The organism is Metabacillus sp. FJAT-52054, from assembly GCF_037201815.1.
Classification (GTDB): Bacteria; Bacillota; Bacilli; order Bacillales; family Bacillaceae; genus Metabacillus_B; species Metabacillus_B sediminis.
This window is the reverse complement of sequence record NZ_CP147407.1, coordinates 3,791,995-3,907,337: the sequence shown is the minus strand read 5'-3', so window position 1 is coordinate 3,907,337 and position 115,343 is coordinate 3,791,995. Positions and strand designations below refer to the sequence as shown.

Annotated in this window: 113 protein-coding genes and 1 pseudogene (2 of these 114 only partly in view); 95 read left to right on the top strand and 19 right to left on the bottom strand. The window is 46.4% G+C overall.

The genetic code is table 11. The features are described 5' to 3' along the window. A protein-coding gene (hemQ, locus tag WCV65_RS20130; protein ID WP_338782379.1) for a hydrogen peroxide-dependent heme synthase crosses the window boundary here: on the bottom strand, positions 1–110 show its 5' end (the start). The gene continues 640 nt to the left of window position 1, outside the view; the window shows 110 of its 750 coding nt (coding positions 1–110); its start codon is at positions 108–110; its stop codon lies beyond the left edge, outside the window. A gap of 267 nt (positions 111–377) precedes the next feature. On the opposite strand from hemQ, the gene pta reads away from it, so the two are divergent. Together pta and WCV65_RS20120 are read left to right on the top strand one after the other, a co-directional pair. Beyond that, on the top strand, positions 378–1,352 hold the full coding sequence (pta, locus tag WCV65_RS20125) for a phosphate acetyltransferase (RefSeq protein ID WP_338778926.1): 975 nt from the start codon (positions 378–380) through the stop codon (positions 1,350–1,352). A 377-nt stretch (positions 1,353–1,729) separates the two neighbouring features. After that, positions 1,730–2,572, top strand: coding sequence for a biotin/lipoate A/B protein ligase family protein (locus WCV65_RS20120; protein WP_338778925.1), 843 nt, complete (start codon positions 1,730–1,732; stop codon positions 2,570–2,572). 60 nt (positions 2,573–2,632) lie between these two features. On the opposite strand, the gene WCV65_RS20115 is transcribed toward WCV65_RS20120, so the two are convergent. Then, positions 2,633–3,406: an RsfA family transcriptional regulator gene (locus WCV65_RS20115; protein WP_338782378.1), complete on the bottom strand. Its 774-nt coding sequence runs from the start codon at positions 3,404–3,406 to the stop codon at positions 2,633–2,635. 240 nt (positions 3,407–3,646) lie between these two features. Here WCV65_RS20115 and WCV65_RS20110 point away from each other — a divergent pair, with 240 nt between their 5' ends. From WCV65_RS20110 to WCV65_RS20100, 3 genes are all read left to right on the top strand, one after another. Continuing rightward, positions 3,647–3,871 (top strand): DUF1450 domain-containing protein, encoded by a 225-nt coding sequence (locus tag WCV65_RS20110; protein WP_338778924.1) that lies wholly within the window; start codon positions 3,647–3,649, stop codon positions 3,869–3,871. Positions 3,872–4,056: 185 nt separating this feature from the next. Continuing rightward, the gene (locus tag WCV65_RS20105) at positions 4,057–5,364 is read left to right on the top strand and encodes an HD domain-containing protein (RefSeq protein WP_035407951.1); all 1,308 of its coding nucleotides are present in this window, start codon (positions 4,057–4,059) and stop codon (positions 5,362–5,364) included. A 32-nt stretch (positions 5,365–5,396) separates the two neighbouring features. Then, positions 5,397–5,903, top strand: a complete 507-nt coding sequence (locus WCV65_RS20100) for a YwgA family protein (RefSeq protein WP_035407953.1) — start codon at positions 5,397–5,399, stop codon at positions 5,901–5,903. A gap of 542 nt (positions 5,904–6,445) precedes the next feature. On the opposite strand, the gene WCV65_RS20095 is transcribed toward WCV65_RS20100, so the two are convergent. Then, positions 6,446–7,213, bottom strand: coding sequence for an arylamine N-acetyltransferase (locus WCV65_RS20095; RefSeq protein WP_338778923.1), 768 nt, complete (start codon positions 7,211–7,213; stop codon positions 6,446–6,448). Positions 7,214–7,274: 61 nt separating this feature from the next. Beyond that, entirely contained in the window at positions 7,275–7,463 is a 189-nt protein-coding gene (locus tag WCV65_RS20090) for a 2-hydroxymuconate tautomerase (protein ID WP_338778922.1), read from the bottom strand. Positions 7,464–7,586: 123 nt separating this feature from the next. On the opposite strand from WCV65_RS20090, the gene WCV65_RS20085 reads away from it, so the two are divergent. Beyond that, positions 7,587–8,261 (top strand): site-2 protease family protein, encoded by a 675-nt coding sequence (locus WCV65_RS20085; protein WP_035407959.1) that lies wholly within the window; start codon positions 7,587–7,589, stop codon positions 8,259–8,261. A gap of 13 nt (positions 8,262–8,274) precedes the next feature. Next, positions 8,275–8,784, top strand: a complete 510-nt coding sequence (locus tag WCV65_RS20080; protein ID WP_035407961.1) for a YwhD family protein — start codon at positions 8,275–8,277, stop codon at positions 8,782–8,784. Between the two features lie 35 nt (positions 8,785–8,819). Here WCV65_RS20080 and WCV65_RS20075 read toward each other — a convergent pair whose 3' ends face one another. Then, positions 8,820–10,886, bottom strand: a complete 2,067-nt coding sequence (locus tag WCV65_RS20075) for a transglycosylase domain-containing protein (protein ID WP_338778919.1) — start codon at positions 10,884–10,886, stop codon at positions 8,820–8,822. Positions 10,887–11,121: 235 nt separating this feature from the next. On the opposite strand from WCV65_RS20075, the gene speE reads away from it, so the two are divergent. The 4 genes from speE (at position 11,122) to argS (ending at position 15,234) form a co-directional block, all read left to right on the top strand. Then, positions 11,122–11,952 (top strand): spermidine synthase, encoded by an 831-nt coding sequence (gene speE / locus WCV65_RS20070; protein WP_338778917.1) that lies wholly within the window; start codon positions 11,122–11,124, stop codon positions 11,950–11,952. 55 nt (positions 11,953–12,007) lie between these two features. Continuing rightward, a complete protein-coding gene (speB, locus tag WCV65_RS20065) occupies positions 12,008–12,886 on the top strand; it encodes an agmatinase (RefSeq protein WP_338778915.1) in 879 nt (292 codons plus the stop codon). 249 nt (positions 12,887–13,135) lie between these two features. Beyond that, positions 13,136–13,567 carry a DUF1934 family protein gene (locus tag WCV65_RS20060; RefSeq protein ID WP_338778913.1) on the top strand — a complete coding sequence of 144 codons (432 nt, stop codon included), beginning with the start codon at positions 13,136–13,138 and terminating at the stop codon, positions 13,565–13,567. Then, positions 13,564–15,234 (top strand): arginine--tRNA ligase, encoded by a 1,671-nt coding sequence (argS, locus tag WCV65_RS20055; protein ID WP_338778911.1) that lies wholly within the window; start codon positions 13,564–13,566, stop codon positions 15,232–15,234. Before WCV65_RS20060 ends, argS begins: the two co-directional genes overlap by 4 nt. 495 nt (positions 15,235–15,729) lie before the next feature. On the opposite strand, the gene uvsE is transcribed toward argS, so the two are convergent. Further along, complete coding sequence (gene uvsE, locus WCV65_RS20050) at positions 15,730–16,689, bottom strand: UV DNA damage repair endonuclease UvsE (RefSeq protein WP_338778909.1); 960 nt, start codon at positions 16,687–16,689, stop codon at positions 15,730–15,732. 27 nt (positions 16,690–16,716) lie between these two features. Then, the gene (gene cls, locus WCV65_RS20045; RefSeq protein WP_338778907.1) at positions 16,717–17,913 is read right to left on the bottom strand and encodes a cardiolipin synthase; all 1,197 of its coding nucleotides are present in this window, start codon (positions 17,911–17,913) and stop codon (positions 16,717–16,719) included. Between the two features lie 205 nt (positions 17,914–18,118). On the opposite strand from cls, the gene WCV65_RS20040 reads away from it, so the two are divergent. The 9 genes from WCV65_RS20040 to WCV65_RS20000 all read left to right on the top strand — a co-directional run bounded on the left by WCV65_RS20040 (position 18,119) and on the right by WCV65_RS20000 (position 31,595). Next, entirely contained in the window at positions 18,119–20,230 is a 2,112-nt protein-coding gene (locus WCV65_RS20040; RefSeq protein ID WP_338778905.1) for a heterodisulfide reductase-related iron-sulfur binding cluster, read from the top strand. A 117-nt stretch (positions 20,231–20,347) separates the two neighbouring features. Further along, complete coding sequence (locus tag WCV65_RS20035) at positions 20,348–21,526, top strand: acetyl-CoA C-acetyltransferase (RefSeq protein ID WP_338778903.1); 1,179 nt, start codon at positions 20,348–20,350, stop codon at positions 21,524–21,526. Between the two features lie 27 nt (positions 21,527–21,553). Further along, positions 21,554–22,405 carry a 3-hydroxybutyryl-CoA dehydrogenase gene (locus WCV65_RS20030; protein ID WP_338778901.1) on the top strand — a complete coding sequence of 284 codons (852 nt, stop codon included), beginning with the start codon at positions 21,554–21,556 and terminating at the stop codon, positions 22,403–22,405. A 16-nt stretch (positions 22,406–22,421) separates the two neighbouring features. Then, on the top strand, positions 22,422–23,558 hold the full coding sequence (locus tag WCV65_RS20025; RefSeq protein ID WP_338782377.1) for an acyl-CoA dehydrogenase: 1,137 nt from the start codon (positions 22,422–22,424) through the stop codon (positions 23,556–23,558). 17 nt (positions 23,559–23,575) lie between these two features. Continuing rightward, a complete protein-coding gene (locus tag WCV65_RS20020) occupies positions 23,576–24,715 on the top strand; it encodes an acyl-CoA dehydrogenase (RefSeq protein ID WP_035407982.1) in 1,140 nt (379 codons plus the stop codon). A gap of 188 nt (positions 24,716–24,903) precedes the next feature. Next, positions 24,904–25,518, top strand: a complete 615-nt coding sequence (locus tag WCV65_RS20015) for a TetR/AcrR family transcriptional regulator (protein WP_035407984.1) — start codon at positions 24,904–24,906, stop codon at positions 25,516–25,518. Positions 25,519–25,567: 49 nt separating this feature from the next. Then, positions 25,568–28,816 (top strand): fused isobutyryl-CoA mutase/GTPase IcmF, encoded by a 3,249-nt coding sequence (gene icmF, locus WCV65_RS20010; protein WP_338778897.1) that lies wholly within the window; start codon positions 25,568–25,570, stop codon positions 28,814–28,816. A 365-nt stretch (positions 28,817–29,181) separates the two neighbouring features. Then, a complete protein-coding gene (rpoE, locus tag WCV65_RS20005; RefSeq protein ID WP_338778895.1) occupies positions 29,182–29,736 on the top strand; it encodes a DNA-directed RNA polymerase subunit delta in 555 nt (184 codons plus the stop codon). A gap of 251 nt (positions 29,737–29,987) precedes the next feature. Then, positions 29,988–31,595 carry a CTP synthase gene (locus WCV65_RS20000; RefSeq protein ID WP_338778893.1) on the top strand — a complete coding sequence of 536 codons (1,608 nt, stop codon included), beginning with the start codon at positions 29,988–29,990 and terminating at the stop codon, positions 31,593–31,595. 48 nt (positions 31,596–31,643) lie between these two features. Here WCV65_RS20000 and WCV65_RS19995 read toward each other — a convergent pair whose 3' ends face one another. Then, positions 31,644–32,189 (bottom strand): DUF2529 domain-containing protein, encoded by a 546-nt coding sequence (locus WCV65_RS19995; protein WP_338778892.1) that lies wholly within the window; start codon positions 32,187–32,189, stop codon positions 31,644–31,646. Between the two features lie 339 nt (positions 32,190–32,528). Here WCV65_RS19995 and WCV65_RS19990 point away from each other — a divergent pair, with 339 nt between their 5' ends. From WCV65_RS19990 to WCV65_RS19950, 9 genes are all read left to right on the top strand, one after another. After that, a complete protein-coding gene (locus WCV65_RS19990) occupies positions 32,529–32,903 on the top strand; it encodes a response regulator (RefSeq protein ID WP_035407993.1) in 375 nt (124 codons plus the stop codon). Positions 32,904–33,090: 187 nt separating this feature from the next. Next, complete coding sequence (locus WCV65_RS19985; protein WP_035407995.1) at positions 33,091–33,948, top strand: class II fructose-bisphosphate aldolase; 858 nt, start codon at positions 33,091–33,093, stop codon at positions 33,946–33,948. 104 nt (positions 33,949–34,052) lie between these two features. After that, complete coding sequence (gene fsa, locus WCV65_RS19980; protein ID WP_035407997.1) at positions 34,053–34,694, top strand: fructose-6-phosphate aldolase; 642 nt, start codon at positions 34,053–34,055, stop codon at positions 34,692–34,694. A gap of 593 nt (positions 34,695–35,287) precedes the next feature. Further along, complete coding sequence (locus tag WCV65_RS19975) at positions 35,288–36,577, top strand: UDP-N-acetylglucosamine 1-carboxyvinyltransferase (protein WP_035407999.1); 1,290 nt, start codon at positions 35,288–35,290, stop codon at positions 36,575–36,577. Between the two features lie 74 nt (positions 36,578–36,651). Beyond that, positions 36,652–37,614 carry a class II fructose-bisphosphatase gene (glpX, locus tag WCV65_RS19970; RefSeq protein ID WP_035408001.1) on the top strand — a complete coding sequence of 321 codons (963 nt, stop codon included), beginning with the start codon at positions 36,652–36,654 and terminating at the stop codon, positions 37,612–37,614. A 283-nt stretch (positions 37,615–37,897) separates the two neighbouring features. Beyond that, positions 37,898–39,181, top strand: coding sequence for a transcription termination factor Rho (rho, locus tag WCV65_RS19965; RefSeq protein WP_035408004.1), 1,284 nt, complete (start codon positions 37,898–37,900; stop codon positions 39,179–39,181). A gap of 170 nt (positions 39,182–39,351) precedes the next feature. Further along, positions 39,352–39,552: a 50S ribosomal protein L31 gene (rpmE, locus tag WCV65_RS19960; RefSeq protein ID WP_035408007.1), complete on the top strand. Its 201-nt coding sequence runs from the start codon at positions 39,352–39,354 to the stop codon at positions 39,550–39,552. A 208-nt stretch (positions 39,553–39,760) separates the two neighbouring features. After that, complete coding sequence (locus WCV65_RS19955) at positions 39,761–40,378, top strand: thymidine kinase (protein WP_211561604.1); 618 nt, start codon at positions 39,761–39,763, stop codon at positions 40,376–40,378. A 124-nt stretch (positions 40,379–40,502) separates the two neighbouring features. After that, positions 40,503–41,282 carry an AIM24 family protein gene (locus WCV65_RS19950; RefSeq protein ID WP_338778889.1) on the top strand — a complete coding sequence of 260 codons (780 nt, stop codon included), beginning with the start codon at positions 40,503–40,505 and terminating at the stop codon, positions 41,280–41,282. 653 nt (positions 41,283–41,935) lie between these two features. Here the strand turns inward: WCV65_RS19950 and WCV65_RS19945 are convergent. The 3 genes from WCV65_RS19945 to WCV65_RS19935 all read right to left on the bottom strand — a co-directional run bounded on the left by WCV65_RS19945 (position 41,936) and on the right by WCV65_RS19935 (position 43,414). After that, positions 41,936–42,451, bottom strand: a complete 516-nt coding sequence (locus tag WCV65_RS19945; protein WP_338778887.1) for a MerR family transcriptional regulator — start codon at positions 42,449–42,451, stop codon at positions 41,936–41,938. Positions 42,452–42,573: 122 nt separating this feature from the next. After that, the gene (locus WCV65_RS19940; RefSeq protein WP_338778885.1) at positions 42,574–42,957 is read right to left on the bottom strand and encodes a VOC family protein; all 384 of its coding nucleotides are present in this window, start codon (positions 42,955–42,957) and stop codon (positions 42,574–42,576) included. A gap of 13 nt (positions 42,958–42,970) precedes the next feature. Continuing rightward, on the bottom strand, positions 42,971–43,414 hold the full coding sequence (locus WCV65_RS19935; RefSeq protein ID WP_338778884.1) for a hypothetical protein: 444 nt from the start codon (positions 43,412–43,414) through the stop codon (positions 42,971–42,973). 221 nt (positions 43,415–43,635) lie between these two features. Here WCV65_RS19935 and prfA point away from each other — a divergent pair, with 221 nt between their 5' ends. From prfA to WCV65_RS19795, 28 genes and pseudogenes are all read left to right on the top strand, one after another. Continuing rightward, positions 43,636–44,706 carry a peptide chain release factor 1 gene (prfA, locus tag WCV65_RS19930; protein WP_035408019.1) on the top strand — a complete coding sequence of 357 codons (1,071 nt, stop codon included), beginning with the start codon at positions 43,636–43,638 and terminating at the stop codon, positions 44,704–44,706. Positions 44,707–44,708: 2 nt separating this feature from the next. Then, on the top strand, positions 44,709–45,554 hold the full coding sequence (prmC, locus tag WCV65_RS19925; protein WP_338778883.1) for a peptide chain release factor N(5)-glutamine methyltransferase: 846 nt from the start codon (positions 44,709–44,711) through the stop codon (positions 45,552–45,554). A 15-nt stretch (positions 45,555–45,569) separates the two neighbouring features. Then, positions 45,570–46,199, top strand: a complete 630-nt coding sequence (locus tag WCV65_RS19920; RefSeq protein WP_338778882.1) for an NUDIX domain-containing protein — start codon at positions 45,570–45,572, stop codon at positions 46,197–46,199. A gap of 180 nt (positions 46,200–46,379) precedes the next feature. Beyond that, positions 46,380–47,045 carry a stage II sporulation protein R gene (spoIIR, locus tag WCV65_RS19915; protein WP_338778881.1) on the top strand — a complete coding sequence of 222 codons (666 nt, stop codon included), beginning with the start codon at positions 46,380–46,382 and terminating at the stop codon, positions 47,043–47,045. A gap of 79 nt (positions 47,046–47,124) precedes the next feature. Continuing rightward, the gene (locus WCV65_RS19910; protein ID WP_338778880.1) at positions 47,125–47,568 is read left to right on the top strand and encodes a hypothetical protein; all 444 of its coding nucleotides are present in this window, start codon (positions 47,125–47,127) and stop codon (positions 47,566–47,568) included. Between the two features lie 182 nt (positions 47,569–47,750). Then, a complete protein-coding gene (locus tag WCV65_RS19905; protein ID WP_338778879.1) occupies positions 47,751–48,797 on the top strand; it encodes an L-threonylcarbamoyladenylate synthase in 1,047 nt (348 codons plus the stop codon). Positions 48,798–48,858: 61 nt separating this feature from the next. Further along, positions 48,859–49,419: a manganese efflux pump MntP family protein gene (locus WCV65_RS19900; protein ID WP_035408029.1), complete on the top strand. Its 561-nt coding sequence runs from the start codon at positions 48,859–48,861 to the stop codon at positions 49,417–49,419. 151 nt (positions 49,420–49,570) lie between these two features. Then, a complete protein-coding gene (locus WCV65_RS19895) occupies positions 49,571–50,026 on the top strand; it encodes a low molecular weight protein arginine phosphatase (protein WP_035408254.1) in 456 nt (151 codons plus the stop codon). An 18-nt stretch (positions 50,027–50,044) separates the two neighbouring features. After that, the gene (gene rpiB / locus WCV65_RS19890) at positions 50,045–50,485 is read left to right on the top strand and encodes a ribose 5-phosphate isomerase B (protein WP_035408030.1); all 441 of its coding nucleotides are present in this window, start codon (positions 50,045–50,047) and stop codon (positions 50,483–50,485) included. Positions 50,486–50,503: 18 nt separating this feature from the next. Then, complete coding sequence (locus WCV65_RS19885; protein WP_035408032.1) at positions 50,504–51,076, top strand: TIGR01440 family protein; 573 nt, start codon at positions 50,504–50,506, stop codon at positions 51,074–51,076. A gap of 73 nt (positions 51,077–51,149) precedes the next feature. Next, positions 51,150–51,278, top strand: a pseudogene (locus WCV65_RS19880) (family 1 glycosylhydrolase); the annotation flags it as partial. Between the two features lie 118 nt (positions 51,279–51,396). Beyond that, a complete protein-coding gene (locus WCV65_RS19875; protein WP_035408034.1) occupies positions 51,397–51,981 on the top strand; it encodes a TetR/AcrR family transcriptional regulator in 585 nt (194 codons plus the stop codon). 61 nt (positions 51,982–52,042) lie between these two features. Then, positions 52,043–52,480: a nuclear transport factor 2 family protein gene (locus WCV65_RS19870; protein WP_338778878.1), complete on the top strand. Its 438-nt coding sequence runs from the start codon at positions 52,043–52,045 to the stop codon at positions 52,478–52,480. 1 nt (position 52,481) lies between these two features. Further along, the gene (locus WCV65_RS19865; RefSeq protein ID WP_338778877.1) at positions 52,482–53,318 is read left to right on the top strand and encodes an NmrA family NAD(P)-binding protein; all 837 of its coding nucleotides are present in this window, start codon (positions 52,482–52,484) and stop codon (positions 53,316–53,318) included. Between the two features lie 593 nt (positions 53,319–53,911). After that, on the top strand, positions 53,912–55,144 hold the full coding sequence (gene glyA / locus WCV65_RS19860; protein WP_035408040.1) for a serine hydroxymethyltransferase: 1,233 nt from the start codon (positions 53,912–53,914) through the stop codon (positions 55,142–55,144). A gap of 143 nt (positions 55,145–55,287) precedes the next feature. Next, on the top strand, positions 55,288–55,917 hold the full coding sequence (upp, locus tag WCV65_RS19855; RefSeq protein ID WP_035408041.1) for a uracil phosphoribosyltransferase: 630 nt from the start codon (positions 55,288–55,290) through the stop codon (positions 55,915–55,917). Between the two features lie 122 nt (positions 55,918–56,039). Then, entirely contained in the window at positions 56,040–58,268 is a 2,229-nt protein-coding gene (locus WCV65_RS19850) for a S8 family serine peptidase (protein WP_338778876.1), read from the top strand. A 193-nt stretch (positions 58,269–58,461) separates the two neighbouring features. Then, a complete protein-coding gene (locus tag WCV65_RS19845) occupies positions 58,462–58,683 on the top strand; it encodes an AtpZ/AtpI family protein (RefSeq protein ID WP_338778875.1) in 222 nt (73 codons plus the stop codon). A gap of 7 nt (positions 58,684–58,690) precedes the next feature. Continuing rightward, positions 58,691–59,059: an ATP synthase subunit I gene (locus tag WCV65_RS19840; RefSeq protein ID WP_035408047.1), complete on the top strand. Its 369-nt coding sequence runs from the start codon at positions 58,691–58,693 to the stop codon at positions 59,057–59,059. A gap of 20 nt (positions 59,060–59,079) precedes the next feature. Next, positions 59,080–59,814 (top strand): F0F1 ATP synthase subunit A, encoded by a 735-nt coding sequence (atpB, locus tag WCV65_RS19835; protein ID WP_035408049.1) that lies wholly within the window; start codon positions 59,080–59,082, stop codon positions 59,812–59,814. A 64-nt stretch (positions 59,815–59,878) separates the two neighbouring features. Then, complete coding sequence (atpE, locus tag WCV65_RS19830) at positions 59,879–60,097, top strand: F0F1 ATP synthase subunit C (RefSeq protein WP_035408051.1); 219 nt, start codon at positions 59,879–59,881, stop codon at positions 60,095–60,097. 179 nt (positions 60,098–60,276) lie between these two features. After that, on the top strand, positions 60,277–60,816 hold the full coding sequence (atpF, locus tag WCV65_RS19825; RefSeq protein WP_035408053.1) for a F0F1 ATP synthase subunit B: 540 nt from the start codon (positions 60,277–60,279) through the stop codon (positions 60,814–60,816). Then, positions 60,813–61,352 carry a F0F1 ATP synthase subunit delta gene (locus WCV65_RS19820; protein WP_035408055.1) on the top strand — a complete coding sequence of 180 codons (540 nt, stop codon included), beginning with the start codon at positions 60,813–60,815 and terminating at the stop codon, positions 61,350–61,352. Before atpF ends, WCV65_RS19820 begins: the two co-directional genes overlap by 4 nt. Before the next feature lie 22 nt (positions 61,353–61,374). Continuing rightward, a complete protein-coding gene (atpA, locus tag WCV65_RS19815) occupies positions 61,375–62,883 on the top strand; it encodes a F0F1 ATP synthase subunit alpha (RefSeq protein ID WP_338778874.1) in 1,509 nt (502 codons plus the stop codon). Positions 62,884–63,211: 328 nt separating this feature from the next. After that, a complete protein-coding gene (gene atpG, locus WCV65_RS19810; RefSeq protein WP_035408059.1) occupies positions 63,212–64,069 on the top strand; it encodes an ATP synthase F1 subunit gamma in 858 nt (285 codons plus the stop codon). Between the two features lie 46 nt (positions 64,070–64,115). Further along, entirely contained in the window at positions 64,116–65,537 is a 1,422-nt protein-coding gene (gene atpD, locus WCV65_RS19805) for a F0F1 ATP synthase subunit beta (protein ID WP_035408061.1), read from the top strand. A gap of 24 nt (positions 65,538–65,561) precedes the next feature. Next, complete coding sequence (locus WCV65_RS19800; RefSeq protein WP_035408062.1) at positions 65,562–65,966, top strand: F0F1 ATP synthase subunit epsilon; 405 nt, start codon at positions 65,562–65,564, stop codon at positions 65,964–65,966. A 596-nt stretch (positions 65,967–66,562) separates the two neighbouring features. After that, positions 66,563–67,600, top strand: a complete 1,038-nt coding sequence (locus tag WCV65_RS19795) for a hypothetical protein (RefSeq protein ID WP_338778870.1) — start codon at positions 66,563–66,565, stop codon at positions 67,598–67,600. 34 nt (positions 67,601–67,634) lie between these two features. Here the strand turns inward: WCV65_RS19795 and WCV65_RS19790 are convergent, their stop codons facing one another. Next, entirely contained in the window at positions 67,635–68,123 is a 489-nt protein-coding gene (locus WCV65_RS19790; protein WP_338778868.1) for a hypothetical protein, read from the bottom strand. Between the two features lie 154 nt (positions 68,124–68,277). Between WCV65_RS19790 and WCV65_RS19785 the strand changes: the two genes are divergently transcribed. The 16 genes from WCV65_RS19785 (at position 68,278) to spoIID (ending at position 84,375) form a co-directional block, all read left to right on the top strand. Next, positions 68,278–68,628 (top strand): hypothetical protein, encoded by a 351-nt coding sequence (locus WCV65_RS19785; protein WP_338778866.1) that lies wholly within the window; start codon positions 68,278–68,280, stop codon positions 68,626–68,628. A gap of 578 nt (positions 68,629–69,206) precedes the next feature. Further along, positions 69,207–69,581: an NADH-quinone oxidoreductase subunit A gene (locus tag WCV65_RS19780; protein ID WP_338778864.1), complete on the top strand. Its 375-nt coding sequence runs from the start codon at positions 69,207–69,209 to the stop codon at positions 69,579–69,581. Beyond that, positions 69,572–70,084 (top strand): NADH-quinone oxidoreductase subunit B, encoded by a 513-nt coding sequence (locus tag WCV65_RS19775; RefSeq protein WP_035408069.1) that lies wholly within the window; start codon positions 69,572–69,574, stop codon positions 70,082–70,084. Before WCV65_RS19780 ends, WCV65_RS19775 begins: the two co-directional genes overlap by 10 nt. Positions 70,085–70,087: 3 nt before the next feature. Then, the gene (locus WCV65_RS19770) at positions 70,088–71,449 is read left to right on the top strand and encodes an NADH-quinone oxidoreductase subunit C (protein WP_338778862.1); all 1,362 of its coding nucleotides are present in this window, start codon (positions 70,088–70,090) and stop codon (positions 71,447–71,449) included. Between the two features lie 3 nt (positions 71,450–71,452). Continuing rightward, the gene (locus WCV65_RS19765) at positions 71,453–72,553 is read left to right on the top strand and encodes an NADH-quinone oxidoreductase subunit D (RefSeq protein ID WP_338778860.1); all 1,101 of its coding nucleotides are present in this window, start codon (positions 71,453–71,455) and stop codon (positions 72,551–72,553) included. Further along, a complete protein-coding gene (gene nuoH / locus WCV65_RS19760; RefSeq protein ID WP_035408075.1) occupies positions 72,553–73,557 on the top strand; it encodes an NADH-quinone oxidoreductase subunit NuoH in 1,005 nt (334 codons plus the stop codon). The genes WCV65_RS19765 and nuoH overlap by 1 nt, the downstream gene beginning before the upstream one ends. A gap of 249 nt (positions 73,558–73,806) precedes the next feature. Then, the gene (gene nuoI / locus WCV65_RS19755; RefSeq protein ID WP_035408077.1) at positions 73,807–74,229 is read left to right on the top strand and encodes an NADH-quinone oxidoreductase subunit NuoI; all 423 of its coding nucleotides are present in this window, start codon (positions 73,807–73,809) and stop codon (positions 74,227–74,229) included. Next, positions 74,226–74,741 (top strand): NADH-quinone oxidoreductase subunit J, encoded by a 516-nt coding sequence (locus WCV65_RS19750; protein ID WP_338778857.1) that lies wholly within the window; start codon positions 74,226–74,228, stop codon positions 74,739–74,741. Before nuoI ends, WCV65_RS19750 begins: the two co-directional genes overlap by 4 nt. Continuing rightward, the gene (nuoK, locus tag WCV65_RS19745) at positions 74,738–75,052 is read left to right on the top strand and encodes an NADH-quinone oxidoreductase subunit NuoK (protein ID WP_035408081.1); all 315 of its coding nucleotides are present in this window, start codon (positions 74,738–74,740) and stop codon (positions 75,050–75,052) included. The genes WCV65_RS19750 and nuoK overlap by 4 nt, the downstream gene beginning before the upstream one ends. Before the next feature lie 32 nt (positions 75,053–75,084). Further along, positions 75,085–76,974 carry an NADH-quinone oxidoreductase subunit L gene (gene nuoL / locus WCV65_RS19740; protein WP_338778855.1) on the top strand — a complete coding sequence of 630 codons (1,890 nt, stop codon included), beginning with the start codon at positions 75,085–75,087 and terminating at the stop codon, positions 76,972–76,974. Beyond that, positions 76,971–78,464: an NADH-quinone oxidoreductase subunit M gene (locus tag WCV65_RS19735; protein WP_338778854.1), complete on the top strand. Its 1,494-nt coding sequence runs from the start codon at positions 76,971–76,973 to the stop codon at positions 78,462–78,464. Before nuoL ends, WCV65_RS19735 begins: the two co-directional genes overlap by 4 nt. A gap of 3 nt (positions 78,465–78,467) precedes the next feature. After that, positions 78,468–79,925, top strand: a complete 1,458-nt coding sequence (nuoN, locus tag WCV65_RS19730) for an NADH-quinone oxidoreductase subunit NuoN (protein ID WP_338778853.1) — start codon at positions 78,468–78,470, stop codon at positions 79,923–79,925. Between the two features lie 97 nt (positions 79,926–80,022). Further along, positions 80,023–80,283 (top strand): DUF1146 family protein, encoded by a 261-nt coding sequence (locus tag WCV65_RS19725; RefSeq protein WP_338778852.1) that lies wholly within the window; start codon positions 80,023–80,025, stop codon positions 80,281–80,283. 220 nt (positions 80,284–80,503) lie between these two features. Then, positions 80,504–81,241 (top strand): YwmB family TATA-box binding protein, encoded by a 738-nt coding sequence (locus WCV65_RS19720; protein WP_338778850.1) that lies wholly within the window; start codon positions 80,504–80,506, stop codon positions 81,239–81,241. Between the two features lie 32 nt (positions 81,242–81,273). Beyond that, entirely contained in the window at positions 81,274–82,584 is a 1,311-nt protein-coding gene (murA, locus tag WCV65_RS19715) for a UDP-N-acetylglucosamine 1-carboxyvinyltransferase (protein WP_338778848.1), read from the top strand. A gap of 762 nt (positions 82,585–83,346) precedes the next feature. After that, positions 83,347–84,375, top strand: a complete 1,029-nt coding sequence (spoIID, locus tag WCV65_RS19710) for a stage II sporulation protein D (RefSeq protein WP_338778846.1) — start codon at positions 83,347–83,349, stop codon at positions 84,373–84,375. Positions 84,376–84,606: 231 nt separating this feature from the next. Here spoIID and WCV65_RS19705 read toward each other — a convergent pair whose 3' ends face one another. Next, complete coding sequence (locus tag WCV65_RS19705) at positions 84,607–85,098, bottom strand: N-acetyltransferase family protein (protein ID WP_338778844.1); 492 nt, start codon at positions 85,096–85,098, stop codon at positions 84,607–84,609. Positions 85,099–85,100: 2 nt separating this feature from the next. Beyond that, complete coding sequence (locus WCV65_RS19700; RefSeq protein WP_338778843.1) at positions 85,101–85,529, bottom strand: VanZ family protein; 429 nt, start codon at positions 85,527–85,529, stop codon at positions 85,101–85,103. Between the two features lie 123 nt (positions 85,530–85,652). Here WCV65_RS19700 and WCV65_RS19695 point away from each other — a divergent pair, with 123 nt between their 5' ends. Continuing rightward, positions 85,653–86,447 carry a M23 family metallopeptidase gene (locus tag WCV65_RS19695; RefSeq protein ID WP_338778842.1) on the top strand — a complete coding sequence of 265 codons (795 nt, stop codon included), beginning with the start codon at positions 85,653–85,655 and terminating at the stop codon, positions 86,445–86,447. 108 nt (positions 86,448–86,555) lie between these two features. Continuing rightward, positions 86,556–87,542: a Gfo/Idh/MocA family oxidoreductase gene (locus tag WCV65_RS19690; protein WP_338778841.1), complete on the top strand. Its 987-nt coding sequence runs from the start codon at positions 86,556–86,558 to the stop codon at positions 87,540–87,542. A gap of 31 nt (positions 87,543–87,573) precedes the next feature. On the opposite strand, the gene WCV65_RS19685 is transcribed toward WCV65_RS19690, so the two are convergent. From WCV65_RS19685 to WCV65_RS19670, 4 genes are all read right to left on the bottom strand, one after another. Continuing rightward, positions 87,574–87,846, bottom strand: coding sequence for a GNAT family N-acetyltransferase (locus WCV65_RS19685; protein WP_338778840.1), 273 nt, complete (start codon positions 87,844–87,846; stop codon positions 87,574–87,576). A gap of 585 nt (positions 87,847–88,431) precedes the next feature. Beyond that, positions 88,432–89,151: an ABC transporter ATP-binding protein gene (locus WCV65_RS19680; protein WP_051860683.1), complete on the bottom strand. Its 720-nt coding sequence runs from the start codon at positions 89,149–89,151 to the stop codon at positions 88,432–88,434. A 5-nt stretch (positions 89,152–89,156) separates the two neighbouring features. Continuing rightward, positions 89,157–90,839 (bottom strand): iron ABC transporter permease, encoded by a 1,683-nt coding sequence (locus WCV65_RS19675; protein WP_338778839.1) that lies wholly within the window; start codon positions 90,837–90,839, stop codon positions 89,157–89,159. A gap of 59 nt (positions 90,840–90,898) precedes the next feature. Further along, entirely contained in the window at positions 90,899–91,957 is a 1,059-nt protein-coding gene (locus WCV65_RS19670; protein WP_338778838.1) for a Fe(3+) ABC transporter substrate-binding protein, read from the bottom strand. 495 nt (positions 91,958–92,452) lie between these two features. Between WCV65_RS19670 and spoIIID the strand changes: the two genes are divergently transcribed. From spoIIID to WCV65_RS19625, 9 genes are all read left to right on the top strand, one after another. Next, entirely contained in the window at positions 92,453–92,728 is a 276-nt protein-coding gene (gene spoIIID / locus WCV65_RS19665; protein WP_035408105.1) for a sporulation transcriptional regulator SpoIIID, read from the top strand. Positions 92,729–92,877: 149 nt separating this feature from the next. After that, positions 92,878–93,879 carry a rod shape-determining protein gene (locus tag WCV65_RS19660; RefSeq protein ID WP_035408107.1) on the top strand — a complete coding sequence of 334 codons (1,002 nt, stop codon included), beginning with the start codon at positions 92,878–92,880 and terminating at the stop codon, positions 93,877–93,879. A gap of 119 nt (positions 93,880–93,998) precedes the next feature. Then, complete coding sequence (locus tag WCV65_RS19655) at positions 93,999–94,604, top strand: TetR/AcrR family transcriptional regulator (RefSeq protein ID WP_338778837.1); 606 nt, start codon at positions 93,999–94,001, stop codon at positions 94,602–94,604. A gap of 73 nt (positions 94,605–94,677) precedes the next feature. Beyond that, complete coding sequence (locus WCV65_RS19650; RefSeq protein WP_338778836.1) at positions 94,678–95,082, top strand: DUF6188 family protein; 405 nt, start codon at positions 94,678–94,680, stop codon at positions 95,080–95,082. A 1,053-nt stretch (positions 95,083–96,135) separates the two neighbouring features. After that, positions 96,136–96,972: a flagellar hook-basal body protein gene (locus tag WCV65_RS19645; protein WP_338778835.1), complete on the top strand. Its 837-nt coding sequence runs from the start codon at positions 96,136–96,138 to the stop codon at positions 96,970–96,972. 15 nt (positions 96,973–96,987) lie between these two features. Further along, complete coding sequence (locus tag WCV65_RS19640; protein ID WP_338778834.1) at positions 96,988–97,800, top strand: flagellar hook-basal body protein; 813 nt, start codon at positions 96,988–96,990, stop codon at positions 97,798–97,800. 22 nt (positions 97,801–97,822) lie between these two features. Further along, complete coding sequence (locus WCV65_RS19635; protein WP_338778833.1) at positions 97,823–98,101, top strand: DNA-directed RNA polymerase subunit beta; 279 nt, start codon at positions 97,823–97,825, stop codon at positions 98,099–98,101. Positions 98,102–98,186: 85 nt separating this feature from the next. Next, positions 98,187–98,621: a 3-hydroxyacyl-ACP dehydratase FabZ gene (gene fabZ, locus WCV65_RS19630; protein ID WP_338778832.1), complete on the top strand. Its 435-nt coding sequence runs from the start codon at positions 98,187–98,189 to the stop codon at positions 98,619–98,621. Positions 98,622–98,825: 204 nt separating this feature from the next. Further along, entirely contained in the window at positions 98,826–99,089 is a 264-nt protein-coding gene (locus WCV65_RS19625) for a hypothetical protein (RefSeq protein WP_338778831.1), read from the top strand. A 33-nt stretch (positions 99,090–99,122) separates the two neighbouring features. On the opposite strand, the gene WCV65_RS19620 is transcribed toward WCV65_RS19625, so the two are convergent. Further along, positions 99,123–99,581, bottom strand: a complete 459-nt coding sequence (locus tag WCV65_RS19620) for a YwpF family protein (RefSeq protein WP_338778830.1) — start codon at positions 99,579–99,581, stop codon at positions 99,123–99,125. Positions 99,582–99,806: 225 nt separating this feature from the next. On the opposite strand from WCV65_RS19620, the gene ssb reads away from it, so the two are divergent. The 11 genes from ssb to WCV65_RS19565 all read left to right on the top strand — a co-directional run. Continuing rightward, the gene (ssb, locus tag WCV65_RS19615; protein ID WP_035408124.1) at positions 99,807–100,154 is read left to right on the top strand and encodes a single-stranded DNA-binding protein; all 348 of its coding nucleotides are present in this window, start codon (positions 99,807–99,809) and stop codon (positions 100,152–100,154) included. Positions 100,155–100,385: 231 nt separating this feature from the next. Further along, on the top strand, positions 100,386–101,006 hold the full coding sequence (locus tag WCV65_RS19610; protein WP_338778829.1) for a DedA family protein: 621 nt from the start codon (positions 100,386–100,388) through the stop codon (positions 101,004–101,006). 106 nt (positions 101,007–101,112) lie between these two features. After that, positions 101,113–103,074, top strand: a complete 1,962-nt coding sequence (locus tag WCV65_RS19605; protein ID WP_338778828.1) for a methyl-accepting chemotaxis protein — start codon at positions 101,113–101,115, stop codon at positions 103,072–103,074. 661 nt (positions 103,075–103,735) lie between these two features. Further along, positions 103,736–104,080: a hypothetical protein gene (locus tag WCV65_RS19600; RefSeq protein ID WP_338778827.1), complete on the top strand. Its 345-nt coding sequence runs from the start codon at positions 103,736–103,738 to the stop codon at positions 104,078–104,080. A gap of 642 nt (positions 104,081–104,722) precedes the next feature. Next, on the top strand, positions 104,723–105,016 hold the full coding sequence (locus WCV65_RS19595; protein ID WP_035408135.1) for a WXG100 family type VII secretion target: 294 nt from the start codon (positions 104,723–104,725) through the stop codon (positions 105,014–105,016). An 89-nt stretch (positions 105,017–105,105) separates the two neighbouring features. Next, a complete protein-coding gene (locus WCV65_RS19590) occupies positions 105,106–105,345 on the top strand; it encodes an EsaB/YukD family protein (protein ID WP_035408137.1) in 240 nt (79 codons plus the stop codon). 14 nt (positions 105,346–105,359) lie between these two features. Continuing rightward, positions 105,360–106,727 (top strand): type VII secretion protein EssB, encoded by a 1,368-nt coding sequence (essB, locus tag WCV65_RS19585; protein WP_338778826.1) that lies wholly within the window; start codon positions 105,360–105,362, stop codon positions 106,725–106,727. Positions 106,728–106,796: 69 nt separating this feature from the next. Then, on the top strand, positions 106,797–111,266 hold the full coding sequence (gene essC / locus WCV65_RS19580; RefSeq protein ID WP_338778825.1) for a type VII secretion protein EssC: 4,470 nt from the start codon (positions 106,797–106,799) through the stop codon (positions 111,264–111,266). Next, entirely contained in the window at positions 111,263–114,172 is a 2,910-nt protein-coding gene (gene esaA, locus WCV65_RS19575; protein WP_338778824.1) for a type VII secretion protein EsaA, read from the top strand. The genes essC and esaA overlap by 4 nt, the downstream gene beginning before the upstream one ends. Positions 114,173–114,191: 19 nt before the next feature. Continuing rightward, positions 114,192–114,731, top strand: a complete 540-nt coding sequence (essA, locus tag WCV65_RS19570; protein WP_338778823.1) for a type VII secretion protein EssA — start codon at positions 114,192–114,194, stop codon at positions 114,729–114,731. Between the two features lie 449 nt (positions 114,732–115,180). Beyond that, positions 115,181–115,343 carry the 5' end (the start) of a transposase gene (locus WCV65_RS19565; protein ID WP_338778822.1) on the top strand. Its footprint extends 389 nt past the window's final position, so only the first 163 of its 552 coding nucleotides appear in the window; its start codon is at positions 115,181–115,183; the stop codon falls past the right edge of the window.

The following is a 115,343-nucleotide window of genomic DNA, read 5'->3' as shown; positions in this document are numbered from 1 at the left end:
ATTTCGCGCTCATCGCCCGTAAGCATTTTCCATGCTGCCCAATCAAGCGTTCTGAAATCATGGAGACTGTACCAGCCATCAAGTGTTTGTGCGGCTTCGTTTTTTGGCATTTCGTTCAAGTCGATCCACTCCTATTCTCACTATGTATTCTAACCTAACTATATCATAAATTAACGGTTCGCTCTGTGAATAAAACTTGCAGGAAACAAGGATGATAAAAGAGGGAAAAAAGGTACAGATAAGAAGTCAGTCAGTTTTGAAAATAAAGAATTATTCACTGATAACGCTGTCATAACGGGAGATGACTTGAATTTCCTGCTGAGTGAAGTATCCTAAACTAGGAAGCATTAGAGGCACTAAATAAGGAGGGCATTCATTTGTCAGATTTATTTGCAACGTTAAAAGAAAAAGTAACCGGTAAAGATATAAAAATCGTTCTTCCTGAAGGGACAGACGAGCGTATTCTTGAGGCAGCATCCCGTCTTGCTGCAGAAGGCGTATTAAAGCCAATCATCATTGGAAACAAGCAAGAGGTTGAGCAGAAAGCAGCAGACCTGAATGTAAAGCTTGAGGGTGTTGAAATTAAAGACCCGAACAGCTTCGAAGGCTTTGAAGATATGGTTCAGGCATTTGTTGAACGCCGTAAAGGAAAAGCAACGGAAGAGCAGGCGCGTGAAATTCTGAAAGACGAAAACTACTTCGGCACGATGCTTGTATATACTGGACAAGCTCACGGCTTGGTAAGCGGAGCGGCACACTCTACAGCTGATACCGTTCGTCCGGCACTTCAAATCATCAAAACAAAGCAAGGCGTGAAAAAAACGTCCGGCGTATTCATCATGGTCCGCGGAGACGAAAAATACGTATTTGCTGACTGTGCCATCAACATTACTCCAGATGCTCAGGACTTGGCGGAGATTGCAGTTGAAAGTGCCAATACAGCAAGCATGTTTGACATCGAACCGCGTGTTGCGATGCTGAGCTTCTCAACTAAAGGATCAGCTAAATCACCTGAAACGGAAAAAGTGTCAGAAGCGGTAAACATCGCAAAAGAATTGGCTCCAAACCTTGTGCTTGACGGTGAATTCCAGTTTGATGCGGCATTCGTTCCATCTGTAGCAGAAAAGAAAGCTCCGGACTCCGTAATCAAAGGCGACGCAAATGTATTTGTATTCCCGAGTCTCGAAGCAGGGAACATCGGCTACAAAATCGCACAGCGCTTAGGAAACTTCGAAGCGGTCGGACCGATCCTTCAAGGCCTGAACATGCCGGTCAATGACCTTTCCCGCGGCTGCAGTGCAGAGGACGTTTACAAGCTTTCACTTATAACAGCAGGACAAACGGTACAATAATTTTTGTTAGGGAGCTGGACTGAAAGGATGAAAAATCCTTTTGGTGCCGGCTCTTTTTTTTATGAAGAGGTGTCCAAGAGGGGACAGTCCCGTCATGCTTCACCGTAACGGGGGACAGAGACCGCACAGTGCAAGCCTTTATGTATCAACGGTTTGAAGATGTGGTGCCGGAGCTTTAATACGGTAAAATTGGAGGGGACTGGCCCCGCTGCGCTGCTGCCCCGCCACCGCAGATGTCACCGCTAACCACAAAAGCGCCAGTCCGCCCCCGCAGTTCCCCCCTAAGCACAGAAGAGCCACTCCCTTTTTCTGCACGGAATAGTTCATGCTATAATAGAAACACTGCAGAACGATCGGATAGAAAGGATCACATGACCATGACAGAAAAGTCTTTAAACCTATTAATGCAGCCTGAATGGAGAATACTGGATCAGTCCAGTCTTGGACCCCAATTTGACGCAAAGCAGTCATTTGCTTACGATGATACTCTTTGCACGTCAGCGGGATCCTTGGCGTCCCCTGCGACGGCCAGGACGTGGGTTCATCACGACACGATTGTTTTGGGGATACAGGATTCCCGGCTGCCCTTTATAGATGAAGGGATTGAGTATTTAACCTCTCGAGGGTATCGGACAGTTGTCAGGAATTCAGGCGGCCTCGCGGTTGTGCTGGATGAAGGGGTGCTGAACATCTCTCTTATTTTTCCTGAAACAGATAAAGGGATTGATATAAACAGAGGATATGACGCTATGTGGGAGCTGATCAAGATGATGTTCCCCGGCCATGCAGCTGGCATAGAAGCAAGAGAAATCACGGGTTCCTATTGTCCGGGCAGCTATGATCTAAGTATTGGCGGCAGAAAATTCGCTGGAATATCGCAAAGGCGCCTTCGAAACGGGGTCGCTGTGCAAATTTATCTTTGTGTAACAGGCAGCGGATCGGACCGTGCGGAGATCATCCGGAATTTTTACGAAAAGAGTCTGAAGGGAACGGCGACAAAGTTTGAGTATCCGGTCATTGTTCCGGAAGTAATGGCGTCCTTAAGCGAGCTTTTCGGATTGGAATTGAGCATTCAGGATGTGATGCTCAAACTTCTTACTTCCTTAAAAAACCTCAGCGGACGGATTTTTTCGTCCTCTCTTTCTATGGAAGAACAGCTGATTTTCGAAAAGAACTTGACCCGGATGATCGAAAGAAACAAAAAAATAGGGATTTCCTAAAAAGAGACGCCCCCGAAACGGGAGCGTCTTCTATATTTAATAGGGGGAGGGGTCAAAGAGTTATTCGGCTACTTTTTCAAGGTTTCCATTCCGGTCCATTTTGAACTTTGGAGCAGAACGGTCTTCCTCTTCAAACAGAGTCAGTTTTCTTGCGCGATTCATGATTTTCATCAATGTTTCATAGTCTTCCTGAATCGTATCGGAATCTTCTTCCATTTTAGCAATTCTGATTTCCAGTTCTTCATTACGACTTGCGAGCTCATCCAGTTCCCGCTTTAAGCGGATGTTTTCCTGCTTAAGCGCAGTACTGTGGTTTGCTCGGCTTTCGTATGTTTCAAGAAACGAAATGACTTGATCCATCGTAATGGCTCCTGATGATACAGGTAAGCTAGCAGGCTGTTTAAGGGTTGTATAGGAAACCCCATTCAATTCCTCGTAGTCCAGCTCTTCATCCTGTACAGGTGCTGTATAGAATGAAATAGCAGGTTCATAGGTTTGCTCCTCTGCGAACTCCTCTTTATAGGCCGGCTTTACCGATGCTTGTGATGCCTCAGGCGGTGCATAGAGCAGCTTTTTCTTAGCCGGCTGGCCTTTTCCTAGTGCTCTCATTTTTTGTTTCCGCTGTTTTTTCGCAAGCTGCAGTGCTTTTTCATATTGATGGCGCACGACTGCGTTCCAGCGGAATCCGCATGCGGCGGATGTACGGTTTAATTTATCTCCAACTTCTTCAAATGCATTCAGCTGCGTACTTCCTTCACGTACATGACGCAGAACGGTTTCGGCTAGCAGCAGGTCATTTTCTTCAGACCAGGCATCCTGTCTCTGTTTCATGATCTCAACTCCCATATACTGTAATGTTTTCCTGCTAACAGAATGGCCTGATTTCTAATCTTTTATACATATTTTTGAAAGGATAATAGAAAAATTATGAAAGTTTCGGAAGATGATTGAATTCTTTATGAGCTTGCAAGCGGTGAATAATCGGGGTAAAATAGCCCTTAGTGTTTTAAAAAGACAATGAGGGCTCTGGCTCTTACTATAGAAATTTTCATGAAAGAAAGGAAATGGGGATTCATGGCGAATGAATTTCGTATTTGCGACGATTGCCAGGCAACCAACATCAAAACCCTCGTCCCCCGCTTGAAAAAAGCGGACCCTGAAGCAGCCATTGATATCGGCTGCCAATCATACTGCGGACCAGGCAGAAAAAAATCGTTTGCATTCGTAAATAACCGTCCGATTTCAGCCTTGAGCGAGGATGAACTGCTGGATAAAATTGAAAAAAAACTGAACAAATAAATCGCCGGGCACTGTTTTGCCTTGGTGATTTTTTTCTTTTCATGATTCCGATTATTCATCCTTTAAATAGGGCAATACATGACTATGCCCTCTAATGCATTTATTTCAAAATATAGGAATTTTTCATTCAGCTGCACCACGAAAACGGCTATAATGGATACAAGTAAAACGGAAGAGGGAAAAGAATGGCAAATCGCAACGGTAAATTGTCCGAAGAAAAGGTATTTAAAGACCCGGTTCACCGTTATATTCATGTCCGGGACAAGCTGATTTGGGATCTGATCGGTACGCCTGAATTTCAGCGTCTGCGGAGAGTCCGCCAGCTTGGCACAACCTATCTTACTTTTCACGGGGCCGAGCACAGCCGGCTGAATCATTCTCTGGGAGTATACGAGATTGTACGGAGGATCGTTGATGACGTCTTCAAGGGAAGACCAGAATGGAATGAGGAAGAACGCCTTGTCAGTCTTTGTGCGGCTCTGCTGCATGACCTGGGCCACGGGCCATTTTCCCATTCCTTCGAGAAGGTTTTCCATATGGATCATGAAGACTTTACCCGCAGAATCATTCTTGAAGATACCGAAGTCAATCGGGTACTGAAAACGGAAGGCAGAGACTTTCCGAAAAAAGTGGCAGAAGTCATCGCTAAAACCTACTCCAATAAACAGGTGGTTTCCTTAATTTCAAGCCAGATTGATGCCGACCGCATGGATTACCTGCAGCGTGATGCCTACTACACGGGAGTGAGCTACGGCCATTTTGATATGGAACGGATTCTTCGCGTCATGAGGCCAAGAGAGGATCAGGTTGTCATTAAATACAGCGGAATGCATGCTGTAGAAGATTACATCATGAGCCGATATCAAATGTATTGGCAAGTTTATTTCCATCCCGTCACACGAAGTGCGGAAGTCATATTAACGAAAATCCTTCACCGGGCAAAGCAGCTTCATAAAGAGTACTATTCCTTTAAACAGGAGCCGGTTCACTTCTACTCTTTATTTGAAGACGAAGTAACATTGAAGGATTATTTGAAGCTGGACGAATCTGTCATTCTCTTTTATTTTCAGGCTTGGGAAGAGGAGCAGGATGAAATTCTCTCCGACCTGTGCCGCCGGTTTTTAAACCGCAATCTATTTAAATATGTTGAATTCAACCCGTCTAATGAACAGATGATGAAGCTGATGGAGCTGAAAGCCCTGTTTAAGAAAGCGGGAATCGACCCTGAATATTACCTTGTCCTGGATTCCTCATCCGATCTGCCATACGATTTTTACCGTCCTGGAGAAGAGGAAGAACGCCTTCCGATCCATCTCCTTATGCCAAGCGGTGAAGTCAGGGAATTATCCAGACAATCAGAAATCGTAGACGCCATTTCCGGAAAAAGAAGAACGGACCACAAGCTGTATTTTCCGCGTGACCTCATAGAAGATTTATCAACAAAGCGAACGGCAAAGAAAAAGATTATGGAACTGCTCAATCTGAATAGATAGAGAGAAAAACGGAGTTAGGAGATGACGGGGAATTGCTTAACGAACACGCAAAAGTCTTGAAGGTGTTTTCGTCGGCCGGAGAAGTCATTGGACGGAAGAAACTTCAAAAAATGATCTACATCGCGAAGAAAATCGATTATCCATTTTATGAAAAATACGATTTTCACTTTTACGGACCATACTCAGAGGAACTGACCCTCAGGATTGAAGAACTGTGCAACCTTGGATTTGTAGATGAAGTTCGGGAAAAGAAAGGCGGATATTATCAATACCGCTACAATTTGACCGAGTCCGGAGAGGAATTTCTGGCGAACCATGACCTTAATATTCCGCCGCTGGACGTCTGCATGACCGACCTGAACGGACAATCCGCCCGGTTTCTTGAACTCGTATCCACCGTCCTGTATTTTGACAGCCTCGAGCGGGAAGAGGTAAAGGAAAAGGTGTTTACCCTCAAAAGCAAACAGAAGTACACAGAAGAAGAAGTCGATGAAGCGTACACCTATGTGGAAGCGCTGAAGGAGAAAACAAAGCATTAAGAAAAACGGGGCCGATCCAGTGGATTTGCCTCGTTTTTATTGCTGTGATTTCGATGTGCATTGTCCTTTGCACTCTTTGCACTGACCCCCGTTGAATCACCGCACTGGGGGCCAGAGCAAGAAATCAGCCAGTCTGCGCCAGATCGGCGATAGCAGAGTGAGGGGACGGAGGTTTAGTGCTTTAGCAGAGCGGGGGTCAGTGCACTGCACTGACCCCCGTCGAATCACCGCAGCGGGGGCCAGAGCAAGAAATCAGCCAGCCTGCTCCACATCGGCGTTCGAAGGGTGAGGGGACGGAGGTTTAGTGCTTTAGCAGAGTGGGGGTCAGTGCAAAAACCAGGCTTGCACTCTGTAAATCTTCTAACCGTCACACGGTGCCAGTCCCCACATTCTTCACCGCAGCAGGGGACAGAGGCCATACTCTTTGAAGCCTTGCCCAGCAAGGGTTTAAAAAGCGGGTGCCGGAGCTTTCGTTCACTAATGAAGCGCGGGTCAGGAACCCGCGCCGGTTATTATCTGCAAATCCATTAGCAAAGCAAGAGTCAGTGCAAACCAAACTCTCTCTCTGCAATCTCTGTAAATTCCTCAGCAGAAATCCCGTTCTTCTCTGTATGACCGCCCTCTGTTACCGAAAAGGATGACTCAGATAACGTTTTAAATCCAGCTTCTGTCCGCATTGCAGCAAGCGGCTTCTTATTAAACGGGGAGTCGGGATGCTCATGGATTTTTGTCTGCATGTTTTGCAAACCAGCCAGGTTCAACACCCTGTCCGGGTTAAAAGCGTAGCCTGTTTTCCAACCGTCATTCTCTGCAAGCTTCATTTCAAGCAGATGGCTGCCTTCGCGCGTCTTTTTTTCTATGACCCGAAATTGGCCTGCCGATGATTCGATGATTTCGCCATTCATCGGGATCGGCTTTTGAGCGACATTTGTTCCGAATCCAGCGTCGAGAATATAGGAGCCGTCTTCTGTGCGGATTAAGACAGCAGCATGGGTGCCGCTCAGGCTCCAATTCTGTATGGCATGGTTGAATACGGTTCCCTGGACAAGCTGTACATCAAAATGATTCTCCAGTAAAAAATAGTACAGAAGCGGATTTAATTCATAGCAGACGCCGCCCTGGTTCTGCTCAATGATTTTTTCGAAAAGGGATTCAGCATTGAGCGGAATGCTTCTGTTCTGCAGGATCCCCAGGTTTTCGAATGGAATGTGATGGGCAAAGGCGGTTAAAATAGTTTCCAGGTCTTGAAATTGAATGCTTCCTTTGTCTTTGAGGCCAATTCTTTTAAAAAATGATGATTGAAGATTCATCTGTTTTCCCCCTATTCGAAAAAACGGCCCGCCGATGACTCAGCAAGCCGTTTTCATATGATTATTCCATATCGCTTAACCGTTTTCCGGCAACACCGTAATGGTTTTTCGTCATTTCTTCAATGAAAACGACGATTTTGTCTTCAGATGCTCCAGTGGTTTCAGATACAGCGGCTGTTACTTTTTCAACGAGGGCTTTCTTTTGCTCTTCTGTACGGCCTTCAAGCATTTTTACGGTTATGTACGGCATTTAGAATCGCTCCTTTAGAATTGTTTGCATCCATAAGAACTTGAGACTGATATTCATCTTTAAATATAGTATACTTTAATCAGAAAATCGATGCAGTGATTATGTGTCAAAGGAGAAGTGCGCGTGGAAGATACATTCAGTTTTTTGGCCTTTGATTTAGAAGTGCTGCCATATGTGATCCTGACCTTGCTGGCTGCATTTACGGTGCATGAATTTGCACATGCCTATGTTGCATATAAATTTGGGGATCCGACAGCGAAAAATGAGGGCAGACTAACCTTATCACCGATTGCACATCTGGACCCTTTTGGAACGATTCTGATCTTGATTGCCGGTTTTGGATGGGCAAGACCTGTTCCGGTTAACCGGTTTTATTTTAAAAAGCCAAGACTTGCAGGCGTGCTTGTCTCCGTTGCAGGACCGGTGAGCAATCTGCTGATGGCCTTTTTAGGCACGGCTGTATGGAGCATCCTCCTCGTATCGGGAACGGCTGAGAGCTTCTCTCCGCAAGTCACGGATGCCTTGAAGAATTTCTTTGATATTTTTGTCGGCTTAAACGTTACATTATTCCTGTTCAACCTGCTTCCGCTGCCTCCGCTAGACGGATACCGGATCCTTGAGGATTTGGCTCCAAGGACATGGAGACCAAGGATGACGCAGTTTGAAACATACGGATTTATTGTATTTATCGTATTATTCGTGACACCTCTCGATCAATACACGGTTTGGCCGTTTCTAGAAACGGGCAGATATTTAGTTATGAACCTTTTTTATGGGATATTAAACCCGCTGTTTTAGGAGGCTTTTTACAATGGAAGAAAAAAAGAAAAAGAGCATAGGCTTTAATATCATCAAAAGTGACCCGACAGACGGGCATGGCGGCTTCGGTGTCGGAGCACTCAGCCTGGATAACATTTCTCCGGTCTTCGTAGACGTAAATGAAGGGGAAGCATTTGTCGATATCGGCGCGATGCATGCCCGCAGTGTAGTTGAAAAGGGCATTAAATTCCTTCCGAATAAAGAGGATGTGCCGGATGCAAAACCATTCTGGCTCGTCTGGGTAACCATCGACCGCAAGCCTGAAGGACCATACTACGCTGGTGTGACCGCCTGTGAGATGACGGTCAACCGGGAAATTAGAAGAGGCTATAAATCCTTACCGGAGCATGTGAATAAAATGGATAAATCCATGAAACGGCAGATTATGGTCGAGCATATGGATGAGAGGTCCAAAGAGATTCTTGCCCAATTCCTCATCTCCCACGATGCCGGAATGTGGCAGCGTTCAGAGGCGAAGCTGAAGGAAGATTTGAAGGCTTAAATAAAGAAAACCGAGCGGATCGCCGCTCGGTTTTTCTAATCCCAAAATTTTAATTTCTTCCAGAAGCTTTCCTTTTGCTTCTCTTGCTTCTTAGCAGGCTCATGTCTATGTTCCAGGTGTTCTATGCACATCTCTGTTGGCTCAGTTCCGGCCAGGTAATATACAAAACGCTTAACCGGACAGCCGGGGCCTGCAAGCTTGCCGTTCTCCGGATTAATGTAGACGCCGGTAACGCCTTCAGGAGGCTTGAACTCCTTAAGCGGTTTTCCTCGCAAGGCGTCTTCCATAAAACCTGCCCATATTTTTTTGGCATAGGAGCGCTCTTCAACCTGTTCAAGCGCCTTATCTCGGTCATAGCCCGTCCATACACCAGTAACCAGGTCCGGACTGTAGCCGATCATCCAGCTGTCTGTTTGGGTTGAGCCTGATTTGCCCGCGTAAGTACGCGTCAGATTCTTGGTGATTTTATCGCCGGTTACAGAGGTATAAGCGTTTAGCTTTGTATCAAACATTCCCGTCATCAGCTGAGTCGTCACGAAGGCTGCTTTTTCATCCAATACCTGCTTTCCAGCTGCTGGTTTTCCTTCATAGAGGACGTTTCCGGTAGCATCCTCGATCCTTGTTACATACACCGGTCTGATTCTTTTCCCCCCATTAGCGAGAATTCCATAAGCATTTACCATTTCTTCAAGCCTCGCCGGTGCCGTTCCAAGTGCTAGCGATGGCAGTTCAGGAAGCTTGCTGGTGATTCCGGCCGCTCTCGCAGTCTCCGCGAGCTTTTCCGGTCCGATAAACAGATGGGTTTTAACAGCATAGATGTTATCGGAGAGGGCGATCGCCTGGGCGAGAGTGATGGGTCCGTTCGCATAGTAATCATTGTAGTTGCTTGGTTTATACGTTGATTTTCCCGAATCGTATTCAAAGACAGTCGGTTTGCTGACCATCAGGGTGGATGGCGTAAAACCGTTCTGGATGGCTGCATAGTACAGGAACGGTTTGATTGTCGATCCTGGCTGCCTGAAGGCCTGTGTTACCCGGTTAAATGGACTCTTATCATAGTCCCGTCCTCCTGCCAATGCCCGTACTGCTCCGGTTTTCGGATCGATGGAAATCAGCCCTGTCTGGATAGCGGAATCGGGATCAATGACATCCTTTACCTGTTTCTCAGCTTTTTGCTGAAGCACAGGATCGAGCGTCGTATAGATTTTCAATCCGCGGGTCGAGAGGGCTCCCTGTTCTACACCAAGCAGCCTGGCCGTTTCTTTCAATGCCTGATCATAAAAGTAGGGAGCATCCGTTTTCGCTTCCTCTTCAGGTTTCGGCCCTGCATAAATAAGGGGTTCGCGCTCTGCTGAGGCTGCCTGCTCCCGTTTTATGGCCCCTGCACTGACAAGTGAGCTTAAGATCAGCTTCTGCCGCTCCTTTGCTCTTTTTTCATTTAAGAAAGGAGAGTATTGGCTTGGTCCTTTAGGGATCCCTGCAAGCATGCTCGCTTCGGCAAGTGTCAATTCTTTCGCGCTTTTCCCGAAATATGTCTTCGAAGCCGCTTCAATGCCGTAGGCTCCATGCCCGTAATAAATGGTATTTAAATAGCCTTCCAGAATTTCATCCTTGCTGTAGTTCACTTCAAGGCGGACCGTATAAAAAGCTTCCGTCAGCTTCCTCGTCCAGGTTTTGTCATGGCTTAAATAAAGATTCCGGGCATACTGCTGGGTAATGGTACTGGCACCCTGAATTTTGGCCATTGCTTTCAGGTCGGCTAAAGCCGCTCCGGCAATCCGTTTGAAATCAAATCCGTGATGCTCGAAATAGTGGCGGTCCTCTATAGACAAAGTGGCCTTAACCGCATACGGGGAGATATCCTCAAGGTTCGTCCAATAGCGTTTTTCCCCATAATGCGTTTCTCCCAATTTTGAATGATCGCTTGCAAATAGAATGGTTGACTGTGGTACGTTTAAAGACGGAGGCCCCTGCAGCTTGGCTGTAAGCAGAACCATGCCCGCGGCTATGGACATCAATGCGAGCAGCATCAAGCCAATGAAAAATAAAGCGCGAACCAGTTTAATTGTCCGGCGTATTCTTGAAGGATGGATCACGTTCATTTTTTTACACCCCGTTTCGTCTCAAATCTCTTCTTACCATTATGGAAAAAGATCTGTATTTCTAAACAGCCGGGGGCCGATAGTCCTTAAAAATTTCTTGCATTTTTGCAGGATTCCTCTATACTTTTTTAGAGATTGGGATAGGGTTTTGTTTTAGGCGGTTGGGGTAGGTTAACTGTGTACAAACAAGACGGTCTCAGAAATGACAACACATACTCGAAAGGATGATCAAAACATGTCCGAACTTTGGTATACAGAGAAGCAGACTGACAGCTTTGGAATCACGATGAAAATTAAGCGCACTTTACATACAGAACAAACGGAATTTCAGCACCTGGAAATGGTAGAAACCGAGGAGTTCGGAAACATGCTGTACTTGGACGGCATGGTCATGACGTCTCAAAAGGATGAGTTTGTTTACCACGAAATGGTTGCGCACGTTCCTCTTTTCACTCACCCGAATCCTGAGAACGTTCTTGTAGTAGGCGGCGGAGACGGCGGAGTCATCCGTGAAATTCTGAAGCACCCGAGCGTGAAGAAAGCAACGCTTGTTGATATTGATGGAAAAGTAATCGAGTACTCTAAAAAATATTTGCCGGAAATCGCCGGGAAGCTTGACGATCCACGCGTAGACGTAAAAGTAGGAGACGGCTTCCTTCATATCGCTGAGAGCGAAAACGAATATGACGTAATTATGGTAGACAGCACAGAGCCTGTTGGACCGGCTGTAAACTTATTTACAAAAGGCTTCTATGCCGGTATTTCAAGAGCACTTAAAGAAGATGGAATTTTCGTCGCTCAATCGGACAACCCTTGGTTCACACCTGATTTGATCCGCAACGTGCAGCGCGACGTTCGCGAAATCTTCCCGATTACGAACCTGTATATTGCAAACATTCCAACGTACCCAAGCGGCATGTGGACATTCACGATCGGATCGAAGAAATACAATCCGCTTGAAGTACCGGAAGACCGTTTCCACGAAATCGATACGAAGTACTATACAAAAGAACTTCATAAAGCAGCATTCGTACTGCCGAAGTTTGTACAGGACTTAACGAAATAAGATGAATCAAAAGGGCGTTTAACCAAACGCCCTTTCCTAAATTGGAGGGTGAAAAATGAAATTTGATGAAGCTTATTCAGGTAACGTATTTATTAAAAGCCATCCGTCTTATGAGGAAAGCGAGGCGGTTATTTACGGCATGCCAATGGACTGGACCGTGAGCTACCGTCCGGGATCAAGATTCGGCCCGTCCCGCATCCGCGAAGTGTCCATCGGCCTCGAGGAGTACAGCGCCTATTTAGACCGTGAGCTGGAAGAGGTTAAATACTTTGACGCCGGCGACATCCCTTTGCCGTTCGGCAACCCGCAGCGCAGCATTGACATGATTGAGGAGTACATCGACGGGCTTATGGCAGCGGACAAGTTCCCGCTTGGCATGGGCGGAGAGCATCTTGTATCCTGGCCGGTCATGAAAGCTGTCGCGAAGAAATATCCCGATCTCGCAATCATCCATATGGATGCCCATACGGACCTTCGTGAGGAATACGAGGGAGAGCCGCTCTCCCATTCCACACCGATCCGCAAAATTGCCGAACACATCGGACCTGAAAATGTATACTCTTTCGGAATCCGTTCCGGAATGAAGGAAGAATTCCAATGGGCAAAGGAAGCAGGCATGCACATCTCGAAATTCGAAGTGCTCGAGCCTCTGAAAGAAATTTTGCCGAAGCTTGCCGGACGTCCGGTATACGTAACGATCGACATTGACGTATTGGATCCTGCTCACGCTCCTGGAACGGGAACCGTAGACGCAGGCGGCATTACATCTAAGGAATTGCTTGCGTCCATCCACGAAATCGCCCGTTCTGAAGTGAAAGTGGTTGGAGCAGACCTTGTAGAAGTTGCACCAATCTACGATCCATCCGAGCAAACAGCGAACACCGCGAGCAAGCTGATTCGCGAAATGATTTTGGGCTGGGTTCAAAAACGATAGATAAAAAAAGGACTGTTCGCATAAGGCGCCGTTTTTGGCGATTTATTCCGGACAGTCCGTTTTTATTTCCTGCATGATAATTTGATGAATAAACCTGCCTGTAAAAGCCGTATGAATTTAAATAACCATAAGAGGGGAGCACCTCCCTCTTTGTGGAAGTTTCACTTTTTTACCAATTCCTCCGGGCTATTGAACTTTGCATGAAGAATCTTTATACTATTGTAGTTATAGTGGAAGGATGTGTCTTAGATGAAGGAACAGACACCAGTAAGTCTCTACATTCATTCGAAGATCCGAAATGATGGAGAGACGGAAACAATTGAATTCCGTTCAAGCGGCAGCTTTTACATAAAAGACTCAGTTCCTTATCTTACTTATAAGGAAGAGCAGGAATACGGCACGATTCAGACCATCGTGAAAATGAAGCCGGAGGAAACGATTGTCTTCAGGAAAGGCGCTGTCTCCATGAAGCAGCGTTTTATTAAGGATGCTGAAACGCTCACTCACTACAAAACTCCTCTCGGAACTCTTCAAATGACTACCTATACATCGAGGGTAGCTCAAATCATTAACCATGAATCCGCTGAAGGCAAACTGGAGATTGAATACGAACTGCATATGGGGGAAGGACAAACTCACCTTCACACCCTTTTGATTGATTTTAAGGAGGCCAAGTCATGAACATCGTCGAGCAAATGAAAGAACGTTTAAAACAGGAAGTAAAAGCTTCAGTTCAAACTGCAGGGCTTGCAGAAGCATCCCAAATACCGGACGTTGTGCTGGAAGTGCCTAAAGAAAAAGCGCACGGCGATTTTTCAACAAACATGGCCATGCAGCTGGCAAGAGTCGCTAAAAAAGCGCCGCGCATGATTGCAGAAGAAATCGTCAATCATTTCGATAAAGAAAAAGCTTCTATAGAAAAAATTGAAATTGCAGGACCGGGCTTTATCAATTTTTACATGAACAACGCCTACCTGACAGACCTTGTACCGGCTATTTTAGATGCTGGTGAAAAATATGGAGAGTCCAATATTGGAAACGGCGAAAAGCTTCAAGTGGAGTTCGTGTCCGCCAATCCAACGGGTACGCTCCACCTTGGACACGCCCGCGGCGCAGCTGTAGGTGATTCACTGTGCAACATCCTTGCTAAAGCAGGCTATGATGTATCCAGAGAATATTACATCAATGATGCAGGAAATCAAATCAATAATCTCGCTCTTTCCATTGAATCCCGCTATCTTCAGGCACTGGGCCAGGATGCACCGATGCCGGAGGACGGCTACCACGGCAAGGATATCCAGGAAATCGGCCAAAAGCTTGCGGACGAATACGGAGACCGCTTCGTTTCAGAGGAGCAGGCTGAGCGTCTCGGCTTCTTCCGTGAATACGGGCTGAAATTTGAAATGGATAAACTGAAAAAGGACCTGAATGAATTCCGCGTGCCATTTGATGTTTGGTACTCAGAAACAAGCCTTTATCAGAACGGGAAAATTGATCAAGCCCTTGAAGCGCTTCGCGAAAAAGGACACATCTTTGAAGAAGAGGGCGCGACATGGTTCCGCTCTACTGAATTCGGTGATGACAAAGACCGCGTTTTAATTAAAAACGACGGCTCTTATACCTACCTGACTCCGGACATTGCGTATCACAAGGACAAGCTGGACCGCGGCTTCACAAAGCTCATCAACATCTGGGGTGCCGATCACCATGGCTACATTCCCCGCATGAAAGCGGCAATTGAAGCACTTGGCTATGGAAAAGACACACTTGAGGTTGAAATCATTCAGCTCGTTCATCTCTACAAAGACGGCGAGAAAATGAAAATGAGCAAACGGACCGGAAAAGCGGTTACGATGCGCGATTTGATGGAAGAGGTCGGCCTTGACGCAGTCCGCTACTTCTTCGCGATGAGAAGTGCCGACACGCACATGGACTTTGACATGGATCTCGCTGTATCCAAATCCAACGAAAACCCTGTATTCTACGCACAATACGCGCATGCCCGCATTTGCAGCATGCTGCGCCAGGGCGAGGAAAAAGGTCTTTCATACGGCCGTGAAAATGTGCTCGGTTCAGACCTATCCGAAAAGGAAATCGACCTGCTGAAAAAATTAGGCGAGTTCCCGGAAACCGTGGCAGACGCTGCCCAAAAACGGATTCCGCATAAAATCACCCACTATATTTTCGACCTGGCTTCTACTCTGCACAGCTTCTACAACGCAGAAAAAGTGCTGGACCCGGAAAACGATGATAAATCCAAAGCCCGTCTCGCTCTCATGAAAGCGACTCAGCATACATTGAAAAATGCCCTGACGCTCATTGGAGTATCGGCTCCGGAAAAGATGTAAGGTTTAGGCCCCCGTACCTTTTTGGTGTGGGGGTTTTGTTTTTGTGCTTTGTTTTTGTGCTTTGTTTTTGAACTTTGTTTTTGTGCTTTGTTTTTGTGCTTTGTGCTTTGTACTTTGCACTGACCCCCGCCGCTTCACCGCATCAGGGGACAGAGGAAGGGAGCTGCAATCCCTTGGTACGTAAGAGTTTACAGGGTGCGGTGCCAGAGGTTTAGTGCTTTATCAGAGCGGGGGTCAGTGCACTGCACTGACCCCCGCTGCTTCACCGCATCGGGGGACAGAGGAAGGGAGCTGCAATCCCTTGGTACGTAAGAGTTTACAGGGTGCGGTGCCAGAGGTTTAGTGCTTTAGCAGAGTGGGGGTCAGTGCAAACCCGCGTACACCAAGTACCAGCCGCGCCTCAAACCAAGTGCAAACCCGCGCAAACCAAGTGCAAACCCGCGCAATCCAAGTACCAACCGCACACTACAAATAAACCCCCACACAACCCCCCAATCACCAAACCACACTCCCCCCATCCACACGCTTCACCCCGCGGATCGCTGAAATTTCCTCGATCAGCTTCAACAGGGCCAAATCCTTCATCTTCGCTTCAATCATGACATCCACATCGACGTCAAATTCCTTCAGCATTTTGAGCAGCGGCCGAATAAACTCAAGATCGACATAATCTGAATGGCTGCGGTATTCTTTTTCTGATTTGGGTGAAGAGATATGGATCTTTGGTGCAAGTCCTGTCTGTTTCCACGTATCAAAAAATCTTGGAAGCAGATCCTCTAATTTTTGATCGCCTTCGTTTTTATTTGCCTGATGGTGATGATAATCGAACATGAGCGGGGTGCCGCCTTTTTCGCATACTTGCAAGGTTTCTTCCGTCGTATAGGTTTTATCATCATTTTCAAGCGTCATTCTCGAAAAAACCGGAGAAGGGAGCGATTGAATGTTTTCAAAAAAGCGCTCCGCCGATGCGGTTTTATCTCCGTACGCTCCGCCAACATGCAGGTTGATCAAGCCTTCTTTTTCGAGCCCCATCGCTTCGAGCATCGCATAGTGATACTCCATGTCTCTGACTGAGTTTTCCGTGATGGATGGCCGATCGCTTGTGAACAGCGTGTACTGGCTAGGGTGAAAGCTTGTCCGCATCTTATGTTTCTTTACCAGCTCGCCAATTTTTTTAAATTGATCCTTAAATGGCGCAACGAAATCCCAGCTCACTTCAGGATGAGTGGCGAGCGGAACGAGGCTCGAAGAAAAGCGGTAAAGATGGATTTCGTGCGCAATGTTGTAATGAATGATGCGCAGTGTATGCTCAAGGTTTTGCTTCGTGACACGGCAAAGAGCTTCTTTGCGTTCACTTTCTTCGAGCTTTTGATATCTTGCAAAGGTCATCGTTTTTGAGGGGGAGCAATCCCAGAGGGAAAGGGCGTTTGCAACATAACCAAACCGTATTTTCATTTCTCTCTCCTTTTCACCGCATGTGCTTTACAGGAAAAAGGACACAGCGGACGCGGCTTTTTCTTTCGCTCTTTGCCACAGCGGTCTTTGTAAGTAGTCTTCATATAACAGCTGTTCCGAATCGTGAATATCCTTCACAATACTCCGCTTCACTTTGGCTGTAAAAGCTTTGTCCTGGATTAAAGCGTTCATTTCATCGTTTAAATACATGCTCCGTTTATCAAAGTTTGCGGTTCCGATATCAATGAAATCGTCATCGACTATAATGATTTTGGCATGATAAAACCCCAGATAAAACCGGTATACCTCTGCACCTGCTTTCAGCAAAGGCCCGTAATACGGAAAAGCAGCCTCTTTCACAAAAAGGTGATCAGAGCGCATGGGAACGATGATTTTTACTTTTACCCCTCTTTCAAGGGCGCGAAGCAATTCAATCTGCAGCTTCGCACCGGGGATAAAATAGGGCGAGCAAATAATCAGCTCTTTTTTGGCTCGATGGATAAAAGAAAGGAACTGATCATCGAGGGCTTTGCCGTAAGTTGAAACAAACCGGTACGAAATGCTGCCGTCTGCTCCTGCCGGGAATTTAGGTTTGTCTAAATAGCTTCCTCCTGCATTTCGCCAATCTTTGCGGAACTGCTCCTCAAGGTCCTGAACCCCGGCTCCGGTAAATGATAGATGGTAATCGCGCCAGTATCCGAGCTTTGGATTTTTTCCTATGTATTCTTTTCCGATGTTATAGCCGCCCAGGTAGCCGGTTTTATGATCGATAACGGTGATTTTCCGGTGATTTCTGGCGAGCAGCGTAAAGAAGAAAAATGGAAATTTAGGGTTGTGGGAATAGGCAAGCGCGACTCCCTGAGCCTGAATTCGCTTTAAAAGTTTTTTAGGGGCTTTGGCAGATCCAATCCGGTCCAGCATCAAATAAACCTTCACGCCATCCTCTGCTTTTTGGCCTAAAATTTTTAAGAAGCTCTGACTGATTTCCTCATCATTTTTTATAATGTAAAAGCTTGCATAAATACAAGTAGACGCCTGCTTCAAATCATTGAAATAGCGGGTGTAAAATTCCTGTCCATCAGAAAAAAACTGAATATCTCCCTTGCGGATCGGATAGGACTGGAGCCCGGCCTTCCGCACATGGCGGCTGTAAGCGATGGAAAAGTCAATGCGGATCCAAACGGTTATGAGCAGGGCAAGAAGTATTAGGATAAAAAAGGCCATGGCGGTTCCTTCTTTCAAAAATTAGACGTACCCTTATCATGGACGAGTAAGGGAAAATTATGAAAAAAGATTAAGGGAAAAGGATTGACTGAATGCTCATTCATAATTATGATGAAGATAGGGATAATTTCTGAAAATTTGTTTGTTTTTAAATTTTCAAGAGATAAGGGAGAAACCACATACACATACGTTAGGGGGAAACAGAATGAGCATACTGCTATGGATCAATCTGATTGCATTCTTGCTTGTAACCGCTTACGCAGTTGCGCTGTTTGTTCATTTAATCCGTTCCCGGATCGCATATATCCGGATGGGCAGAAAAGAAGAGTTTGACGGGAAATGGAAGGACCGGCTTGACCGGATTTGGGTAAACGTCTTTGGCCAGAAGAAACTGCTGAAGGATAAGAAGAGCGGAATCATTCATGTGATGTTCTTTTACGGGTTTATCCTCGTACAGTTTGGGGCGATTGATTTTATTATAAAAGGGCTGTCTCCAGGGGCGCATCTGCCGCTTGGACCGCTTTATCCCGGCTTTACATTTTTCCAGGAAATTGTGACGTTTGTCATTCTTGCTGCCGTCGTCTGGGCGTTCTACAGACGCTATATTGAAAAGCTTGTCCGTTTAAAGCGGAATTTTAAAGCGGGACTTGTCCTTATTTTTATCGGAGGCTTAATGATCTCCGTGCTTCTCGGTAATGCAATGGGCATCATTTGGCATGATCACGAACTGACATGGACAGAGCCGATTGCTTCATCGCTTGCGTTCATTTTTGGCTTTATGAATGAAACAGCCGCTATCGCTGTTTTTTATGTATCCTGGTGGGTGCATTTGCTGATTTTGCTGACGTTCCTTGTATACGTTCCTCAATCCAAGCATGCCCACTTAATCGCAGGGCCGGCCAACACATTCTTCTCCAGAGTGGGACCGCCTGCAAAGCTTGAAAAAATTGATTTTGAAGATGAATCAAAGGAATCCTTCGGGGTTGGGAAAATAGAAGATTTTAAACAGTCTCAGCTGATTGACCTTTATGCCTGTGTGGAATGCGGAAGGTGCACAAACATGTGTCCGGCAACCGGTACAGGAAAAATGCTTTCGCCAATGGATTTGATTTTGCGCTTAAGGGATCACCTCACAGACAAGGGGGCAGCTGTAACGTCCCAGACACCATGGGTACCGGCTTTCGCATTTGCTGAAACACAAGGGAATCAGCTGGCCATGGCTTCAGCAGGTCAGGGTTCCAAAGAGGCAGCCGCAGCTGCAGCGTACAATCCGAGCCTGATTGGCGAGGTTATCACGGAAGAAGAGATTTGGGCGTGTACGACTTGCCGGAACTGTGAGGATCAGTGCCCAGTCATGAACGAACATGTGGATAAGATCATTGATCTTCGCCGCTATCTTGTTTTGACAGAGGGTAAGCTTGATGCTGATGCACAGCGTGCGATGACGAACATTGAACGTCAGGGAAATCCATGGGGACTAAACCGGAAAGAACGCGAAAACTGGCGTGAAGCGCGCGAGGATGTGGTCATCCCGACGGTGAAAGAGCTTCAAAAACAGGAGGAAGAGTTTGAATACCTGTTCTGGGTAGGTTCCATGGGCTCCTTCGACAACCGCAGCCAGAAAATTGCTCTTTCCTTTGCAAAGCTGATGAATGAAGCGGGTGTGAAGTTTGCCATTCTCGGCAATAAGGAGAAAAACTCAGGCGATACGCCAAGAAGACTTGGAAATGAGTTTTTATTCCAGGAGCTGGCGACGAAAAACATTGATGAATTCGAGAAAATTGGTGTGAAGAAGATCGTCACGATCGATCCGCATGCCTACAATATTTTTAAAAATGAGTATCCGGACTTTGGACTGAATGCAGAGGTTTATCATCATACGGAGCTGCTTGCAAAGCTTGTGAGAGAAGGCAGGCTTAAGCCGGTTCATGAAGTGAAGGAGACGATTACCTTCCATGATTCCTGCTACCTCGGCCGTTACAATGATGTGTATGATGCACCGAGGGACCTTCTAAAAGCAATTCCGGGCGTCAAGCTTGTTGAAATGGCCCGTAAGCGGGAAACTGGAATGTGCTGCGGAGCCGGCGGAGGTTTGATGTGGATGGAAGAGGATACAGGAACCCGCATCAACGTAGCAAGAACCGAACAGGCGCTTGCTGTGAATCCAACTGTAATCAGTTCCGGGTGTCCTTACTGCCTGACGATGCTCAGCGATGGGACGAAGGCAAAGGAAGTTGAAGAAACGGTATCCACCTACGATGTAGCCGAGCTGCTTGAAAAATCGGTCATTGGAGATGTCAAGAAGGAAATTGCATAAAAACGGGAGATAAGGCGGTGCTGTATGTACTGCCTGTCCCTTTTTAACTGAACTGAGCGAGCGTTCAGTCGCTATTAAATGTAAGCGTTTGCTACTAAACTTGAGGAGGAAAACATGATGGGAAAAACGGTAATCGTTGGAGGAGCACGTACACCTTTTGGCAAGTTTGGAGGAGCACTTCAGTCTTTAACGGCTTCAGAGCTCGGCGGAATTGCCGTGAAGGAAGCGCTTGAGAGAAGCGGAGTCCGTCCGGAAGATGTCGGCGAAGTGATTCTCGGAAATGTTCTTCAGGGAGGGCAAGGACAAATCCCTTCAAGACAGGCAGCACGCCATGCGGGCATCCCATGGGAAGTAAAAACAGAAACCGTGAATAAAGTATGTGCGTCCGGATTAAGAAGCGTAACAATGGCCGATCAGATTATCCGTGCAGGGGACGAGGAAATCATTGTCGCAGGCGGCATGGAATCTATGTCAAATGCGCCATATATCGTTCCGAAGGCAAGATGGGGGCTTCGGATGGGGGATGCGGCTGTTAAGGATTTAATGGTCCACGACGGCCTTACATGCAGCTTTGAAGGGGTGCATATGGGCACGTACGGCAATTCAACAGCAAGAGATTTAGAGATTACAAGAGAGTCCCAGGATGAGTGGGCACTGAGAAGCCATCAGCGTGCTTCAGAAGCAATCAAAAAAGGAATTTTCAGTGAAGAAATCGTGCCGGTCAGTGTTCCGCAGAGAAAAGGAGACCCAATTACCGTGGATCAGGATGAGGCACCGCGTCCGGATACTTCTCTTGAAAGACTCTCAAGCCTCAAACCGGTTTTCGGCCATGAAGGTACGATCACAGCGGGAAATGCGCCGGGCGTAAACGATGGAGCAACAGCGTTTGTTCTGATGAGTGAAGAGCGGGCTGAAAAAGAAGGTAAAACCCCATTAGCCACAATCATTGCTCATACTGCAGTGGCAATGGAAGCAAAGGATTTTCCTAAAACACCGGGTATTGTCATCAACGAACTGCTAAAGAAGACCGGCAAAACGGCTGCGGACATTGATTTGTTTGAAATCAACGAAGCGTTTGCGGCTGTGGCTCTTGCAAGCAATCAGCTGGCAGATTTGGATCCGGAAAAAGTGAATGTAAACGGCGGGGCAGTAGCACTGGGGCATCCGATTGGTGCAAGCGGAGCACGCATCCTTTTAACGCTTATTCATGAGCTCAAACGACGGGGCGGTGGCACTGGGGTTGCAGCCATCTGCAGCGGCGGCGGCCAGGGCGATGCGATTATGGTGCACGTGTAAGCAATGATATTCATAGGGGGATGGAAAATGGAAATTAAAAAGGTAATGGTGATTGGAGCCGGCCAAATGGGTTCAGGGATTGCCCAGGTTTGTGCTATGGCTGGATTCAGCGTCATTTTGCAGGATTTAAAGGAAGAATTTCTGGAACGGGGATTTGCAGGGATTGCAAAAAACCTTCAGCGACAGGTAGATAAAGAAAGAATGACCGGAGCAGACAAGGAAGAAATACTGAACCGGATTGAGCGGTCAACCGCCATTTCAAGCGCCGGCGAGGCTGATCTCATCATTGAAGCAGCCATTGAAAACATGGAAATAAAGAAGCAAATTTTCGCCCAGCTGGATGAAATCGCCCCGCAGTCAGCGATCCTTGCGACGAACACATCTTCACTGCCTATTACTGAAATCGCGGCTGCCACAAAACGGCCCGGCAAAGTCATCGGGATGCACTTTATGAACCCGGTACCGGTTATGAAGCTTGTCGAAATTATCCGCGGTCTTGCAACAGAGGATGAGGTTTATGCAGCAGTGGAGGAAATGACACGAAAGCTTCAAAAGGTGCCGGTCGAGGTAAATGACTTCCCGGGGTTCGTCTCTAACCGGATTTTAATGCCGATGATTAACGAAGCCATCTATACGCTGTACGAAGGTGTCGCTAGCCATGAGGCCATTGATGAAGTGATGAAGCTCGGGATGAACCATCCAATGGGGCCGCTGACTCTCGCTGATTTTATCGGTCTGGACACGTGCCTTTATATCATGGAAACGCTCCATGAAGGCTTCGGTGATGATAAGTACCGCCCATGTCCGCTTTTGAGGAAGTATGTAAAAGCAGGCTGGCTTGGCAAGAAAACGGGCAGAGGTTTTTACGAATACGCTTGATCAAGGGGGACATGCGGTGAAGTTTCATTTTACAGATGAGCAGAACATGATGAGGAAAATGGTGCAGGACTTTGCCAAAACGGAGATTGAGCCTGTGATTGAAAAAATGGAACAAGGTGAATTTCCGAGAGCTGTACTAAATAAGATGGGGGTGCTTGGGTTCATGGGAATCCCGATTCCGGAAGAGTACGGGGGAGCGGGCATGGATTTCACCTCCTACATCATTGCGATTCACGAGCTTTCAAAGGTAAGTGCAACAATCGGAGTCATTCTTTCCGTTCACACCTCCGTCGGAACGAACCCCATTTTTTATTATGGAAATGAGCAGCAGAAGCAGCACTATGTGCCGAAGCTCGCTTCAGGGGAATATTTGGGCGCCTTCTGTCTGACAGAACCGGGTTCAGGATCGGATGCTGCGAGCCTGAAGACAAGGGCTGTGTTAAAAGGAGACCACTACGTTCTAAACGGTTCCAAGGTGTTTATCACAAATGGCGGCGAGGCGGATGTGTATATTGTTTTTGCTACGACGAGCCCGGCGGCAGGAAGCAAAGGGATATCCGCTTTTATCGTGGAGAAAGGGACGAAAGGGTTTGTCATCGGCAAGGATGAGCACAAAATGGGCCTGAGCGGTTCAAGAACGGTTCAGATTACCATGGAAGATTGCCTTGTACCGGCTGAAAACCTTCTTGGAGAGGAAGGGCATGGCTTTAAGATTGCCCTTGGCAACCTGGATGTCGGCCGGATTGGAATTGCTGCCCAATCGCTTGGAATAGCAGAAGCAGCTCTCGAGAAGTCCGTTGAATACGCGGCAGGCAGACACCAATTCGGCAAACCGATTTCCGCTCAGCAGGGAATCGGCTTTAAGCTTGCCGATATGGCTACAAGCGTTGAAGCCTCCAAGCTATTAATCTATCAGGCGGCATCTTTAAGGCAAAAAGGAATTCCATGCGGAAAAGAAGCTTCCATGGCCAAGCTTTTTGCATCTAGAACGGCAATGGACGTAAGCACCGAGGCCATCCAGATATTCGGCGGCTACGGCTATACAAAGGAATATCCGGTCGAACGGTACTTCCGCGATGCGAAAATCTGCGAAATTTATGAAGGTACAAGTGAAATACAGCGAATCGTGATTTCTAAATACTTAACAAGCTGAAAATGGGGGATGGGAACATGCAATTTAAACTATCAGAAGAACATGAAATGATTCGGAAAATGGTACGCGATTTTGCCAAAAAGGAAGTAGAGCCTACGGCCGCTGAGCGCGATGAAGAAGAGCGCTTCGACAGGGCTCTGTTTGACAAAATGGCGGAGCTTGGCCTGACGGGAATTCCATGGCCGGAAGAGTACGGCGGAATCGGCAGCGATTATTTAGCGTACGTGATTGCGGTAGAGGAGCTCTCCCGTGTCTGTGCCTCAACAGGTGTTACGCTGTCAGCCCATACCTCTCTTGCCGGATGGCCTGTGTATAAATTCGGTACAGAGGAACAGAAACAGAAATATTTAAAGCCGATGGCACAAGGAGAAAAAATCGGTGCCTACGGTTTAACTGAACCCGGATCAGGATCCGATGCAGGCGGGATGAAGACGAATGCGAAGCTTGATGGAGATCACTACGTGCTGAACGGGTCCAAAATCTTTATTACAAACGGCGGAATCGCTGACATTTATATCGTTTTTGCCGTAACCGATGCGGATCAAAAACATAAAGGAACGACAGCATTTATCGTCGAGAGCAGCTTCCCTGGCTTCTCCGTCGGAAAAAAAGAAAAGAAACTGGGCATCCGTTCATCACCGACAACGGAAATCATCTTCGAAGACTGCCGTGTACCGAAGGAAAACATGCTTGGCGAAGAAGGAGAAGGCTTCAAAATCGCCATGATGACGCTTGACGGGGGAAGAAACGGAATCGCTGCCCAAGCAGTCGGAATTGCACAGGGGGCACTGGATGCTTCTGTCGGCTACGCAAAAGAGCGCCAGCAGTTTGGCAAACCGATCGCTGCCCAGCAGGGAATCGGCTTTAAGCTTGCCGATATGGCAACAAGTGTTGAAGCAGCCAGACTTCTAACCTATCAGGCAGCATGGCTTGAATCAGAAGGGCTTCCATATGGAAAGGAATCGGCTATGTCAAAGCTTTTCGCAGGGGATGCGGCTATGAGGGTGACAACAGAAGCGGTTCAAGTATTCGGCGGCTATGGCTATACGAAGGATTATCCAGTTGAACGCTACATGCGCGATGCAAAAATCACGCAGATTTACGAAGGAACGCAGGAGATTCAAAGACTTGTTATCTCCAGAATGCTGACGAAGTAACACACCGCATTCAGGAGCAGCCAATTCAGTTAGGAACTTGATGAATTTATGTGCGTATATCATCCTGATTTTTTTGCAATCGCAGCAATGAACCACCAGCTTGGCGGGCTTGGAGCGGAATGATTATTCTCTGGTCCGTCCAGGCTCTGAAAATGTCGCGGCAATTTTGAAACAAAGGGGCCGATCGAATGAGAAGAGAGGTACCGGCATCCGTTAAAGATGAACGGCTGATTAAAAAAAGACGGGATCAAATGATCAAGGGAGCGGTCAGCCTGTTTAAGCAAAAGGGCTTTCATCGAACCACAACCCGCGAGATTGCAAAAGCTGCGGGCTTCAGCATTGGAACGCTTTATGAATACATCCGGCAAAAGGAAGACGTTCTATACCTCGTTTGCGACACAATTTACGATGAAGTCCGGAACCGCCTTGAGCAGGATATCAATCCAAGAAATGGAACAATTGAAGGACTGGAGCATGCCATTGCCAACTATTTTCGCGTCATTGATGATATGCAGGATGAGGTTCTCGTAATGTACCAGGAGGCTAAGTCCCTTTCGAAGGACGCACTTCCTTACGTCCTGCAAAAAGAGGTGGAAATGGTCGGAATGTTCGAGCATGTCATAGAAAATTGCGTGGAGAACAATGCTTTTTCTTTAAGTGAAAGCGAAAAAACGCTAATGGCTCATAATATTTTCGTTCAAGGGCAAATGTGGGCATTCCGGCGGTGGGCACTCCAAAAGCTTTGTTCAATTGATGAGTACATTGCTTCACAGACATCTCTGATTCTAAATGGAATTAAATGAGTGAAGCCGCACATGGGGATGGGCGGTGAAACGAAGGGGGAAACGGAATATGCATATTTACAAACCAAAGCATGCCGTACGTTTTGTTACAGCTTCAAGTTTATTCGATGGACATGATGCATCCATTAATATCATGAGGCGGATTTTGCAGGGAAGCGGTGCCGAGGTTATTCACCTTGGCCATAACCGATCTGTAGAGGAAGTGGTGAATGCTGCGATTCAGGAAGATGCACAAGGAATTGCGATTTCCTCCTATCAGGGCGGTCATGTCGAGTATTTCAAATACATGCTCGATTTATTGAAAGAAAAAGGTGCACCGCATATCCGGATCTATGGCGGAGGAGGCGGTGTCATTATTCCGCGGGAAATAAAAGAATTGCACGAATACGGGATTGCGAGGATTTTTTCACCGGAGGATGGCCGGAAAAATGGCTTACAGGGCATGATTAATCGAATGCTGGAAGAGTGTGATTTTCCAACGGTAGTGAAGCTTGGAAATGAGCTTGAGGAACTGAAAAGCGGAAGTGTGACAGCGGTGGCAAAACTCATTACGCTGGCGGAAGCGCGTGTAAACGAAAAAGACGAGGCGGCAGCGGCAGCCGAGCAGCTGATCGCCGGCCTGAATCAGACCGAATCCAGTGCACCTGTCATTGGAATCACAGGAACAGGCGGAGCCGGTAAAAGCTCCTTAACCGATGAATTGATCCGCCGTTTTATCAATGAAATACCGGAAATGAAGATTGCTATCCTATCCGTTGATCCGACAAAGCAAAAAACGGGCGGAGCGCTTCTTGGAGACCGGATCCGTATGAATGCCATCTTTAATCCGAGAGTATTTATGCGAAGCCTTGCAACGAGGCAATCCAGATCCGAGCTGTCCCTCGCTATAAAGGATGCTATCTCAGTGGTGAAGGCAGCGGGATATGATCTGATTGTCGTAGAAACAAGCGGAATTGGCCAGGGTGATGCGGGGATTACGGATATTTGCGATCTTTCCATGTATGTGATGACGAGCGAGTACGGAGCGCCAACCCAGCTCGAAAAAATTGACATGATTGACTACGCGGATCTGATTGTGATCAATAAGTTTGAGCGCAAAGGCTCCGAGGATGCAAAGCGCCAGGTTCAAAAGCAATACCAGCGCAGCCGTAATCTGTTTGAACAGGATTTGGATGCAATGCCTGTCTACGGAACGATTGCCAGTCAATTTAACGATCCGGGCACGAATACCCTTTTTCAGGTGCTGCTTCAAACCATCCGTGAAAAAACCGGAAAAGAGTGGAATTCCTCTCTGGAAATGGTGACCGATGTAAAAAAACAAAACGTCATCATTCCAACTGAACGCCGCTATTACCTGCGTGAAATCAGCGATACAGTCCGGAATTATCATAAAAAAGCAGAGCAGCAGGCAGTAATTGCGACAAAGCTTTACCAGCTCGATGGCGTGCTCTCCCTTCTTCCGGAAACAGAAGGAGAAACAGCGTCTGCTCTTCAAGTGATAAAAGAGCAAACGAAAGAAGAACTGACCAAAGAATCCAAGAACCATCTGGAGAACTGGGAATCTCTAAAAGAACAATACAAAGGCGATCAGTTTGTCACGAAGATTCGTGATAAAGAGCTTGTCACCCAGCTGAAAACCATTTCTCTGTCCGGTTTGGGAATCCCGAAGATTTCCTTGCCAGCTTACAAGGATCATGGTGATCTTTTACGATGGATTTATCGGGAGAATGTTCCGGGTTCCTTTCCTTATACAGCGGGCGTTTTTCCGTTTAAGCGTGAAGGGGAGGATCCGAAAAGACAGTTCGCAGGAGAAGGTACGCCTGAAAGAACGAACCGCCGTTTTCATTATCTGTCCAAGGATGATTCAGCCAAACGTTTAAGTACAGCTTTTGATTCGGTGACGCTCTATGGAGAAGATCCTGCCCACCGTCCTGATATATATGGAAAAGTCGGTGAGAGCGGTGTAAGCATCTGTACTCTCGACGATATGAAAAAACTGTACGCGGGCTTTGACCTTTGTGCGCCATCCACCTCTGTTTCAATGACGATCAATGGACCGGCTCCTATTATCCTTGCCATGTTCATGAACACAGCCATCCAGCAGCAGCTTGACCGGAAAAAAGAAGAGCTTGGGCGCGAGCTGAATGAAGCGGAAGCTGCAGAGATCAAGGCGTATACACTGCAAACGGTGCGCGGAACGGTTCAAGCGGATATTTTGAAGGAAGACCAAGGCCAGAACACGTGTATTTTTTCTACCGAATTCGCCCTTAAACTGATGGGAGACATTCAGCAGTACTTCATTGAGGAAAAGGTGCGCAACTATTACTCCGTCTCCATATCCGGGTACCACATCGCAGAAGCTGGAGCCAATCCGATTTCGCAGCTTGCCTTTACGTTGGCAAACGGCTTTACGTATGTTGAATACTATTTAAGCAGAGGCATGAACATCGATCATTTTGCACCGAACCTGTCCTTCTTCTTCAGTAACGGCCTTGACCCCGAATATACCGTGATCGGGCGTGTGGCAAGAAGGATCTGGGCCACGGTTATGCGTGATAAATATGGAGCAAACGAACGAAGCCAAAAGCTTAAATACCATATCCAGACGTCCGGAAGATCCCTGCATGCCCAGGAAATCGACTTCAATGACATACGGACTACGCTGCAGGCGCTAATGGCTCTGCATGATAACTGCAACTCACTCCACACGAATGCGTATGATGAAGCGATCACAACGCCAACAGAGGAATCAGTAAGGCGGGCGATGGCGATCCAGATGATCATTACGAAAGAACACGGCCTGACGAAAAACGAAAATCCGCTTCAAGGCTCATTCATCATTGAAGAGCTTACCGACCTGGTAGAAGCGGCCGTCCTTGAAGAATTCGACCGCATTAACGAACGCGGCGGCGTACTTGGCGCAATGGAAACACAGTACCAGCGCGGCAAAATTCAGGATGAATCCATGCACTATGAAATGAAGAAGCACAATGGCGAGCTGCCGATCATCGGTGTGAATACGTACTTAAATCCTAATCCGCCTTCGGAAGAAGAACTCGACAACATGGAAATTGCCCGTGCTTCAAAGGAAGAGAAAGAGACACAGATTCAAAATCTCCTAGCCTTCCAAAAAAGGCATGAAAAAGAAGCAGAAAAGGCATTGGAAAAATTGCAGCACACGGCAATGACCAATGGAAACCTGTTCAAAGAACTGATGAACACGGTTCAATACGCAAGTCTTGGCCAAATAACGGCTGCACTATACGAAGCAGGCGGACAGTATCGCCGGAATATGTAATCGGAAATCAGGCAGTGCCGGGCACTGCCTGGTTTTTTAAATGGAAATTTATCAGCTGCTTCGTATTCAGCCATGTGGACACGGTTTTTGATTCCGGCTCCCCTGTCCGTGAAAATAATCAAGTGTTATTTTCATAACAGCCTTCTTTTTTTCACAGAAAGCTAGCATAAAGTGCTAGAATTTGTTTATAATGAAAGATATGATTTTGTGTCTTCAGCAAGGTTTACATACAGGCGGGAAGGCTTGCGGCCGTTAGCCTCACCCCTTTTCAGCCTTTATATAATGTTAAATCTCCATTAGCGGGGGTTTAACTGTACGTTAATGCGGGATAAAGAATGGACGAATAAGAAAGGGAGTGCCTTACGTTGAGTTTAGCGCAATACTCTAAAGAAGAAATAAAAGAAATGGCATTGATCGAAATTGCTCATGGATTAATGACGGATAAAAAAGAACCAGTTGATTTTCAGGATCTAATGAAAGAAGTTACCAAATTAGCAGGTCTTACTCAAGAGCAGGTTGAGGAAAAAATCGCACAATTTTATACGGACCTGAATATTGATGGCCGTTTCATTGCTGTCGGTGATAACAAGTGGGGACTCCGCAACAGATATCCAGTGGATACACTTGAAGAGGAAATGACGGTTGTTCCGAAAGTGAAGAAAAAGAAAACGAAGAAAGCTGCTGCAGTGGCAGATGACTTTGAAGAAGATGATTTCGAAGAGGCAGAAGAAGATGAGGATCTTGATTTTGACGACCTCGAAGATTATGACGATGAAGAAGATGCAGTGGATGCAGACCTTGATGATACGGATGAGGATGTAGACGACGAGGACGACGATGATCTCGAAATCATTGATGATGAAGATCTTGATGATGACGAAGAAGATGACACGGACGAGGATGACGAAGAGAAAGAATAAGATTCATCTTGACTTTCGACATTGAAGTTAGTAATATTTTATTTGGGCTCTTTTTAAGTGCTTTTATGATGATTATAATATCAGCTCCCTTCTAAGAAATTGGAAGGGGGCTTTCTTATTTTTCTCAGCAAGCATACGACCGTTTCATCATTTATCCGTGCTTTCAGCCTTGCTCCATTTCGAATACTAAATTGGCTGGTTTTAGCACAAATTATACAAAGATTGTATCTCGTGAGGGGGAAGACCATCAAATGACAAAGTATATTTTCGTAACCGGCGGTGTTGTCTCGTCGCTTGGTAAAGGTATTACAGCAGCATCACTTGGCCGCCTTTTAAAGAACAGAGGATTGAACGTAACGATTCAAAAATTCGATCCTTACATTAACGTGGATCCGGGAACAATGAGCCCGTATCAGCATGGGGAAGTATTCGTAACCGGAGATGGCGCAGAAACGGATTTGGATCTTGGCCATTATGAACGTTTTATTGATATTAACCTAAATAAATACAGCAACGTGACGACGGGAAAAGTTTATTCCACGGTGCTGAAAAAGGAACGCCGCGGAGATTATCTTGGAGGAACGGTTCAGGTTATCCCGCACATTACGAATGAAATTAAAGACAAGGTATTCCGTGCCGGCAAAGAAACGAATGCGGATGTCGTGATTACAGAAATCGGCGGAACAGTTGGAGATATTGAGTCTCTGCCATTCCTTGAAGCCATTCGCCAAATCAAAAGTGATATCGGCCGCGACAATGTCATGTATATTCACTGTACGCTTGTGCCTTATATCAAGGCCGCTGGCGAGATGAAAACAAAGCCTACACAGCATAGTGTAAAGGAATTAAGAAGTTTGGGCATTCAGCCGAATGTGATTGTTGCCCGTACGGAATTGCCGATTTCCCAGGATATGAAGGATAAAATTGCTTTATTCTGTGACATCGATGCGAAAGCTGTCATTGAGTGCCGCGATGCCGACACACTTTATTCGATTCCTCTTGCTCTTCAGGATCAGAAGCTTGACACCATTACATGTGAGCACTTGAAGCTTGATTGCCCGGAGCCAAATATGGAGGAGTGGAAAGAGCTTGTCCACCGCGTAACCAACCTTTCCAAAACGACGCGCATTGCGCTTGTCGGAAAGTATGTTGAATTGCAGGATGCATACATTTCAGTCGTTGAAGCACTTCGTCATGCAGGCTATGCCTTTGATTCGGATATCAGCATCGATTGGATCAATGCAGAAGAAGTAACCGATGAAAATGTCAGCACTCTTCTTGCAAATGCAGACGGAATTCTTGTTCCTGGAGGATTTGGAGACCGTGGAGTAGAAGGTAAAATCGCGGCTACTAAGTTCGCGCGTGAAAACCGGGTGCCATTCTTCGGAATCTGCCTTGGAATGCAAGTAGCATCCATTGAATATGCACGAAATGTACTTGGACTGGAAGGGGCTCATTCTGCAGAAATTGATCCTCTTACACCGCATGCAGTCATTGACCTTCTTCCTGAACAAAAGGATATTGAAGATCTTGGCGGAACATTGCGTCTTGGAATCTACCCTTGCAAACTGACGGAAGGCTCTAAAGCAATGGAAGCTTATGCAGATGCAGTTGTATACGAACGCCACCGTCATCGTTACGAATTCAACAATGAGTACCGTCAGGCGATGGAGGAATCAGGTTTCATGTTCTCCGGTACAAGCCCTGACGGAAGATTGGTTGAAATTATCGAGCTGAAGGATCACCCTTGGTTTGTAGCGTCTCAATTCCACCCGGAATTCACGTCTCGTCCAACACGTCCGCAGCCGCTATTCCGTGATTTCATTCAAGCTTCCTTGAAAGCTTCAGAAAAACTGTAAATCATGCAAAAAATCCTGACGGCTTGTCCGTCAGGATTTTTTTTGCGGTTACAGATCTTCTTCATCCTCTAAATATTCAGAGAGGATTTCTTCAATTGTAAACCTGAGAGCGTAATAAACAAACAGTCCTGTCATAATGGCGGGAAAACCGTAGCGGCTGCCGTCTTCCGCGGGGATCATCGGTTTCTTTAGTTTCGAATCGATATGGATATCCACTGCGGTTTCCAAACCGGAATCTCCATTTAAAGCAGATACCCCTACTGTTTCAACGCCTGCTTCCTGAAGCTGTCTGGCAAGTTCAATTGCATCATGGTCGCTGGAAAGTCTAGTGAAAAGCAGCACACGGTCAGATGGGAGAACAGCTTCCATTTCCCCGTCTTCTCTAAAAAGCGGCTTTGCATTTGGAAAGGGTTCAAGGCTTTGGGATGCTTCACTGACAATTCCTGAAAGCTCACTGAATCCGTGAATGTAGATGGTGCCGTCTCCTGCACAAGCCTGTGCAAGCAATCTTGCTCCATCCTCTATTGAAAATTCCTCCTGGCTTTGAATGCGCTGAAACTGTCCGGCGAGCTGGGTGGAAAATATTTTTAGCATGGGAAAAACTCCTTCTGTACAAATCCTTTTCACAGGCATTATACGGAATATCGGCCCAAAAGACAAAATGTTAAACAATATCCAATAAGAGGCAGGAGATTGACCAACTTAAAAGAATTAGTATCATAGGACATAAGGAATGCGAAAGCGCTTGGAATGAAGTTCTGCTAAGTGCGCGACGTCCTGTCGCAACGCAGAACTGACCCGCGTCCTGTGGGCCTCCGACTCCTTAAGGGGCTAGGCGCTGGAGCTGGACAGGTCACCTTATTCAATGCAGGACATTCAGTATTAAATAATACTTTCTTGCTATTTAAGGAAAAAACGTGAAGAGGTGCAGAGATGGCAAAAGAGAAAATATTAATCGTGGATGATCAGTACGGAATCAGAATTTTATTAAATGAGGTCTTCCAAAAAGAAGGCTACGACACGTACCAGGCTGCAAGCGGCTTTCAAGCATTGGAAATTCTGGAGCAAACACCTCCGGATCTTGTTCTGCTTGATATGAAAATTCCTGGAATGGATGGAATTGAAATACTAAAGAGAATGAAGCTTGTTGAGCCCAACATCCGCGTTATTATCATGACGGCTTATGGAGAACTGGATATGATCCAGGAGGCGAAAGACCTTGGGGCGCTTACTCATTTCGCCAAACCATTTGATATTGATGAAATTCGTGCAGCTGTCAAGAAACATCTTCCGATCAGATCAAACTGAGAAGTAGTTTGAATTTTTGGACTTGTGTCGAAAAGTTGCCGATTTTTCTTGTTATTGGTATGCTATTGTTTGAGAAAAGCTATGCATCCATTTCTTAGTTACATATACAGGAAATTTTCTGGTCAAGCTAGATTTGATAGGCTTTTCGGGTTTAGCAAAATCAGGCTATACAAGGAGGATATTTGATATGCCTTTAGTATCAATGACAGAAATGCTTCAAAAAGCCAAAAGCGAAGGCTACGCTGTTGGTCAATTCAATCTGAACAACCTTGAGTTCACTCAAGCGATTCTTCAAGCTGCACAAGAAGAAAAATCACCGGTTATTCTAGGTGTTTCTGAAGGTGCTGCACGTTACATGGGCGGCTTCAAAACAATTGTTGCTCTAGTTGAAGCTCTTATGGACGAATATAAAGTGACGGTACCTGTTGCCATTCACCTTGACCATGGTTCAAGCTTCGAATCTTGTGCAAAAGCAATTCATGCAGGTTTCACATCTGTTATGATCGATGCTTCTCACCATCCGTTCGAAGAAAACATTGCTGAAACATCCAAAGTGGTTGAGCTTGCTCATTTCCACGGCGTATCTGTTGAAGCTGAGCTTGGAACAGTTGGCGGACAGGAAGATGACGTAATCGCTGAAGGCGTAATCTACGCTGACCCTAAAGAGTGCCAGGAGCTTGTTGAGCGTACTGGAATCGACACACTTGCACCTGCACTTGGATCTGTACACGGTCCTTACAAAGGTGAACCAAACCTTGGTTTCAAAGAAATGGAAGAAATCGGTGCGGCTACTGGCCTTCCACTCGTTCTTCACGGCGGAACTGGTATCCCGACTCACGATATCCAAAAAGCTATTTCTTTCGGAACAGCTAAAATCAACGTAAACACTGAGAACCAAATTGCTTCTGCAAGAACGGTTCGTGAAGTGCTTGCTGCAAAACCTGAAGAGTACGATCCACGCAAATATCTTGGACCAGCTCGCGATGCAATCAAAGAAACGGTTCAAGGAAAAATGCGCGAATTCGGTTCTTCAAACCGAGCTTAATTTCAACAATTGAAAACCGTCTTTTTTAAGACGGTTTTCACAGATATAAAAAGAAAGCGATAACAAGTTTCAGTTTTCAGATTTTGATAAGGGAGCGAGACAGAATGAAATTTTTCATTGATACAGCAAACCTTGAAGAAATCAAAGAAGCCCAGGAAATGGGAATCCTTGCAGGTGTGACGACAAACCCGAGTTTAGTAGCCAAAGAAAATATCTCCTTTCATGATAGACTAAGAGAAATCACGGACATAGTTAAAGGATCGGTCAGTGCAGAAGTCATTTCTTTAAAAGCCGAAGAAATGATTGAGGAAGGCAAAGAACTAGCAAAAATTGCTCCAAACATCACCGTAAAAGTCCCGATGACGCCAGATGGACTAAAAGCGGTTAAGGAATTCTCGGAGCTTGGAATCAAGACAAACGTGACCCTTATTTTCAGTGCAAACCAGGCGCTTCTTGCAGCGCGTGCAGGAGCAACATACGTTTCTCCTTTCCTTGGCAGACTGGATGATATCGGCCAGGATGGAATGGACTTGATCGCGACGATTTCTGAAATCTTTGACCTTCACGGACTGGACACAGAAATTATCGCTGCTTCAATCCGCCATCCTATGCACGTTACGGATGCAGCATTACACGGTGCGCACATTGCCACCATCCCATTGAAAGTCATTCATCAGCTATTCAAACACCCTCTTACAGAACAGGGAATTGAGAAGTTTCTCGCTGACTGGAACAACCGCGCTTAATCAGCGGACAAGTAAATAGGCAGTTATAAATGGCAAGCTTCGTGCTTGCCATTTATGCGGTCTATTAGAAAAGCGGAGGCGTCGAGTAAGGAAGTTCTGCTAAGGTCGCGACGTCCTGTCGCAACGCAGAACTGACCTGCCTCCTGCAGGCCCCACCTGTGAGAGACGGTGGAGCAGGGACTGACAAAGTCGCTCTTTGACTTTGACAGGGCCGGCGAAGCGTCCGAACAGCTAGCCGCCGGAGCTAGACAAATAGAAAAGCGGAGGCGCTGGGGTAGGGAAGTTCTGCTAAGGTCGCGACGTTCTGTACTATAAAAACGCTAAGCCCAAATTTGTAAATCCCCTCATCATCTACTATTCTTAAAGGAAGTTCTGATAAGGGTGCCGTCCTCAAAAAGCGGGGAACGGAACTTCTCGTTGAGAGCTTCATTTGAGCATCAATGGAATTTAATTTACAATGGAAACAGGTTCATTTTTTAACATCCCATACAGAGGAATTTTATTTTTCATATACGGAGTATGTTCTGTCGGAATTATGGAGAATTTGTTGAAAAGTGCTCTTAACATGTCAGCTTCTTAGGAAGGAGACCATCATGGAAAAATTGAAAATTGCAGGCGGTGATCTGCTGAAAGGTTCCGTTTCGATCAGCGGGGCAAAAAACAGTGCGGTAGCGCTGATCCCGGCGACCATTTTAGCTGAATCATCCGTCATTATTGAAGGTTTGCCAAATATATCAGATGTGCATATTTTGAAGGACTTGCTTGAGGAAGTAGGCGGAAAAGTCGACTTTCAAAACGGCGAAATGCACGTACAGCCAGAGAACATGATTTCAATGCCGCTTCCGAACGGAAAGGTAAAAAAATTAAGAGCCTCTTACTACTTGATGGGGGCCATGCTCGGCCGCTTTAAAAAAGCGGTGATTGGACTTCCGGGCGGATGCCACCTCGGACCGCGGCCGATTGACCAGCACATTAAAGGCTTTGAGGCGCTTGGAGCACAAGTTACAAATGAACAGGGTGCGATTTATCTCCGGGCAGAAGAATTAAGAGGCGCACGTATTTATTTAGATGTCGTCAGCGTTGGCGCGACCATCAATATTATGCTTGCAGCTGTTCTTGCAAAAGGCCGGACCATCATTGAAAACGCAGCGAAAGAACCGGAAATCGTTGATGTCGCAACGCTTCTGACCAGCATGGGTGCGAAAATCAAAGGAGCGGGAACAGACGAAATCCGTATCGATGGTGTGGAAAAGCTTCACGGCTGCCGCCACTCTATCATTCCGGACCGGATTGAAGCTGGAACCTACATGATTATTGCTGCAGCAGCAGGCAAGGAAGTTCTGGTTGACAACGTTATTCCGCTCCACATGGAATCTCTCATTGCTAAATTGAGGGAAACCGGAGTTCATATTGAAACGAGCAACGATCAAATCTGGATTGTCGGCGGACAGAAAGAGTTGAAGCCGGTTGATGTGAAGACCCTTGTCTATCCGGGATTTCCGACGGATCTTCAGCAGCCGTTCACCTCGTTCCTGACGAAAGCCAATGGGACAAGCGTCGTCACGGATACGATTTACTCCGCGCGCTTTAAGCACATTGATGAACTTCGCCGTATGGGCGCGTCTATCAAAGTGGAGGGACGTTCCGCCATTGTTTCGGGTCCGAATAAGCTTCAGGGGGCAAAGGTAAAGGCGAGCGATTTAAGAGCCGGTGCCGCACTTGTCACAGCAGGTCTCATGGCTGAGGGCATTACCGAGGTTACAGGGCTTGAACATATTGACCGAGGATACAGCGAGCTGGAGGAAAAGCTCACCAACATGGGAGCAACCATCTGGCGTGAAAAGTTAACCGCTCAGGAAATCGAACAAATTCAAAACTCTTAATTCCGTGAATACCCTGCTTCCGAATGGAAGCAGGTTTTACATATTATCGTTACAGCGAAGGGGAGGAACCAAAGATGGAAAGAAGTTTATCGATGGAACTAGTACGCGTAACAGAGGCCGCAGCACTTGCATCCGCACGCTGGATGGGCCGCGGAAAGAAGGATGAAGCGGATGATGCCGCAACATCTGCAATGAGGGATGTCTTCGATACGATCCCGATGAAAGGGACTGTCGTAATCGGAGAGGGAGAAATGGATGAGGCTCCAATGCTTTATATTGGAGAAAAGCTTGGAAATGGCTACGGACCAAGAGTAGACGTAGCGGTAGATCCGCTTGAAGGAACAAACATCCTGGCACAGGGCGGCTGGAATGCGCTTGCGGTTATTGCGGTTGCAGACCACGGAAACATGCTCAACGCCCCGGATATGTACATGGATAAAATCGCGGTGGGACCGGATGCAGTTGGCTGCATTGACATCAATGCCCCGATTATGGACAACCTTCGTGCAGTAGCAAAAGCAAAGAACAAAGACATTGAAGACATTGTCGCCACCATCTTGAACCGCGAGCGCCACCAGGGCATCATTAATGAGCTTCGCGAAGCAGGCGTCCGCATCAAGCTAATCAATGATGGCGATGTTGCCGGCGCGATTAACACAGCTTTTGATCATACCGGTGTAGACATCCTGTTCGGATCCGGCGGAGCGCCTGAGGGTGTACTTGCAGCCGTAGCGCTGAAATGCCTTGGCGGAGAAATTCAAGGCAAGCTGCTTCCTCAAAACGACCAGGAGCTGGAACGCTGTGTGAAAATGGGCCTTGATGTAAATAAAGTCCTTCTCATGGATGATCTGGTAAAAGGTGATGACGCCATTTTCGCTGCCACCGGAGTTACGGATGGAGAACTTCTCCGCGGCGTGCAGTTTAAAGCATCAAGCGGCACAACCCAGTCCATCGTCATGAGAGCCAAATCCGGAACCGTCCGCTTCATCGACGGCCAGCACAGTTTGAAAAAGAAGCCAAATTTGGTTATAAAATAAAATACTTTTCTCTAATTAGCTGACCGGGGCTTCCATGCTCCGGTTACCTCATTTGTTTCAAATGTTTTACGTCTCCGAAAACGTATTGATTAATCACGTGAAATAAGGTAAAACTAAAGAGTGCTGCAAAATCACATTCACTAATTACACTGCTTTCAACTACTTCAAGCTTTTCCTTCTTTTCCTTCTCTATCCTGAAATCCATTTTTCAATGTCAAAAGTACATATAGGGCGGAAAGAAAACCAGTATGTCTATTTTATATGCTAAAAGTGTGGTGTTTACATGAGTAAGGTTTCCATCTCTTCATTAGAAAACATGAAGCTGAAAGAATTGTACGAGCATGCTCGTCATTTCAAAATCTCTTACTACAGCAAGTTGACGAAGAAAGAACTAATTTTTGCTATTTTAAAAGCAGATGCAGAACAGGAAGACCTTTTATTCATGGAAGGCGTTCTTGAAATCATCCAGTCTGAGGGCTTTGGTTTCCTTAGACCGATTAACTATTCTCCAAGCTCGGAGGATATTTATATTTCTGCGTCCCAAATCAGACGTTTTGACTTAAGAAACGGTGATAAGGTTTCGGGTAAGGTTCGTCCTCCGAAAGAAAATGAGCGTTACTACGGACTGCTTCATGTCGATGCCGTTAATGGCGACGACCCTGAATCAGCGAAGGAACGTGTTCACTTCCCGGCTTTGACGCCGCTTTATCCGGACCGTCAGATTAAGCTTGAAACAGAGCCGCACATGCTGTCCACAAGAATTATGGACCTGATTGCGCCGGTTGGATTCGGCCAGCGCGGACTGATTGTTGCACCTCCAAAAGCAGGGAAGACGATGCTTTTGAAGGAAATTGCCAACAGCATCACAACGAACAACCCGGAAGCAGAACTGATTGTTCTATTAATTGATGAGCGTCCAGAGGAAGTAACGGATATCGAACGTTCCGTTGCAGGCGATGTGGTCAGCTCGACCTTTGATGAAGTTCCGGAAAACCACATTAAGGTTGCTGAACTCGTGCTTGACCGTGCGATGAGGCTTGTGGAGCACAAGAAAGACGTAATCATCCTTATGGACAGCATTACTCGTCTTGCACGTGCTTATAACCTTGTTATTCCTCCAAGCGGACGTACGCTTTCCGGAGGGATAGACCCTGCTGCATTCCACCGTCCGAAGCGATTCTTCGGGGCTGCCCGTAATATTGAAGAGGGCGGCAGCTTAACGATTCTTGCAACGGCACTAGTCGATACGGGATCCCGTATGGATGATGTCATTTATGAGGAATTCAAAGGAACCGGTAATATGGAGCTGCATCTTGACCGCTCTCTTGCCGAAAAACGAATTTTCCCTGCCATTGATATCCGCCGTTCCGGAACTCGTAAGGAAGAGCTTCTTGTTCAAAAGGAACATCTTGAGAAGCTATGGGCAATCCGTAAATCAATGACGGATACACCTGACTTTGTTGAAAAGTTCCTTCGCAAACTAAAGCAGTCAAAAGGCAATGAAGAATTTTTTGAAGTGCTTTCCGCTGAAATGAAGCCAAGCACTGCAGGTTCAAGAAGGTCATAGAAAAAATAAGCGGGATTTCCTTTATGATTCCAATTTTGTTTCTTGCAATCATAGAGAAGCCCTGTTATACTTTTTTCATATGCCGTTCAAATAGGTGATTTTGATCACCATTTTTTGAACAAGATAACTCTGGATTCGGTAAGAATGCAGGGCAGAAGGAGATGAAAAGAATGAAAACTGGAATCCATCCTAACTACAAAAAAGTTATGGTTAAATGTTCTTGCGGTAACGAATTTGAAACAGGTTCTGTTAAAGAAGAGGTGCGCATCGAGACTTGCTCTGAGTGCCATCCATTCTACACTGGACGTCAAAAATTCGCTGAAGCTGGCGGACGTGTTGACCGTTTCAATAAAAAATATGGTATGAAGTAATTTCGAAATAGATTCAAACAAAAACAGGCAAGTCTTCACACTTGCCTGTTTTTTTACGATAAAAACACGGAATTCAGCGCTTTACATAGGGACTTTCGGCATGTAAAGGCAGCTTTCGGACAAGATAAACAAAGGGTAAAAATGCAATAAACAGGCTGTTACACGGTCCATCAGCCTAATGCAGTGAATGAAGGGAGAGGCCGTTTGCATGTATGTAATGAAATTTAGCGGATGGCTTGAAATCATTTGCGGAAGCATGTTTTCAGGGAAATCCGAGGAACTGATCCGCAGAGTGCGCCGTGCGCAATATGCTAAACAGAACGTTTTGGTTTTTAAGCCATCCATTGATAATCGATACAGTGAAAAGGAAGTCGTTTCCCACAATGGGACAACCATTATCTGTTCACCGGTTCCATCATCAGCGGATGTTTTGAAGCTCGTGGATGAGGACACAGATGTAGTAGCAATCGACGAGATTCAATTTTTCGATGCCGGCATTATGGAAGTGGTCACAACCCTTGCAGACCGCGGTCACCGGGTGATTGCGGCGGGTCTCGATCAGGACTTCCGCGGAGAGCCGTTTGGTATTATGCCGGATTTAATGGCCATCGCTGAAACCGTCACAAAGCTCCAGGCTGTCTGCTCCGTTTGCGGATCTCCCGCAAGCCGCACACAGCGCCTGATCGACGGCAAACCAGCGGCCTATCAGGATCCAATCATTTTAGTCGGAGCGTCAGAATCGTACGAGCCCCGCTGCCGACACCATCACGAGGTGCCGGGCAAGCAGGCATTTACACGTGAACAAAACCAGACTTCTCATAAATAAAAAAACAGCCATCCCTCTTAGCTTACAATCAAGCGGAAGAGGGATTTTTTGTTTTAAAAGGAAGTTTTTAACTGATTTAAGTGTGGTACGATGATTAAAGAAGATAATTTTAGGAGGAGAAACCATGATCGTTCAAAATAATCAGGATGTATACAGTGTCATTGAGCAGCTCGAAACACAGAATGCTGTTTTTAAAATTGTAGAATTTAATGACCTGAACGGCAGTACATACTTAACCTCGCCAACCGATATGTATTACGCGAAAAAGCTCGGCATGGGCCTTCGGCAAATCGCAGTTGAACTGAGAAATGGCAGCATTACAACCGAAGCGGGAGCTCTTCATTACATGCAGGGAAACATTGAAATGGATAACTCGCTTGGCGGAGCTGCAGGAATCATGAAGAAGTTTGCGAGCAGCGTACTGACGAATGAATCAGGAATCAAACCCAAATATAAGGGAACCGGGGATATCTTTTTAGAGCCAAGCTTCAGCCACTTCCTCATGCTTGAAATCGAAAATGACTCAATCATTGTGGATAAAGGCATGTTTTACTGCTGCGAGTCAACAGTGGAGGTTGGAATTGAATCAATGAAAAACTTGTCCTCTGCTGCAAAGGGGGGAGAAGGCCTATTCCAAACGAAGCTTTCCGGGACAGGTATTATCGTGCTGGAAAGTCCCGTTCCGGCAGGCGCGGTCGTAAAAGTCGATCTAAACAACGATACGCTGAAGGTGGACGGCAACTTCGCCATACTCCGCACCGGCGGCATCCAATTTACAGTAGAGCGCTCTGCAAAAGGAATCATCGGATCTGCAACGAGCGGAGAGGGCTACTTGCAGACATTCCGGGGAACAGGACAGGTCTGGCTTTCTCCGACGACATCGAGAGGACCTCTGCTATCATAAGGAAGACCGCTGCATGTTTGCAGCGGTTCTTTTTTTGCACTGACCCCCGCTCTGCTAAAGGACTAAACCTCCGTCCCCGCATCCTGTATCCCCATATAAATCAAGCCTCAGCGAAGCCGATGCTTGTTCCCCCGGCTCTTTAAAGGATAGAAGGTCAGAGCACTGCACTGACCCCCGCTCTGCTAAAGCGTTAAACCTCCGTCCCCATCTCTCGCCAGGTTAAGGGGTATATGGATAAACAGTCTTCTTGCTCCGTCCTTTTATTCTTTAATAGGCTGGGGGTCAGTGCAGCTTATTTCAAAAAGAGGGGTCAGTGCGCTTATTCCAAAAAGAGGGGTCAGTCCCGCGAAATTTCACCGAACTAAAGCTCCGGCACCGAGTCGCTCAGCCGTTGAAGGATAAGGGCTCAGAGGCCGAGGTCTCTGTCCCCCGATGCGGTGAAGCATGACGGGACTGGCACCGTGCCAGTCCCGCCAGATTTTACCGAACTAAAGCTCCGGCACCAAATCGCTCAGCTGTTAGCATAAGGGCTCAGAGGCGGAGTCCTCTGTCCCCCGCTGCGGTGAAGGATAACGGGACTGACCCCGCCATCCCCACCATACAACCCCCAACCCACAAAAAAAGGACAACCCCCAAAGGTCATCCAATCTTTTTTACAAACTAAAAATTGACCGAAGCAAGCCTCTGCGCTTCTGCAGCTTCTGGTTATCAAACACAAGAACCGGCTCCTGCTGGGCGTCCGGGAGCTGGGCAAAAAGAATATCAATTGTTTGCTCGATTTTTTGAATTTTGCGGCTCAGCTCTTCCATTTCCCGGCGGTGCTGAAGAAGCTGGTAGGACACGACGGCATCGGCCTTCAGGTTCATTTTCTGCTCCATGAGCTCCAGACGGTTTTCAAGCTCGGCGACACGGCTTTCAGCGTCAGTTGATAAAGGTTTCGTTTCGGCCGGTTCCATTGCCGGGACTGGTGCGTTTTCTGCTTTTATATCTTGCAGGAGCACGCCATGGTGGAGGTGCTCCTTTACGCTTTTTAACGTTTCTAGATCATCTTCCCGGAAATGATAGTGTCCAAGCTCGTTACGTTCCATTGGCAGTTCCAATTGCTTGACCCAGCGCTGTATAGTTTTCGTGGAAACCCCAAGTTCTTTTGCAACGGCAGCAGTGTTCATTAAACATTCCCCCTATCTGTTGATAAGAAAGGAATTCGCTCTTTCCCTTTTATCTCCTTTGCAAAAGACAAAACAAGAACCTGTTCGGCAAAGGTAGTGAAATTGCGCGAGGGTTTGTCGAATCAATTTTCGTACAGTTCAAGCGGTAAATCGTCAGGATCTCGGAAAAAAGTGAAGCGTTTTCCGGTCAGTTCGTCAATTCTGACGGGCTCGCATTCCACGCCCTGTTCGGCAAGTCTTGCCACCTCAGCATCCAAATCCTCTGTCCCAAAAGCTAAATGCCGTAAGCCTCTTGCTTCCGGCTGTGTAGGACGGAGCGGGGGTTCAGGAAAAGAGAACAGCTCAATCTGTCCGAAGTCTCCAACGGCGAGATCCAGCTTGTAGGAGTTTCTTTCCTCCCGGTACGTTTCTTCAATAACTCGGCATCCCAGTGTATGAACGTAAAACCCTTTAGAGATTTCATAATCAGAACAAATAATGGCAATATGGTGGATGTGCGTTAGCATATTTAGGCTCCTTCTAGTCTTTTTTCGAAAGCCTGACCTGCCGCTGGAAATAAAGGAATACAGGCAGAGGGATTACAATCCATCCCAGGCTTTTAATTATTCCGTTTAATGCATTTGCTTTGGTGCGTTCTTTCTCAAATTGGAGGGCATCTTCATACTGTGCCCGGATTTCTTCATCTGTTGCTTTTTCCTTCGGGTTGCCTTCTTTCATGGCTTTAAAATCCGTGTAGCTCTGCTGATAGGATGGGGCGGAAAGATAATCGGCAGCAGACATAAACACTCCGACTGATCCTCCGATTGACATCATTAAGGTAGCGAAAAGAACAAGGTACACATACAGGTTTCGAAAAGTCATATCCAGTTCTCCTTTTTGCTGCTCTTTTTTTGAAATGAAGATGGCTATTCCGGCAGCCGCAATAATCATGAAAGCGATAAAAAGAACGATTAGTGAAATCATATCATTTGCCGTCCTCCTTCTCTATTCTTCCTTAACATTACCATACGCGAAAGGCCAAATTGCTTTTGATTGTTTGCCTGACCTATACTATAATTAGAATGTTATGGATAAAGTGAGATGATTATGTTTTCCTTGTCCCCCGCAGATGGAAACGAGACTTACTGCGGGATAAAAATAGACCGGCTGAAAGAATAAGCTAGGAAACTCCAGAGGTGAAGAACGTGTTAGATCGTTTGCAAGCGGTTGAAGAGCGTTATGAAAAATTAAATCAGCTACTGATGGATCCTGATATTATCAGTGATACCAATAAGCTGAGAGAATATTCAAAAGAACAATCTGATCTGTCTGATACAGTGGAAGCATACAGAGAATATAAAGCAGTAAGAGAGCAAATCGCAGACGCAAAGGCGATGCTTGACGAAAAGCTTGATGGCGATATGCGCGAAATGGTAAAGGAAGAGCTATCTGAGCTGCAGGATCAGGAAGTATCCTTAAATGATAAATTGAAGCTTCTCCTTGTTCCAAAGGATCCAAATGATAACAAAAACGTAATCATGGAAATCCGCGGAGCAGCAGGCGGTGACGAAGCGGCTTTGTTTGCTGCCGATCTATACAGAATGTACAGCAAATACGCGGAGGCCCAAGGGTGGAAAACCGAAGTAATGGAAGCAAGCTCATCGGGTGTCGGCGGTTATAAAGAAATTATCTTTATGCTGAACGGCAAAGGTGCCTATTCCAAAATGAAGTTTGAAAACGGAGCCCACCGCGTACAGCGTGTACCTGAAACTGAGTCAGGCGGCCGTATTCACACGTCCACTGCGACAGTTGCCTGCCTGCCTGAGGCAGAGGAAGTTGAAGTGGAAATCCACGATAAAGATGTACGTGTCGATACGTTCGCATCCAGCGGACCAGGGGGACAGAGTGTAAATACAACGATGTCTGCGGTCCGTCTTACTCACCTTCCGACGATGACCGTTGTAAGCTGCCAGGATGAAAAATCGCAGATTAAAAACAAAGAAAAAGCAATGAAGGTACTCCGTGCCCGTGTCTATGATAAATTCCAGCGTGAGGCTCAAGCCGAGTATGATCAAAACCGTAAGCTTGCTGTCGGTTCCGGAGACCGTTCTGAACGGATCCGCACGTATAACTTTCCGCAAAACCGCGTAACAGACCACCGCATCGGTCTGACGATTCAGAAGCTTGATCAAATCCTTGAAGGAAAGCTTGATGATGTCATCAATGCGCTCATTGTCGAGGATCAGTCCAGCAGGCTGGAACAGGCGGAAAACTAAGCATGACAACTGTATTCGAAGCCCTGAAATGGGCTTCTCTTTTTTTAACCGATGCGGGAAGAGATGAAAATGCCGGTGAATGGCTGCTGAGACACCATTTACAGATGAACCGGTCCTCGCTTCTAGCCAATTTTCGAATGGAAATCAGCGAAGAGGTACTGGAAGCGTTCAAGGCCGATGTAAAAAAACATGCGGACGGCGTCCCGGTTCAGCACCTGACCGGATACGAGGAATTCTACGGCCGAAAATTTGAAGTGAATAAAGAAGTGCTGATTCCAAGGCCTGAAACAGAGGAATTAATTGAAGGACTGAAGAGCAGAATTCAGGCTCATTTGCCGAATAAACAGCTGACAGCTGCCGATATCGGAACAGGTTCCGGGGCGATTGCCATTACACTTGCGCTTGAAGTTCCGGAACTTCTTGTGACCGGAACGGACATCGCACAGGAATCTTTGGAAGTTGCGGGCCGGAATGCCGAGCGGAACGATGCAGAGGTTCAATTTATTCAGGGTGACCTGTATGAACCACTTGAAGGCCGTACCTTTGACATCATCGTCTCTAATCCGCCGTACATTCCGGATGAAGAGGTCCTGCAGCTGTCAGAGGTCGTAAAAGACCATGAACCGCACAGAGCGCTCGCAGGAGGCAAAGATGGTTTGGATTTCTACCGGAAGCTTTGCAGCGGTATGCCTGCTCTCTTAAATAAGCCTGGCATTGCCGCATTTGAGATCGGGGCAGGCCAAGGAGAAGATGTTGCCCGTCTGCTTCAAGAGGCATTCCCGGAAGCGAAGGTGGAAGTGGTTTTCGATATTAACGGCAAGGACCGAATGGTGTTTGCTGAAAGGTAAAGGGGCGCTTTAGTGATGGAAACGGAGCTTCTGAACATTCTCGATGAAAGCGGCCGCTGTCTTGGGACGGCTACACGGGAAGAGGTTCACCGGAAGGGCTGCTGGCATGAAACCTTTCACTGCTGGATGACGGAACGCAGGATGGACAGGATCTATCTTTATTTTCAGCTCAGAAGCTCAAGGAAAAAGGACTATCCCTCCCTGTTCGATATAACCGCAGCCGGCCATCTGCTGGCTGATGAAACCGCAGAAGATGGAATCAGGGAAGTGGAAGAGGAGCTTGGCCTAGGCATCCGATTCGAGGAACTTGCATCTCTCGGTACGATTCCCTGGACAGGCGGCAGCGGGGACTTCATCGACCGTGAGCTTGCCCGCGTCTATCTCTATCATCAGGAATCCCCTATTGAAGGTTTTTCTCTGCAAAAGGAAGAAGTCGCAGGGATCGTAAAGACGGATTTAAGAGAGTTCGAGGAACTGGTATTACGAGGGCGAAACCAACTCCAAGTCACAGGCTTCAAAGAACAAGAGGACGGGGAGAAAATTTTACTGGAGGATTCCGCTGATTTATCAGCCTTCGTCCCGCATACTATCAGCTATTATCACGAGCTGTTTAAACAGATTCGCTTGAATTTAAGGCTATGTTAAAGTAAGAGGTTGATTGATTACACATGTTGATTGGAGCGGAAAGCGAACGCCTGCAGCGTTAATCAACAGCTGCGTTTAATAGAGCTGAATTTTATATAGAATCATAGATTTTGATTTTGCGTGTTTATTTTTCAAAACTCCCGGCCATACTGTTGCTAGAGAAGGGATGGTTGAGGAGAAATGAAAAAACAAACATTAGCAATCATATATTTAGTGTTTATAACAGCGGGAGCGCTTTTAAATACGTATAATCAGCCGCTTGGAGCAAGCCAGGCAGCAGCGGCAGAGCAAACAGGGCCCAAGGTCATACCGGAGGAAGCGATCCGGCTCAGAATTCTTGCGAACAGCGACGCACCTGGGGATCAAGCCGTCAAATTGAAAATCCGCGATGAAGTGAATAAGCAAATTACCCAATGGGTGAAGGATATTGATTCCATCGAAAAAGCAAGAGCCCTGATTCGCTCCGAGCTTGGAGAAATCAATAAGATTGCGAAGGAAACAATGAAACAAGAAGGAATGAACCAAAGCATCAAGGTTGAGTATGGAACGAGTGTCCGCTTCCCGACGAAACTTTATGGAGATTTTATTTATCCGGCGGGTGATTACGAAGCAATCCTCATCACGCTTGGCGATGGCGAAGGCGCGAACTGGTGGTGCGTGCTGTTCCCTCCATTATGCTTCCTTGATTTTTCTACAGGACAAGCGGTGGAAGCACAAAATAAAGAAGTGCAGCAAGAAGAAAAGAAAGTGGAAAAATCAGAAAAGGTAGCTTCCGAAGACAGCAAGAAAGACGAAGTGGAGGTCAAATTCTTTCTCGCTGAATGGTTAGGCGGACTGTTTTCATAGAGAACAGTCTATCTTTTTTATCATAATGAAACGTTGAGCCACATACATTGGGAGTAACAAAGAACAATGGGGTGGAACGATGTTTTATCAATTAAAATTAGCAGAACCAGCAGATAAGAGCCGTTTAATAGAGTTTGTGGAAGCAGCAGGTTCAAATGCAGCGGGCATTGAAGAAAAAATTGATCAGTTTGTCATGATGACGGATTCGGATAAAAGAATTGCAGCCTGTATCGGCCTTGAGATATTCGGAGAATACGGTTTGCTGCGGACACTTGTTGTCTCGGACAAGCTGGATCAGGCTTATATTCTTTCGCTCTTTCAAAGCATTCATGAAGTAGGGCGCATAAAGAAGCTCAAAAATTATTATCTCGTTGCAGGCGGACAGGGCTCTACGGAGTTTTTGGAAGTTATTGGATTCAAACAAACTTCAAAGGCGGAGCTGCCTGAAGAGATGCTTGGCTCTAAACATATCCAATCCTCTCTTAAAGCAGATGGATCCGTAATTATGGTCAAGAATACCTGATTAACCAGGCACTGGAAATAGGTCTAAATAACTTTATCAACATAGTTATCCACCGAAAGATCAGCTTTATCCACATTTTGTGGATAAAGCTTGTTGGGGTTCCTTGCTTTTACATAAGCAGGCTGGGTGGTAAACTAGTTGAAACAGCAATAAAGATAAGGAAAGTTAGGAGTCAGATAAGAATGGATACGATTCACTGGACTGTGGATAAGAACAGCGGTTTATCCAAAGGTTATCCACAAATTGCACAGGCAGCAGCTTTACTTGCCCAAAACGAAACGATCGCTTTTCCGACCGAAACGGTTTATGGCCTTGGAGCCAATGCGGGGTCGGATGAAGCGGTGAAAAAAATATATGAAGCAAAAGGAAGACCGGGAGACAATCCGCTCATCGTCCATGTGGCAGACCATAGCCAGGCACTGGCGCTCGTTAGCGATATACCGGCTTACGCCATGAAAATTATGAGCATGTTCTGGCCTGGTGCACTAACTGTCATCCTGCCGCAAAAAGAGGGAAAGCTCTCTTCATTGGTTACAGCAGGTTTATCCACAGTCGCCATTCGCATGCCGGACCATCCGATCGCCCTTGCATTAATTAAGGAAGCCGGAGTTCCGATCGCGGCGCCAAGTGCCAATCTATCTGGTAAGCCGAGTCCGACAGAAGCTGCCCATGTGGCGATGGACTTGGACGGAAGAATCGCGGGAATCGTGGACGGGGGGCCAACAGGTGTTGGAGTCGAATCCACCGTTTTGGATTGTACGAAATCGATTCCTGTTATTGTAAGACCGGGCGGTGTCACACGGGAGCAGCTGGAAGCTGTTATTGGACCGGTTCACGTAGACCAGGCTCTTATGGATGAAACACAAGCGCCGATCTCACCCGGTATGAAGTATACCCATTACGCTCCCAACGCTCCGTTAACGATCGTAAAGGGCACGAGAGAATTTTTGCAAAAGCTCGCAGATGAAGCAAGATCGGAAGGGAAAAAGGTAGGGATTCTCACCACCTCTGAATATAAGGAAGAGTTCCGGGGGGATGAAGTTCTCGCGTGCGGTTCTGCCTTGCAGCTTGAGACGGTTGCCTCAAATCTTTACGGAGTACTCCGCCGGTTTAATGAAAATACAGAGCTCGATTTAATATACAGTGAAGCCTTTCCCGAAGATGGAGTAGGACAGGCAATTATGAACCGGCTCATGAAAGCGGCCGGACACCGTGTAATTGAAGAATAACCCGTTCTAACCCTCCTTGGACAGACATATGCTGAAACAGGCGTGTCCAAGGAGGGAATGCATGAGTGTAGAAGCGGTAATCGGGGAAATTCTAACGCTTTTTATGATGGCCTTTGCTTTAGGAATGGATGCCTTCTCCGTTGGTTTGGGGATGGGCATGATTTCGCTGAGATTTAGACAAATCTTCTTTATTGGCTTGGTCATCGGCTTGTTTCATATTGCTATGCCTCTGGCTGGCATGGGTCTCGGCAAGCTGCTATCAGATAAATTGGGTGCCATCGCTGCCTATGCCGGCGGCGGACTGCTCATCCTTCTTGGGATTCAAATGGTCGTTTCCTCCTTCAAAAAAGATGATGCCCCGCTCATTACCCCGGTCGGCTTTGGTCTGCTGTTATTCGCGCTGAGTGTAAGCCTGGACAGTTTCTCTGTCGGCCTCACTCTCGGAATCTACGGAGCCAGAACGATGCTTGCCATCCTCATGTTCGGGTTTGTCAGCATGGTGCTCACTTGGACCGGCCTGATCATCGGCAAGCGTGTACAGGGGTGGCTTGGAAACTACAGTGAAATTCTCGGAGGAGCGATTCTGCTGGTTTTTGGAATCAAGCTGCTGCTTCCTATGTAAAAAGCTGGACCATATGGGGTCTGGCTTTTTTCGTTCCTTAAGCTTGGTAGCGGCTTCAGTTAGTAGTACAATATAGACAGATCCAATCTTGACGTGTACCCGCAAACTTAAAGCGGTGCTTATAAATGGAAGGCCAGATGAAGAAAGAGGAGTGGAAACGTTGTCGAATGTCCTTTTCGTTTGTACAGGAAACACTTGCAGAAGTCCAATGGCTGAAGCGCTCCTGCAATTTATGAAGCGCTCAGACGACATCAAAGTTAAATCAGCAGGGGTCTTTGCAATGGACGGGAGCGATGCTTCTCCGTTAGCAAAGGATGCACTCCTTGAAAAAGGGGTAGCATTCAACCATTGTTCAGCCCTTCTCAATAGAGAAAGTATCGAGTGGGCAACCCACATTTTCACCATGACCGAAAGCCACAAAATGCTGCTGCTTGAACGGTTTCCGGAATCACGGGAAAAAATATGGACACTCTCTGAATTTGTTCACGGAGCTTCTAAAAAAAGAGATGTCCTCGATCCATACGGAGGTCCGATTGAGATTTACAGGGCTACAAGAGATGACCTTGAGAGCATGCTGAAGCTTTTGATTGAAAAACTGGAAAAGTAACGCAGGGAGGCAACTGGAATGAAAGTAGCAATTGCATCAGATCACGGCGGCATGAATATCCGCGAAGAAATCAAATCTCTCATGGATGAAATGGGAATCCAATACGAAGATCTAGGCTGTGAATGCAGCCAATCAGTCGACTATCCCGACTACGCGGTACCCGTTGCTGAAAAAGTCGCATCAGGAGAAGCGGATCGGGGAATCCTGATTTGCGGAACTGGAATTGGCATGAGCATTGCGGCAAACAAAGTAAAAGGCATCCGCTGCGCGCTCGTCCATGACATCTACAGCGCCAGGCTGACACGGGAGCACAACGACAGCAACGTCCTTGCAATGGGAGAGCGCGTAATTGGCCCAGGGCTTGCCCGCGACATCGCCAAAACATGGCTGCAATCAGATTTTGAAGGCGGAAGGCACGCAAACCGCATCGGCAAAATCGGGCAATACGAAAACAAATAACGAAGAGGTGGACCGATAATGGGAGAAGTAGAAGTATGGCGTTCCGAACTCCAAACAATCCTGAAAGACCTCGAAAACCAAGTCACCTTTGAGAAAAACAGCCTATTCGTCATCGGCTGCAGCACAAGCGAAGTCATCGGCGAAAAAATCGGTACAGCCGGAACCTTCGACGCAGCTGCCATGATATTTGAAGAGCTGTCCCATTTTAGCAAAAAGCACGGGATTTCCCTTGCATTTCAATGCTGCGAGCATCTGAACCGGGCACTGGTTGTAGAAAAAACGGCAGCTGAAACGCACGGCCTCGAGCCCGTCACAGTCATTCCTGTCAGAAAAGCGGGAGGAGCCATGGCCACGCATGCCTATAAATCCATGACCAACCCCCTAGTCGTGGAACACATCAAAGCCGCAGCCGGCCTCGACATCGGCGACACCTTCATCGGCATGCACCTGAAGCACGTGGCGGTTCCAATCCGGAGCAGCCTTAACAAAATTGGACATGCCCATGTAACAATGGCCAAAACCCGGCCGAAGCTCATCGGCGGTGTGAGGGCTGTTTACGAAGAAACGGAAGAGAACGAATCTTGCAGGTAAAGAAGGAACCGCTATTGGAGGCGGTTCTTTCTGCGTTATGAAATGTTCAGGGGTATCATCGACATGGTTTCCTTTACAAAAGCGGTACGGTTTGGTTTATGTGGACCGTGTTAATGAGGGCAACGGGTCCAGGAAGCGCTATAAGAAGGATTCTTTTAAGTGGTATAAAAAAGTAAGGCGCGGACAAGGGATAACATGTTGAAGCAGAGAGCTTTGTCTCCCTGCTTTTTTATTTTGTTCGTTCCCTCTTTCTTCTCAAGTTTATTTATTTGACTAATCAGTCCAAAAAGGATAATCTGTACTTGAAGGGGGGAATGCAATTGGCAAGAAGCAAAGAATTTGATACGGTTGCTGTTTTGCGAAAAGCGGCTGAAGTTTTTGGACAGCTAGGCTATCAAGGTGCCTCGCTTCCAGAACTGCTCAAGCATTTGGAGATTGGCCGGCAAAGTTTATACGACACGTTCGGGACGAAGAAGGACCTTTTTCTTTCCGCTGTCAAAACGTATTTGGAGGCAAAAAACGAGCTGGTTATTGCAAGACTGAAGGAAGCCGGTTCAGTAAAAGAAGCTGTCCGCGATATTTTTGCTGAAGGAATTCAGGCTTTAAAGGACCCCGAAAGTGCTACTGCCTGCTATATTATTAACAGTGCAGTTGAACAGCTCCCTTTTCAGGAGGAGCTTGCCAATTACTTCAGCCAGCAGTCACTGCTGCTCGAGAATGCCTTTTATGAGGCTCTAGTGCGCGGAAAACAGGAAGGAGAGTTCACAGATCGGCACGGTGATTTAAGAAGCCTTGCCCGCTACCTGAACCAATCGAGACTGTCTCTTACCTTTATTGCAAAAACAAACAAAAGCTTTAATGCGCTGGAAAGCTATGCGAAAGTCAGCCTGTCTGTTCTGGATTGAATAGGAGGCTTTTCATTTGCTTATTTTGGACTAATCAGTCAAAAAAGGAGCTGCATTGATAATGAACGAAGCCGTAAAAATTATGGATCAATTTTTTCAAGGCATGCTGGAAAATAATATCGAACAGTGGATGACGATCTGGCATAAAGACGCTGTATTTGAAATTCCCTATGCCCCTTCTGGTGTTTTAACAAAACTGGAAGGAGATGAAGCCATCTACAATCATGTGAAGGATTTCCCCGAAAAAATTAACTTTACCCGTTTTTCTGAGCCGAACTACTACCCTGTCGAAGGCCAAAATACGGTGATTGTGGAGTTTGAATGTGAAGCGGTGATTCTGGAAACAGGACTCCCTTACAACCAGAAATATATTAGTGTTATTGAGTATGAGGATGGAAAAATTCTTCGTTATAAAGATTACTGGAACCCGCTTATCTTTATTGGTGCTTACAATAATGAACCTCAGGCATTTCTAAAATTTCTAAAAAGGAGCCAATAGCATGTCCATTTTACTTACTGGAGGAACCGGCACAACAGGAAGCCGCATTGCTTCCAAGCTCCTGGAACGGGGCTATTCTATTCGCATTGCCAGCAGATCGGTTCCCAGGCTTGCTGGTGCAGAGCATGTGCTTTTCGACTGGCACAGCGGGCAATTTCCTGATGAACTATTTAACGGGATAGAAAAATTGTACCTGGTTGCACCGGTCAGTGTGCTTGATCCGCTGCCTGCCGTTCTGCCTTTTTTGAAAAAAGCTTTGAATTCCGGAGTGAAGCGGGTGGTCATGCTCGGTGCGGCCATCGTCTCTGATGACGGTCAAGTGTTTGGGAAGCTGCAGCTCGCTGTCAAGCAGCTGGCACCTGAATATGCCATTCTCCGTCCTTCTTATTTTATGGAGAATTTCCTGGCCCCTCACCACCTTCACACCATTAAATCAGAAAACAAGATTTGGTCGGCAGCCGGTGATGGGAAAATTGGTTTTGTCAATGCAGATGACATTGCGGAAGTTGGCGTTCGTGCATTAATCGATCAAGAGCCGCACAACACGAGCCACATCATTACCGGTCCGGAGGCTTTGAGCTATTCAGAAGCTGCTTCGATGATCGGCCATGCTGCCGGCACCACCATTCAATATGGAAACATGCCTCTTAGCCAGTATGAGCAGGCTATGATCCAAGGAGGCTTAACAACAGAGTATGCCGGTTTCATGGCAAGTCTTGAGGAAAAAATTGCAAACGGTGCAGAAGACCGTGTAACCAATACAGTTGAAATGGTAACTGGAAAAAAGCCGGTTAGTTTAAGTGAATTTGCGGCGGCCCATAGGAAGGCCTGGATGTAATACGGAAGGAGAAGCAGTTTGAACTGCTTCTCCTTTTCATTTTTCTGTTAATCAACCGAAGGGCATAACATAAAACAGCAGGCCTCCCACAGGCTAAACAGGAGTTATATAGCAGGGCAAAAGTGGCTAGTTTTGGCCGGAAAACGGTTGGAAAATAAGGTTTGGCAGGATTAATTGAAGTTCTTGACAGAAAACCTGTTGAAGCGGCAAGAACCGTTCCTTTTTATTTGGAGATTATACCGTCTTATTTACGCGTTCCTCTCACTAATCTGATCGATCCTATTTGTCCATTCACCCGATGATCTGTCCGTTTCGGGACTGAATTTGTCCATTCCACGGTGTTAATTGTCCGTTTCGCTCACGACTCTGTCCAATCAATATACCCCCCTTTGCCAAAACTGCTCCTTTAATAATCCACTGCTTTCCGCCATCCCCCTCATTTCGAACAATCTCTTCCATTCAACTCTTTATAGTTCGGTATTAGCCTCATTTTTTCAAAAATCAGCCGATTGTCTTTTACATTTCGTTCAGAATATGTGTAAAATAGGAGCATATAAGCAAGCCACTACTGTCCAACCAAGGGGGAAATTATCATGACATTTTTGCAAAAGCAGGATCCATCCGTATTTGAAGCGATGCAGCAGGAGCTTAAACGCCAGCAGACAAAGATTGAACTTATTGCATCTGAGAACTTTGTAAGTGAAGCGGTAATGGAAGCGCAAGGTTCTGTGCTGACGAACAAATATGCAGAAGGCTATCCGGGCAAGCGCTATTATGGCGGCTGCGAATACGTAGATATCGTAGAAGATATTGCGCGCGACCGTGCGAAGGAAATTTTCGGTGCTGAGCATGCGAACGTTCAGCCGCATTCCGGTGCACAGGCAAACATGGCCGTTTACTTTACCATCCTGGAGCATGGAGATACAGTACTTGGTATGAATCTTTCCCACGGCGGCCACCTTACCCACGGCAGCCCCGTTAATTTCAGCGGAGTTCAGTACAACTTTGTTGAATACGGTGTAGATAAAGAGACGCACCGTATTAACTATGAAGATGTGCGTCAAAAAGCAATCGAGCATAAACCAAAACTGATTGTGGCTGGAGCAAGTGCGTATCCTCGTGAAATCGACTTCCAGAAGTTCCGTGAAATTGCGGATGAGGTGGGAGCCTACTTCATGGTTGATATGGCACACATTGCAGGTCTTGTAGCGGTAGGACTTCATTCGAATCCTGTTCCTTACGCGGATTTTGTGACGACGACGACTCATAAAACACTTCGCGGACCTCGCGGCGGAATGATTCTCTGCAAGGAAGAGTTTGCGAAAAAGATTGATAAATCGATCTTCCCTGGAATTCAAGGCGGTCCGCTTATGCATGTGATCGCGGCTAAAGCTGTTGCTTTCGGTGAAGCCCTTCAGCCTGAATTTAAAGAATACGGCGAAAAAATCATCGAGAACGCGAAGCGTCTTGGCGAATCTCTTGTTAAAGAAGGCATCAATCTCGTATCCGGCGGTACGGATAACCATTTGGTCCTTCTCGATGTACGGTCCCTGAACCTGACAGGCAAAGTGGCTGAAAAAATCCTGGATGAGATCGGCATTACGACAAATAAAAATACCATTCCATTTGATCCCGAAAGCCCATTTGTAACAAGCGGTATCCGAATTGGAACAGCAGCCGTCACGACACGCGGCTTCGGGCTTGAAGCGATGGACGAGATTGCTGCAATCATTGCCCTTGCTTTAAAAAATAGCGAAGACGAAGAAAAACAAAAGGAAGCAGCGGAACGCGCGGAAGCTCTTACTTCCAAATTCCCGCTTTATTAAGGTCCCTGGGAGCAGCTGTGAAAGCTGCTCCTTTTTCCATGTTTTACTATACCGGTCTCACTCTTGAAACCCGCGGTCTTTTTCTGTAGAATCAATGGAAGTGCAATGAAACAGGTACGATTTATTAAAAGGAGATGAGCAGGTTGGGGAAAGTATACGTTTTTGATCATCCGCTAATTCAGCATAAGCTAACTTACATAAGAGATGTAAAAACAGGCACAAAGGACTTCCGTGAATTGGTAGACGAAGTGGCAACATTGATGGCATTCGAAATTACTAGAGATCTTCCGCTTGAAGAAGTAGAAGTAGAGACACCGGTAACCGTTGCAAAATCAAACGTACTCGGCGGAAAAAAACTGGCGATTATTCCGATTCTGCGCGCGGGCCTTGGGATGGTAGACGGAATCCTTAAGCTTATTCCTGCAGCAAAAGTGGGACATGTGGGTCTTTACCGCGATCCTGAAACGCTTAAGCCGATTGAATATTATGCGAAGCTTCCATCCGATGTGGAAGAGCGCGATTTCATCGTAGTGGACCCAATGCTTGCGACAGGCGGATCAGCAATTGAAGCGATCAACAGCCTGAAAAAACGCGGAGCGAAAAACATTAAATTCATGTGCCTGATTGCAGCACCTGAAGGCGTGGAAGAATTTAAGCTTGCTCATCCTGACGTAGATATTTTCATCGCAGCTCTTGATGAAAAATTGAACGAAAAAGGATACATTGTCCCTGGTCTCGGAGACGCTGGCGACAGAATGTTCGGAACAAAATAAAGAATAAAAGGCTTGAACTCGATTCTCGGGTTCAGGCCTTTTTTTATGGTATGCAAGCACCCCATTTTACTAATAAAACGAACCGCCTCTGAGAACCCTAATTCGAAGGAGGGGGTTTTGCTATGAAAAAGACAATCATTCTTCTGCTTATTCTATGCTTTGCAGCGGCAGTAAAAACGTCCTCGAATGCTTATTCCTATCCAAGCCGGCCGCCGATTCCGGAAGAGAGCGGAACGGGTATGGAAAAGCGGATTCTGATTGTAAAGCCGGCTGAATGGCGAAGCTTTCAGGCGAAGTTTAAAAATCAATTTCCAAGGCTGAAAATCAGACATGTCTATACGGAGGTATTCAAAGGGATATCGGTAGAGGGCACCCTAGCAGATTTAACAAGGCTGTCCGCTCAGCCTGAAGTGGAGGATCTTGGTCCGGTCACGACCTATAATACCGAATCGCAATCACATGTTTCCTTCGTTGGAGGTGACAAGGTGCGCAGTCTTTTTGATTCAAAAAATCAGCGGCTGACAGGCAAGGGTGTGAAGGTTGGTGTCATTGACACAGGAATGGACTATCTCCATCCTGATCTGCGCAGGAATTACGCAGGCGGCTATGATGTAGTGGATGATGACCGGGATCCGATGGAGACAAGGGGAAGTGAAGAGTTAGCAACGATTCATGGAACCCATGTAGCGGGAATTATTGCTGCGAATGGCAAAATCAAAGGAATCGCTCCAGAAGCAAGCCTTTACATATACAGGGCCCTTGGTCCGGGAGGGATTGGAACTTCGGAGTGGATCATCGCGGCTATTGACCGGGCGGTAAAGGATAAAGTGGACGTTCTGAATCTATCTCTTGGAAACGATGTGAACGGTCCGGACTGGCCGACAAGCCTAGCTTTAAATAAAGCTGTAGAGAAGGGCGTTATTGCGGTGGCGGCGAGCGGTAATTCCGGTCCGGGAAAATGGACGCTCGGCTCACCGGGAACTGCTGAAAAAGCAATATCCGTCGGTGCATCAACTCCTCCCATAAAAGGATACAAGCTGCTATTGGATAATGCTGAGCCTATCAGACTCATTCCATTTCAAGGCGCAGCTGAGTGGAGAGCATTTCGCGGCCTGGAAATTACAGATGCAGGCTTCGGAAGGGGAAATGAGTTTCCGAAAGATATCAGAGGAAAGCTTGTCCTGGTGCAGAGAGGGAAAATTCCTTTTTCTGAAAAAGCAGCATCAGCTGAGAGCAGAGGGGCGGCTGCCATCCTCGTCTATAACAATGAAAAAGGGAATTTTGCAGGCTCGATGAAAAACATTGGGATTCCTGCAGCGTCCCTGTCGAGACAGGATGGGGTAAAACTTAGACGGTCTCTGCGGCAGCGTGCAAGCATCCTTCAGATAAAAGAAGAAGACACCCTGGCAAGCTTCAGCTCCCGGGGGCCAGTGACCGGAAGCTGGGAAATCAAACCGGATCTTGTCGCTCCAGGGGTAGCCATCATGAGCACAATCCCGGACAAACAATACAAACCGCTTCAAGGAACCAGTATGGCAGCGCCGCTTGTGGCAGGGGCGGCAGCACTGATCAGGCAGGCTCACCCGGATTGGAGCCCGGAGGAAGTAAAGGCCGCGCTTATGAATACGGCAAAGCCGCTCAAAGATTATCACTCAAGGCTTTACGAGCCAATCAGCCAGGGTGCTGGGAGAATGGATGTCTGGAGAGCGGTGAAAAGTGAGGTTTTAGCGGTGCCTGGCTCCCTCGTCTTTTCGCAGTTTTCATCTGGCGGAAGAAGATCCGCGCACAAAGCTAAGATCAAACTTGTGAATCACTCCGGCCAAACGAAAAAATTTGTTTTCTCTTATCCATCAAGAGCCCAGGGAGTTACGTGGCATATTCCGGCAGCTCAGTATGTAAACCCCCTATCCTCCAAAGAGGTCGAAATTGAGCTGGAAGGAACGCCGATGCACCTCGTTGACGGCACCCATCAGGGGTGGCTTAATGTGACAGCCGGATCGGAGCGCTTCAGCATTCCCTATCTTTACATGATGAATGAACCTGATTATCCCCGTCTGATGGGCTTTGACTTTCATCCCGGCAAAGAGCCGGGCACGAGCGAGTATGAGGTTTACCTTCCAGGCGGCGCGGATGAAATTGGCATTGCTTTATATGAACCTGCATCGTATCATTTTATTGGATATTTGGATTGGAAGAAACATGTCGGAAAAGGCCGGCTGAAAAGAGTACTGAAAAACAGGGAGCTAAAAGTTAGTGAGGGAACCTACAAAGCCCTTATTTTCGCGAAAAAAGGGAAGGTTGAGGATGTAATTGAAACCTCGCTCACGATCGATTTTAGGAGTCAACGCTAACTTTGTCTAAAAATGTGAACAATTTGTGCCGGGCTGGGGTGTTTGTGAACTTTTAGCAAGGAATCACATTGACACAGCCCAGTGCCTATTGTTATGCTATATGAGGGTAATGATAAGGTTTTCAAAACTTGTGAATTACTTGTATATTTCCCCTGAAATGACCTATAAAACCTGATTGAGGGGTGCTGTAAAAATGCGCGATAAAAATCGTCATCCGTTACAGGCTATGGCCCTTATGTCTGGCATTCTATCACATTTGGTAGGATCTGTTTTAATAGGGATTTTCGCCGGAAGATGGCTCGACGGCTATCTTCATACGGTACCGCTGTTTTTAATCATTGGCCTTCTTTTAGGACTGTCAGCAGGCGTTTACGGCATGCTGAAGCTGGTCCGCCACTACTTTCCAGGAGACTGAGCATCTCATGTCTGAACTGCATCTCATGAACCAGCGCTATTTAAAATACATAGTATACTTGCTTGCCATTTACGTGCTTGGCTGGGGTTTTACAGATTACAGAGAGATCTTTCTCGGTCTGATAACCGGGACATGCTTTAGTCTTTTTAACTTATGGACGATGGTGCGGAAGCAGAAACAGTTTGAAAAAGCTTATCAGGAAGGCAAATCGATCCGTTCAATGGGGATGCTGTCCAGAATGGCGGCAGCCGGTCTTGCTGTGCTCATTGCAATGAGATACCCCGAGTATATCAATCTAATTTCCGTGGTTATTGGATTAATGACGATTTACGTCGTTATTATGATAGATTTTCTAATACAACATATACGCGACTAGCTGGAAGAGAGGTGAATATATTGGAGCACAAAGCACCTGTCGTAGAGTTTTTAGGTTTATATTTTAACTTGGCGAATATGATGATGATCACCATTGCAAGTGTCATCGTGTTTATTCTGGCTGTGGCTGCCACCCGCACCCTTGCACTGAGGCCAACCGGCATGCAGAACTTTATCGAATGGGTGATGGACTTTGTTAAGAACATCATCAACAGCACGATGGACTGGCAGACAGGCGGCCGATTTTTAACACTTGGCATGACGCTTCTCATGTACATATTTGTAGCGAATATGCTGGGCTTGCCGTTCGCAGTTGTTATTGACCATGAGCTATGGTGGAAATCACCGACAGCTGATCCGGTCATAACGCTTACCCTGGCTGTTATGGTAGTGGGTCTCACTCATTACTATGGGATCAAAATGAAAGGTGCTGGCGAATACGCACGCGATTATATTAGACCAATGAAATTTTTGTTTCCTATTAAAATAATCGAGGAATTCGCGAACACTCTTACACTTGGCCTTCGTTTATACGGAAACATTTTTGCCGGAGAAATCTTGCTTGGATTACTTGCAGGACTGGCAACAAGCGGCTATGCCGATGGTTTTATGGGAGGCATTTTCGGAACATTGGGTGCAATCATACCAATGCTTGCATGGCAGGCATTCAGTATTTTTGTCGGTTCCATCCAGGCTTTCATTTTCGTCATGTTAACAATGGTTTATATGGCCCACAAAGTGAGTCACGACCATTAATTTATAATTAGCTCTATCTAATAGGCAAAACTATTATTTTCATAAGATAAGGGAGGATTTACAAATGAGTTTAGGTTTAATTGCAGCTGCAATCGCAGTAGGTTTAGGTGCACTTGGTGCAGGTATTGGTAACGGACTAATCGTTGGTCGTACAATCGAGGGAATCGCTCGTCAGCCGGAACTTAGAGGAACTCTTCAAACAACTATGTTCGTTGGTATCGCACTAGTTGAGGCACTTCCGATCATCGCAGTAGTTATCGCATTCATCGTAATGGGTCAATAATTACCAGATCAATCACTATATGATGTGAAAAGAAGATGGCGAAGATCATTCTTAGAAAAGAACCTTCGCCATTCTCTTATCTGCCCTACCGTCTCTTTTTTTGTCCAAAAACAGAAATTATGAGGTCATAGCCTTATTAAAACGTATACCGTAACCCTTGAAGGGAGTGAATTCGAGCAATGTTTACTATATTTGCACTAGGCGCAGCAGGCGCGGGTGAAGCTGCAGCAGAAGGCCATTTCAATGGCGGAGATATTATCTTCCAGCTTGTAGCATTCCTAATCCTTCTTGCCCTTTTAAGAAAATTCGCATGGACGCCGATCATGAACATCATGAAAGAGCGTGCAGACCATATCTCCAACGAAATCAGCGGGGCTGAACAGAAGAATCTCGAAGCCGGAAAACTGATTGAAGAACAGCGTGTATTGCTGAAGCAGGCTCGTCAGGAAGCTCAAAGCCTGATTGAAAATGCGAAGAAAATCGGCGAACAGCAAAAAGAAGAAATTATTACAACTGCCCGCAATGAGGCAATCCGCCTTAAAGAATCTGCGCGCAAAGAAATCGAGCAGGAAAAAGATCAGGCTGTCGCGGCACTTCGCGATCAGGTTGCGTCTCTATCTGTCATGATTGCTTCCAAAGTCATTGAAAAAGAATTGAATGAACAGGCACAGGAAAAACTCATCAGCGATTACCTCAAAGAAGCAGGGGATAACCGATGAGCAGCATCCTTGTTTCCAAACGTTATGCATCCGCACTTTTTGAAATTGCCAAGGAAACAAAAATGCTTGATCAGTTCGAAGATGATTTGACAGCTGTTAAGGAAGTATTTAAGCAAAACCCTAAGCTGATGGTTCTGCTTCAGCATCCTAAGCTGGACATGCAAAAGAAAAAAGAGCTTGTTAAAGAAGGGTTCGGAACTTTAACAACTCCTGTTTTAAATACGCTCTACCTTTTAGTTGAGCGCCACCGTGTTGATAGTATCCCTGAAATTGCAGGAGAGTTTGCAAGACTTGCAAACGAAGCCCGCGGTTTAGAGGATGCAGTCGTATACTCTGTGCGTCTGCTCAGTGAAAAAGAACTTTCCGAACTATCCGCAGCATTTGCGAAAAAAATCGGTAAAACGTCATTGAGGCTGAAAAACGTAATCGATCAATCCCTGATCGGCGGCGTGAAGCTGAAAATCGGCAACCGTATTTTTGACGGAAGCGTAAGCGGCAAACTTGCACGAATCGAGAAACAGCTCGTTACAAAATAGATCACAGATAGGGGTGAAACTCATGAGCATCAAAGCTGAAGAAATTAGTGCTCTGATAAAAAAGCAGATTGAAACCTATCAGTCTGAAATCGAAGTTAGTGATGTAGGTACAGTTATCCAGGTTGGTGACGGTATCGCTCGTGCTCATGGCCTCGACAATGTCATGGCTGGAGAACTTGTTGAGTTTTCAAACGGCGTTTTGGGAATGGCCCAAAACCTGGAGGAAAGCAATGTTGGTATCGTTATTCTTGGACCTTACAAAGAAATCCGTGAAGGCGATGAAGTAAAACGTACTGGACGCATCATGGAGGTTCCTGTAGGTGAAGCGCTTATCGGGCGTGTAGTAAACCCGCTTGGACAGCCTGTTGACGGACTTGGTCCGATTGAAACAACAAAAACCCGTCCAATCGAAGGTCCGGCTCCTGGAGTAATGGATCGTAAATCCGTTCATGAGCCTTTGCAAACTGGTATTAAAGCGATCGATGCTCTTGTTCCGATTGGCCGCGGCCAGCGTGAGCTGATCATCGGAGACCGTCAAACAGGTAAAACATCTGTTGCAATTGATACCATCCTAAATCAAAAAGATCAGGATATGGTCTGTGTGTACGTGGCAATCGGCCAAAAAGAATCCACTGTCCGCGGTGTTGTTGAAACACTTCGCAAGCACGGAGCTCTTGATTACACAATCGTTGTAACGGCATCTGCTTCCCAGCCAGCTCCTCTTCTTTACCTTGCTCCTTATGCAGGTGTAACAATGGGTGAGGAATTTATGTACAATGGCAAGCACGTATTGGTTGTTTACGATGACCTTTCCAAACAGGCAGCTGCTTACCGTGAGCTTTCCTTGCTTCTTCGCCGTCCTCCGGGCCGTGAAGCATATCCAGGGGATGTATTCTACGTGCATTCACGCTTGCTTGAGCGTGCTGCAAAGCTTAGCGATGCAAAAGGCGCTGGCTCTCTGACAGCTCTTCCATTCGTTGAAACACAAGCGGGAGATATCTCAGCTTACATTCCAACGAACGTAATTTCCATCACAGACGGACAGATTTTCCTTCAGTCCGACTTGTTCTTCTCAGGCGTACGTCCTGCGATCAACGCTGGTCTTTCTGTATCCCGTGTTGGTGGATCGGCTCAAATTAAAGCAATGAAGAGTGTAGCAGGTACACTGCGTCTTGACCTTGCTTCTTTCCGTGAGCTAGAAGCATTTGCTCAATTCGGTTCTGATCTGGATAAAGCAACGCAGGCAAAACTTGCCCGCGGAGCGCGTACAGTTGAAGTTCTGAAGCAGGACCTTCATAAACCGCTTAAAGTTGAAAAGCAGGTTGCGATTCTTTATGCCCTCACTAAAGGCCATTTAGATGACATTCCAGTACAGGACATCAACCGCTTTGAAAACGAATTGTATGCATACCTTGATCAAAACAATGCTGATCTGCTTGAACAAATCCGTACATCCGGAAAACTTCCTGCTGATGAAGCAATCGTTTCTGCGATCACAGGCTTTAAAAAGACATTCGTTGTTTCTGAATAAATAACAAAAGCGGAAGCGCCTTTTTAGGGGGGGGGATGTTCTGCTAGGTGCGCGACGTCCTGTCGCAACGCAGAACTGACCTGCCTCCTGCAGGCCTCCGACAAGCATAAGACAATCAGCCGGAGGAAGGCGTTTTTCCCTTCCGCAGGCTGATGGGCTTATGACCTCGAGGGGCTAGGCGCTGGAGCTGGACGAAGATGACCTTGATAAAAATTAATATTAAAGATGTTAATTTTAATGAATTTAAGAGGGATCGCCATTTGGCGCTTCCCCTCTCTTTATGAATAAGACCTAAGACCGGAGTTTAAAAACAAGGTGGTGAGTATCTTTGGCATCATTACGTGATATTAAATCAAAAATCACTTCGACGAAAAAGACGAGTCAAATCACGAAGGCAATGGAAATGGTTTCGGCTGCAAAGCTTAACCGTGCTGAGAACAATGCGAAATCATTCGTTCCTTACATGAACAAGATGCAGGAAGTTGTATCGAATGTGGCAAACGGGATTTCCGGTGCGCGCCATTCCATGCTTCTATCACGTCCGGTTAAGAAAACGGGCTATCTTGTGATTACGTCTGACCGCGGACTTGCAGGTGCTTTCAACAGCAGTGTTCTGCGCGCTGTCTACCAAACCATCCAGAAACGCCATTCATCCAGTGATGAATACGCAGTGATTGCAATCGGAAAAATCGGCCGTGATTTCTTTAAACGCCGCGGTATTACGGTAGCCCGTGATATTGTGTCCCTTGGAGATGAGCCAAGCTTTTCCGATATCAAGAACATTGCAAGCGAAACGGTAGGCATGTATGAAGATGAGACATTCGATGAACTGTATCTCTTCTACAACCACTACGTCAGTGCTATTCAGCAGGACGTAACCGAGAAAAAACTGCTGCCGCTGACTGACATTTCAGCTGAAGGCAAACGTACTTCTTACGAATTCGAGCCGGATGAGGACGAAATCCTTGAAGTGCTTCTTCCTCAGTATGCAGAAAGCTTGATCTACGGAGCGCTTTTAGACAGTAAGGCGTCTGAGCATGCTGCCCGTATGACAGCGATGAAAAATGCAACGGACAATGCCAAGGAATTAATCAGCAGCTACACACTTACTTTCAACCGCGCACGCCAGGCAGCCATCACTCAGGAAATTACCGAGATTGTCGGCGGAGCCGCTGCGCTCGAATAGACCGGAAAAATACATGGTTTTATAAAGCTCGATAGGAGGGAAAGCGATCATGAAAGGACGCGTTATACAGGTTATGGGTCCCGTCGTTGACGTAAAGTTCGAAAGCGGACACCTGCCGAAGATTTACAACGCTCTTACAATTAAGCAAGCTGCAAAAAGCGAAGCTGATGCATCCTTCTCACTTACTTTGGAGGTTGCCCTTCATCTTGGTGATGATACCGTACGTACGATTGCAATGGCATCGACTGACGGATTGCAGCGTAACACAGAAGTAACGGACACAGGTTCACCGATTGTTGTTCCTGTTGGAGATATCACGCTTGGACGTGTATTCAACGTACTTGGAGAAAACATCGATTTGGATGCTCCAATTGCTGCTGAATCCCGCCGTGATCCAATTCACAGACAGGCACCTACTTTTGAACATCTTTCCACAGAAGTAGAAATTCTTGAAACAGGAATCAAGGTTGTTGATTTGCTTGCTCCTTACATCAAGGGCGGTAAGATCGGTTTGTTCGGAGGAGCGGGTGTAGGTAAAACCGTTCTGATCCAGGAACTAATCAACAACATCGCACAAGAGCACGGAGGTATCTCCGTATTCGCTGGTGTTGGAGAGCGTACACGTGAAGGTAATGACCTTTACCATGAAATGACGGATTCCGGCGTTATCAAGAAAACAGCCATGGTATTCGGACAAATGAACGAGCCGCCTGGAGCACGTATGCGTGTTGCCTTGACTGGTTTGACAATGGCTGAATATTTCCGTGACGATCAAGGACAGGACGTTCTTTTCTTCATGGATAACATCTTCCGCTTCACGCAAGCAGGTTCTGAGGTTTCCGCCCTTCTTGGACGTATGCCTTCTGCCGTTGGTTACCAGCCGACACTTGCAACAGAGATGGGTCAGCTTCAAGAGCGTATCACATCTACTAACGTAGGTTCTGTAACATCCATTCAAGCGATCTATGTACCAGCCGATGACTATACGGATCCGGCTCCTGCTACAACGTTCGCTCACTTGGATGCAACAACAAACCTTGAGCGTAAATTGTCTGAGATGGGTATCTACCCTGCGGTAGATCCGCTTGCTTCCACTTCACGCGCGCTTTCTCCTGAGATTGTGGGAGAAGAGCACTACAACGTGGCACGTCAAGTTCAGCAGACACTTCAAAAATATAAAGAGCTGCAGGATATCATCGCGATTCTTGGTATGGATGAGCTTTCTGAAGAAGATAAATTGGTTGTACAGCGTGCGCGCCGTATCCAGTTCTTCCTTTCTCAGAACTTCCACGTAGCTGAACAGTTTACAGGACAAAAAGGTTCTTATGTGCCGGTTAAAGAAACCGTTAAAGGCTTCAAAGAAATCCTTGACGGCAAGTACGACCACCTTCCAGAAGATGCTTTCCGCCTTGTTGGACGCATTGAAGAAGTTGTGGAAAGCGCTAAAGGCATGGGTGTTGAAGTCTAATCTGGTCCTTAGGAGGGTATGAGTATGAAGACAGTACAAGTCAATGTCGTTACTCCTGATGGCCCAGTTTACGATGCGGAAGTGGAAATGGTCAGTGTAAAAGCTCAAAGCGGTGAGCTTGGAATCCTGCCTGGACACGTTCCGATGGTTGCTCCCCTTAAAATAGGAGCGGTTCGCCTGAAAAAAGGAAGCAGCACGGAACTCGTGGCTGTTAGCGGGGGATTCATTGAAGTCCGCCCGGATAACGTAACGATTTTAGCTCAGGCTGCAGAAGCTGCTGAGAATATCGATCTTGATCGTGCTCAAGCATCAAAAGAGCGCGCAGAACGCCGTCTGAATCAGAAGACAGCGGATATGGATTCTCATCGTGCCCAACTGGCACTAAGCCGAGCGATTAACCGAATTGACATAAAAAACAATCGTATATAAAGACAGCCCCCCGGTTCCAAACCGGGGGGTTTTTGCATAAAAAATTCCCTCCCTAAGGAAGGAATCTTCATCATCTATATGACATATGTGTTTTTATCTTAGGTGCCCTCGTATTGGGAGCAATCAAATTAGCCTCTCACGATCTTACCTTTTGCTGTCAAAAGGAAGCCGGAGTCATTAGATGGTAACGGGATCCTCTCCCAGCTCCATTGCCTCGAGGATGTTCTCCTCAGAAAACCCGATAAGCTGGCTTATTTTTGGAATGGTTAGCGGGATTGTTCGTCCTCGTTTCTTTGTTTCATTCACCACTTTTTTTATCTTATAGAGAATGATGGAGTGTCTGTTATTAATTAGAATTAAAATACAATCACTTCTCCTTTAGAGCTCCCTCAGAGAAAAAATTGAAAGACCACATTTAGTCTATTCCCTTTTTGGGAGGTTATGAAACATTTTTTGTCTTAAACGGAAAAAATTCATTGTTTTGAACCGGCAGGGGATTCCTTCTTTCAAAATATAGACAAAAATCTCAGCTTAAAAGGTAAACTGGAAGATTTATACTATATAAAAAAGGATAGAAGAAAAGGGGGAGTATGAACTTGACTGCACTGAATAAACCGCGTTGGGGATGGATGATCTTTTTGTCTGCCATCATACTTGGAAGCAATGCCCTTATATACAGAATCCCTGATTTTGTGGCGATGACACCGGAAGCTGCAATAGGATCCTTGTTTGATTGCATTCTTATTCTTCCGCTCGCTGCCTATTTGCTCATCATTCGAAAGCGGTATTCACTGCACTGGATCGTTCCGGTTATCATGGCGGGACTCGCTGTTTCCTGGCTGATCATCCCCATGGAGTACATGGTGCAATTCCATTACCTGAAGTATGTGGTAACAGCCGGCATGGCTGTTTTACTCGGCGCTGAGGTTTTTCTCCTTATCCAGCTCGTTTTAAAGGCGGCTGCCATTCTAAAGGATTTCAAAACACAGAATAGCGTTTCATTTTTTGATAGATTTGAACAGGCTGTTTCAAGGCAGATCAAGACTTCACGCCTGCTCCCCATCCTATCAAGTGAAGCAGCACTGATTTATTATAGTTTTTTTTCTTGGAAGAAGCCTTCGCAAGCTCCAAATATTTTTACCTTCCACAAAAAAACAAGTGTGGTTGCCTTCAATATTATGCTGATTCATGCGCTCCTCATTGAATCGATAGGCTTTCACGTTTTGCTGCATTCATGGAACCCGGTTTTATCCTGGATTCTCCTCGTTCTCAATATTTATATGATTTTCCTGTTTATAGCGGAGATACAGGCCTTCCGCCTGAATCCATTTGTAATGACCGATCAGGAGCTGCACTTACAGGTCGGAGTTATGAAGCGGCTTACAGTCGACTTTAAGGATATTCTATCCGTTTCTTATTACCAAAAGCCTAGCATTCCTGATGAGTCTCTAGTTTTTGACGGAATGCCTAAAGAATTCGCGGAAGAGGAACCAGCTATCGTGATAGAGTTTACTCATCCAGTGGAGGCAAAATTGCTCTATGGTTTTACCAAAAAAGTAACAAAAGCGCATGTGCGTCCAGATGAACCACAGCTGTTTTATGAATCGTTGATTCGTAAACTGGACTGTAATTAAAAGGAGCAGGCACCCCTGCTCCTTTTTCAGCGACTTACCGCTTCATTCTCTTCTCAATTCTCTTAAACCGTCCCAAAAGATAGTTCTCGTCTTCACTTTTCACAGATAGATAGTGGTCTTCAAAATAGTTGGTGAAAAAATCGGTGTGTTTTCCTCGATTTAAGCCCAGCACATATTTCGATTCATTAAATGGATACGGCTGAACGGCCCAATCCGTACCTGAAATATTCCTCGTTACCACTTCTCCGAAATAAATGGACATCATCGTTTCAAATTCGTGAATGGTGAGCTGAAGATCCTTCCATCCATTTGTACGGAAACACATAAAATACAATTTCTCCAGGTCAATCAAACTCTCAGGAGAATAATCTAATTCGCGCAGTCTCATATATTCAGCAGCTTCGTGTAAAATTGAAAGCTGTTCAGTACGGTAATCAAAGTAGTAGGCGATGGCTTCGAATTCACTCTCAAATTCAGGGAGATTCTGGCCATATTCCTCCTCGATATGAAATGATTCATGCATACGATCATCTCCTTTTCACTAGGGACAGTATATCACGAAATTTGTAAAAAAATAGGGAATAGAAACCGTTACCTAATGGAAGAAAAATATAGTAAATGAGGTCATTTTTAGGTAGAATGAAAGAAACATATTCGATTTGCAAGGAGAGAACGGGATGGCGTTTTGGATCATACCCCTAATAGCGGGACTATTTTTACTGCGGATCGTTGTTCGCTTTTTCTGGTCCAGAACCATTACATTCCATGTGAATCACATAAAAGATCATCCCCATGAGGAACAGGCAGCCGTATTTATCAGGTCTGTAAAAAGAGTCTGGTCCATACCAAACCAGCAGAATCTATGGATTGAACTGAAGGAAGCTTATTTTATGATTCTGAACAGTGAACAGATTGAGTTTGAAACAAAGCTTGCCATCTATCAGCTGTTAACCAAAAAAAGAGTGTACGGGTTGAGAAAACCATATAAAAGGCTGCATTCCAAAGCCATAACAGAGCCGTCTGCATAGCAGGCGGTTTTTTGTGCTGTTTTTGGCATTGTGAGCATATTTATAGAACAAATCGGTTTGTCCAGCTGGATTTCGGCAGGGGGGATGTTTGTCCAAGGGTTTGAAACCGGGATATGAGCGGTGACATGGGGCAGCTAAACAGATATCAGCCCGGATATCGGCCGAAAATTAGATATATCGGCTATTATTCTAATTTATCGACCGAAATCAAAATATATCGGCTATTATTTAAATTTATCGACCGAAATAGGTGGGATATCGACTTTTCGACATTATTCGTCAAAGAGGCAGACCCCTCCATCTTATGCGTTTCATCTAATGGAGTTGCTTATCAACGAAAATCTCAATATATCGACGAAATTTCAAGTAAATCAACGAAAATCTCAGTATATCGACGAAAATTCAAATAAATCGTCGAAAATCCCAATAAATCAACGAAATCCCGATAATCAGCCTTGCTCAAAGGGTTGCTTCCATTAGCTCTCCAGTTTATATCGACACTTCCAGGAAATGTTTGCTATAATGATAGCGGTTACAAAAATAGAATATTTAGAAAGTTTCAACATTGGAGGGGGATCATGGAATCACTTTATCCATATTGGAATAATTATTTAATTGTCGTTGGTTTTCTTTTACTCGGTTTGCTTCTTCCTGCCATTGCCCTGACAATCGGACGGGTTCTTCGTCCTCACGCTCCCACACAAGCTAAGATGACCACCTATGAAAGCGGGATTGAACCCTTTCATGACTCCAGAATTCAATTTAATGTCCGCTATTACATATTTGCCCTGCTGTTCGTTATTTTCGATGTTGAGACCGTCTTTATGTATCCATGGGCAGTAGCCTATGAAAAATTGGGGATTTTCGCGCTGATTGAAATGCTGATCTTTGTCGTGATGCTGCTGATCGGCTTGCTTTATGCATGGAAAAAGGGGGTGCTCAAATGGACTTAAAGCTCGAAAACCTTCCTCCAGGAGAGCTGGAGCAAATCAGACAAAGTGTCTTCTTAAGCACCTTGGAAGAGCTCAAAGCATGGGCACGAAGCAACTCGCTCTGGCCGCTCACATTCGGTCTGGCCTGCTGTGCCATTGAAATGATGGGGGTCGGTGCATCCCATTATGATTTAGATCGATTCGGTTCCTTCTTCCGCACCTCGCCAAGGCAGTCAGATGTCATGATTGTCTCGGGAACGGTCACGAAGAAAATGGCCCCGATCTTAAAACGGCTTTACGATCAGATGCCAGAGCCAAAATGGGTCATCGCCATGGGCTCCTGTGCGACAGCGGGCGGACCTTACATCAAATCCTATGCCGTCGTTAAAGGCGTCGATCAAATTGTACCAGTGGACGTCTACATCCCTGGCTGTCCGCCAAACCCTGCAGCCCTTATTTATGGGATCAACAAGCTGAAAGAAAAAATCCGTTACGAGGCGAAAACCGGAAAGCGGGTGCTCTAATACATGACAGATAGGCAAGACTTAGAACGCTTAAAAAAAGAAGCAGCCGAAAAAGCAAAGCTCGCTGCCAAGAAAAAAATGGAGGAACGGAAGCTGAATGAAGAAGCCGCCGTTTCCATCGAAAAGGACAAGACCGAATTGGAAGAAGACGCCCTCGCTTTAGCGAAAAAGAAAGCGGCCGCAGCAGCCAAAGCAAAAGCCGCCGCCCTCGTAAAGCAGCAGCGGACCAACGGTGAGGAAACACCAGAGGAAGACGCCGTAGCCCTCGCGAAGAAAAAAGCAGCCGCAGCAGCCAAAGCAAAAGCCGCAGCCCTCGCAAAACAGCAGCGGACCAACGGTGAGGAAACACCAGAGGAAGACGCCGTAGCCCTCGCGAAGAAAAAAGCAGCCGCCGCAGCCAAAGCAAAGGCCGCAGCCCTCGCAAAACAGCAGCGGACCAACGGTGAGGAAACGCCGGAGGAAGACGCCGTAGCCCTCGCGAAGAAAAAAGCAGCCGCCGCAGCCAAAGCTAAAGCCGCAGCCCTCGCAAAACAGCAGCGGACCAACGGTGAGGAAACGCCAGAGGAAGACGCCGTAGCCCTTGCAAAGAAAAAAGCGGCCGCCGCAGCCAAAGCAAAAGCCGCCGCACTCGCAAAGCAGCAGCGGACCAACGGTGAGGAAACGCCAGAGGAAGATGCCATGGCCATCGCGAAGAAAAAAGCGGCCGCAGCAGCAAAGGCAAAGGCTGCGGCAGCAGCTAAGACGTCAAGAACCGAGCCGCTTTCAGATGAGGAGGCGGCAAAGGAGAAGGCAAAGGCGGTTGCTGCTGCGAAAGCGAAGGCCGCCGCGGCTGCTAAGGCGAAGCTTGCCGTGAAGGAGATCGAGGAGGTAAAGGAAGAAACGCCATCCATTCACCAGCCGAGGCTTGACCGTACAGTAGCTCTATTGACGGCAGCCTTTGGAGCAGATTGTCTGGAGGACGCCTTCATTAACCGTCTTTCAAAAGAGGTGCCGACGATTGTGGTGAAGCGGGAGCGCTATTTAGAGGCGGCTACTCTGCTGAGGCACCATGAGGATACGTCGTTTGATTTTCTTTCAGAGATGCACGGAACGGATTTTCAGACGCATATGGAAATTTTCCTGTATTTGTTCTCATATACCCATCATCATGCACTCGTTTTGAAAACGAAAATGGATCGGGATCAGCCGGTGGTGGAGTCGGTCGCCAATTTGTGGCGGGGGGCGGATTGGCCGGAGCGGGAGACGTTTGATCTCCTGGGCATCCAGTTCACGAACCACCCGAATTTAAAGCGGATCATGCTGCCGGATGAATGGGTGGGCCATCCGTTGAGGAAAGATTATGAACCGCATGATGTGGAGGTGTAGCCGATGATCCGCACGGAAGAAATGCTATTGAATGTCGGCCCGCAGCATCCGAGTACCCACGGTGTTTTTCGGCTAGTCATTAAAATTGACGGCGAAATCATAAAAGAAGCCACCCCGGTCATCGGCTACCTGCACAGGGGGACGGAAAAGCTTGCTGAGAATCTGCAGTACACCCAGATCATTCCTTACACGGACCGGATGGATTACTTGTCGGCGATGACGAACAATTATGTCATCTGTCATGCAGTGGAGACGATGGCGGGGATCACACCGCCGGACCGGGCTGAATATTTGCGGATCCTTGCCATGGAGCTTGGCCGTGTTGCAAGCCACCTCGTCTGGTGGGGAACGTATCTGCTCGATATCGGGGCGGTCAGTCCATTTCTGTACGCCTTCCGTGAGCGGGAAATGATTATTAATCTATTAACCGAGCTTTCCGGCGCCCGGCTGACCTTTAACTATATGAGGGTTGGAGGGGTGAAGTGGGACGCGCCGGATGGATGGCTTGAGAAGATTGAAGAATTTGTTCCATACATGCGGGAGCAGCTGAAGGGCTACCACGATCTCGTGACGGGCAACGAAATTTTTCTCAACCGTGTAAAAGATGTGGGGATTTATACGAAAGAAGAAGCGATTGAGTACTCCCTGAGCGGGGCAAACCTGCGCTGTACGGGAGTGGAATGGGATTTGCGGAAGCATGAGCCATATTCGATATACGACCGGTTTGATTTTGACATTCCTGTCAGGACGAGGGGAGATGCGTTTGCCCGGTACGAATGCCGGATGGCCGAAATCGAAGAATCCTTGAAAATCATCGAACAGGCCGTTGCGCAGTTTCCGGCGGAAGGTCCGATTATGGCGAAGGTGCCGAAGATCATTAAGCCGCCTAAAGGTGAGACGTACGTCCGGATTGAGTCGCCGAGAGGAGAAATCGGCTGCTATATCGCCTCTGAAGGAAAAAAAGAACCGTACCGCTTAAAATTCAGAAGGCCTTCCTTTTATAATCTGCAAATCCTTCCAAAGCTTCTGGAGGGCGAAAACATGGCAAACCTCATAACCATACTAGGGGCGATTGACATCGTTCTCGGGGAGGTAGATGGCTGATGATGCAGGATCTGATTTCCGCCCAGCCAAGCTGGCTGAATTTCCTCGCCTTTTTTTCACTCGCCACGCTGTTTCTATTTGTCGTACTTGGATTCGTTACGTACGGCATTCTTGCTGAACGGAAGGTAATGGGGTTCATGCAGGGACGGATCGGCCCAAATCAGGTAGGGGGAAGATGGGGGCTGCTTCAAACAGTTTCTGATGTGCTGAAGCTGCTGCTGAAGGAGGACACCATTCCAAAGCTTGCGGACCGGCCGCTCTTCATTCTTGCTCCTGTAATTGCCTTTGCACCTGCTTTTCTTGTTCTGGCCGTCATTCCGTTCACGGATGCCTTTCAATTTGCGGACATCGGTGTCGGCCTGCTCTATTACATTGCCATTTCGGGTTTAACGACGGTCGGCGTCGTTGCTGGTGGCTGGGCTTCGAACAATAAATATTCCCTCCTCGGCGGAATGAGGGCAGCCGCCCAGATGATTTCCTATGAAATTCCGCTCGTGATGAGTGTCATCGGCGTCGTTCTGTTATCCGGCAGCCTGAATTTAAATGAAATCGTTGCTGCCCAGGAAAATGTCTGGTTTATTTTTGTCCAGCCAATTGGCTTTCTTGTCTTCCTGATCGCTTCGGTAGCGGAGCTGAACCGGACGCCATTTGATCTGCCTGAAGCGGAATCGGAGCTGGTTGCCGGATACCATGTCGAATACTCCGGCTTCAGATGGGCGTTTTTCATGCTCTCTGAATATGTGTACTTTTTCGCGATGGCATCCCTCACAACCGTCCTGTTTTTAGGCGGCTGGCATGAGGTGCCGTTCCTCGGCTTCATCCCGGGTGCGGTCTGGTTTGCGCTAAAATTCAGCGTCATCGTCTTTATCCTGATCTGGTTCCGGGTCACCTTTCCGAGACTTCGTGCCGATCAGCTGATGGAATTTGGCTGGAAGGTGCTGCTCCCGGTAGCACTGGCCAATATATTTATCACGGCGCTCGTGAAAGAATTATTTTTCCGATAGGTTAAGTTAAAACATGATGGTGATTTTTAAACACCTGTTGATTGGAGTGGAGGGTGTGAGACTCCTGCGGGAGCAGCGGGACAGGTGAGACCCGCAGTGGCGAAGCCAGGAGGAGGCTCACCGCCCGCCCCGCGGAAAGCGATCACCCGCAACGGAAATCAACAACCGAATTTAACAGCTTTCCAATAAAAATGAAACGTTTACTAGCAGCTGCCCGTTAAAACGGGAGAATCGAAGGGGAGTGACACCATGCGGGGCTTAGGAAAAGGTCTTTCCTATACGCTGAAAAACCTGACGAAGAAAAAAGTAACGTATGATTATCCGAATGAAGCATTGATGCTGCCGGATCGGTTCCGGGGCATTCAGAAATTTTATCCAGAAAAATGCATTGTCTGCAATCAGTGTGTGAATATTTGCCCGACCGACTGCATCTCGCTAACCGGCAAGAAGCATCCTGACCCAACGAAAAAAGGAAAAATCATTGAGACGTATGACATCAATTTTGAAATTTGCATTCTCTGTGATTTGTGTACAGAGGTGTGCCCGACAGAGGCCATTGTCATGACGAATCACTTTGAGCTCGCGGAGTACAGCCGTGACAATCTTTTTAAAGACATGGAATGGCTGGATGAAAACGACACCCATGTCCGAAAGGAGAATAAGGTCGAATGATCTCAGGCGAGTTTTCCGCATTTGCCATCCTTTCACTGACGGCCATCTCAGGTGGAATTCTCATGCTGAATGTAACGAAGGTCGTTCATATGCTGATTTCCCTCGTGCTCACCTTTGTGAGCATCGCGGGACTTTACATTCTGCTCACGGCTGAATTCATTGCTGTTGTGCAAATCCTCATTTATTCAGGTGCCATCACCATCATCATGCTGTTTGGGATAATGCTGACCCGTAAAACAGATGAAGAAGAACCATCCGCCGGCCGCTTGAAAAAAGGGCTTGTGTTCGCTTCGACCGCCGTTTTTGCTGTCGTCATGTATATCGGCATTTACCGTCTCGATTTGAACGGCGATCCCGCTGCTCTTCATGAAAACAATACCGAGCAGATTGGGGTTGCGTTGTTTTCCAAGCACATCATCCCGTTTGAATTAACATCGGTGCTGCTCCTCGCTGCCCTGATTGGTGCCATTATTTTAGCGAAAAAGGATGAGGAAAAGGAGGAGCAGTCATGAGTTCGATCCCGCTATCCGGATACCTTGTTCTTGCGCTGATCCTGTTTTGTATCGGACTGTACGGCGCCCTGACGAAACGAAATACCGTGATTGTGCTGATCTGCATGGAGCTCATGCTGAATGCAGTAAACCTGAATCTGGTCGCCTTCAGCAAGCTTGGAGCGGCTCCTTCCATAACCGGCCAGGTCTTTGCGCTATTCTCCATTACGATTGCGGCGGCAGAAGCTGCGGTTGGACTGGCCATCCTTTTTGCCCTTTACCGCAACCGGAAGTCCGTCGCGGTGGATGATTATGATTCGATGAAGCATTAGAAAAACAGAACCTCAAAAAGGGGATAGGGAATATGATGCAATTCGCCTGGCTGATACCGCTTTTTCCGCTGATTTCCTTCCTGATCCTGCTCGCTGCCGGCAGCCGTCTGAAGGCTAAAAGTGCCTGGCTTGGAACAGGATTCATGCTCGTTTCATTTCTATTCTCCATTTTTGTCCTTGCAGACCGGCTGCAGCATGGAACCTTTAAGGCTGAGGGCACATGGCTGACCATCGGCGATCTGCCCATCACGGCAGGTTTTGAAGTGACTCAGCTCAACGCCCTTATGCTGATCACGGTGACGCTTGTCAGTCTGCTTGTACATATGTACTCCAGGGTTTACATGGCAGATGATGAGCGGCTGCACGTATTTTTCGCTTATCTTGGATTGTTTACCTTTGCGATGCTTGGCCTCGTTATGACGACCAATCTTCTGCAGCTCTATGTGTTCTGGGAGCTGGTCGGACTTGGTTCGTTCCTGCTGATCGGCTTTTATTTTTCGAAGGAATCTGCCAAAAAAGCGGCAAAAAAAGCGTTCATGATGACGAGGATCGGGGACGTCGGACTGCTGATCGGGATGCTTCTCCTTTTTTCACAGACAGGAAGCTTCGAGTATGATGTGATTTTCCAATTCGTTGGAGCAGGCTCCATTCCGGACGATCTGCTCACATTGATTGCCATCTTGATCTTCGTTGGTGCAATGGGAAAATCCGGACAATTTCCGCTTCATACGTGGCTTCCGGATGCGATGGAGGGCCCGACACCGGTCTCCGCACTCATCCATGCAGCCACAATGGTCGCAGCCGGTGTTTATCTCACAGCACTCATGTTCCCGCTTTTTGAAGCAAGTCCCGCCGCCTTAACCGTTGTCGCTGTAATCGGCGGCTTTACCGCGATTTTTGCCGCAAGCATCGGGCTTGTTCAGAACGATATTAAAAGGGTGCTTGCCTACTCGACCGTGAGCCAGCTTGGCTACATGATGCTCGCCCTCGGCTCTGCAGGCTATACCGCCGGCATCTTTCACCTATTCACACACGCCTTCTTCAAAGCCCTTCTTTTCCTGGCAGCGGGAAGCGTCATTCATGCTGTTCATACTCAGGATATCCGGAAAATGGGCGGACTTTGGAAAAAGCTTCCCTGGACCGGGCCGCTGTTTTTAATCGGCGCATTATCCATAAGCGGATTTCCTTTCTTCTCAGGATTTTTCAGTAAAGATGAAATTCTTGCCTCGGTTTGGCTTCATGGCAATCCTCTCCTGTTTTGGCTCGCTGTGATTGCCGCATTTTTCACGGCCTTCTATATGTTCCGCCTCTTCTTCCTCATTTTCGGCAAAGGAGCGGAAGAAACGGCTGCGGCGATTACCCCTGAAGCGCAAACCGGAGCTGTGATTAAAAACAGTGCTGAAGCCGGTCCGCTGTTGATCATTCCTATGGCGGTTCTTGGAGTTCTCGCCGTAACAGCGGGATATCTCAACACTCCGTGGTTTCCGGTATTGGGGGAATGGCTGCAGCCCGGCGAAGCGCATGAGGCGGCTCCTGTGTGGATCATGCTGATGGCAGTCGCTGTTTCGCTTGCCGGTATTTTTCTTGCCTATGCCATTTATGAAAAAGGGTGGATCAAGCGAAAGGCCATTGCAGGAAAAATGCCGATGATCCATCAAGTGCTTTTGAAAAAATATTTCGTTGATGAGCTATATCAAATTACCGTTCTTGCAGCGGTCCGCGCTATTTCCGGACTATGCCAGCTCGTTGAGCGGTTCGTCGTTGAAACGCTTGTGAAAGCGGCCGCATCCTTTGTGCAGGGACTTGGAACGGCAGGGTCCAGGCTGCAGAGCGGGCAGACACAAAGCTATGCAGCGGCTGCCTTTTTAGGGCTCGCACTGCTCGCAGCCGTATTCTTGCTGACAGGGGGAATGCAAAAATGAACAGCCTCATCCTGACATTGCTCGTGTTTTCCCCGCTTGCCGGCGCTGCCGTCCTTTTGTTTATCCCGAAAGAGAAGGAACGGGCACTAAAGACGGCAGGCCTTGTCGCAACCATGCCGGCACTCATTCTTTCGGGCATCATCCTCATCCAAAACGCACTGGGTGCCGACATTGAAAGATTCAGTGTTTCTGTCCCGTGGTTCAAAATGGGAAATGTAAATCTCGGAGGGGAGTATTTTTTCACCGTAAACTACGAGCTCGGAATGGACGGATTCTCTCTCATTATGATGACGCTCGCTGCCGTTCTTGCCACTCTTTCCGCTTCGGCTTCCTCGTTTATTCAATCCGGATGGAAGGGCTATTTTTCTCTCTTGCTCATTCTTGAAACCGGGATGCTTGGCGTGTTTGCGGCAGAAAACCTGATTCTTTTTTTCATTTTCCTCGAGCTGACCCTAGTTCCGATGTTCTTCCTCATCGGAAAGTGGGGCTTTGCCGGACGGGAAAAAGCGGCCTGGTATTATCTGCTTTATAACGGAATTGGCTCAGCGATCCTTTTAATCGTCATCGTTTACTTGTTTGGACTGACTGGAACTGTCAATATCGAAAAACTGATGGATCTCGCCGGCGATTTTCCCGCCGCTGTCCAGCTTGGCTTGCTCCTTGCCTTACTCGTTTCCTTCGGTGTGAAGCTGCCGATTGTGCCGCTGCATACGTGGATGCTTCACGTTCACGTTCAGGCGCCGCCGCCGGTTGTTATGCTGCACTCAGGGGTTTTATTGAAGATCGGTGCATACGGAACAATCCGGATCGGGATCGGATTGTTCCCGGAAGCCTTTCAAACCCTTGGGACGGCGATCATGATTTTAGGAACGGTCAATCTCCTGTACGGCGCTTTTCTCGCACTCATACAAACGGACTTTAAACGAATCCTCGCTTATTCAAGCGTCTCCCATATGGGAATCGTGCTGATCGGGCTTGGGGCCATGAACGAAGCGGGCATTCAGGGAGCCATTTTTCAAACCGTTTCCCATGGGTTCATCTCGGCGCTGCTGTTCCTGCTCGTCGGAGTGATGGCCGTTCGCTTTCAGACGACCGACATCCGCGAGCTTGGCGGACTCGCCCGGAAGCTGCCAAAGCTCTCCAGCGTCCTGCTTGCAGCGGGAATGGCCTCTCTCGGCCTGCCCGGCATGTCCGGTTTTATCAGCGAGTTTATGGCCTTTATGGGCATCTTCCTCGTTCAACCTGAGCTCGGTGCGGTTGCCGCCGTCGGGCTGATCCTAACGGCTGCCTATGTACTAAGAGCGGTCCTGTCGATTACGTTCGGCAAGGAAAAAGGGGCGGAAGGGAGCCTGCCGGATTTGAAATGGCACGAAGCGGGTCCCGCCTGGGTTCTTCTTTTCCTGATCATATCAGTTGGAGTTTTCCCGAACGGTCTCGCTGTGCCGCTGCAGCCTGCGATTGAAACCATTATGAAAGGAATAGGAGGGTAAACGATGGATGCCGAAACATTGATGTCCTATAACTGGATGCTGATGATGCCTGAATTCATGGTGCTTGGCGGGGCCGTCCTCATTTCCGTCCTCGATTTGCTCCTGCCTAAGAAAACGGGCAGGGAATGGCTTGGGTGGCTCGGATTGGCAGCCATCGCAGGTGCTGCAGGGGTGCTTTTTTTCCTGACCCCATCGGAAACAGAAGGGATTCTTGGAGACAGCTTCGTCCTCGATGGATTCGCCAAGCTGTTTAAAATCCTCCTTCTCGGCGGCGCAGCACTCATTTACTTGCTGACGTTCCAGGAAAAAAAGTCGGAAATAACAGAACGCAGTGAATTTTATACACTTTGGCTCACCGGACTTCTCGGGGCGATGTTTATGAGCTCAAGCCGGGATTTGATGACTCTGTTTGTCGGGCTTGAACTGCTGTCGATCTCTTCCTATATCATGGCCGGTTTAAAGAAAAAGGATCAGAAATCAAATGAAGCGGCCATGAAATACGTGATCAACGGCGGAGTCGCCACCGCCATTACTCTGTTTGGGATGAGCTATCTGTACGGAATTACGGGGACGGTTTCCTTGAGCGACATGAGCGGGCAGCTGCAAAGTCTTGAAACTGCGGATCATCTATTCGTTCTCGGCCTGTCCTTTCTGATCATTTTCACCGGCTTGTCCTTTAAAATTGCCGCCGCTCCTTACCACATGTGGGTGCCGGACGTGTATGAAGGAGCGCCTACTTCTGTGGCGGCCTTTTTAAGCGTCGTTTCAAAGACGGCTGGCTTTATCCTTATCATCCGGCTATTCTATACAGTTTTCCTGAATACTTCGATTTTACAGGGTGAGTCCATGCTGATGAATATGCAGCCGTACATTGCTGTTCTCGCCGCCTTAACCATGATCATCGGAAATGTGACGGCGCTGAAGCAGAGAAATGTGAAGCGGATGCTCGCCTATTCCTCCATCGGCCATGCGGGATACATGCTCGTTGCCTTCGCATCTCCGCAGTCTCCGCTCATGTTCGATGCCATCTGGTTTTACCTGCTCGCCTACCTGTTCATGAACGCAGGAGCGTTCGCCATTTTGCTGGTCATTGAACAGCAGACAGGCTCTGCCCATCTGGATTCCTTTTCCGGGCTGTATAAACGTTCACCCGTCATAGCCGTATTGATGGGCATCCTTCTTCTTTCGTTAGCGGGAATACCGGGTACGGCCGGATTTATGGCGAAGCTCACCATTTTGCTCACCGCCTTTACAAATCAGGTGCCAATGCTCATCCTTGCCTCGATCATGCTGGCAGCGACCGTCATTTCATATGTGTACTACTTCCGTGTTTTTGCCCATATGTTTTTCAAGCAGGGCGAAGCGGAACCAAGACTCCGCTTCCACCCGGCAGCCGCGGCGGCCCTGCTCATCTGTACAGCAGGTACCATTCTCTTTGGAATTTTCCCGGACATTCTTTAAATAGGTAACATTTTCTTATGGCAGGGCGATATAATAGGAGAGGTGAAAACCTCTCCTATTTTTGCGGGGAAAATGAATACATATTTGGAGGATTAAGATGATTGAATTTTCACAGCAGGCTTTAACCGGTTTAGTGTCGCATCTATTTTTCATCGCCGTCACCTGGTGGGCGCTTCAGTCGCTGAATTTCGACAAATTTATTCGAAGCGGACGTGTGGTCCAGGCCCAGGTCCTTCTTATATTGCTGACAATTGCCATTGCTTACCTGGTCAGCAGTTTTTTCCTTGATTATTTATTTTGGTCAAAGGAACTTCCTTCCCTATTTTACGTTTACGCCTTAATTCCACTGGGAATATAGGTGGAGAAGGGGTTGCGGAGGAGTAATCCCAGCGGGTTCAATCCATCCAACGGGCATGGGACTGGCCAGGGAATTAGTTCAAAACTGATTTCTAACCCCATGTAAAACAGGACCATAGACCTTGCAGAAATGCTTGATTCTGTAGAACAATGACGACTTTTTCCACGTATGTCCAGCCCCTCTCCGGCAAGACTGTTAATAAGGAGAGGAAGTGGACGGAATGGATAAAATAAAACAGATGATGTTGATCGCTCTTATGTTTATTGTCGTCACCGCTGCATGCGGAAAAATTGTGGAGGCAGCCATTAAAAAGCCGGAAATAGCACAATTGGCCGTCGCGTTTCAAGATCAGGGTATAGAAGTAAAGGAATGGACGATCTACTCCAAGAAAAAAATTTCGATGCCAAGTGAAAAATTTTCGGAAAATGTGAAACGTTTTACACAGCAGCATCGTCTTTTTAAGTGGTCGATCGAACGGACCAGCAGTGGCTGGAAGGCAGCAGGCACGAAAGTGAACAAAAACCTGGGTGCCACGGAATCATTGCAAATTATATCAACCGACACAAATAGCCAATCGAACTCGTATATCCTGTATCAAGTCCATGGCCGTGGTGAATCCCGGAATTGGGCTAACATTCATACACATTTTAAAAAGCAATCATTCGACATTTTTCATGAATATCCCACAATTTTCTCTTGTATTGAAGGCAGTGTAGATGATAAGATGGTAGGTGTTTTGCATCTAACTGATGCTTTGCTCAACGAATTTAACGCGGTACCGCTTGAAAAGCTTAAAGAAAAAGATTTCATTTCGGTATCAGCATATACAGCACGCTGGGAGCAAAAGATCCCGGCTGAACAAGGCAGCATGAACATGCAAGTGGCCGTTAGACACGGCGGATTGGGCGAAAATACTACAGTAGTCGCAGGAACACCAATCATCACGACTGAATATTAATATAGAGAATTTGGGACGCGGAGGGGAATACCTTGGAAAAAATCATCGTCCGCGGCGGTCAGAAGTTGAACGGCACAGTAAAGGTAGAAGGTGCCAAAAATGCCGTTTTACCGGTTATCGCTGCATCCTTATTAGCTAGTGAAGATAAGAGCATTATTTGTGATGTACCTACGCTCTCCGATGTATATACGATTAATGAAGTTCTGCGCCACCTTGGTGCAGATGTCCATTTCGAAAACAATCAGGTAATTGTAGATGCATCCAAAGAGCTTAGCACCGAAGCACCATTTGAATATGTGCGTAAAATGCGGGCATCCGTTCTTGTAATGGGACCGCTCTTGGCAAGACTTGGCCGCGCGCGTGTAGCACTGCCGGGCGGATGTGCAATCGGTTCACGTCCAATTGATCAGCATCTTAAAGGCTTTGAAGCCATGGGCGCGATCATCAAAGTTGGAAATGGCTTTATTGACGCCGAAGTAAAGGGCAGACTGCGCGGAGCTAAAATTTATTTGGACTTCCCGAGTGTAGGTGCCACTGAAAATATCATCATGGCCGCTGCACTTGCAGAGGGTACAACAACCCTTGAAAACTGTGCAAAAGAGCCAGAGATCGTTGACTTGGCGAACTACATCAATGCTATGGGTGGAAAAATTCGCGGAGCTGGAACAGGTACGATCCGTATTGAGGGTGTATCTGAACTAAAAGGCGCTCAGCACAACATCATTCCTGACCGTATTGAGGCAGGAACCTTCATGGTGGCTGCAGCGATTACAGGCGGAAACGTCCTTGTAAAAGGCGCTGTACCTGAACACCTTGCTTCATTAGTAGCGAAAATGGAAGAAATGGGCGTAGAAATCATCGAAGAAGAAGATGGTTTGCGTGTCATTGGACCAGCAGAATTAAAAGCGGTAGACATCAAAACCATGCCTCACCCAGGATTCCCGACAGACATGCAATCTCAAATGATGGCATTGCTTCTTCAGGCAAAGGGCACAAGCATGATTACAGAAACCGTATTTGAAAACCGCTTCATGCACGTGGAAGAATTCCGCCGCATGAACGGAGAAATCAAAATCGAAGGCCGTTCCGTGATCATCAACGGACCTGGCGAGCTTCAAGGAGCAGAAGTAGCAGCAACAGACTTGCGTGCAGGTGCCGCTCTTGTCCTGGCTGGCCTCGTATCCGAAGGGTATACACGCGTAATGGAACTGAAGCACATCGACCGCGGCTACGTAAACTTCCACGGCAAACTTGCCGGAATCGGAGCCGACATCGAACGCATCACAACCGACGACCAATCCATCACACCAGAACAGCAAGCTGTTTCGGACTTAAATGCATAATTTTATATTCTCAAACGGGACTCGCCATCTGGGCGGGTTCTTTTTTATGCAGTTTAGCACAGTGGGCAAACCATGAATTCAGCATAAATTACGGAAATTCATCATAAATCCGGAAAATTCATCATAAGTGCAAAAAAGTTCATCATAAATCTCAAAAATTCATCATAAACGCGGGAATTTCATCATAAGTTTTTTGTGGTGTGATTTTTTAGGAATTTGTAGTTTGTGGTCAACGGTCATTAGTGGGCAGTCAGCAATTATTGGTAAAAAGTCAGCAATTAGTAATATAAAGTCAGCAATTATAACGTAAATGTCAGCAATTATCGGAAGAATGTCAGCAATAATTCCGAAGAAGTCAGCAATTATACCAGATTGGTCTGGATCGAGCCCTGGAAGAACCTCTGAATACCGCCGAACCTTCATTTAAACCGCTAAAAGCTCAATTAAAACCGCTAAAACCTCAATCAAAACCACCAAAACCGTAATTCAAAACCGCGAAACCCTCAATCAAAACCACCAAAACCCTAAATCAAAACCCCCAACCAACACCCGCCAATCCCTCTCCAACAGGTATCACTTCCAGTATACCTTCATTTAAGGGAATTCATTCCTGTTCCTTGTGAAACATTTTTCGCTATTTTTCGATGAACTTATCCATTTCAAAAACGTTCTACTAACCCTTTCATATCAAATGCAGTCATAAAAGGTTGTCCAAGCCCATAGGATGGAGTATACGCATTACTCAATCAGGAGGCTCAGTGGATGAAATCTATGAAACCGCTATTGGTCGTACTAGCCGGACTTTTTATTTTAGTTCTCATGATCCCGGCGCTGCTTGTTTCCCCCTTCGTCAGCCAGTCAAACGGCAGTCTGGGAGAAGAACTGAAGCAGAAGGAACAGCAGGAGAAGCCGCAGGTACCAAAATCAAGTGTGACCGTGTCGGTTTACCGGACCGCTGCCAAAAAGGTAGAGAACGTGGCACTTGAGGATTATGTATTTGGAGTCGTCGCCTCAGAAATGCCGGCTGATTTTGAAGAGGAAGCATTGAAAGCCCAGGCACTTGCGGCAAGAACCGTAATCGTCAAATCGCTTACTGCCGGAAAAGGTATCTCAACCCCAACCGGCCAGAAAGCAAATGTCACAGACACAGTAATCCATCAGGTATACCGGAACAAAGAAGAATTGAAGAAATTATGGGGTAGCGACTATAGCTGGCGATCTGAGAAAGTGCTGGCTGCCGTATCAGGAACCTCCGGACAAATCCTTACCTATGAGAACAAGCCGATTACCGCATCCTTCTTCTCAACAAGCAACGGCTATACGGAAAACTCGGAAGACTATTGGCCAAACGCCATACCATACTTAAGAAGTGTCAAAAGTACATGGGATGAAGCATCCCCTAAATACTACAGTCAGCAAATCTTTTCTGTCGCAGACTTCCAGAGAAAACTCGGTGTGTCTCTCAAAAGCGCAAACTCCGTCGGAAAAGTAATCGAGCGAACCTCAAGCAACCGCGTCGCAAAAGTGGAAATCGGCGGCAAAACCTTAACCGGCCGTGATGTCCGTGACAAACTTCAGCTGAAATCCACCGACTTCACCTGGACACTAAAAGGCGGCAACGTCGTCATCCAAACGAAGGGATACGGCCACGGAGTCGGAATGAGCCAATACGGAGCGAACTTCATGGCTCAGGACGGAAAATCGTACAAAGACATCGTCGGATACTACTATAATGGAACGACACTCGCAGCTGCAGACCCGTTTTTAACGAAATTGACGGCACAGCAATAGGGCACAGTCTCCTTTGGGGGCTGTGTTTTTTGTTTCAAAATGATAAAAGGACCGGCCACCATAAACCAGTAAGAGGATAGCAAGCCGCCACTTGGTTCTCACCAGCGATCCCCCAAATCATCGTTGTAAGTCTAGCTCTCCACTTTTTCCTAAAAGGTGTCATAAAAAATGGATCAAGTCAATCACGATAACAAAAAGACGGCCGGTACTCGGGTACCGGCCGTCTCTCGTTTATCCCACTCGTTTCCCCAAAATCACTAAATCACGCTCCACACCCTCAAGGTTTGCCACCTTCGGAAGAGTGCCCCATCGTTCAAACCCAAATCGTTCAAACAAACGGATGCTTGGTTCGTTGTGTCCAAAAACAAATCCGAGCAGGGTTTGGATATTCAATTCCTTGCACTGATCGATTGCAGCCTGGAGCAGTTTTTTCCCAAGACCTCCTCCGCGGAAGGCCGGGTCAATGTAAATGCTGACCTCAGCGGTGTGCTTATAGGCTTCTCTGCCGTAGAACGGCTGGAGGCTGATCCAGCTTGTAATGACGCCTGATGCATCCTCAGCGACCCATAGCGGGTACTGCTCATTATGATCATCAAACCATTTTCCCCGGGCTTCATAGGTAACCGGCGCAAGGTCCGCCGTCACCATCCTGGATGCAATCGTTGTATTATAAATATCTACAATTCGTTCTAAATCTTCCCTTTTGGCTAATCTCAGCTTCATTGTCAGTTCCTCCGATCAAGCGTTTCAAGCCTTTGAAAAAAGCGGTACATACGTGAATCCTTCGACTTGAAATAAGTGTATCTCATAATGATATAGGAAACGGTGATTCCCACTGCATCCTTAAACAGATCAAACCAGGTTGACGTCCGAAACGGCGTGAACATCTGGTGGATCTCATCAATCGCCCCATATGAAAGGCAAACGATGACAATCGCAAGGCTTGTCCCTGCTGTCCATTTTCCGTGAACGGCGAGGGCAAATGCAAACATCCAATACAGGATTCCAAACTCTATTAAATGGAGCGAGTCTTTAAATACCGCCTCAAACGTAAATGGTGCATTCGGGTCTCCCGGGATGCTCGAAAGCTCCCAAATCAGCCACATATAAGCGATCGGGGCAACCGTCAGCACCCAGTATAATAGTTTCTTCATCGTCCTCATCCTTTTTTGCATAATGGCAAAATCACTGGAGCATACTAAGCGTTTTTTAAATTTTTTTTGGCAAATGTATATATTTTCAGAATTGTGTTCAGAATGGTTGCTGAGGTGATGAAGATGAGAGAGGAAGAAAAAAATCGTACTTCTCAACAATCAAAGGTTCAGCAATTTTTTAGAAAACGCTGGGTATTTCCGGCAATCTACTTAGTTAGTGCAGCTTTGATTTTAACAAGTGTGTTATGGTATCAGGCAACACGCGATATGAACCCGGTAGGCGAACAGCCAGGCAAGCCCCAAACTGAAAAGGGACAGGATGCTGCTGAAGTAGCCAAGCCAGTGGAGAATATCACAACGCCGGCTCTTGACAAAGAAGAGATTCAAGTCGTGAAAAAGTTCTATGATTCCAAGTCTTCTAAAGAAGAGCAGGAAGCGGCACTCGTATCCTATAATAACACGTACAGTCCGAACCAAGGAATCGACCTTGCGAAGATGGACGGTAAGGAATTCGATGTGACAGCTTCTCTAAGCGGAACCGTACTAAGAGCAGAAAAAGATCCGATCCTAGGATACGTTGTTGAAATTCAGCACGAGGATAGCGTAACAACTGTCTATCAATCTCTAGCATCTGTTGCAGTAGAAGAAGGCGACACAGTCGCACAGCATGCAGTAATCGGTAAGGCCGGGAAAAATCTATTAAACGAAAAGAACGGCGTACACGTACACTTTGAAATCCGTAAAGACGGAAAAGCATTGAACCCTGCTAACCTTCTTGACAAGCCTGCAACCGCCATCTCTGATGAAGCAGCAGCTGCAAGCAAAGAAACAGAAGCAAAGCAGCAGGAAGAAAAGAAAAATGAGAAGCAAGAAGACGCTAAAGAATCTGAAGCTTCCGTTCCTTCTAAAAACGCATAATCATGGCTTTACATTTTGAACCCGTACGGTGCTCCTGCATCATGCGGGTTTTTCTTTTGAGTATGGTAAAATAAATGCGGAACTACCATCGTCAAAGGAGAGATATACATGATACGTTTTGGAGTGATCGGAACAAACTGGATTACCGAAAAATTTCTTGATGCCGCAGCTCAAACAGGTGAACTGGAGCTAACTGCCGTTTACTCCCGGACAGAGGACCGCGCATCCCAGTTTGCAGAAAAGCACGGCGCCCGCCATACATATACAAGCCTTGAAAAATTTGCAGCCAGTAAAGAATTCGATGCAGTGTACATCGCAAGCCCGAATTCCCTGCATGCGGAACAGGCTATTCTTTGCATGAACCACGGCAAGCATGTCCTATGTGAAAAGCCCATTGCCTCAAACGCTGCTGAAATGAAAAAAATGATCGAAGCGGCACAAGCAAACGATGTCTTACTGATGGAAGCCATGAAAACAACCCTGCTTCCAAACTTCGCATCCATCCAAAGCAACCTGAAAAAAATCGGAAAGATCCGCCGCTACGTAGCAAGCTACTGCCAATATTCATCCCGCTACGATGCCTATAAAGAAGGTAAAATCCTAAATGCGTTCAAACCCGAATTCTCGAACGGCTCGATGATGGATATCGGCATCTACTGCATCGCACCAATGGTTGCCCTATTCGGCAAGCCGAACTCCATCCAGGCAACCGCGCACCTGCTCGAATCCGGTGTAGACGGCGAAGGCAGCATCCTGTTTCAATACGACGAACACGACGCCATCGTCATGTTCTCCAAAATTACCGACTCCTACATCCCGTCCGAAATCCAAGGGGAAGCAGGCAGCATCGTCATCGAGAAATTCAGCACAATGGAAAACGTCCGCATTCAATACCGTACCGGCGAATCAGAAAACATCAACGTCGAGCAAAATGAAAACTCCATGTACGACGAAGCAAAAGAATTCGCAGCCCTCATCCGTTCCGGAAAACGCGAATCAACCATCAACACATTCGAAAACTCCTTAATCGTTCTCGAAATCATGGATGAAGCACGCCGTCAAATCGGACTCGTTTATCCAGCAGATCAGGCATGAAAAAAAGGTGCAATTCGCACCTTTTTTTACGTTATAAGTCCATATAAACAAACTCCCGATATTTAACAAAATTGTTTTTCCTGTAAAAATTCTTTGCCGCTTCATTATCGAACCAATAATCCAACTCAACCTTCGTAATACCTTTAGACTTTGCAACCTCTGCAACTTCCTCCATCAGCCTGGAACCGTACCCCTGATTTCTCATATGATCCGCAATACTTATTTGATGAACATATACCGATCGATACGCCTTTTTAAAAGCATTCTCCGGATAATTTCGTATCTCAATCCAAGCATAGCCCAAAGGCTGCCCAACCTCCTCAAGCACCAGGAAAATGAACTCCCTTCCGTCTCGATAATTCCTTGAAAAAAACTCCTGATTTCACTGTAATCATATGCCTTAAAATACTCCGGATATAATGCTGTATGTACATCGTGAACATATCGATTCAGCTTAGCGACTAACTCAAAATCCTTCGTCCGAATAATATTCATTCCTATTCATCCTTCTTTGTAAAAAAATCCCTTTATTCATACTAACATGAAACTCTACTTGGGAAAATTCCTTTTTCAAGACTGGCTAAAAAATCCGTCCACTTGGATGGAAGAACAACTTATTTGGGACGGAAAAATTCCTGGTCACTAGCGGCTGAATTCCATCTGTGAGCGGCCAAATAAAGTGGAGGAACGGTCAGATTTAATTGCTGACCTGCCAAAAAAAGTGTCCAACAGCTTAATAAAATGCACCGGACAAATTCCATCCGCGACCGGCTAAATAATTGTGAGTACCGGCCAAAACCAGTACGCCAACCGCCATATTCGGCACGCACCTCCACTCCCCCAGATCTACCTTAACCAAAAAACGGCAGGATAAGCTCCAGCCGCTAGTTCATTTAATATATTCTTTCTGGTGGATAGTTTCCATATCCTCTGCCAGGAGGTCGCAGGGTTTTCCTATTTGAGTAATTTTTCCGTCCTTCATAATCACGATTCGGTCAGCGAGTGATCTTGCATCCTCCCGATCATGAGTTACAAAAATGGATGTAATGCCAGTTTGCTTCAAAATGGAGCGTAATTCATCCCGAATTTTTTGCTGGAGTTCGGAATCAAGATTGCTGAATGGTTCGTCCAGCATAAGCAGGGAGGGGTTGGGAGCGAGTGCCCTGGCAAGTGCTACACGCTGCTGCTGGCCGCCACTTAATTCATATGGATAGCGATTGGCAAAGTCATGAAGACCAACGAGATGTAAGAGCTCCTTGACACGTTCATTCTTTTCCTTTTTACTGCGTTTTTTTAATCCGAATTTTATATTATCGGCCACACTTAAATGCGGGAAAAGGGCGTAATCTTGAAAAACCAATCCGACGCCTCTTTTTTCAGGCTGTATAAAATGGAATGGATTGGACACAATCTTGTTGTTTATTTCAATGGAACCGCTGCTAGGCACTTCAAGACCGGCAATTAGCCTTAGGATCGTACTTTTTCCGCTTCCGCTATTCCCAAGGATCGAAACAATTTCCCCTTCTTCAATCGATAACACAAAATCCTGGATGGTCTGTTCATTTGAGTTTCTATATTGGAAATGTAAATTTTGTATTTGGACAAACATCAGATTTACTCCCTTTCCAGCACTTTATGAAAGAAATAGATGGACACGCCGCTAATAAGGATGATTAATATGGACGCTGAAGCCGCCTCATGGATTTGTTCATTTCCAGCATACTGAAACGCCTTTGTTGCCAGTGTATAGAAATTAAATGGCTGTAAGATCAGCGTCAAGGGCAATTCCTTTAATATCTCAATAAATACAAGGATAAATGCTCCGAAAACCGCTCCTGAAATCATCCTGAGATCCACTTTAAAAAAGGTTTGTGTTATCGACATGCCAAGCGTTCTGGAGGCTTCTGTAAAGCTGACCCCTATTTTATCAAAACCTGACTCAATCGAGTTAAATCCTAAAGCCAGGAATCGAATGACGTAGGCAAAGATCAGCATTGAGATACTTATGCTTAAAACGATTGTTGGTTCAAACCCAGCTATTTTAGAGAAAGCAGCGATCTGCCTATCAAGAGCAAGAAAGAGGGAAAGAACCCCCATAGCAATCACGGCGCCGGGTATGGAATAGCCAAAAATTACAATTTTGGACGTGGCTTTGGAGAAGGCTCCGCTGAATAACCGATAAAAATTTGCGGTCACCAATGAGATCAGCACAATGATGAAAGAGGCAATGACCGCAACGAAGGTGGAATTCCAGACTAACGTCAGGAAACCGGCATTGACTACTTTGTCAAAGGTGATGAAGGCCCAGTAACTCAATTGAATGAATGGAACAAGAAAAGTAACTAGGAAAATAAAGCTGAAATAGGCGAAGACCGACCAGGCTTTAGCCCCTTTTAAAGGTGCAGGCTGAAGCGGACGGACCTTGGATGTCGAATAGCTGTACTTTTTGCGGCTTCTTAACAGTCTCTCCAAAAGCAGAACCACAATCACGAAAGTCATGAGTATTCCGGAAAGCTTAATTGCTGAGCCGATGTCCCCCATCCCGAACCATGTCTGAAAAATGGCCGTACTGAAAGTTTGAATGCCAAAATATTTAACCACACCGTAATCATTTAATACTTCCAATATCACTAAACTTACTCCGCCAATAATGGAAGCCCTTGAAATAGGGAGGATCACGCGGAAGAAAATCTCATATGGATTTCTTCCAAGCAAGCGGGAGTTTTCAACAAGGGAAGCAGATTGCTTTTCCAAAAAACTTTTTGTGATGATATAAACATATGGGAATAAAAAAATGGAATAAATGAAGATGGCACCAGGAACATTCATAATTGAAAAGTACTTGGGATTTAGTGCGGCACCGAAGTTATTTCTCAATGCTGATTGAATGACACCTGTATAATTTAAAAGCCCATGATACGTATAAGCCCCGATATAGGGAGGAATAGCGAGCGGCAAAATGACTCCCCATTTAAAAAAATTCCGTAATGGAAATTCATAAGCTGACACAAGCCAAGCCATGCTGACCCCGATGATCACCGTGATGATGCTAGTAAAGAACACAATGATCAGGGTGTTCTGAATAAAATTTGTCAGAAGAAATTGTTTAATATGCTCCCAGTTTTCGCTCGGTTCCGTAAAGGATTGGACGCCGATAAATAGAACAGGAAGCAAAATCATAAATATGAATAGGAAACTTAGAAGCGACCAGCCATTCAGGTGACGTTTAATTTGGTGAAACAAACCCATCATTCCTAACCCGTTTGAAAATTTATAAAAGAGTGCCGTATCGCTCATGCAATACGGCACGTCTCTTGAATGATTTTATCTCTTTTCAGGTGAATGGGAAAGAAAGATTATTTCCAGCCGGCCTCATTAAACAGCTTCACGGCATCGGCATTGTTCTTCCCAAGCTCTGACAATTGAAGATCCTGGGCTTTAAAATCACCCCATGATTTAAGCAATTCAGATGGCTGTACATCGGGATTGACCGGGTACTCATAATTAGCTTCGGCAAATTTGCCCTGCGCCTCTTTACCGGATAGGAATTCCATTAATTTTACTGCATTCTCTTTGTTTTTTGCGTGCTTCGTAAGCCCAATTCCGCTGACATTTACATGGGTGCCGTCTGTTTCCTGATTCGGGAAGAAAACGCCAACCTTTTCAGCAACTTTAACCTCTTCAGGATCCTCGGAATTCAACATAACACCCACATAATAAGTGTTCATAATCGCAACGTCACCCTCACCCGCAACGATTGCCCTTGCCTGATCGCGGTCATTTCCCTGCGGACTTCTCGCCAAATTACTCACAATCCCTTTAGCCCATGATTTCGCTTTTTCTTCTCCGTTTAATGAGATAAAGGATGCTAAAAGTGATTGATTGTATACATTATCAGCCGGACGAACAAGCACCTTGCCCTTCCATTCAGGCTCAGTCAGATTTTCATAGGTAGACAATTGATCCGGATTAACGCGATCCTTGGAGTACACAATAACGCGGGCTCTTTTCGTTAAACCATACCATTCCTTCTCCTTGTCCATTAAGTTTTCAGGAACGTTCGCGGCAAGCGTTTTGCTTTCCACAGGCTGAAGCAGGTTTTTCTCCTTAGCCCAATGCAGTCTTCCGGCATCAGAAGTTAAAAATAGATCGCCCTGAGTAGCCTCGCCTTCTCTGGAAAGACGCTCAATTAATTCATTTTCTTCCCCTTTTACTACATTTACTTTAATTCCTGTCTGCTTTGTAAACTCCGCATAAAGGGCATCATCCGTTTCATAATGACGGCTCGTATATAAGTTGACTTCCCCTTTTTTTTCTGACCCGGATCCTTCTGTATTTGCTCCGCATCCAGCAAGAATTCCAAGCAGCAAAATGGAAATAAGAGCGAAGACCTGTAACCTCATTTTTTTTATCATTCGAGTGCTTCTCCTTTATGTAAAATTGTTCAATAATGATTTTCATTCTCAATTATTATTGATAACCCTTTTCATGTCAATCCTAAAATGTTCGTTCAGCCATAAGTTTTACTCTCCCCGCGAGATGGAATTTTCAAGTAACCTCGATTTTCATGCGAATCAGTCAAATAAATCCGGTTTTTACCATTCGAAAAATAAATTAAGATTCTAAATTCCCATAAGTTTCACATATTCTTTAGCATATGCCCTGTATTTTAACAGGAAAGTTTACGCAATCCCTTGTCCCTGTTGACTTTTTAGCATATTACTGCAACCAAGCTAATAGAATGTTACAAACCTAACAAAGAGAGTGTTTGAGGTGAGGATCGTGGCTGTTTATTGTGAATCCACCAGCGGAAGCATCTTTAGAGTACATTCCATCCCAGCAGCTGATGTCTCTTAATATGCGGGTCTCATTTCACACTTCTCACATCCATTTTAGGGAGGTCGAGTGGTGTGCACGATTACATCAAAGAGCGTACTATCAAGATTGGAAAGTATATCGTGGAGACTAAAAAAACAGTTCGCGTGATTGCGAAAGAGTTTGGGGTTTCCAAAAGTACTGTCCATAAAGATCTGACAGAGCGATTGCCTGAAATTAACCCGGAGCTTGCAGCAGAGGTAAAGGAAATTCTGGATTATCATAAATCCATTCGCCATTTGAGAGGCGGAGAAGCAACAAAATTGAAATACCGCAAGGAAGACATTCTTCATGAAGAACCAGTGAAATAAGCGTATCTTTGTAAATCCAATCCCATCTAAAAATGTGTAGATTCTTTACCAAATAACACCTATTATTTGTATTATGTGATACAATATGTAATTAGGTGCAATTATGGATATACACGGGAATCGTGATTTGCAAGGAGGAAAAGGGAACAATGTTTGCAAGGGACATAGGAATCGACCTCGGTACAGCCAACGTACTGATACATGTTAAAGGGAAAGGGATCGTGCTGAACGAACCTTCCGTTGTCGCGATGGACCGCAATACAGGAAAAGTGCTGGCAGTCGGCGAAGAAGCAAGAAGAATGGTAGGACGTACGCCTGGGAACATTGTTGCCATCCGTCCGTTAAAAGATGGAGTCATTGCAGATTTTGAAGTGACGGAAGCGATGCTGAAGCACTTCATTAACAAGCTCAATCTTAAAGGTGTTTTTTCGAAACCGCGCATGCTGATTTGCTGCCCAACGAACATCACTTCTGTTGAACAGAAAGCGATCAGGGAAGCAGCTGAAAAAAGCGGCGGCAAAAACGTTTTCCTGGAAGAAGAGCCTAAGGTTGCCGCAATCGGCGCCGGAATGGATATCTTCCAGCCAAGCGGAAATATGGTTGTGGATATAGGCGGTGGAACAACGGATATCGCAGTGCTTTCCATGGGCGATATCGTCACCGCCTCTTCCATTAAGATGGCAGGGGACAAGTTCGATACAGAAATCCTCAATCATATCAAACGAGAGTACAAGCTTCTGATTGGAGAGCGTACTGCCGAAGATATTAAGATTAAGGTAGCAACGGTATTCCCAGGCGCACGTCAAGAAGAAATCGCAATTCGCGGCCGTGACATGGTAAGCGGTTTGCCAAGAACGATTACTGTTACATCCAAAGAAATTGAACAAGCCCTAAAAGAATCCGTAGCCGTAATCGTCCAGGCAGCTAAAGGCGTGCTGGAACGCACACCGCCTGAGCTGTCTGCTGACATCATCGACCGCGGGATCATCCTGACAGGGGGCGGAGCCCTTCTGAACGGAATCGATCAGCTAATGGCTGAAGAACTAAAGGTGCCAGTGCTTGTCGCAGAAAATCCAATGGACTGTGTTGCCATTGGAACAGGAATTATGCTCGACAACGTGGACCGTCTTGCCAAAAGAAAAATTATGTAAAACTCTATGGCCTGATTCTGAACGGAATCAGGCCATTTTTTTAGAGTTCGGTTGACAGCATACAAAATAAAAGCTTACAATCTTATCATATGATAAGGAACAGAAGGGAAGGCAAATGAATGGCACCCAAGCAAAATACCGCAGCCGAAATGGGAGATACACGAAGAAACATTATTAAGGCAGCGGAAGGTTTATTCATGGAATACGGGTACCGCGCCATCTCAACCCGCAAAATTGCAGACACCTGCGGCCTCACTCAGCCAGCCCTTTATCACCATTTTCCCAACAAAAAAAGCCTCTACGTTGAAGTCGTAAGGAATTACTTATACGAAATGCAAACAGGACTCGAGCGGATCATTAAGCGGCATCCAGATCTCGAAGACTCTTTATACCGGGTTACCCGCTACATCATTTTGCACCAGCCGAAAAAGCTAAGCCAAATGTTTCACGATATTGAATATGAAATGACCGTTGAAGATCAAATGATGATCAGCCAATGCTGGAGCGAAGCCTATCAAATACCGATTTCATCTATTTTTGAACGCGCAGCAGCAGAAGGAACCCTTAAGGATCCGGATTCTCTAAAGGCAACCACATCCATTTACTCTCACATTTTTATGAGTATGCTCAGCCACCCGCTGCCAGGCGACAGCAAAACACTCGATCAGCGGGCAAGACTATATACAGAAGTAATCCTGCGCGGACTCTCAGTGGAAAATATGTAAGTCCAGCAGCATGCCCCTTGCTTATCAATCGATAAGGAGAAATAAAAAGTAGACGCCAAACGGAGGAGAGACCATGAACGAAAGCCTTGATTTCCCTTACTTCAAAGGACAAAAAATAACCAAGCTCGAAAACGGCAAACCCCTCCCGTTGATCCTGCATTTCTCCAACGGAGGCCTCGTCATCGAATGCCCATGGAGACTCAAAAAAGACGGGCGCATCACCGTCGGCCAAACCGACTTCCAAACTGCCGGCACCGCCGGAGAATACTTAGATAAACTCAACACCCTGCTCGCCGGTAAGGAAATCCACAGCATTTGCTGGTGGAAGGAAGCTGAAATCCTTCGCGTCACCACAGAAAACCAAGCCGTACTCGACATCTTCCACAACAGCGCATCCTTCGAAGGCTGGGAACTATTCGGCGACAACGACTTTTCCTTCATCTCACTGCCAGGTGGAGAAGTGGAGAATATATCTTAAGTATGGAGCTGAACAGGGGACGTGGACTGTTTGGCTTTTTTTTTGCACTGACCCCCACTCTGCTAAAGCACTAAACCTCCGTCCCCCTCACTCAAAAAGCGTTAGTTGACAGGGGGTCAGAGGGACGATGCTTGTTCCCTCGGTCCTTTAAAGTGTTGAGGGTCAGTGCATTGCACTGACCCCCGCTCTGCTAAAGCACTAAACCTCCGTCCCCGCCACCAAAAAAGGTTTAGTTGTCAGGGGTTCGGTGCACCGATGCTTGTTCCCCCGCTCCTTTAAAGTATTGAGGGTCAGTGCAAACTTCAACCGCGGATATGAAGGTGGAAATGAAAACAGTTTACATGGCCGTGCCTGACCCGCCCTTCGCTAATGGACTAAAGCTCCGGCACCAACTCCAAAAACCGTTGGTACACAAGGCATCACCGCCCCCCGCCTCCGTCCCCGTATGCGGTGAAGAATGTGGGGACTGGCACCGTGCCTGACCCGCCCTCCGCTAATGAACTAAAGCTCCGGCACCAACTCCACAAAACGTTGGTACACAAGGCATCAGCGCCCACCCCCTCCGTCCCTACATACGGTGAAAAATGTGGGGACTGACCCCACTCAACCCCAATCCAACCCCAATCCAACCCCAATCCAACCCCAATCCAACCCCAATCCAACCCCAATCCAACCCCAATCCAACCCCAATCCAACCCCAATCCAACCCCAATCCAACCCCAATCCAACCGCCGCCACCCCCCAAAAAAAATCCCCACAAAAAAAGGGCACCCCGAGCCCTCACTGATCCAGTCCATCAGCAAGGCCTCTTTGGGTGCCTGAAATGCGGTTCAGATTAAGTGGGAACAAAATCGAACCAAAACACAATTTGAAAGGGGAACATAAAAGATATGTCCCAAATACATTATACGACATTTTGTCGGTTTTTGAAGGGTTATAGTAAAAATTTGTTGCAATTTGTCGAAAAAAATAAAGTAGGAGTTTTCATGAATTGTCATTTATAATAGAAATAGGAAAAAAGGCGCTTCACAATGCGCCGATATGAGGTGGATTATGCTTCGAGGGCTTTATACGGCTGCGGCCGGCATGCTTTCGCAACAGAAACGGACAGAAATGCTGTCAAACAACATCGCCAACGTGAATACGCCCGGTTATAAATCAGACCAGGCGGCCATCCGTGCTTTTCCAGAAATGCTGCTCAGCAGAATGGAAGGCAAGGATGCTCCAACCCAGAACCCCATGAATTTTGGAACCCAGACGCCAATCGGCTCTTTGAATACAGGTGCTTACGTACAGGAACTTGTCCCCCAGTTTACGCAAGGTGATTTAAGAGAAACAGGCTTGCCTTCAGATATCGCTCTTTTAGAGGAAGCGGTGCCTGCGAACGCGGATACCGGAATGAAAGGCTTCCTTCTTTTCGCAGTCGGAATGCCGGATGGGCAGGTCCGCTATACACGGAACGGCCATTTTACATTAAATGATCAAAACCAGCTTACGTCCCAGGGCGTCCCTGTTCTTTCCACAGCAGGCGCACCGATTACGATTACGGGTGATGAGTATGAAATCACCCAGGACGGCCGTGTAAGAATCGGCGGACAGGAAACCTCTCAAATCGACGTCCGTTTTGCAGGCGACGTCCGCAATCTCGTTAAAGAAGGAAACGGTTTGTTCAGAACAGCGGATAACGCTGCTCTGCCGACTGCAGCCGGGAATGCGAACGTTCGATATTCCTTGAAGCAGGGCTTCACAGAAGGCTCGAATGTGGATACAGCCCGTGCCTACACCGAGATGATGACCGCCTACCGTTCATTTGAAGCGAATCAAAAGGTATTGCAGGCGTATGACCGCAGTCTTGATAAAGCGGTCAATGAAATCGGCCGGTTAAGCTAATGAGGAGGAAATAACATGCTGAACTCCATGATTACGGCTTCCAACACGATGAACCAGGTGCAGAAGCAGCTCGACATAATTGGGCATAATATAGCCAACGTCGATACACAGGGATTCAAGCGCACGAATACAACGTTCGGTGAACTTGTGCGCCAGCAATACGACAACCAATCTGACCTGAACAAAGAGGTTGGCCGATCAACCGATTTCGGAATTCGCCAGGGAGTCGGAGCCCAGCTGATGCAAAATGTCGTCTTCAGCCAGGGAACCATTAAAAAAACGGAGCGTAACCTTGATTTTGCTTTCACGAAGCCGGGCCAGTTCTTAAAAGTGGAGGCAGATGGGCAAACTCGCTATACACGAAGCGGGGCGCTTTATCTTTCTGCAGAGGCAAACGGCAAGCTTGGGCTGGTGAATGCCAGCGGCCAACGAATTTTAGACGAAAACAATCAGCCGATTTTGCTGAACGAAAATGCTTCTTCCATCACTATTTCAGCCAACGGAACGCTGACAGCGCTTGACGGAAATGGACAGCCTGCCGGAACAGTCAACCTCGGCATCGTTCAATCCAACAAATCGCAATCACTTGTGCAGACAAACGGCAATCTTTATACACTTTTGAATCCGAATGACCAGACGGCCGTGACGGATCTGACTGGTGCAGCACGGGGACAGATTTCTGTAGAGCAGGGAGCTCTGGAAATGTCGAACGTCGATGTATCAAAAGAAATGACCGACATGCTCGTTTCACAGCGGGCGTATCAATTTAATGCAAAGTCCATTACAATCGGCGATCAGATGCTGGGATTAATCAACTCTGTCCGCTAATTATGCCGAAGGGGTTTTCACCATGGCTTCCAAAGACGCGTCCATGACCCGTGAAAAATATAAACAGGAAAAGAAAGCACAGGATCCAGCTCAAGAGGAAACGAAGCCTGCCGGGAAAATCCGGATTCGGCTCTTTCCGATTTGGCTGCGCTTATTAATTGTGGCCTTCCTGTTTATTTTGGCTGCCATTACTGGGGCAATGGTCGGGTATGGAGTCATTGGAGATGGGAATCCGCTTGATGTGCTGAAGCCATCCACGTGGCAGCATATCGTGGACCTGGTTGAAAAAGAGTCCGAATAAGTCTATACTCATGTTTGCGAAAGGAAGGATTCTCCTTCCTTTTTGCCGTATACATAGATAGGAAGATGAAAGGAGTCCGACCCATATGCTAGATATTCAGCAGATTAAAGAAATCATTCCTCACCGTTATCCGTTTTTACTGGTGGACCGCATCCTTGAAGTAGAAGAAGGGGCGCGTGCCGTCGGAATTAAAAATGTATCCGCGAATGAAGAATTTTTCAACGGACATTTCCCTGACTACCCGGTTATGCCTGGAGTATTAATTGTAGAAGCTCTCGCGCAGGTTGGAGCGGTAGCGATGCTTAAAAAAGAAGAAAATCGCGGCAGACTCGCATTTTTCACAGGAATCGATAATTGCCGATTTAAAAAACAAGTAAAACCAGGCGATCAGCTTCGCCTTGAAGTCGAAATCATCCGTTCCCGCGGCGCCCTTGGCAAAGGAAAAGCAACGGCAACCGTAGACGGACAAATTGTGTGCGAAGCGGAAATCATGTTTGCACTGGGCGAAAAAACAGAATAAAAAAAGACGCGTGAAATCCTGGCGGAAATCGCGCGTCTTTTATTTTTTTACCGGTGCCTTCGCCTTCTTCGTTCCGGCAAAAAGCACAGCCATTCCTGCAAGTACCGCTGCAGCGTATTTCATCGTACCCCTCCTTCGAATGAGCGGTTTTTTCGTGGGGCATGCTAATTCTTGAGAATAAACATCAAGAAGGGAGCATGCAGCATGAAAAAAGTATTTGGTCTTTTAACCGGTTTGATCCTGGCAATGGGCTTGGCCGGATGCTCAGACGATCCAGATCCCGAGGAAAAAAAGGATGAAAATCCGCCGGTGGAACAGGAAAATTACAACATGGAGCTTAAAAACGGCAACATGGCCCCGGGCAATATGAGACATGGACATGACCCGCAGAAGCTGGATGGCCGTATGGATAACAAGACCGAGAGACAAAAAGAAGATATGATGAAAAAGGATATGAAAAAGGACTAACAAAGAAGCCGGTCATCCTATAGACTGGCTTCTTTATTTAGTCGTTACAGATTCCTGCTGATCCTGTGTTTTATGCCACTGGGCGGAAAAAGCCTGCAGCAGGTCTTCACCATCTAATCCTTCATCCAAAAGCTCCGTTAAAATTCTCTCCGCGTTTCCAAATGGGCGGTTTGAAACCATTCTTCCTGAAAATAAAACGGATATCAGGTTATTTTCGAGCTCCACTACATTGCTGATTGCCGCTTTTAATTTAGCAGGGGTATTCGTTCTCTTGGAGATGGTAATCACAAGAGTCTGTTCATTCTTTTCATCCATAAGCTTTTGGAAGCGGTCCAAATGATCGCTGCTGATCAGCGCCTCAAGAAGCCAATCATTTTCGCCGTCCTTTTTGTTTATGACGAGGCCATCGTTTAAAGGAATCTCATCATAATGGCGGCCGTTCTCATCATTCCGTGCAATCTTCATGGAAACAAGCTTAAACGTCTTCATCATCATCCACCTCCGCATTGTTTTCCAGTCGTTTTTATCATTATAACATAGCGCATTATTTTTCTTATCTTTTACGAAAATCACAAAATAGATCCTTTAAATGGCCAGAACCTATCTTCTGTATCTTCATCAAAGGAAAATTGATGCCTAAAAATAACTTTTCCTGATTTTCCCTATTCTCAAACATCCATTACAATACGATTGACTAGGAAGGAAAGGAGAAACAGGATGATCAATCATGTAACGTTAGTAGGGCGTCTTACGAAGGATCCGGATATCCGCTACACGAAAGAAGGAGCCCCGGTTGCCCACATCACCCTCGCTGTCAGCCGTAATTTCAAAAACCACGCCGGTGAAATCGAAACAGATTTCGTCAATTGTACCCTGTGGAGAAGAACAGCCGAAAACACGGCGAATTACTGCCAAAAGGGCTCCATCGTCGGTGTCACCGGAAGAATCCAATCCCGAAAATACGAAAACGCAGAACGTAAAATGGTCTACGTCACAGAAGTCGTCGCAGACTCCGTCCGATTCATGAGCGGCCGTCCGCGCGAGCTCGCCGAACAGGAAACCTGATTTTCCGCTAACCTCCCTCTTATAGAAAAAATCACAAAACCCCTCTGATCCTCGTTTGACCAGCTGAAACCAATTCAGCTGGTGTTTTTTACATATCGCCAAACCCCCCTCCTGGTTTGCCCTGCCGCCTTTTCGGGAAGTCTTTTAGGGAGAATGTGAAACCTTTTAGGCTCTTAATCCGTACTAATGGTTTCGGGGACGGCTAGATCGAAACAGGAGGCACGATTTCTAATGGAAAATTGGATTACACAATTTATGGAGCAGTTTGGGTACTTGGGAATCTTTTTAATGATTGCATTGGAGAATGTGTTCCCTCCGATTCCGTCAGAGGTCATCCTCCCGTTCGGAGGCTTTATGACAACGACAGCGGGCCTGACGATTCCGGGGGTCATTTTAGCGGCGACTGCCGGTTCGGTGCTTGGAGCCTTGATCCTTTATTATGTAGGAAGGCTGCTGGATGTAGAGCAGCTGGGGAAGTTTGTGGACAAATGGGGCCACATTTTGCTTGTTTCAAAGAAAGAAATTCACCGGGGCGATGCCTGGTTTGATCGATATGGAAAATGGACGGTCTTCTTTTGCCGTATGGTGCCGTTTGTAAGAAGTGTCATTTCCATCCCGGCTGGTATGTCCAACATGAACGTATGGCTTTTCCTGATTTATACGACGCTTGGAACACTGATTTGGAATACGCTTCTTGTTATTTTAGGCGCGATGCTCGGGGAAGCGTGGCCGAAAATCGGAGAATATATGAGCATCTATTCGAATATCATCTATGCCGTGCTCGCAGTTCTGCTTGTAATGGTCATTGTATGGTATGTGAAAAGAAGAAAGAAATTTAAAAAACAGAAATAACGTGTGCCGGGCTTCCAATGGGAGGCCCGTTTTTTTTATTCAACTTCTGTCGGAGTCTGTCGATAAATAGCATGTAATCATCATCTGAGAATCGGAGTGCATGCTAATGTTTAAAAATATGAAAATCCGCAATCGTCTGATCCTTTTTACGGCGGTTCTGCTGATCGTTCCAGCCTTGTCGATCGGCATTTTCGGATATGTAGCAGCGAAAAAAGAAGTGAAAGACCAGATTGAAAACTCAGCTTCCGAGCAGGTTACGCTCTTAACCGGCCTGACAGACGAATTCTTTAAAAATAAACGGGATGTCGTCGAACTGTTTTCACAAACGCTAAATAGCACAGCCTTTGAAAATGAATCATACCTGAATGAGCGGTTAGGCTATATAAGCAATTCCTTTCAAGAAGTGACACTAACCTATGTGGGGACAAAAGACGGCAGTATGTACAGTTTTCCAAGAACCGAATTCCCGGAAGGCTACAATCCCACCGAACGTGAATGGTATAAAGAAGCGATCGCAAACAAAGGGGAATCCATTATCACGAGCCCCTATAAGGATGAAGCAACAGGGAAAATGGTCGTGACCATAGCAAGCACATTAACCGACGGCAGCGGAGTGATGGCCATGGATATTGATCTGGCCGTCCTTGCTAAATCCACTTTGGATACGAAAATCGGCAACAAAGGGTATCCAAGCATTTTAGACCAAAATGGAAAAATCGTTGTCCACCCGACGCTTAAACCGGGTGAAAAACTGGATAAAAGCATCAGCGAACCCATTTACAAATCAGAAAAAGGATCCTTCAGCTATACATTTAAAGGCTCAAACAAATCCATGATGTTTGAAACGAGCGAACAGACCGGCTGGAAGGTGCTTGGAACGATTGATAAGGCAGAATTCACCGAGCAATCTGCGCCTATTTTACTCAACATGATCATCGTAATTGTAATTTTTATAGTCGTTGGAACGGTCTTCAATTACTTCACCATCCGCTCCATAGTTCGTCCAATCCGTCTTTTGTCCGTCGTCGCCGGCAAGGTAAGTAAGGGCGATTTAACAGATAAAGTCCACGTGGCATCAAAGGATGACCTCGGCCAGCTTGGAATCGCGTTCAATACAATGATCGATTCCCTGAAAAATCTGCTATCTCAAATCGAACACTCATCTGATACGCTTTCAGCATCCTCAGAGCAGGTCCAGGAGCACTCCCGTCAGGTAAGTGGCATTACGAAGGAAATTGCCCAATCGGTAGATGAACTGTCGGATGGAGCAGAAACGCAAATGGTGAGTACGGAAGAAACTGCAAAGGCTGTCCAGGAAATCGCAACAGGAGTCCAATACGTGGCAGAACGGGCTGCATCGGTGAGCCTCACTGTTTCAGAAGCAGCCGAACAGACGCAAAAAGGCAGCATCTATATTGATAAAGCCGTCAAGCAAATGGATGACATCTATCATTCTGTCGAGGAAACAACCCGCCTCGTCATCGAGCTCGGAGACAAATCCGCAGAAATCAATAAAATTGTCGACGTCATCACGGCCATCTCCGAACAAACGAACCTGCTGGCCCTGAACGCCGCCATCGAGGCTGCACGGGCAGGCGAGCACGGCAAAGGCTTTGCCGTAGTAGCAGATGAGGTAAGGAAGCTTGCTGAAGGCTCCAAGCAGTCCGCTGAGCAAATCACCACCCTCATCCGTTCCATCCAAAAGAGAACGAACCTCGTCATCGATCACATGGCGAAAGAAAAAGAACAGGCAGCAGGCGGCCTTGATTTAATCAAAGAAACCGGTGACAACTTCACCATGATTCAAAAAGCGGTCCAAGAGGTCAACTCGCAGATCCAGGAAGTGTCCGCTACCGCAGAGCAAATGTCCGCAAGCTCCGAGGAAGTCACAGCATCCGTCGAAGAAATGGCCAGCATCGCAACCGAATCCGCAAGCTCCACCCAGCAAGTCGCAGCCGGAGCCCAGCAGCAATACTCATCCATGGAAGAAATCGGCCAGTCCATCAACAAACTCGCTGAACTAGCAGCCGGACTGAAAACAGAAGTAGCAAAATTTAAGACGAAGTAAGGAGAGAGGGGAGGAAACTCCTCTTTTTTTATTTAACCTATTTCGGATATGTAGTGCCCTAGTTGGATATTTATGTTAAATTGAAAATAAGGTTGTAAATTAGAAAAGAAATTAAACATTTTAATAGACTAAGAATGAGGGAGCAAAGAGATGAGGAAAAGAAAGGTAACGATCATCATTTGTATTGTCTTATTTGTATTAATGATTGCCCCGCCAATTTTAGCTCCAATCACGCACAATGATCACTCTCCAAGAAGTGCGATAAGAAACTATCTGCAAAGTAATGGCCACCCTTATCAAAGCTTCCTCGCGGTAATTACAAACAAAAATATCAAGGACACACAATACGGGGCGCTATATTCTGTCTTATGGAAAGATTGGGATAGTGAAACAGGTGACACTGGTACCTTATGCTATGCCAAAAAGAGTGACGACTCCACGTATAGAATATCTTGTGGCACTGGTCCTTAATACGGAATACTGCGAGTTTTATAGAAGAGTAATGTTAAGGGTATCGGTTGATTTTAAAAAGATATCCAGTATTAATATTGGATATTCATGGCAGTATAAATATGAAATCTTGAAACTTCTACATAAACTAAACGGTCAGCTTCGTTTGAAGAAAAAATCAAATAACAACTTATTAAAGAGGGTTAGTAGAATGAAGAAAATTAATGGTTGGATCCTTGCTTTAGCTGCGCTTTTGGCAGGTGGGGCACTTTATTATTTCATAACATTATCTCTTTACGAACCATCAGAAGATTTATTTAGCTTCCCAGTTCCTAAAAATGCTGAGCTAGTCCATAAAAACGAACATGGAAATAGTTATGATTGGTCAAAAGCATCAGAAGAAAACGGGATACCATTTGGATATGAATTAGTACTTAAAGCCAATGGATGGAAAAAGGGAGAAAGAGAAGGGGCTTCTGTTTATTACACAAAAGGAAATCATAAAATAGACCTGATCTCTTCAACTGAAAATTTGGGCATCATTAGAGTTAATTAATAGATGCGGTTTAAGAAATCCGTAAATTTTTCTACTCTTCCGGTATTAATGTGTTGATAAACCTAGTTAGAAGGGGTTTAAAATTCAAATAAAGTTAAAGCTCTAAACCCACTTCTCCACACCCTGTTGATTGCAGCGGAAGACACGAGACTCCAGCGGGAGCAGCGGGACAGGTGAGACCCCGCAAGCGCCTGGCGCTGAGGAGGCTCACCGCCCGCCCCGCGGAAAGCGAGTGGCTGAAGCGGAAATCAACAGCCAAATTTAAAAGAGTTCTATTTTAACTAAAAACACCACAAAAACCTATAATACTTCTATCCAAAGTAATTCCCTCTAATAAATCCCCCAACATGACAATTCCAACAATCCCCTAACAATCAAAAGACATTTTCACCAATCTCGTAAATTTTCTTCCACATACTAGAAATTATATATTTTTAGACTTTTCTGTCGAAATAAGTAGTAAGTTTCAAATAAAAAAAAGAAATAAGAAATATTTCCTCATTATTTATGGTTTATAACTTCCAAATTCGGGTAGAAGTAGATAGAATTAACCAATTTTCTACTAATTTCTAAGTATCAATTGAAATTAGGGTCGGTTTAATTTTACAATTAAAGTAAATTCGGGTAAGGGAGATGTTTAAAATGGCAGGACTTATTAAAGTAACACCAGAAGAACTTGTAGTAAAATCAAACGATTTCAAAGCAGAGAGCGAAAATGTACACCAGCAAATCACACGTTTAAATGGTAAAATGGACGAGCTTAGAGATCTTTGGAAAGGTTCTGCAAGTGAAGCATTCTCCGAGCAGTGGGAAACACTAAGACCTTCTGTTGAGAAAATGGAAACAATGCTAGCTGAAGTTAGCCAACAGCTTAACAAAACAGCTGATGCACTTCGCAACGCTGACCAAGACATCGCTAACCAAATCCGCGGCTAATTTTTTAGCTACTTAATCCAGCAAAGACGCTTGGAAGCGCCATACTCTTCGCGGATTATGGCGCTTCTTCATTTTTGAGGTGAAAAGGCATGTATATTGAAGTAACAGTTGACTTAAAAAATTATACTGGAGAAGTGTTTGACCTTCGCCTATCAGACTATCATTCTGTCAAGAAAATGATTGATATCGTCTGGCAGGCTAAATGCATTTCTGACCCACCTCGAGAAGGGCATTGGGTCCGCGTTCCAAACAAGCAGAAGGTCATCCCTGGTGACCGCCAGCTTGCGGAAAGCGGCATTATGACTGGAGACCGACTTGAAATACTGTAAAGGAGCCAGAAAACATGGCAGAAAAGAATCCTGACTATTTGGAGCAGCAGCTCGAATGCAGCATCACAAAAGACAATCTGGAACGTTCGTTTATTTTTCAGCAGGAGAAAATCAAGCTGGATGATCCGCTTGAAATTGCCATGCTCGAAAAGATCGACTCCGATATTCAAAGAAAGATAGAAATGACAGAGGATGAACTCCTTATTCATATAAAACCGGCCGATTCCTACCAAAACTTCAATGAAATTCATAAAAAAAACCGCCACAGCCGCTGGGTGTTTGCCCACCAGCTAGTTGAAAAGGTAAAATCCCACGCGTATCCGAGACTTCATCTTATTGTCGCTCCGGATAACCTGGTGCTCACAAAAGGACTGGCACCTGCATTCCTGCATTACGGTGTGAAAGAGAGCATTCCGCCATATGAAAAGGATGAAGAGCGGATCTGGCACGAAGTGAGAGCCGTTATTGCGGCTGCCGTAGACGAAAAGTTTACATTTGAGCAGTACATTAAATTCTACGATACGATTCAGGTTTCTCCGCTTGTAAAAGAAATTTTTGATGCAAAAACAACCGAAGATCTTTCCGCATTAATAAGCAGAAAAATTATGCTGCTGGAAGAAAAAGATCGAAGTCTTGTACATATACCGGAGAAGAAGTGGAAAACGTTTCGCTACGCAGCATTAGGGCTCCTCATACTTTTGATTCCCGCTATTATTTATACGGCCTATTCTGTATTTTTCCTTCAGCCGAGAGACGCGGCATTTGTCAGCAGCGGAGAGAATTATCAAACAAGCAATTACAGTGAAGTAATCAATGACCTTGAAAAATACAAGGTTGAGTCTATGCCTAAGGTTGTAAGATATCAACTCGCTCATTCCTATATTGTGACAGGGGATTTTGTTAAAGGAACCCAAAAGGAAAACATCCGTAAAAGGCTGAACCTAAGGACCGACGAGCGGTATTATGAGTACTTTATTCGAATGGGCCGCGGGGAAAGTGAAAAAGCAATAGAAGTCGCAAGAAACCTTGCTGACCGATTTATCTTGACGGTTGCGCTTATTCAATATAAAGGGGACCTCCAAGCAAATAAAGAGATGAAAAGTGAAGAAAGACAGGCGAAAATAAAAGAACTTGATTCCGAAATTGCTGAAAATACAAAGAAAATAGATGAAGATAAAGCTCAAGCAGCAGAAGAAGAAAGAAAAAAACAGGAAGCTCTTGATAAAGTAGAAGAAGAACAGGCAAAAGAAGCAGCAGAAAAGCAGCCAGCAGTACCGGCAGCAGGAAAGCCAGCAGCTCCAGCTCCGGGAAAACAGCCTGCTGCACCAGCAACAGGGAAACAACCGGCACCTGAACAGCCTGCTGCGCCAAAGACCAACTGATGAAAAGGTCCACCTCAAGTCCCTTGAGGCGGGCCTTATATTAGCACTAAACAGAGGAGGTATCCTTTCATGAGCACGTTATGGGTCTTTTATCAGCGGACTTATCAGCCATATTCAATTTCCGATTCGACAACACGCACGCTGACCATCGGGCCGGAATACAGTGATACGCTAACGGTGCGCTCGTTCCCTTTTTCCTCAGGAGCCCTGGAGCTGACGAGAGAAGAAGGGAAGAGTGAATTTCTGATTGGAATCAATGGAGAAATGAAGGGGAGCCTTGCAGAAAAGGGCTCGTTCGTATGGGAAGAAGACGGACATACCCTCGTTCTTTGTCTCACTCCTGATTTCCAAAAAGCCAGATCCCTGTTCACCGGATACGAGCACGAAATTCTTTTCTCTGCAGATGAAGAAGCGCAGATTACAAGCGCGAGCCCGACCTCAGATGGGTCGTTCCGGCTGATTAAACAGAGTCAGGGCTGGACGCTCGAATCCGCAAGCAGCCGCTTATACAAAAACGGTCACCGAATCGATGGAAAAACCGATATACAAATTGGAGACATCCTTCTTTGGGGATTTATGACAATCACGGTTGTCGATGAGGACATCTTGGCGGTCTCTGATTTGGAGGACATCAAAACGTCCCTGACTGAAGCAAGGAAGCCGGAAAGTGAAATGAAGAAGAAATATCCGGCCTACCGCAGAACTCCCCGGATGATTTATGATCTCCCGGACGAAAAAATTAACCTGAACATGCCGCTTCAGGAAACAGAGGATACAAACAGAGGACTCTGGCTCATCATCATGCCTCCCCTTGTCATGCTCATCCTTATGGGGATTGTAGCCCTTGTTCAGCCAAGAGGAATTTACATCATTATCACGGTTGCCATGTTTTCCATGACGCTGATTACCTCCACGGTTCAATACTTCAAAGAGCGCGGTCTGCGCAAAAAAAGGGAAGAGCGCCGTGTCCGGGTATACAAAGCCTATTTGGAGCGTTCCCGTGCTGAGCTTCAGGAGCTTTCACAGCGTCAAATGACTGTCCTCCGCTATCATTTTCCTTCCTTTGAAAAAATGAAGTACATGACCGAGGATATTTCAGAACGAATCTGGGAGCGCACCATCGACAGCAAAGACTTTTTGCAGCTTCGGATCGGAAACGGACAAAGTCCGTCCAGCTATTCCGTAACCTTAAGCAGCTCGGACCTTGCAAACAGGGAAATTGACGATTTGCTTGAGCAGTCTCAGGAGCTGGAGAAGGCGTACAAAGAAGTCGGCCCCGTACCCATTCCGGTTCACCTGAAGGATGGAGCAATGGGTCTGATCGGAAAAGAAAAAACGGTTAAAAAAGAGCTTCACCAGCTCATCGGCCAGCTTGCTTTTTCCCACAGCTATCATGACCTCCGCTTTGTCTTCATCTTTGATGAAGACGAATATGAGGATTGGCAATGGATGAAATGGCTCCCGCATTTCCAGCTTCCGCACGCTTATGCTAAAGGGCTGATTTACAATGAGCAGACGAGAGACCAGCTATTATCCTCTTTATACGAAATTATTCGCGAACGCGACATTCAAAAGGATGAAAAAGGCATCTTTTTCTCCCCTCACATCGTGTTCATTGTAACGAATCAGCAGCTGATTGCGGATCATATTATTCTGGAGTATTTAGAAGGCGAGCATCAAAAGCTTGGAATCTCCGCCATTTTTGCAGCGGAAAACAAAGAAAGTCTGACCGAGCACATCCATACACTCGTCCGCTACGTAAATGAAAAAGAAGGGGACATTGTTATTCAGGAGAAAAAGGCTGTTCAAATTCCGTTTAATCTTGATCAGCACTCGCTCGAAACGAATGAAACCTTCGCAAGAACGCTTCGAACGCTTGATCACCTGACGGGTATGACGAACTCCATACCGAACAGTGTGTCATTCCTGGGCATGTTCCAGGCGAAGGAAGTGGACGAACTACCCATTGAACAAAATTGGCTCACAAGGGAATCGGCAAAATCACTTGCTGTTCCAATCGGTTTAAAAGGAAAAGAAGACCTCGTCGAGCTGAATCTGCATGAAAAGGCCCATGGACCACATGGATTGCTCGCTGGAACGACCGGATCCGGAAAAAGTGAATTCCTGCAGACATACATTTTGTCTCTTGCTGCTCACTTCCATCCGCATGAAGTCGCGTTCCTGCTTATTGACTACAAGGGCGGGGGAATGGCCCAGCCTTTTAAAAACATGCCGCATTTGCTCGGAACGATTACAAACATTGAAGGCAGCAAAAACTTCAGCGCCCGGGCTCTTGCCTCCATCAAAAGCGAGCTGAAGCGCCGCCAGCGCCTGTTTGACCAGCATACCGTCAACCACATTAACGACTATACGAAGCTATACAAAAAAGGAGAGGCAACGGATCCACTGCCGCATCTTTTCCTGATCTCCGATGAGTTCGCCGAGCTGAAAAGCGAAGAGCCGGACTTCATCCGTGAGCTCGTCTCTGCAGCCCGTATTGGACGGAGCTTAGGTGTCCACTTGATCCTGGCGACGCAAAAGCCAGGCGGTGTAATCGACAACCAAATCTGGAGTAACGCTCGTTTCCGCGTCGCACTTAAAGTACAGGATGCGACCGACAGTAAAGAGATTTTGAAAAACGCGGATGCCGCGGCAATTACCGTAACCGGACGCGGATACCTGCAGGTCGGAAACAACGAAGTGTACGAGCTGTTCCAATCTGCATGGAGCGGGGCGCCCTATAACGAAGAAACGCGTGAGGGCGAGGACGAGGTCGCGCTCGTCACCGATCTCGGCTTTGTTCCGCTCTCAGACGTCTCTGCATCCATCGAGAAAAAGAGGGACGTTCAAACTGAAATCGACGTCGTAGTCGAAAAAATCGCCGAGACCCAAAAGAAGCTCAACATCAAAAAGCTCCCAAGTCCATGGCTGCCGCCGCTTGAAGAACGTATTTCAAGAATCGGGCACATGTCTGAGCAAGAGGGCGAGATTGTGATGGGAATCATCGATGAACCGGAAAAACAGAGCCAAACAGCCTTTGCTTACAACATGATCGACGATGGAAGCATCGGAATTTTCGGTACATCCGGATACGGAAAATCAGTCTCGGCGATGACCCTGCTGATGGGCATGGCATCCAAAATGAGTCCGGAAGAACTTCATGTCTATATCATGGACTTCGGAAACGGAGCGCTGCTGCCATTGCGCCAGCTTCCGCATACAGCTGACTACTTCCTTGTGGATCAGTCCAGAAAAATCGAAAAATTCATGAGTATCCTAAAAGAAGAGCTGGCGAAACGAAAACGCTTATTCCAGCAGCATGAAGTTAGCAGCATCAAAATGTACAACAATTTAAGCGCTGAAAAGCTTCCCGTTATTTTTATCACCATTGATAACTTTGACATCATTAAAGACGAAATGTATGATCTGGAAACCGAATTGAATCAAATTTTAAGGGACGGCCAGTCTCTCGGAATTTATATGATGATCACAGCCTCTCGTGCGAACGCTGTCCGTCATTCCATCATGAGCAACCTCAAAACAAAAATCGCACATTATATGCTTGATTCGTCTGAGCTTCATGCCATTGTCGGCCGTCCGCAGTACGCGATGGAAGCCATTCCGGGCCGCGCCTTCATTAAGAAGGAGCATACGTACTTTGCCCAAATGCTCCTGCCGGCAGATGGAGCGAATGATTATGAACTGCTCGATCAGCTGAAAGAAGACATTCAAATGTTCGTAGAAAAATACAGCAGCTATACCCGTCCAAAACCGGTGCCAATGCTGCCAAACGATCTTTCGACGATTACGTTTTCGCAATACATCGAAGGCCACCAGCGTCCGGGTATTATCCCGATCGGTCTTCACGAGGAACAGGTGCAGCCAGTGCATCTCAACCTGCTGAAAAACAAGCACTGCCTCATCATTGGCCAGTCGCAAAAAGGAAAGACGAATGTGCTTAAAGTCGTCATTAACACCGTGATGGGTCAGCAGGAAGAAAAAATCGCCCTGTTTGATTCAATCGACCGTGGGCTATCAAGCTATGCGACGGAAGAAAAAATCGATTACCTGGAGTCAAAGGAGAGCATGGCTGCATGGCTCGACTATGTGGAAGCTCTCATGACAGAACGGGAAACACAGTATATGCAAGCCATCAATGAAGGAAAAGCAGGCGAAGTCACCTTTACTCCGCTGCTGCTGGTTATCGACGGCTATGCGAGATTCCTGCAGGCAGCCGACTCGTTAATTCAGGACCGGATCGTGAAGTTTATGAAAAACTTCAGCCATCTTGGATTCAACATCATCGTCGCTGGAAGCAACGCTGAAATTTCAAAAGGCTATGATACGCTGTCGTCTGAACTGAAACAAATCCGTCAAGCCATTATCCTGATGAAAAAATCCGAGCAAACGATTCTCACCCTTCCATATGACCGGAAGGAAGTCGAGATCAACGCAGGCTTCGGCTACTACGCAGAAAATGGCAGAGTGACAAAAATCCAAATTCCTCTAAGCGCAATTGAAAGGAAGATCTATTCATGACGGAACAAACTAAACACATGATGAAAATGATTCTAGCGGTCGTTCTCATTCTTGCCGTCCCTGCCCTGTTTTTCCAGACCATCGGCCAAAATCCGATGGAGGTACAGGATAAAGCCACCCGCACAATCGCTGTCGTCAACGAAGATACCTATACGGGGGACGATAAAGATAAACTCAGTGACGATATCGCTCAGGTTATGAGTCAAAACCAGGAGTACAATTGGAAAGAGCTTAGCCGCGGTGCAGCCGAAAATGAAATGAGAAACAAGGGGATAGATGCCATCATCTACATTCCCTCCGATTTCACCAACAATATTTTGACATATGAAGAAACCCAGCCTTCTAAAGCAGAATTCAAATTCAAGGTCCAGGAACAGCTTACCGCTGTAGACAAAGAGAAAGTTCTTCGGACCATTGAAGATGCGACAGACGTCGCCAACAAAAAAACCGCTGTCTACTACTGGGACACAATTGCCCAGGAAATGGACGACGTGAAAAAGAAATTCGATCAAATTCTTGAAAAAGAAGACCAGTTCCAAAAAACAATGGTTGCTTTCTATAAACCAAGCTCAAAAGATCTGTCAGGGGAAATTGAATCCCAGAAACAAATGCTGCAGCAGCTTCAGGCAACGATGCTCGATGCATCCAAATCAGCCCCTGAGCGTGAACAAAATGCAGAGGAATTCCAGAAAAACCTGGCATCCTTCGTCACATATGTAGACAGCTACCAGCTATATCAGCAAAACCAGATGGAGCTGATGAGAGAGGTTCAAAATCAGACCATCACCGGACTTCAGGCAAGCATGTCCAACCAGACACAGCGTAACAGCGAGTCCTTCCAGAAGATTGACAGTCAGGTCGGCCAACTCAACAATGATATGTCCGCCATCCAAGCAACGCTTCAGGAAGGCTCAGACAATGCAAGCGAAATTGAACGAATTCTCCAAGGCCAAATGGACCGCCAAATCAGCGACCTAAAAGCGGTACAGGCCCAGTATCTGGATCTGTATGAAAAAACAATGGAAGAAACAACGCTAACAGAACTTGAAAAGACGATGGCTTCACTAAGAAAAGAACTGCAAAACACGCCGGATCCGGGTACCCCTGGTACACCTGGAACACCTGGAACACCAGCCGAGCCTGGTACACCGACGGTTCCTGAAACACCGGAAACACCACAAGCACCAAATCCAAACCCGATTTCAAGCCTTCAGGAACAGCAAACTGCCCTCAAAGCAGTAGCGGAGCAAGCAAAGCAGCTTCAGGAATCACTTAACAAGATTCCAGATCCAAAGCCAAATGAAGCCGTCAATGCAGCGAACAGCCTGGGCCAGCTTTCCGTAAAAGCAAACGAAATCGAAAAACAGCTCTCTGAGAAAGATGCAAACAATCAAGAATGGCAGAAGAAATATGATCAGCTTGCTAAGGACTATGAAAAACTATTATCAGATAATACTGGAATTCTGACCGAAAACCAGCGCCTGAGAGAAGAGAACAAGCGTCTCTCCGACCAAATTCTATTCCTGCAAGGCAATGTCCAGCCGGTTATTGATGCCATTAAGAAAAAAGAACAGGCAATCCTGAGCGATGCCAACCTTACGGAAGAACGGAAAAAGACACTCGAGCCGATTTTCCAGGAATCCATCCAAAAGGTCACCATTGAACCGCTCTTTGCCTACTATGCAAAACTCGATCAATATGAATCGACTCTTAAAAACCTGAATTCGTCAGACAGCACAACGAAAAACACCGTGCTTGCAAATGAAGAATTAAACGAAAAAATGAAAACAGCCCTCGCTCCGACAGACGAAGAACGCGAGGCAACAGACGCCATGCAAGGCAACTTCCCGTCCGCTCAGCTTGAAATGACAAAGCTTGAAGAATCTTTCCAGACCTTCATCGCGGACTACAGCGGAAGTGTCGCTGATCAGCAAACGGCCATGATGGAGGATATTACAGCCATCCAGACAAACGCTGACAATCTCATGCAGCAGCTGCAATCCGGATCAGCACCTGGCCAGCCGGAACAAGCAGAAACTGCACAGGCACCAACAAGCGGAACTGGACTCGTATCCGGCACCCAAAGCATCACTGGAACAATCGACCAAATGAATAGTCTCATGGATTCACTAGGTGAACGCCAAACGAACGTCCTCACCTATACAGACGAACTGTATACGAAAGTCGACGAAGTTCAAACGAAATCCGACGAACTTAACGACAAATGGGCAACCAACGTAGCGGCAACCGAGCTATCCAGAGACCAAGTTTATAACGTACTGAGCAACGCACGAATTGACGGCCAGGACAACGGCTTCGTCTACGACCACCTGGCAAACCCGATTCAAATTTCAGGTGAAGAACCAATCGAAAAAGCCAAAACCGTACCGCCAGTCGTCATTCTGGTCATCGTCCTGCTAAGCAGCCTGCTCATCGGCTACTTCAGCGGCGTCTATTTCAAAACCGCACCATTCTGGCTTAGAGCAACCCTATTCATCCTGCTCAACGTCATTGTCGGCCTGCTGATCAGCGTATTCGGCACCAACATCTATTCACTAGCTGACGACCGCGCCATCCAATGGTCCATCTTTACGATTGTATTGCTGCTCACAGCATCAAGTCTGATCCGCGTTGCCTACCAGTTCAATAACACAACAGGCATGCTCGCAAGCGTAGCCCTCACAGCCTACTTCGTGAGCCCGCTGCTCGCACTAACCGTACCAAACTTTAATTACAGCGATCCAATCTCAATCGTCTACATCTCCATCCAGGAAGACGCAAGCAACCTCTTCACAGAAGGCGTCCTCGTCCTGGGCGGAATTTTATTTATCCTAACGGTGATCCCATTCATCATCCAAGCCATCATGGACAACCGCGCCTCCCAAAAAGAAGCGCAAGAAGCCTAATCCGGATGAGGTGGAAAACATGAACAGAACAAACAAAATGAGAAAAAGAGCCGCCATCCTGACGGCTCTCCTCCTTCTCATCCCGGCAACAGCCGTCCGCGCAGAAGAACAGCTGCCCGAACAGCCCGCCGACATCGAAGACCTGGCACCAAACATATACGAAGAAGAAAAAATCAAACAGCAAACCGACTACTTTCATGAAGACTCCCTATACAAAAAGAAATACAACATACCAGAAGAACTTCAAAATCTTGAGTACGAAGCACCTGACCCCAATAGAGACGAACGGCAAATTGAAAAACTCTTCGCCGACTACTCAGCCAACAAACTTGAAGCCAACATTACTGCCGCCCAAACAGCCGAAGCAGGCCTGTTCATGGACAGCGAAGAAGAACTATTCCAAAGCACCGGTGCCCAGGAGCTCGATCCCAGTTCAGAAGGGGACACACAAGGATCCACGTTAACCATCTTGTACATCACAATCATTGGAATTGGCCTGCTGCTGATATTGGTCCTATTAATACCAAAGTTGACCGCGGGGAAGAAGGAAGAATTATAGGGGGAAAAGAGCAAAGCGCGGAGCGCTTTGCTCTTTTTTGATGGTGGTATTAAGAAGGCCAATGCGAATGCACTGACCCTCACTCCGCTAAAGCACTAAACCTCCGTCCCCACTTCAAAGGAACGGTTGAGGGAGTAGGAGGGAGCGGAAGACTGCTCCAGCCCTTGCCGCTGTAAAGGAATGGGGGTCAGTGCACTGCACTGACCCCCGCTCTGCTAAAGCATTAAATCTCCGTCCCCATAACCCAAAAACCCTTTAATAACAAGACCTTACTCACCATTTACTTCATCCCCCATCACGTTAAATCACTGAGGGTCAGTGCAACCATAACAACCTCAAAATTCACTTTCTTCAATCCAAAACACATAATTATCCAAACCCCCCTAAAAACCCACCCAATCCTTTATACTAATCCTGTAAACTAAACCAGAAAGGATTGATCCCAAACCATGTCACGCAAGCCAAGAGAATGGAAGCCAAACACCACCTACCACGTCTACTCCCGAGGAAACCGAAGAGAAAACATTTTCTTCTACAAACATGACCGCGAAAAATACCTTCAGCTCCTACAAACAGTACGCGAAACACACCCATTCAAACTCCACGCCTACT

Excerpts from the sequence above, each read along its gene's own strand:
- speB (WP_338778915.1), top strand. The coding sequence starts at position 12,008 with ATGAAATTTGATGAAGCTTATTCAGGTAACGTATTTATTAAAAGCCAT.
- WCV65_RS19985 (WP_035407995.1), top strand. The coding sequence starts at position 33,091 with ATGCCTTTAGTATCAATGACAGAAATGCTTCAAAAAGCCAAAAGCGAA.
- WCV65_RS19750 (WP_338778857.1), top strand. The coding sequence starts at position 74,226 with ATGATCTCAGGCGAGTTTTCCGCATTTGCCATCCTTTCACTGACGGCC.
- WCV65_RS19800 (WP_035408062.1), top strand. The coding sequence starts at position 65,562 with ATGAAGACAGTACAAGTCAATGTCGTTACTCCTGATGGCCCAGTTTAC.
- WCV65_RS19595 (WP_035408135.1), top strand. The coding sequence starts at position 104,723 with ATGGCAGGACTTATTAAAGTAACACCAGAAGAACTTGTAGTAAAATCA.
- WCV65_RS19870 (WP_338778878.1), top strand. The coding sequence starts at position 52,043 with ATGAACGAAGCCGTAAAAATTATGGATCAATTTTTTCAAGGCATGCTG.
- glyA (WP_035408040.1), top strand. The coding sequence starts at position 53,912 with ATGACATTTTTGCAAAAGCAGGATCCATCCGTATTTGAAGCGATGCAG.
- prmC (WP_338778883.1), top strand. The coding sequence starts at position 44,709 with ATGACAACTGTATTCGAAGCCCTGAAATGGGCTTCTCTTTTTTTAACC.
- essC (WP_338778825.1), top strand. The coding sequence starts at position 106,797 with ATGAGCACGTTATGGGTCTTTTATCAGCGGACTTATCAGCCATATTCA.
- WCV65_RS19920 (WP_338778882.1), top strand. The coding sequence starts at position 45,570 with ATGGAAACGGAGCTTCTGAACATTCTCGATGAAAGCGGCCGCTGTCTT.
- WCV65_RS20105 (WP_035407951.1), top strand. The coding sequence starts at position 4,057 with ATGGCAAATCGCAACGGTAAATTGTCCGAAGAAAAGGTATTTAAAGAC.
- WCV65_RS19700 (WP_338778843.1), bottom strand. The coding sequence starts at position 85,529 with ATGAAGAAACTATTATACTGGGTGCTGACGGTTGCCCCGATCGCTTAT.
- rho (WP_035408004.1), top strand. The coding sequence starts at position 37,898 with ATGAGTAAGGTTTCCATCTCTTCATTAGAAAACATGAAGCTGAAAGAA.
- WCV65_RS20060 (WP_338778913.1), top strand. The coding sequence starts at position 13,136 with ATGAAGGAACAGACACCAGTAAGTCTCTACATTCATTCGAAGATCCGA.
- WCV65_RS19820 (WP_035408055.1), top strand. The coding sequence starts at position 60,813 with ATGAGCAGCATCCTTGTTTCCAAACGTTATGCATCCGCACTTTTTGAA.
- WCV65_RS19720 (WP_338778850.1), top strand. The coding sequence starts at position 80,504 with ATGGATAAAATAAAACAGATGATGTTGATCGCTCTTATGTTTATTGTC.
- WCV65_RS19770 (WP_338778862.1), top strand. The coding sequence starts at position 70,088 with ATGACAGATAGGCAAGACTTAGAACGCTTAAAAAAAGAAGCAGCCGAA.
- WCV65_RS19705 (WP_338778844.1), bottom strand. The coding sequence starts at position 85,098 with ATGAAGCTGAGATTAGCCAAAAGGGAAGATTTAGAACGAATTGTAGAT.
- WCV65_RS19900 (WP_035408029.1), top strand. The coding sequence starts at position 48,859 with ATGAGTGTAGAAGCGGTAATCGGGGAAATTCTAACGCTTTTTATGATG.
- WCV65_RS19680 (WP_051860683.1), bottom strand. The coding sequence starts at position 89,151 with ATGTTTGTCCAAATACAAAATTTACATTTCCAATATAGAAACTCAAAT.
- WCV65_RS19670 (WP_338778838.1), bottom strand. The coding sequence starts at position 91,957 with ATGATAAAAAAAATGAGGTTACAGGTCTTCGCTCTTATTTCCATTTTG.
- WCV65_RS19955 (WP_211561604.1), top strand. The coding sequence starts at position 39,761 with ATGTATGTAATGAAATTTAGCGGATGGCTTGAAATCATTTGCGGAAGC.
- WCV65_RS20035 (WP_338778903.1), top strand. The coding sequence starts at position 20,348 with ATGGGAAAAACGGTAATCGTTGGAGGAGCACGTACACCTTTTGGCAAG.
- WCV65_RS19765 (WP_338778860.1), top strand. The coding sequence starts at position 71,453 with ATGATCCGCACGGAAGAAATGCTATTGAATGTCGGCCCGCAGCATCCG.
- essA (WP_338778823.1), top strand. The coding sequence starts at position 114,192 with ATGAACAGAACAAACAAAATGAGAAAAAGAGCCGCCATCCTGACGGCT.
- nuoK (WP_035408081.1), top strand. The coding sequence starts at position 74,738 with ATGAGTTCGATCCCGCTATCCGGATACCTTGTTCTTGCGCTGATCCTG.
- WCV65_RS19845 (WP_338778875.1), top strand. The coding sequence starts at position 58,462 with ATGCGCGATAAAAATCGTCATCCGTTACAGGCTATGGCCCTTATGTCT.
- WCV65_RS19940 (WP_338778885.1), bottom strand. The coding sequence starts at position 42,957 with ATGCTAACGCACATCCACCATATTGCCATTATTTGTTCTGATTATGAA.
- nuoL (WP_338778855.1), top strand. The coding sequence starts at position 75,085 with ATGATGCAATTCGCCTGGCTGATACCGCTTTTTCCGCTGATTTCCTTC.
- WCV65_RS20000 (WP_338778893.1), top strand. The coding sequence starts at position 29,988 with ATGACAAAGTATATTTTCGTAACCGGCGGTGTTGTCTCGTCGCTTGGT.
- spoIID (WP_338778846.1), top strand. The coding sequence starts at position 83,347 with ATGAAATCTATGAAACCGCTATTGGTCGTACTAGCCGGACTTTTTATT.
- WCV65_RS20020 (WP_035407982.1), top strand. The coding sequence starts at position 23,576 with ATGCAATTTAAACTATCAGAAGAACATGAAATGATTCGGAAAATGGTA.
- speE (WP_338778917.1), top strand. The coding sequence starts at position 11,122 with ATGTCCGAACTTTGGTATACAGAGAAGCAGACTGACAGCTTTGGAATC.
- WCV65_RS19905 (WP_338778879.1), top strand. The coding sequence starts at position 47,751 with ATGGATACGATTCACTGGACTGTGGATAAGAACAGCGGTTTATCCAAA.
- WCV65_RS19995 (WP_338778892.1), bottom strand. The coding sequence starts at position 32,189 with ATGCTAAAAATATTTTCCACCCAGCTCGCCGGACAGTTTCAGCGCATT.
- WCV65_RS19725 (WP_338778852.1), top strand. The coding sequence starts at position 80,023 with ATGATTGAATTTTCACAGCAGGCTTTAACCGGTTTAGTGTCGCATCTA.
- WCV65_RS20095 (WP_338778923.1), bottom strand. The coding sequence starts at position 7,213 with ATGAATCTTCAATCATCATTTTTTAAAAGAATTGGCCTCAAAGACAAA.
- WCV65_RS19640 (WP_338778834.1), top strand. The coding sequence starts at position 96,988 with ATGCTGAACTCCATGATTACGGCTTCCAACACGATGAACCAGGTGCAG.
- nuoI (WP_035408077.1), top strand. The coding sequence starts at position 73,807 with ATGCGGGGCTTAGGAAAAGGTCTTTCCTATACGCTGAAAAACCTGACG.
- WCV65_RS19650 (WP_338778836.1), top strand. The coding sequence starts at position 94,678 with ATGAACGAAAGCCTTGATTTCCCTTACTTCAAAGGACAAAAAATAACC.
- glpX (WP_035408001.1), top strand. The coding sequence starts at position 36,652 with ATGGAAAGAAGTTTATCGATGGAACTAGTACGCGTAACAGAGGCCGCA.
- WCV65_RS19885 (WP_035408032.1), top strand. The coding sequence starts at position 50,504 with ATGGGAGAAGTAGAAGTATGGCGTTCCGAACTCCAAACAATCCTGAAA.
- WCV65_RS19610 (WP_338778829.1), top strand. The coding sequence starts at position 100,386 with ATGGAAAATTGGATTACACAATTTATGGAGCAGTTTGGGTACTTGGGA.
- uvsE (WP_338778909.1), bottom strand. The coding sequence starts at position 16,689 with ATGAAAATACGGTTTGGTTATGTTGCAAACGCCCTTTCCCTCTGGGAT.
- WCV65_RS19935 (WP_338778884.1), bottom strand. The coding sequence starts at position 43,414 with ATGATTTCACTAATCGTTCTTTTTATCGCTTTCATGATTATTGCGGCT.
- WCV65_RS19780 (WP_338778864.1), top strand. The coding sequence starts at position 69,207 with ATGGAATCACTTTATCCATATTGGAATAATTATTTAATTGTCGTTGGT.
- rpmE (WP_035408007.1), top strand. The coding sequence starts at position 39,352 with ATGAAAACTGGAATCCATCCTAACTACAAAAAAGTTATGGTTAAATGT.
- WCV65_RS20015 (WP_035407984.1), top strand. The coding sequence starts at position 24,904 with ATGAGAAGAGAGGTACCGGCATCCGTTAAAGATGAACGGCTGATTAAA.
- argS (WP_338778911.1), top strand. The coding sequence starts at position 13,564 with ATGAACATCGTCGAGCAAATGAAAGAACGTTTAAAACAGGAAGTAAAA.
- cls (WP_338778907.1), bottom strand. The coding sequence starts at position 17,913 with ATGGCCTTTTTTATCCTAATACTTCTTGCCCTGCTCATAACCGTTTGG.
- WCV65_RS19620 (WP_338778830.1), bottom strand. The coding sequence starts at position 99,581 with ATGATGAAGACGTTTAAGCTTGTTTCCATGAAGATTGCACGGAATGAT.
- WCV65_RS19645 (WP_338778835.1), top strand. The coding sequence starts at position 96,136 with ATGCTTCGAGGGCTTTATACGGCTGCGGCCGGCATGCTTTCGCAACAG.
- atpA (WP_338778874.1), top strand. The coding sequence starts at position 61,375 with ATGAGCATCAAAGCTGAAGAAATTAGTGCTCTGATAAAAAAGCAGATT.
- WCV65_RS19785 (WP_338778866.1), top strand. The coding sequence starts at position 68,278 with ATGGCGTTTTGGATCATACCCCTAATAGCGGGACTATTTTTACTGCGG.
- spoIIR (WP_338778881.1), top strand. The coding sequence starts at position 46,380 with ATGAAAAAACAAACATTAGCAATCATATATTTAGTGTTTATAACAGCG.
- WCV65_RS20080 (WP_035407961.1), top strand. The coding sequence starts at position 8,275 with ATGGAAGAAAAAAAGAAAAAGAGCATAGGCTTTAATATCATCAAAAGT.
- WCV65_RS19600 (WP_338778827.1), top strand. The coding sequence starts at position 103,736 with ATGAAGAAAATTAATGGTTGGATCCTTGCTTTAGCTGCGCTTTTGGCA.
- WCV65_RS20090 (WP_338778922.1), bottom strand. The coding sequence starts at position 7,463 with ATGCCGTACATAACCGTAAAAATGCTTGAAGGCCGTACAGAAGAGCAA.
- essB (WP_338778826.1), top strand. The coding sequence starts at position 105,360 with ATGGCAGAAAAGAATCCTGACTATTTGGAGCAGCAGCTCGAATGCAGC.
- WCV65_RS20110 (WP_338778924.1), top strand. The coding sequence starts at position 3,647 with ATGGCGAATGAATTTCGTATTTGCGACGATTGCCAGGCAACCAACATC.
- WCV65_RS19605 (WP_338778828.1), top strand. The coding sequence starts at position 101,113 with ATGTTTAAAAATATGAAAATCCGCAATCGTCTGATCCTTTTTACGGCG.
- WCV65_RS20030 (WP_338778901.1), top strand. The coding sequence starts at position 21,554 with ATGGAAATTAAAAAGGTAATGGTGATTGGAGCCGGCCAAATGGGTTCA.
- WCV65_RS19865 (WP_338778877.1), top strand. The coding sequence starts at position 52,482 with ATGTCCATTTTACTTACTGGAGGAACCGGCACAACAGGAAGCCGCATT.
- icmF (WP_338778897.1), top strand. The coding sequence starts at position 25,568 with ATGCATATTTACAAACCAAAGCATGCCGTACGTTTTGTTACAGCTTCA.
- WCV65_RS19840 (WP_035408047.1), top strand. The coding sequence starts at position 58,691 with ATGTCTGAACTGCATCTCATGAACCAGCGCTATTTAAAATACATAGTA.
- rpiB (WP_035408030.1), top strand. The coding sequence starts at position 50,045 with ATGAAAGTAGCAATTGCATCAGATCACGGCGGCATGAATATCCGCGAA.
- WCV65_RS19695 (WP_338778842.1), top strand. The coding sequence starts at position 85,653 with ATGAGAGAGGAAGAAAAAAATCGTACTTCTCAACAATCAAAGGTTCAG.
- WCV65_RS19690 (WP_338778841.1), top strand. The coding sequence starts at position 86,556 with ATGATACGTTTTGGAGTGATCGGAACAAACTGGATTACCGAAAAATTT.
- WCV65_RS19945 (WP_338778887.1), bottom strand. The coding sequence starts at position 42,451 with ATGAACACTGCTGCCGTTGCAAAAGAACTTGGGGTTTCCACGAAAACT.
- ssb (WP_035408124.1), top strand. The coding sequence starts at position 99,807 with ATGATCAATCATGTAACGTTAGTAGGGCGTCTTACGAAGGATCCGGAT.
- WCV65_RS19990 (WP_035407993.1), top strand. The coding sequence starts at position 32,529 with ATGGCAAAAGAGAAAATATTAATCGTGGATGATCAGTACGGAATCAGA.
- atpE (WP_035408051.1), top strand. The coding sequence starts at position 59,879 with ATGAGTTTAGGTTTAATTGCAGCTGCAATCGCAGTAGGTTTAGGTGCA.
- fabZ (WP_338778832.1), top strand. The coding sequence starts at position 98,187 with ATGCTAGATATTCAGCAGATTAAAGAAATCATTCCTCACCGTTATCCG.
- WCV65_RS19850 (WP_338778876.1), top strand. The coding sequence starts at position 56,040 with ATGAAAAAGACAATCATTCTTCTGCTTATTCTATGCTTTGCAGCGGCA.
- WCV65_RS19625 (WP_338778831.1), top strand. The coding sequence starts at position 98,826 with ATGAAAAAAGTATTTGGTCTTTTAACCGGTTTGATCCTGGCAATGGGC.
- WCV65_RS19735 (WP_338778854.1), top strand. The coding sequence starts at position 76,971 with ATGAACAGCCTCATCCTGACATTGCTCGTGTTTTCCCCGCTTGCCGGC.
- fsa (WP_035407997.1), top strand. The coding sequence starts at position 34,053 with ATGAAATTTTTCATTGATACAGCAAACCTTGAAGAAATCAAAGAAGCC.
- WCV65_RS19910 (WP_338778880.1), top strand. The coding sequence starts at position 47,125 with ATGTTTTATCAATTAAAATTAGCAGAACCAGCAGATAAGAGCCGTTTA.
- WCV65_RS20040 (WP_338778905.1), top strand. The coding sequence starts at position 18,119 with ATGAGCATACTGCTATGGATCAATCTGATTGCATTCTTGCTTGTAACC.
- WCV65_RS19975 (WP_035407999.1), top strand. The coding sequence starts at position 35,288 with ATGGAAAAATTGAAAATTGCAGGCGGTGATCTGCTGAAAGGTTCCGTT.
- WCV65_RS19655 (WP_338778837.1), top strand. The coding sequence starts at position 93,999 with ATGGCACCCAAGCAAAATACCGCAGCCGAAATGGGAGATACACGAAGA.
- esaA (WP_338778824.1), top strand. The coding sequence starts at position 111,263 with ATGACGGAACAAACTAAACACATGATGAAAATGATTCTAGCGGTCGTT.
- WCV65_RS19775 (WP_035408069.1), top strand. The coding sequence starts at position 69,572 with ATGGACTTAAAGCTCGAAAACCTTCCTCCAGGAGAGCTGGAGCAAATC.
- WCV65_RS20075 (WP_338778919.1), bottom strand. The coding sequence starts at position 10,886 with ATGAACGTGATCCATCCTTCAAGAATACGCCGGACAATTAAACTGGTT.
- WCV65_RS19950 (WP_338778889.1), top strand. The coding sequence starts at position 40,503 with ATGATCGTTCAAAATAATCAGGATGTATACAGTGTCATTGAGCAGCTC.
- WCV65_RS19635 (WP_338778833.1), top strand. The coding sequence starts at position 97,823 with ATGGCTTCCAAAGACGCGTCCATGACCCGTGAAAAATATAAACAGGAA.
- nuoH (WP_035408075.1), top strand. The coding sequence starts at position 72,553 with ATGATGCAGGATCTGATTTCCGCCCAGCCAAGCTGGCTGAATTTCCTC.
- WCV65_RS19675 (WP_338778839.1), bottom strand. The coding sequence starts at position 90,839 with ATGAGCGATACGGCACTCTTTTATAAATTTTCAAACGGGTTAGGAATG.
- WCV65_RS20120 (WP_338778925.1), top strand. The coding sequence starts at position 1,730 with ATGACAGAAAAGTCTTTAAACCTATTAATGCAGCCTGAATGGAGAATA.
- nuoN (WP_338778853.1), top strand. The coding sequence starts at position 78,468 with ATGGATGCCGAAACATTGATGTCCTATAACTGGATGCTGATGATGCCT.
- atpF (WP_035408053.1), top strand. The coding sequence starts at position 60,277 with ATGTTTACTATATTTGCACTAGGCGCAGCAGGCGCGGGTGAAGCTGCA.
- WCV65_RS19790 (WP_338778868.1), bottom strand. The coding sequence starts at position 68,123 with ATGCATGAATCATTTCATATCGAGGAGGAATATGGCCAGAATCTCCCT.
- WCV65_RS19660 (WP_035408107.1), top strand. The coding sequence starts at position 92,878 with ATGTTTGCAAGGGACATAGGAATCGACCTCGGTACAGCCAACGTACTG.
- WCV65_RS19590 (WP_035408137.1), top strand. The coding sequence starts at position 105,106 with ATGTATATTGAAGTAACAGTTGACTTAAAAAATTATACTGGAGAAGTG.